This is a genomic window from Kitasatospora setae KM-6054 (assembly GCF_000269985.1).
Lineage (GTDB): Bacteria > Actinomycetota > Actinomycetes > Streptomycetales > Streptomycetaceae > Kitasatospora > Kitasatospora setae.
In genome coordinates this window covers 5,582,235-5,697,577 of record NC_016109.1, presented here as the reverse complement: position 1 = coordinate 5,697,577, position 115,343 = coordinate 5,582,235, and the positions used below count along the sequence as shown (strand labels likewise).

Here is a 115,343-nt window from a genome sequence, read left to right as displayed (position 1 = left end):
GACCGGGCCGGGCTCGCCGGTGCCGACGGTCCAGTCGGCGGAGGCGGACTTGACGTGGCCGACCGGGGTGATGACGGCGGCGGTGCCGCAGGCGAAGACCTCGGTGATGGTGCCGTCGGCGTTGCCGCGCTTCCACTCGTCGGTGGAGATCTTCCGCTCCTCGGTCGCGTAGCCGAGGTCGGCGGCGAGGGTGAGCAGGGAGGAGCGGGTGATGCCGGGGAGCAGGGCGCCGGAGAGCTCGGGGGTGACGACGGTGGCGTTCTCGCCCTCGCCGAGGACGAAGTAGAGGTTCATGCCGCCCATCTCCTCGACCCACTTGTGCTCGGCGGCGTCGAGCCAGACCACCTGGTCGCAGCCCTTGGCGGCGGCCTCGGCCTGGGCGACCAGCGAGGCGGCGTAGTTGCCCGCGCACTTGGCGGCGCCGGTGCCGCCGGGGGCGGCGCGGACGTAGTCCTCGGAGAGCCAGACCGAGACCGGCTTGACGCCGCCGGAGAAGTACGCGCCGGCCGGCGACGAGATGATCATGAAGACGTAGGAGTTGGCCGGGCGGACGCCCAGGCCGACCTCGGTGGCGAACATGAACGGCCGCAGGTAGAGGCTCTGCTCGGGCTGGCTGGGCACCCAGGCGCGGTCCTGCCGGACCAGCAGCTCGACGGCCTCGACGAAGGTCTCGATCGGCAGCTCGGGCATCGCCAGCCGACGGGCCGAGGCCTGGAAGCGGGCGGCGTTGGCCTCCGGGCGGAAGGTCGCGATCGAGCCGTCGGCCTGCCGGTAGGCCTTGAGGCCCTCGAAGATCGACTGGCCGTAGTGCAGCGTCATGTTGGCCGGGTCGATCTCCAGCGGCGCGTACGGCGTCAGCTGGGCGTCGTGCCACCCCAGGCCCTCGGTCCAGCGGATGGTCACCATGTGGTCGGTGAAGACGCGGCCGAAACCGGGGTTGGCCAGTCGGGCCTCGCGCTCCTGGTCGGACAGCGGGTGCGCGGAGGGCTTGAGGTCGAACGGGATGGTCGCCGGGGTGGGCGTGCTCATGGCTGTCTTTCCTTCACCGTGGGGTTGGGCTGGGCCGGCCACCGTCGGGCGGGGGAAAACGCATGACGGCACGGCCCACTGTCGATACTCGCATCCAGAGGGCCGTGCCGAACAGCCGGGCGGCTGTGCTCGCTGTGAACCGGCCCACCGGCCGGAGGTTGTCGTCCGGCCGGTCAGCCGGATACTCGGGCGGCGAGCGCGTCGCCGACCTCGGAGGTGGAGCGGGTGCCGGAGCGCTCGGCGAGGTCCGCGGCGACCGCGGCCTCGACCCGGGCGGCCTCCGCGGTGAAGCCGAGGTGCTCCAGCAGCATGGCGACGGACAGCACGGTGGCGGTCGGGTCGGCCTTGCCCTGGCCGGCGATGTCCGGGGCGGAGCCGTGCACCGGCTCGAACATCGACGGGAAGTCGCCGCTCGGGTTGATGTTGCCGGACGCGGCCAGGCCGATGCCGCCGGTGACGGCCGCGGCGAGGTCGGTCAGGATGTCGCCGAACAGGTTGTCGGTGACGATCACGTCGAAGCGCTCGGGCTGGGTGACGAAGAAGATCGTCGCCGCGTCGACGTGCAGGTAGTCGGTGGTGACCTCGGGGAACTCCCGGCCGACCTGCTCGAAGATCCGGGTCCACAGGTGGCCGGCGTGCACCAGCACGTTGTTCTTGTGGACGAGGGTGAGCTTCTTGCGCGGGCGGGCCTGGGCCCGGCGGTAGGCGTCCCGGACGACCCGCTCGATGCCGAACGCGGTGTTCAGCGAGACCTCGGTGGCGACCTCCTGCGGGGTGCCGGTGCGCAGCGTGCCGCCGTTGCCGACGTACGGGCCCTCGGTGCCCTCGCGGACCACCACGAAGTCGATCTGCGGGTCGCCGGCCAGCGGCGACTTCACGTTCGGGAAGAGCTTGCCCGGGCGCAGGTTGATGTGGTGGTCGAAGGCGAACCGCAGCTTGAGCAGCAGCCCGCGCTCCAGCACGCCGGACGGCACGCTCGGGTCGCCGATCGCGCCGAGCAGGATCGCGTCCTGCCCCTTGAGCTCCTCCAGCACCGCGTCCGGGAGGGTCTCCCCGGTGCGGTGGTACAGCCGTGCACCGAGGTCGTACTCGGTGGTCTCCAGCTTGGTGTCGGTGGGCAGGGCGGCGCGGAGCACCTTGAGGCCCTCGGCGACGACCTCCTGGCCGATGCCGTCACCCGGGATCACTGCGAGACGAATGGTGCGAGACATACTCGGACAGTACAACCCGTCCCACCGCCTGGGCACGGGCCGTCCACCATGCGGACCGGCCGTCAGACCAGCTCGACCTCGACCGGGAACGGGTGCTCGACCTTGAGCCGGTCGTGGAAGATCCCGGTGGGGGTGTAGCGGTCGGTCGCGGGGTCCAGCTCGTAGGTGTAGACGACGGGGCGGCCGTCGACGTTCTCCACCCGCCAGAAGTACCGGATGCCGGCGGCGGCGTACTTGCGCGGCTTGACCTCGCGGTCGCGGACCTGCGACTCGTCGGAGACCACCTCGACCGCGAGCAGGACGTCCGCCGCCAGGCTGTAGGTCTGGCGCTGGCCCGTGTTCCCCTCCTCGTTGACGACCATGAGGTCCGGTTCCGGTCGATTGCGGGTGTCGATCTTGACCGACATCTCACGCAGCACCTCCCACCCCGGGGGGACCGCGGTGATCAGCGCGTACTCGAGGGCACGCATCACCCGCATGTGGAACCTCATCTGCGGACTCACGAAAACCAGGCTCCCGTCGATCAGTTCCGTGTGCGGCGGGAGGTCCGGCAACCGGTCCAGGTCGTCAGCCGTGTAGCCGCCCACGGGCGGGCGGAGCCAGTCCGGGTACGGGTCCGGGTCGACGCTCATCAGTGCTCCCATGGTCGGGATTCTTGCCTGTCCGACCAGGCTAGCGGGCGGCTTCCCAGCCGGGGTCACCCTTCGGGGTGAGCAGCTGGATTCGGTTGCCGACCGGGTTCAGGTGGTGCACGACCAGTGCGTCGGCGAGCGGGGTGCGCAGCACCTGGCCGGGGTGGGTGGGGGTGAGGACGGGGGTGGGGCGGGCCGGGTCGAAGGTGAAGGGGCCGAGGGTGGCGAGGGCGTCGGCCGGGTCCTCGGAGGCGCCGGTCCAGAGGGTGTAGCGGGGGTGGCTGAGCGGCGGGAGGGCGGACAGCCGGACGGGGAGCAGCAGGGTGTCGGAGTCGAGCAGGGCGGTGTCGGTGTCGCCCCAGCGGCCGTTCAGCGGCTGGACGTCGAGCTGGGCGCCGGTGCGGGCGTCCAGGGTGCGGGCGATCAGGACGTCGCTGCCCTTGAGCCGGTCGGCGACCACGGTGGCGTCGGGGGTGCCGTCGCCGTCGGCGTCGATCGAGGCGCGCACGCCGAGCGGGCCGGCCGGGGTGGCGGCGGGGGCCCACAGGACGGCGGCCAGGTAGAGGGTGCCGCGGCCGTCGACGGCGGCGGCCGCGTGGCGGAGGTTCGCGGAGCGCTCGGCCGGGTCGTCGACGCACAGGTCGGTGTCGGCGGCGGGGCAGTCGGGCCAGCGCGGCCCGTCGCCGCCGGGCTGCAGGACGCTGAGCAGGCCGGGGCGCGGCTCGCCGGAGACCGCGAAGACCCGGGCGCCGCCGAGGGCGGTGGCGGCGCTGGCGGCGCGCGGGGCGGCGAACAGCGGGACGCGCAGCGGCGGCAGGCTGTCGTCGGCGGGGGTGAGGGTGAGCCGGCCGGAGAGTTCGCCGCGGTAGCTGCGGGCGTGCCCGGCCTGGGTCAGGTCGAGGGTGGGGTCGGGGGCGCGGCCGAGGTCGGGGCCGAGCCGGAGCGTGACGGTGACGGTGGCGCTGCCGTGCGGCGGCAGGTCGACCCGGGCGGGCGAGACGCCGAAGGCGGCGCCGGGCAGCGTGGTGGCGGGCGCGTAGCCGGTGGTGTAGGTGAGCGGGCGTTCGCCGAGGTTGCGGACGGTGACCTGCCGGGTGGCGGTGGTCGCGCCGGTGGCCTCGACCACGCCGAAGGAGACGCCGACCGCGCCCTCGGTCTGCGTCCCGTACGCGAGGACGGGGGTGCGGACGGCGTCGTCGACCCTGGCCCGGCCGCTGCCGGTGCGCTCGGGGCCGTAGACCGGGCCGGTGCGGCCGTCGTGGAGGTAGGTGTCGGTGGCGGTGTCCATCAGCGCGGCCTTGACCTCGGCGGCGCCGTAGTCGGGGTGCGCGGCGCGGACCAGCGCGGCCAGGCCGGCCAGGTGCGGGGTGGCCATCGAGGTGCCGTCCTCGCGCATGCCGCCGCTGCCGCTGCCGGCCTTGGCGGACCAGATGGTCTCGCCGGGGGCGGCCAGGTCGGGCTTGACCAGGCCGTCGACGCCGATGCCGCGGGAGGTGAAGGAGGCCAGGGTGTCGGTGCGCTGCGGCTGGTCCTGCGGGACGGCGCCGTGCAGCGGGTTGCCGGGGGCGGCGAGCCGGACGGTGACCGGGCCGCGGGCGGCGGCGTCGAGCAGCCGCTGCCCGTCGGCGCGGGCCAGGATCGCGGCCGGGATCCGGTCGTCGCCGGCGATCTCGCCGAGGTTGTCGCCGTCGGCGGCGTAGAGCGCGCCGACGGCTCCGGCGTCGGCGGCGTGGTCGGCGCGCGGGGCGGAGCCGCAGGCCCGGTCGGGGTCCTTGGTGGTCCAGCGCAGCACGGCGACCTTGCCGCGCAGCCGGTCGGCGTCGGCCGGGCCGAAGGGCGCGCAGCCGTCGGACTGGTCGACGGGGACGGCGAGTTCGCCGCCGACCTCGGGGCCGTCCCAGCGGGTGTACTTGCTGCTCCAGTGCGCGGGGACGTTCCCGGCCAGTTCGGCGGGGGCGAGCACGGTGACGCCGTCGGCGTCGCCGTGCGGGTCGACCGAGGCGGCGGCGGTGAGCACCCGGGCGGCGGTGCCGGGGCTGCCGCCGACGCCGTACACGTCGCCCTCGTTGCCGGAGGCGGCGACCACCACGGTGCCGAGGGCGGCGAGCCGGTCGGCGGCGAGCGCGTCGGCGTCGCCGGGGCGGCCGTAGGGGCTGCCGAGCGAGAGGTTGACCACGTCGAGGCGGTCGGAGAGGTCGCCGTCGCCGTTCGGGTCGGCGGCCAGGTCGAGGGCGGCGGCGAGCTGGTCGGTGGAGCCGTCGCAGCCGAACACCTTGATGGCGTACAGCTGGGCGCCGGGGGCCGCGCCGGGGGCGACCTCGAAGGCGGCGGGGTCGAGGCCGGGCCGGTAGGGGCCGCGGTAGGGCGTGCCGTCGGCGGTGACGCCGTACCCGGCGGCGGTGCCGGCGACGTGGGTGCCGTGGCCGTTGGCGGCGCAGTCGAGCGGGTTGTCGTCGGGGTGCGGTTCGGGCTGGTGGTGCGGCGAGGCGGGGTCGGGGTCGTAGTCGTCGCCGACCAGGTCCCGGCCGCCGATCACCTTGGCGTTGGGGAACAGTCCGGGCGGCGCGGGCCGGGCGCCGTCGACCGCGCGGTACGCCTCGGGGGTGCCGGGGCCGCCGAAGTCGGCGTGGGTGTAGTCGATGCCGGAGTCGACGATGCCGATCCGGACGCCCTCGCCGGTGTGGCCTTCGGGGCCGTCCCAGACCCGGGGGGCGCCGGTGAGCGGCACCGAGTAGCCGTTGGCGCGGCGCTTGAGCGCGACCGGGCGGACGGCGCGGACGCCGGGCAGGGCGGCCAGCCGGGGCAGTTCGGCGGCGGGCAGCCGCAGCGCGAGGCCGCTGACCAGGGTGCGGGTGCGGTAGAGCGGGCGGGCGCCGGGGGCGGCCCGCCGCAGGGCGGCGGTGAGGGTGTCCAACGAGCGGTCGGCGACGGCCCGTTGGGCGTTCCCGGCGCCGGCGGCGGCGCGCCGGGCCTGCTCGGGGGTGCGCAGTTCCCGGCGGGCGTCGTCGCGGGCCCGCTGCCAGGCGGTGGCGGCGGGCTCGGTGGCGAGCTCCAGGAACACGGTGGTGCTCGGGCCCTCCCCCGCGACGGCGGCGGCCGCCGTCGCGGGGGCGACGGCCGGGGCGAGCAGGGCGAGGGCGGCGAGGAGGCCGAGGGGGGTGCGCACGGCCCCAAACTAGGAGCAGCCGCGGGGGCGGCGGCGGAGCTTCACTCCTTGGGTGACACTCCGTCACCCGTCCGGCGCAGCTCGCGCGTCGGCTTCGGCCGCCGGTCGGGGCGCCGTCAGTCGCCGGTCGGGGCGCCGTTGTCGCGCCGGTCGAGGGCGCGCTGCAGGGCGGCGGCGGTGCGCGGGTCGGCCGGGAGGGCGCGGCGGCGGCGCGGGGCCTGGGCGGCGGCCCGGGCGGCGGCGGAGGCGGTGTTGGTGGTGGCGGTGGTGCGGTCTGCGACGAACGGCATACCGGGCTCCTTGGTGCGGGGGCGCTGCGGCGCGCTGGAGGGGAGAGCGGGGGTACGCCGGGCAGGGGTCGCCTGCCGCACCGCGCACGGGCCCTGCGGGCCACGCTCCCCGTAGTCGCGGGGGTGGCTCACCGTAGGACTACTCCACGGTACGACGGCCGGGGCCGGAGGTCAGCAGATTTACTAGGATTTCCTAGTATCTGAGACGGGTTTCACTCCCGGGTATGCGAACGGCCCTTCCGCCTCAAGGTCGGAAGGGCCGTTCGGGGGTACCGGGAGGTCAGCCCAGGTTGACCGAGCGGGCGAACCGGGCGCCGATCGCGGCCGCGATCTCGGCCAGGACCTCCTGCGAGACCTCGCTGTCCACGGTGATCGAGGCGAGCGCGCTGTCGCCGTCCCGGGCGACCTGCATGCCCGCGATGTTGATGCCGGCGTCGCCGAGGATCCGGCCGAGGGTGCCGACCACGCCGGGGCGGTCCTCGTAGTGGAAGAACGCCATGTGGTCGGTGAGCGCCACGTCGACGTCGAAGCCGTCCACGCCGACGATCTTCTGGGTCTGCTTCGGGCCGGAGAGGGTGCCGGAGATCGACACCTCGCCGCCGTCGGCCAGGGTGCCGCGGACGGTGATCACGTTGCGGTGCTCGGGCGACTCGCTGGAGGTGGTCAGCCGGACCTCGACGCCGCGCTCCTGGGCGAACAGCGGGGCGTTGACGTACGACACCGTCTCGGCCACCACGTCCTCGAACACGCCCTTCAGCGCGGAGAGTTCGAGCACCTTGACGTCGTGCTGGGTGATCTCGCCGCGGACCTCGACGTCGAGCCGGACGGCGACCTCGCCGGCCAGCGCGGTGAAGATCCGGCCGAGCTTCTCGGCGAGCGGCAGGCCCGGGCGGACGTCCTCGGCGATCACGCCGCCCTGGACGTTGACCGCGTCCGGCACCAGCTCGCCGGCCAGCGCGAGGCGCACCGACTTGGCGACCGCGATGCCGGCCTTCTCCTGCGCCTCGTCGGTGGAGGCGCCCAGGTGCGGGGTGGCGACCACGTTGTCGAAGGCGAACAGCGGGGAGTCGGTGCACGGCTCCTTGGAGTAGACGTCCAGGCCGGCGCCGGCCACCCGGCCCTCCTGGAGCGCCCGGAGCAGGGCGTCCTCGTCGACGATGCCGCCGCGGGCGGCGTTGACGATCCGCACGCTCGGCTTGACCTTGTGCAGCGCCTCGTCGCCGATCAGGCCGATGGTCTCCGGGGTCTTCGGGAGGTGGACGGTGATGAAGTCCGCGACCTCCAGCAGCTCCTCCAGGGAGAGCAGCTTGACGCCCATCTGGGCCGCGCGGGCGGCCTGGATGTAGGGGTCGTACGCGACGATCTTCATGCCGAACGCGGACATCCGCTGCGCGACCAGCACGCCGATCCGGCCGAGGCCGACCACGCCGAGGGTCTTCTCGCTCAGCTCGACGCCGGTGTACTTGTTGCGCTTCCACTCGCCGCCCTTGAGCGCGGCGTTGGCGGGGGCGATGTTGCGGGCCACCGAGATCAGCAGGCCGCAGGCCAGCTCGGCGGCGGTGACGATGTTGGAGGTCGGCGCGTTGACGACCATCACGCCGGCCTTGGTGGAGGCGGCGACGTCGACGTTGTCCAGGCCGACGCCGGCCCGGGCGACGACCTTCAGCTTCTTGGCGGCGGCCAGCGCCTCCGCGTCCACCTTGGTGGCGGAGCGGATCAGGATGGCGTCCACGTCGGCGATCGCGGTCAGCAGCTCGGCGCGGTCGGCGCCGTTGCAGTGCCGGATCTCGAAGTCGGGGCCCAGCGCGTCGACGGTGGCGGGCGACAGCTCTTCGGCGATCAGTACGACAGCGTTCTTGGGTGTCACAGTGCTCACGACAGTGTGTCCTTAACTGTCCGGTTCTCCCCGCCGCACGGAGGTGGCGTGCCCAGGGCGGGGGAAGGTGGCATGTCGCGTAGCTAGACGCACGACGCTGTGGGCCTGACGCGTGGTTCGGAGTCTATCGGCGGGGTGGTGCGGGGACTGCTCCCGTCCGGCGAAATCACCCGGACGGGAACAGCCTTGTTGTACAACCGCGATGAACCGCGACGGGGAGGCTCAGGCCTCCTGGTCGACCCAGCTCATCAGCTTGCGGAGCTTCTTGCCGGTGGTCTCCAGCAGGTGCTCGCTGTCCGCGTTCTTGTACTCGTTGTACTTCGGCAGACCGGCCTTGTACTCGGCGATCCAGGTGTTGGCGAAGGTGCCGTCCTGGATCTCGGCGAGGACCTTCTTCATCTCGGCCTTGGTGTCGGCGGTGATGATGCGGGGGCCGGTCACGTAGTCGCCCCACTCGGCGGTCTCGGAGACCGACCAGCGCATCTTCTCCAGGCCGCCCTCGTACATCAGGTCGACGATGAGCTTCAGCTCGTGCAGGCACTCGAAGTAGGCGATCTCGGGCTGGTAGCCCGCCTCGACCAGGGTCTCGAAGCCGGCCTTCACCAGGGCGGCGGTGCCGCCGCAGAGGACGGCCTGCTCGCCGAACAGGTCGGTCTCGGTCTCCTCGGTGAAGGTGGTCTTGATGACGCCGGCCTTGGTGCCGCCGATGCCCTTGGCGTAGGACAGCGCCAGGTCGAAGGCCTTGCCGGTGGCGTCCTGCTCGACGGCCACGATGCACGGGACGCCGCGGCCCTCCTGGTACTGGCGGCGGACCAGGTGGCCCGGGCCCTTCGGGGCGACCATGCAGACGTCGACGTCGGCCGGCGGCTGGATGAAGCCGAAGCGGATGTTCAGGCCGTGGCCGAAGAACAGGGCGTCGCCCGCCTTCAGGTTCGGCTCGATGGCGTCCTTGTAGACGTCGGCCTGGATCGGGTCCGGAACCAGGATCATGATGACGTCGGCCTCGGCCGCGGCCTCGGACGGGGTGACCACGCGCAGGCCGGCCTCGGCGGCGGCGGCGCGGGACTTGGAGCCCTCCAGCAGGCCGACGCGGACGTCCACGCCCGAGTCGCGCAGCGACAGCGCGTGGGCGTGGCCCTGGCTGCCGTAGCCGATGACCGCGACCTTGCGGCCCTGGATGATGGACAGGTCGGCGTCGTCTTCGTAGAACAGCTCGGCCACGGGGGCACATCTCCTTGCGTGATGGTGATGCCGGGGTTCCTACCGTAGGCGCACCCGGCGGACTTCGATGGCAGTGCTCAGGGTGTGGGACGCCGGTGTCAGCCACCGGACGCCCCACGGGTCAGGCGGAGCGGTCCAGCGCGCGCAGCGAGCGGTCGGTGATCGAGCGGGCGCCGCGGCCGATCGCGACCAGGCCGGACTGGACCAACTCCTTGATGCCGTAAGGCTCCAGCATCCGCAGCATGGCCTCCAGCTTGTCGGAGGAGCCGGTGGCCTCGATGGTCACCGCGTCGGGCGACACGTCGACGGTCTTGGCGCGGAACAGCTGGACGATCTCGGTGACCTGGGAGCGGCTCTCCGCGTCGGCCCGGACCTTGACCAGGACCAGCTCGCGCTGGACCGCCTGGGACTGGTCCAGCTCGACGATCTTGATCACGTTGACCAGCTTGTTGAGCTGCTTGGTGACCTGCTCCAGCGGCAGCTCCTCGACGTTGACCACGATGGTCATCCGGGAGATGTCGGGGTGCTCGGTCGGGCCGACCGCGAGCGAGTCGATGTTGAAGCCGCGGCGGGAGAACAGCGAGGCGATCCGGGCGAGCACGCCGGGCTTGTTCTCGACCAGGACGGACAGGGTGTGCTTGGACATGGTGGTCATCGCTTTCGGGTCCGGGAGTCCGTCAGTCCAGGTCGTCGCCGAAGTCGGGGCGCACGCCCCGGGCGAACAGGATCTCGTCGTTGCTGGTGCCGGCGGCGACCATCGGCCAGACCATCGCGTCCTGGTGGACGATGAAGTCGATGACCACCGGGCGGTCGTTGATCTCCATCGCCTGCTTGATCACGTCGTCCAGGTCCTCGGGGCGCTCGCAGCGCAGGCCGACCGCGCCCATCGCCTCGGAGAGCAGCACGAAGTCGGGGATCCGGGTGCCCTGGGCGGGCGGCGCGATGCCGTCGTGGCCGGGGCCGGAGTGCAGCACGGTGTTGGAGTAGCGCTGGTTGTAGAACAGGGTCTGCCACTGGCGGACCATGCCGAGCGAGCCGTTGTTGATGACCGCGACCTTGATCGGCAGGTTGTTCAGGGTGCAGGTGGTGAGTTCCTGGTTGGTCATCTGGAAGCAGCCGTCGCCGTCGATCGCCCAGACCGGCGTGTCCGGCTTGCCGGCCTTGGCGCCCATCGCGGCGGGGACGGCGTAGCCCATCGTCCCGGCGCCGCCGGAGTTCAGCCAGGTGGCCGGCTTCTCGAACCGGATGAACTGGCTGGCCCACATCTGGTGCTGGCCGACGCCCGCGGCGTAGATCGCGTCCGGGCCGACCAGCTGGCCGATCCGCTCGATCACCTGCTGCGGCGACAGCTGCCCCTCGGGGGCGGGCTCGTAGCCCAGCGGGTAGGTCTTCTTCCAGTCGTCCAGCCGGGCCCACCACTCGGTGTAGTCGCCGCGGTGGCCGGCGTCGAACTCGGCCTGGACGGCGACGATCAGGTCGGCCAGCACCTCGCGGGCGTCGCCGACGATCGGGACGTCCGCCGGGCGGTTCTTGCCGATCTCGGCGGGGTCGATGTCGGCGTGCACGACCTTGGCGTTCGGGGCGAAGGAGTCGAGCTTGCCGGTGACCCGGTCGTCGAAGCGGGCGCCCAGGGTGAACAGCAGGTCGGTCTTCTGCAGCGCGGTGACGGCGGGGACCGAGCCGTGCATGCCGGGCATGCCCAGGTGCTGCGGGTGGCTGTCCGGGAAGACGCCGATCGCCATCAGGGTGGTGACCACCGGCGCGCCGGTCAGCTCGGCGAGGATCCGCAGCTCGGCGCCGGCGTTGGCCTTCAGCACGCCGCCGCCGACGTACAGCACCGGGCGCTTGGCGTTCACCAGCAGCTTGGCGGCCTCGCGGATCTGCTTGGCGTGCGGCTTGGTGACCGGGCGGTAGCCGGGCAGCGCGTTCTCCACCGGCCAGCGGAAGACGGTCTGTGCCTGCAGCGCGTCCTTGGCGATGTCGACCAGGACCGGGCCGGGGCGGCCGGTGGCGGCGATGTGGAACGCCTCGGCGATCACCCGGGGGATCTCGGCCGGGTCGGTCACCAGGTAGTTGTGCTTGGTGATCGGCATCGTGATGCCGCAGATGTCCGCCTCCTGGAAGGCGTCCGTGCCGATCGCCTTGGAGGCGACCTGGCCAGTGATCGCGACGATCGGCACCGAGTCCATGTACGCGTCGGCGATCGGGGTGACCAGGTTGGTCGCGCCGGGGCCCGAGGTGGCCATGCAGACGCCGACCCGGCCGGTGGCCTGCGCGTAGCCGGTCGCGGCGTGGCCGGCGCCCTGCTCGTGCCGGACCAGGATGTGCCGGACCTTGGTGGAGTCCATCAGCGGGTCGTACGCCGGGAGGATGGCGCCGCCCGGGATGCCGAACACCGTGTCGGCCCCCACGGCTTCGAGGGAGCGGATGAGCGACTGCGCGCCGGTCATGGTCTCGGTGGTCTGGGGACCCGGAGCGTGGGCGGCCGGGTGGTCCCCGCGGCGGGGGCTTGCGGCGTGCTCAGTCATCTGCCTGTCTCTTCTCGGGTTCTGCTCGGGGGGTGTCGGTCCGGGCCGCCGGGCGGTCCCTGGCCGGTCTCCGGCTCTGCCTCGATCGTCCGGATTTCAGGTGGTTGAGGCCAGTCCTGTTGCGATGGCCAACCGGCGTTCGTGCAACAAAAAACCCCTCGTGCCAAGGGCATGCGAGGGGGAGGCGCGTCAGGCTGGTTCAGCCGACGCGCCCGCCAAGTACGAGAATTCGGGTGGTCATGGCACCGACCTTCCTCCCACGCAGTGGGGAGTGTCAAGCCGGTGGAACCGGCGTCTCACCATGCGGGCCACCGCTCGGACCGCCCACGGCGTGCCGTTGCGGCAGGTCCAGACCGGTGTGCGGCGGGCCGGGGCGGGCGCCGGCCGGCTCGGCGAGACCACCCGTTCGCGGGTCCGGGGTGAGCAGCGGGCGGCGGCCCGCGCCGGGCCCGCCCTGCGGCTGGCGCGGCACCGGGTAGCCGCGGCGCAGCAGGGCCCGGCGCAGCCGCAGTTCGTCCAGCGGGCGGTCGAAGGCCAGGCCCTGGCCGCGCCGGCAGCCGAGCTCCTGGAGGACGGCGACCTGCCGGGGGTGGTCGACCCCGTCGGCGCCGGTGACCAGGCCGAGGTCGCGGCCCAGGCGCAGCGCGTGGCCGGCCAGCGCCCGGGTGAGGGCGGACTCGGCGATGTCCTGGACCAGGGTGCGGTCGAGCTTGAGGGCGTCGAACGGGAGCCGGGCGAGGGCGCCGAGCGAGCCGCCGCCGGCCCCGAACCCGGCCAGCGCGGTGGAGACGCCGAGGCCGCGCAGCGCGGCGAGCCGGCGGCCGAGCTCGTCGGCGAGCGCGTCCGGACCGGTCCTGGCCACTTCCAGGACCAGCAGTTCGGGCGGCAGCTTGGTGTCGCGCAGCGCGCCGGCCAGCGTCTCGTACATGCCGGGGGCGCAGATCCGCTCGGCGGCGAGCCGGACGGTGACCGGGACCGGCGGGGCGGCCGGGCCGTCGGCGCGGCGGCGGGCGGCGGCGGCGACGGCCTCGGCGAGCAGCCAGCGGGTGAACCGGGTGGCGGCGTCGCCGGACTCGGCGGTGCGCAGGAACTCGGCGGGGGTGAGCAGCAGGCCGTCGGCCGAGCGCCAGCGGGCCTGCGCCTCGACGCCGGTGAGCCGGCCGCCGGCGAGTTCGACCACGGGCTGGTGCAGCAGCGTGAAGGAGCCCTCCCGGACGGCGGCCCGGAGCCGTTCCTCCAGTTCGGTGCGGCGGTCGAGTTCGGCGCGCATCGCGGGGGTGTAGAGCACCACCCGGCCCTTGCCGCTCGACTTGGCCTGGTACATCGCCAGGTCGGCGTCGCGCAGCAGTCCGTCGGCGGCGGTCTGGGCGGCGTCCTTCCCGGTCCGGTCGCGCTCGCCGCGCTCGGCCCCGGGGCAGGGGCCGGCGGCGGCCCGGCAGCCGGCCGGGCCGTCCTGCGGGGCGGCGGGTTCGGGGACCGGCAGCGGGGTGTCCGGGCCGAAGGCGATGCCGATCGAGGCGGCGACGCCGAGTTCGGCGCCGCCGATCCAGTACGGCTCGGAGAGCGCGCCGCGGATCCGCTCGGCCAGGTCGCGGACCTGCGGGTGGCCGAGCCGGCCGCGGACCAGGACGGCGAACTCGTCGCCGCCGAACCGGGCCACGGTGTCCTCGGCCCGGACGGCGGCCTGCAGCCGGCGGGCGGCCTGCACCAGCAGTTCGTCGCCGACCTGGTGCCCGGCGGTGTCGTTGACCGCCTTGAAGCCGTCCAGGTCGAGGAAGAGCACGGCGACGGCGGTGCCTACCGGCCCCTGCGCGGAGAGCGCGGCGCGGACCCGGTGGGCGAACAGCGCCCGGTTGGGCAGGTCGGTGAGCGGGTCGTGGAACGCGTTGTGCTGCAACTGGGCCTGCAGCCGGACGCGTTCGGTGATGTCCCGGCTGTTCAGGATCAGGCCGTCGCGGTACGGGTTGACGGTGGACTCGACGTGCAGCCACTCGCCGTCGCCGGAGCGGATCCGGCACTCGACCCGGGCCGAGGGCGCGCCGTTGCTGAACCGGGCGCCCTTGGTGCGGGCCAGGATCCGGCGGACCTCGGCGAGGACCCGGTCGACGTCCTCGGGGTGGACCAGGTTGAGCAGGTTGCCGCCGACCAGGCCCTCCGGGTCCCGGTTGTAGACCCGCAGCGCGGCGGGGCTGACGTAGGACAGCGCCCCGGACGGCCCGGCGATCATGATGACGTCGCTGGAGCCCTGCACCAGCGAGCGGAAGTGCGCCTCCTTGGTGGCGAGTTCCTGCGCCAGCGAGAGGTTGTCCAGCAGCATCACGCCCTGCCGGACGATCAGCGCCAGGCCGACCGTGCTGGCGGCGGCCAGCATCACCCGGTCCAGCGGGCGGCCGCCGAGCGCGTTGTAGAGGATCCCGGCGGTGCAGACGGCGGCGGCCGCGTACGGGGTGAGCGCGCTGAACGTGGAGGCGACCCGGCGGCGCGGCAGGCCCTGGGCGGAGGGGTGCTCGCGGGACGGGCGGCGGCCGTGCTGCCAGGGGGCCCAGGCCAGCAGCAGCGAGCCGGCGAACCAGCCGGCGTCGAGCAGTTCGCCGGAGTGGTAGTCGCTGTGGAACTGCGGGGTGGTGAACAGCGCGTCGCAGACCACGGTCAGCGCGAGGCCGATCATCGCGGTGTGCACGGCGGCCCGGTTGCCGTCCCGGCCGCGGAAGCGCAGCCCGACCACCAGGCTGACCAGCAGGATGTCCAGCACCGGGTAGCCGAGGCCGAGGGCCAGCTTCAGCGGGTCGTCGCCGTCGCCGGCCGCGACCCGGCCGAGCGCCAGGCTCCAGCTGAGCGTGAACAGCGAGCCGGCCACCAGCCAGCCGTCCAGCAGCAGGCAGAGCCAGCCGGCCGGGGTGCGCGGGCGCTGGGCCAGCACCAGCAGGCCGGTGATGGCCAGCGGGGCGAACAGCAGGAAGGCGTAGTCGGCGAACGAGTCCGGCGGGAGCGGCCGCCGGAGCACCACCTCGTACCAGCCCCAGGCGCCGTTGCCGAACGCCACCATCGCCGAGGAGAGGCCGAACAGCAGCCAGGCGGGCCGGGTGTGGCCGCCGACCGCGACCCCGTGCCCGAGACAGGACAGGGCGGCCGCGAGGGCCGCCCCGGCGAGACCGAAGTCCCCCATCACCAGCGCGAGTTCACTCGATCCCCAGCCGACGGCGGCGCCCGCCGCGTACCCGGCGCAGAGCACCACGAGCAGGGCGGCGGTCAGCCGGCGAAGCGGGGTGGGGGCAGGCAGCACCGACTCGGTGGAGTTCAATCGACATCTCCCCCTCCGGCCCGCGGCCGTACCGGTCTTCCCGCTCCGGACCCTACACCACTGCGGTCACGCACTGGCACGCCCGCTTGACTTAGAGTAATGAACCGCAGGTGGCGCGGAGTGGGTTGGGAGCGGGATCGCCCGTTCGGCTCAGACCGGCGGGGTCGTGCGGCCCGGACCGGCGGGGTCGTGGCGCGGGGCCGGCGGGGCGGCGACGTGGAGGGGGCGGCCCGTCAGGACCCCCCGGCGCCGGCCTCCTCCGGGAACAACCGCAGCCGGTGGGCCAGCGCGGCGGCCTCGCCGCGGCCGCCGACGGCGAGCTTGGCCAGGATGTTGGAGACGTGCACGCTGGCGGTCTTCGGCGAGATGAACAGCTGCTCGGCGATCTGCCGGTTGCTGCGGCCGCGGGCGAGCTGGCGCAGCACGTCGCGCTCGCGCGGGGTGAGGCCGAGGCCTTCCTCGGCGGGGGCCCCCTTGCGGGCGCCGAGGCCGAGCCGCTCGGCGAGCAGCGCGGCGTCCCGCCGGGTGGTCAGGTCGCCGCCGCGGTCGGCCAGTTCGGCGGCCTCGCGGAGCAGCGCGGCGGCCTCCTCCCGGTCGCCGCCGGCGGCGGCGTCCTCGGCGGTGCGGAGCAGGGCGCGGGTGAGCGGTCCGGGCAGGGCGGTGGTGCGCAGTTCGGCGAGGGCGGTCCGCCGGTGGGCGGCGGTGGGGCGGCCGGCGGCGCGGGCGAGTTCGCCGGCCAGCAGGGCGGCCCAGCCGCGGTCGAGGGCGCAGCGCGGGGTGAGCCGGTCGGCGAGGTCGGCGATCCGGGCGAGCGCGGCCTCGCCGTCGGGGGTGCGCGGGTACTGGTCGGCCTCGGCTTCGGCGGCGTGCGTGAGCAGTGGGAACAGGTGCCCGTCCTGGCCGGCCAGGACGGTGCCGTCGAGGGCTTCGGCGAGCCGTTCGCGGGCCTGCTCGGGGCGGCCGAGGCGGACGGCGAGCCGGATGCCGAGGGCGGCGGTGGGCAGCACGTGCTGGGGCTGGGCGCCGCCGCCGCCGCTGGCCTGGGCGGCCTTCCAGTGCGTCTCGGCCTCGGCGAACTCGCCGCGCAGCAGGGCGAGTTCGCCGCGCAGCCGGTCCATGAACTCGCCGTGGGTGTCGGCTTCGGGCTTGTCGTCCCAGTCGGCGAGGACGGCGGCGGCCTCCGCGGTGCGGCCGACCGCGAGCAGCGCCTCGGCGAGGTTGCCGGTGAGGATCGGGCCGGTGTTGAGCAGCAGTCCGCTGCGCCGGGCGGCGTCCAGGCCCTCGCGGGCGGCGGTGACGGCGTCGGCGGCGCGGCCGTAGGAGAGCAGCATGCTGGCGAGGTTGTTCAGGCCGCGGGTGTAGACGTCGTCGTTGCCGAGCGGCCGGGCCTGTTCGACGGCTTCGGTGAGCAGGGCGACGGCGCGCTCGGGGTCGTCGAAGTCGCCGAGCAGGCCGGCCAGGGTGACCCGGGCGTGCACCTCGACGGAGGGCGCGTCGACCTGCCGGGCGATCTCGACGGCGCGCTCGGCGGTGGCCACCGCCTCGGTGCCCGGGCTGCGGAGCAGGCCGTGCGCGGCCTCCAGGGCGAGCGCCTCGGCCTGCACGGCGGTCGGGCCGAGGTCGCGGACCAGGCGCTGGGCGTACGTGATCTCCTCCAGGCCGCCGAGCCGCTTGAGGTGGTCGAGCATCTTGGCGCGCTGGAGCCGGAACCAGGCGGCGCGCAGCGGGTTGCGCTCCTCGTCGACCAGGGCGAGGGCGCGGCGGGCCAGGCTCTGGCCGCGGTCGCGGTCGCCGGCCCGGCGGGCGGCGACCACCGCCTCGGCGAGCACGTCGACGAGTTGCAGCCGGTCGCAGCCGTCGTGCTCGCCGTCGTCGCAGGCGCACGGCGGGTAGGTGTCGGCCCAGTCGTGCGGGCGCAGGGTGGTGGCGAGGGCCGGTTCGGCGACGGTCTCCCAGAGTTCGATGGCGCGTTCGAGCATGGTGAGCTGTTCGGCGAAGGCGTTGCGCCGGCGGGCGACCCGGGCCGCGTCCAGGGCGGCGGGCAGCGCGCGGGCGGGCTGGTGGGCGCGGTACCAGTAGTCGGCGAGCCGGGCGGTGCGCTGCTCGGCCCGGACCAGTTCGGGGTCGGCCTCCAGGACGGTGGCGAACCGCCGGTTGACGGCCCGCCGTTCGCCGGGCAGCAGGTCGTCGGAGACCGCCTCGCGGACCAGCGCGTGCCGGAACCGGTAGCCCTCGCCGTCGGTGTCGGGGCGCAGGATGTTGGCGCCGACGGCGGTGCGCAGCGCGGAGATCAGCGCGTCCTCGCCGCCCGCGCCGCTCTCCGCGACGACGGCGGCGAGCAGGGCGTGCTCGATCCGGGAGCCGCCCTCGGCGGCGATCCGGACGATCCGCTGGGTCTCCTCGGGCAGCGCCTCGACCCGGACCAGCAGGATGTCGCGGAGCGACTCGGTGACGCAGGCCAGGCAGCCGTCGCGGTAGGCGGTGGCGAGTTCCTCGACGAAGAACGGGTTGCCCTCGGAGCGGCGGTGGATCCGGTCCACCACGTCCCGTCCGGGGGCCTGAGGGCCGAGGATGCCCGCGAGTTGGGCGGCCACCTCGGGCCGGTCGAGCCGTTCGAGTTCGAGCCGCTGGACGGTGCGCAGCCGCTCCAGCTCGGCCAGGAAGGGCCGCAGCGGGTGCCGGCGGTGCAGGTCGTCGGTGCGGTAGGTGGCGACGATCAGCACCCGGGAGCGGTGCAGGGTGCGGACCAGGTAGGCGAGCAGTTCCCGGGTGGAGCGGTCGGACCAGTGCAGGTCCTCGATCGCGAGGAGCAGCGTCCGCCCCTCGCTGAGCCGCTCGAACAGCCGGGCGGTGTGCTCGAACAGCCGGGCCCGGCCGTACTCGTCGTTGCCCTCGCCGTCGGCCTCGCCGAAGTCCGGCAGCAGCCGGGCCAGGTGGCCCTCCAGGCCGGCCGCCGCCGCGTCCAACTCCGGCCCCAGGCGCCGGTGCAGGCGGCGCAGCGCGGCCGAGAGCGGCCCGTAGGGCAGGCCCTCGGCGCCGACCTCCAGGCAGGCGCCGAGCGCGGTGACCGCGCCGTCCGCCTCGGCCTGGGCCAGGAACTCCTCGATCAGCCGGGTCTTCCCGACCCCCGCCTCGCCGCCGACCAGCACGGCCTGCGGCTCCCCCGCCCCCGCCCGGTCCAGCGCGGCGGCGAGCAGGCCGGTCTCCCGGCCGCGTCCGACGAACACCGGGCTGACTGTCTGCTCCATGTCCGCGAGCATGCCACAGCCGTCGAACGCGGCCGAACGGTTATCCCGACCGGTGGACGGGCCGGGCCCGGCGGTCATCCCGCGCAGCCCGCCACGGCGCCGGAGCGGCCCTGCTCCGCGACCCGCGCGGCCGGCGCCGCGGGCGCCCGGCGCACCGCCCGCACCACCCGGCGGACCAGCCCGCCGCGCTCCCCCGCGGCGGCGACCGCCTCGCGGGCCAGCCGCTCGGCGGCGGCCCGGCCGTGCAGTTCGCGTTCCCGTACCTTGAACAGCTCGTACTCGTACATCGCGTGTTTCCCCTCGTCGCGTTCCGGGGTCAAGCCTCCGCCCCCAGGGGGGTGCGCGACATCGGGAACCTGCCCGATCCCCGCGGCCCGCCGGCCGCGCAAACGCCGGTGCCCGCCCCCGTCGGGGGCGGGCACCGGGCCCGCAGGCGGCTAAGGAGCCTCCTTAGCCGCCTCCGTACCGCCTAAGGCGCTCCTTATGCCAGCTTCTCCAGGATCAGGTCCTTGACCCGCGCCGCGTCGGCCTGCCCGCGGGTGGTCTTCATGACCGCGCCGACCAGCGCGCCCACCGCCTGGACCTTGCCGTCGCGGATCTTCGCGGCGACGTCCGGGTTGTCGGCGATGGCCTGGTCGACGGCCGCGCCGAGCGCGGAGTCGTCCGAGACCACGGCGAGGCCGCGCTTGGCGACGACCTCGTCCGGCTCGCCCTCGCCGGCCAGGACGCCCTCGATGACCTGGCGGGCCAGCTTGTCGTTGAGCTTGCCCTCGGCGACCAGCGCGCACACCCGGGCCACCTGGGCCGGGGTGATCGGCTGCTCGGACAGCTCGGTGCCGGTCTCGTTGGCGCGCCGCGCCAGCTCGCCCATCCACCACTTGCGGGCCTGGTCGGCGGGGGCGCCGGCCGCGATGGTCTCCGAGATCGGCTCCACCGCGCCGGCGTTGAGCACCGACTGCATGTCCTGGTCGCTCAGGCCCCACTCGGCCTGCAGCCGGGCCCGGCGGACCCGGGGCAGCTCGGGCAGGGCGGCCCGCAGCTCCTCGACCCACTCCCGGGCCGGGGCGACCGGCACCAGGTCGGGCTCGGGGAAGTACCGGTAGTCCTCGGCGTTGTCCTTGATCCGGCCAGCCGTGGTGGAGCCGTCCTCCTCGTGGAAGTGCCGGGTCTCCTGGACGATGGTGCCGCCGTCGCCGAGGACGGTGGCGTGCCGCTGGATCTCGAACCGGGCGGCCCGCTCGACGCTGCGCAGCGAGTTGACGTTCTTGGTCTCGCTGCGGGTGCCGAAGGTCTCGGTGCCGTGGGGCCGCAGCGACAGGTTGACGTCGCAGCGCATCTGGCCCTTGTCCATCCGGGCCTCGGAGACGCCCAGCGCCTTGATCAGCTCGCGCAGTTCGGCGACGTACGCCTTGGCGACCTCGGGGGCCCGGTGGCCCGCGCCCTCGATCGGCTTGGTGACGATCTCGATCAGCGGGATGCCGGCCCGGTTGTAGTCCAGCAGCGAGTACTCCGCGCCGTGGATCCGGCCGGTGGCGCCGCCGACGTGGGTGGACTTGCCGGTGTCCTCCTCCATGTGGGCGCGCTCGATCTGCACCCGGAAGACCTCGCCGTCCTCCAGCTGCACGTCGAGGTAGCCGTTGAAGGCGATCGGCTCGTCGTACTGGCTGGTCTGGAAGTTCTTCGGCATGTCCGGGTAGAAGTAGTTCTTCCGGGCGAACCGGCACCACTCGGCGATCTCGCAGTTCAGCGCGAGCCCGATCCGGATCGCCGACTCCACGCCGACCGCGTTGACCACCGGCAGCGAGCCGGGCAGGCCGAGGCAGGTCGGGCAGGTCTGCGCGTTCGGCTCGGCCCCCAGCTCGGTGGAGCAGCCGCAGAACATCTTGGTCTTGGTACCCAGCTCGACGTGGACCTCAAGGCCCATCACCGGGTCGTACGAGGCGAGAGCCTCCTCGTAGGAGACCAGGCTCATGACGCTCACAGCGTCCCTTCTTCCATCATGGGTGTTCAGCCGAGCAGGACGTCGTCGTCGCCGAGACGCTTGAGCTCGCGGACGAGGAGCGCGGTGCCGGTGATCAGGGCGGCGGCGCCGACCACGGCGTTGATCAGCTTGAGGGTGTCGTTGTCGGCGCGGGCGCCGCGGATGTCCTTGGCGATGGAGATCGCGCCGAAGGCGCTGGTGCCGATGGACAGCCACAGTCCGGGCTTCGAGTGCTTCCAGCCCTTGGCCTTCTCGATCTTGCTCACAGTGCCGGTGCCTCCTCCAGCAGGGCGTGGCCCCACTTGTCGTTGAGCGCGGCCTCGACGGCGCCGCCCACACGGTAGAGGCGGTCGTCCGCCATCGCGGGGGCGATGATCTGCAGGCCGACCGGGAGATTGTCCTCCGGGGCGAGGCCGCAGGGCAGCGACATGGCCGCGTTGCCGGCGAGGTTCGAGGGAATGGTGCACAGGTCGGCGAGGTACATCGCCAGCGGGTCGTCGGTGCGCTCGCCGAGCGGGAAGGCGGTGGTCGGGGTGGTCGGGGAGACCAGCACGTCCACGCCCGCGAAGGCGGCGTCGAAGTCCCGCGAGATCAGGGTGCGGACCTTCTGCGCGGAGCCGTAGTAGGCGTCGTAGTAGCCGGAGGACAGCGCGTAGGTGCCGAGGATGATGCGGCGCTTGACCTCGGCGCCGAAGCCGGCCTCCCGGGTGAGCGCGGTGACCTGCTCGGCGGAGCGGGTGCCGTCGTCGCCGACCCGCAGGCCGTAGCGCATCGCGTCGAACCGGGCGAGGTTCGAGGACGCCTCGGACGGGGCGATCAGGTAGTAGGCGGGCATCGCCAGCGTGAAGGACGGGCAGGAGACCTCGACGACCTCGGCGCCCAGTTCGCGCAGCAGCTCGACGGACTCCTCGAAGCGCTGCATGACGCCGGCCTGGTAGCCCTCGCCGGCGAACTCCTTGACGACGCCGATCCGCATGCCGCGCACGTCGCGCATCCGGGCGGCGGCGACCACGTCCGGGACGGGGGCGTCGATGGAGGTGGAGTCGAGCGGGTCGTGGCCGGCGATCGCCTCGTGCAGCAGGGCGGTGTCGAGCACGGTGCGGGCGCACGGGCCGCCCTGGTCCAGCGAGGAGGAGAACGCGACCAGGCCGTAGCGGGACACCGAGCCGTAGGTCGGCTTGACGCCGACGGTGCCGGTGACGGCGCCGGGCTGGCGGATCGAGCCGCCGGTGTCGGTGCCGATCGCCAGCGGCGCCTCGAAGGCGGCCAGCGCGGCCGCCGAGCCGCCGCCGGAGCCGCCGGGGATCCGGCCGAGGTCCCAGGGGTTGCCGGTCGGGCCGTAGGCGGAGTTCTCGGTGGAGGAGCCCATCGCGAACTCGTCCATGTTGGTCTTGCCGAGGATGACGACGTCGGCGTCCTTGAGGCGCTTGGTCAGGGTGGCGTCGTACGGCGGCACCCAGCCCTCGAGGATCTTCGAGCCGCAGGTGGTCGGCATGCCCTTGGTGGTGAAGACGTCCTTGAGCGCGAGCGGCACGCCGGCCAGCGGGCCCAGCTCGGCGCCGGAGGCGCGCTTGGCGTCGACGGCGCGGGCCGCGGCCAGCGCGCCCTCGTGGTCGACGTGCAGGAAGGCGTTGACCTTCTTGTCGACGGCGTCGATCCGGTCCAGGTGGGCCTGGGCGACCTCGACGGCCGTGACCTCGCCCTTGGCGATCGCGGTGGCGGTCTCGGCCGCCGTGTACTTGATCAGCTCGGTCATCTCGGTCAGTCCTCCCCGAGGATCTGCGGCACGCGGAAACGCTGGTCCTCGCTGGCCGGGGCGCCGGACAGGGCCTGCTCCGGGGTCAGCGACGGCCGCACCTCGTCCGCCCGCATCACGTTGGTGAGCGGGAGGGGGTGCGAGGTCGGCGGGACGTCCTGCCCCGCGACCTCGGAAACGCGGGCGACCGCGCCGATGATCACGTCGAGCTGCTCGGCGAAGTGGTCCAACTCCTCCGCCTGCAACTCCAGACGCGACAGCCGGGCGAGGTGGGCGACCTCCTCGCGCGTGATGCCAGGCATGCAGCGATCCTCAAGGGTGAGTTCTGGTAGACCGGGCGGCCCTGGGCACACCCGTCCTTTCGGTCCTAAGGGGCCATCCTATGGGCAGAAGGGGGGCCGCCCGGGATCGCGTTCCCGGGCGGCCCCCCTGCGGCGGCCGCGGCTAGCGCGGCAGCGACTCCACCGGCGGCGCGTCGTTGCGGCGCACCAGCAGCCAGGCGGTGGCCTGGTCGGCGGGCAGCGCCGCGGAGACCAGCCAGCCCTGGACGGCGTCCACGCCCATGTCGTGCAGGCGCTCCCAGGTCTCGTCGTCCTCGACGCCCTCGGCGACCACGGTCAGCCCGAGCGAGTGGGCGAGCTCGACCGAGCAGCGCACCACGGCGGCGTCGTGGTCGTCGGCGACCATCCGGGAGACGAAGGAGCGGTCGATCTTGAGCTCGCCGACCGGCAGGCTGCGCAGCCGCACCAGCGAGGAGTGGCCGGTGCCGAAGTCGTCCAGCGACATCCGGACGCCGTAGCGCCGCAGTTCGGCGAGGGTGTCGGCGGCCCGCCGGCTGTCGTCGAGCAGCAGCCGTTCGGTGATCTCCAGCTGGAGCGCGGCGGCCGGCACCTGGTGCCGGGTGAGGTGTCCGGCGACCCGGGCGGCGAAGCCGGGGTTGAGGACGTCGCGCGGCGAGACGTTGACGGCGACCGGCACCATCAGGCCCTGGTGGCGCCAGCGGGCGATCTGCCCGACGGCGCTCTCCAGCACGTAGTCGGTGAGCCGGGGCATCAGCCCGGAGGACTCGGCGAGGGCGATGAACTCGTCCGGCGCGACCCTCCCCTGCCCGGCCCGGTCCCAGCGGACCAGCGCCTCCAGGCCGACGACGCTGCCGTCGAAGGCCACCTTGGGCTGGTAGTGCAGCTGCACCTCGCTCATCTCGATGGCCCGGCGCAGGTCGCCGAGCAGGCCGATCCGGTACGGGGTGTCGAGGTCGCGGGCCTCGTCGTAGCACTCGACGCCGCTGCGGCTGTGCTGGGCGTGGCCCATCGCGACGTCCGCCCGGCGCAGAAGCGATTCTGCGTCCGGGGCGTGCGTCGGGTAGGCGCACACCCCGGCGCTGGCCTCCAGGACGAGCAGTAAGCCGTCCAGCCGGATCGGCGCGGCCAGTTCGGCGATCAGGGCCTGCGCGATCCGTTCCAGCACCTCGGTGTCGCCCACCCCGGGCAGCAGCACGGCGAACTCGTCGCCGCCCATCCGGGCGACCACCGGGCGTTCGCCGCGGCCGACCGGCGGGGGCAGCACGGTGGCGTCCTCGCCGTCCCTGGGGTGGCCGGCGCCGGTGCGCAGGGCGCGGTGCAGCCGGCGCGCGATGTGCACCAGCAGCCGGTCGCCCGCGGTGTGGCCGAGGGCGTCGTTGAGCGAGCGGAAGCGGTCCAGGTCGAGCAGGATCAGCCCGACGCCGTGGCCGGGTTCGGTTTCGTGCCGGGCGAGTGCCTCCTGGGTGGCGATCAGCAGGGCCTGCCGGTTGGGCAGGTCGGTCAGCGGGTCGGTGAGCTGGTCCCGCGCCCGGTCCCGGGCGATCCGCCAGGCGGCGACCAGCACGGCGAGCGGAACCGCGAACAGCGGGAGCAGTTCGGGTTCGTAGCGGTACACCAGGACGGCCAGCGGGATGAGCGGCGCGGCCCCGGCCAGCAGCACGCCGAGCAGCAGGACCGCCCCTGCCACCCCCTGCGGCGGGCGTGTGGGCGCGCCGCCGGTCGTACGATCCATAAGCCCAGTCCTCCGTCGGGCCCGCCCCCCGGCGGGGCCGCCTCACGGTGAGGCACCCCTCTCCTCAGAGGTGCCGGTGGACGTCAGACGAGGGCGTGTCCCCGGGGCGCCGGCGGGAAAGCCGGAACCACACACTCCTGCTGACAGTTCGTAGCGCCCAGGGTATGCCGGGGTGCCCCACCCGGGCGCACTTTCGGGCCACCTCTGAGCGCTACGTCATATCCGCGCGTTGTTCAGTGACACAATGCCCGATTTCCTTCTCGAACACCCGACTGGCGCGGCATCAGGACGATAACGACCGGTCAGGAAACCTTCTTCACCGTCTCTTCACCGGCATTCTCCCCCACCGCGTCGGCCTCGTTCGTCCCCGCACCGCCGGTCGCGGCGGCCGCCCCGCCCGCCTCCCGCGCGCCGTCCGCGCCCCCGTCCGCGCCGCCGAGCGGCTCCAGGCCGAGGTGCGCCCGGGCCGCGTCCGCGCCCCGCTCCAGCAGGACGGCGAATCCGGCGTCGTCCAGCACCGGGAGGCCCAGCTGCACCGCCTTGTCGTACTTCGAGCCTGGATTGTCTCCGGCCACCACGAAATGCGTCTTCTTCGACACCGAGCCGGTGACCTTGGCGCCGCGCGAGGCGAGCGCCTCCTTGGCGCCGTCCCGGGTGTGGCCGGCCAGCGTGCCGGTGACCACCACGGTGAGGCCCTCCAGCGGGCGTTCGCCGAGCTCCTCGGCCTCCTCGGTGAAGACCACGCCGGCGGCGCGCCACTTCTCCAGGATCTCCCGGTGCCAGTCCTCGGCGTACCACTCCTTGACGGCCCGGGCGATGGTCGGCCCGATGCCCTCGACGGCGGTCAGCTCGGTCTCGTCGGCGGCGAAGACCCGGTCGAGGTCGCGGAACTCGCGGGCCAGCGCCTGGGCGGCGACCGGGCCGACGTGCCGGATCGACAGGCCGTTCAGGAAGCGCCAGAGCGGGCTGGTCCGGGCGGCGCGCAGGTTGTCGAGCAGGGCGGTGGTGTCCTTCCGGGCGGTGCCCGCGTTGTTCGCGAAGAAGAACACCTCCTTCTGCTCGCCGGTCTCGTCGTCCAGCTTGGGCATGCTGGTCCGCGGGTCGCGGACCAGCACCCGGATCGGCAGCAGCCGCTCCTCGGTGAGGCCGAAGATGTCGCCCTCGTCGCGCACCGGCGGCTCGGTCGGCTCCAGCGGCTGGGTGAGCGCGGTGGCGGCGACGTAGCCGAAGCCCTCGACGTCCAGGCAGTTGCGGCCGGCCAGGAAGGCGACCCGCTCGCGGATCTGGGCCGGGCAGTAGCGGGTGTTGGGGCAGCGCAGGTCGATGTCGCCCTCGGACATCGGGCGCAGCCCGCTGCCGCACTCCGGGCAGTCGGCGGGCATCACGAACTCCCGCTCGCCGCCGTCCCGCAGGTCGTGGACCGGGCCGACGATCTCCGGGATGACGTCGCCGGCCTTGCGCAGCACGACGGTGTCGCCGAGCAGCACGCCCTTGGCCTTGACCACCTGCTGGTTGTGCAGGGTGGCGTACTGCACCATCGAGCCGGCCACCTTCACCGGCTTCTCCAGCACCGCGTACGGGGTGGCCCGGCCGGTGCGGCCGATGCCGATCCTGATGTCGGTGAGCCGGCCGGTGACCTCCTCCGGCGGGTACTTCCAGGCGATCGCCCAGCGCGGCGACTTGGAGGTGGCGCCGAGCCGGCCCTGGAGGGCGATCTCGTCGACCTTGACCACCACGCCGTCGATCTCGTGCTCGACCGAGTGCCGCCGCTCGCCGAACCGCGCGATGAACGCCCGCACCTCGTCGAGCGTGCCGACCACCGCGTTGTGCCGGGCGGTGGGCAGGCCCCAGCCGCGCAGCAGGTCGTAGGCGTGCGACTGGTTGTCGATGTCGAAGCCGGTCCGGGCGCCGATGCCGTGCACCACCAGCCGCAGCGGGCGGGCGGCGGTGATCAGCGGGTCCTTCTGCCGGAGCGAGCCGGCCGCGGCGTTGCGCGGGTTCATGAACAGCCGGATCAGCGCCCGGGGCCGCTTGCCCTCCTTGGCGCGCTCCTCGTTCTCCTGCCGGCGGCGGGCGTTCTCGGCCTCGAAGGAGGCGTTCAGCGCCTCGAACTCGGCGGTGGGGAAGTACACCTCGCCGCGGACCTCCACCAGCTCCGGCAGGTCCTCGCCGCGCAGCCGGTGCGGGACGCCCTCGATGGTGCGGACGTTGGGGGTGATGTCCTCGCCGACCCGGCCGTCGCCGCGGGTGGCGGCCCGCACCAGCACGCCGCGCTCGTACGTCAGGTTGACGGCCAGGCCGTCGACCTTCAGCTCGCACAGGTAGTGGTAGTCGATGCCGGCCAGCTCGGCGGCGACCCGCTCGGCCCAGGCGGCGAGCTCCGCGTCGTCCATCGCGTTGTCGAGGCTGAGCAGCCGCTCGCGGTGCTCGACCGGGGCGAACAGCGCGGTGGGCGCGCCGCCGACCTTCCGGGTCGGCGAGTCGGGCGTCGCCAGCGCCGGGTGCGCGGCCTCCAGGGCCTCCAGCTCGCGCATCAGCGCGTCGAACTCGGCGTCGGTGACGACCGGCGCGTCCTGCTCGTAGTACCGGGAGCGGTGCTCCTCGATCTCGGTCGCCAGTTCGGCGTGCCGCGTCCGCACCTCCGCCGGGACGTCCTCCCAGCCCTCCACAGCCGCCACCGCGCCGTCCTCCTCGCTCGCTACTCCGGGTTGTCCACCAGGCTCCGGGCGGCGCGGACCGCGGTGGCCAGCGCCCGCCGCGCGTACGCCGGGGAGGCCCCCGCCAGCCCGCACGTGGGAGTCACCACGACCCGGCGGCCCAGCAGTTCGGGGGCCAGACCGAGCCGGCGCCACAGCGTCCTGACACCCTGGACACTACCGGCCGGGTCGGACCTTTCCGCGTCAGTGGACGGCACCACACCGGCGAGCAGCAGCGTGCCGCCCTCGACGGCCTCGCCGAGGTCGTCGTCGTCGCGCTCGGTCAGCAGGCCGAAGTCCAGGCTGATCCCGGCGGCACCGGCCCGGCGCAGCAGCGGGATCGGCACCCCGGGCGCGCAACTGTGCACCAGGACGGGCGCGTCGAGGCCGCCGATCAGCTCGCGCAGGGCGTGCTCGGCGAGTTGGCGGTCGACCGCGCGCAGCCGCTGGAAGCCGCTGGCCGTCTTCACCGAGCCGGCCAGCACGGCGGGCAGCAGCGGCTCGTCCAGTTGCAGCACGACGGTGGCGCCGGGGACCCGGCGGCGGACGTCGGCGAGGTGGCGGCGCAGGCCGTCGGTGAGCGAGCCGGCCAGGTCGCGGCAGGCGCCGGGGTCGCTGAGCGCCTTCTCGCCGTGCCGCAGTTCGATCGAGCCGGCCAGCGTCCACGGCCCGACGGCCTGCACCTTGAGCGGGCCGGTGTAGCCCTGGGTGTACTCCTCCAGGGCGTCGAGGTCCTCGCCGAGCCAGGACACCGCCCGCCTGGTGTCGCGTCCGGGGCGGTCGGTGAAGCGCCAGCCGCTCGGCTCGGTCTGCACGAACAGCTCGGTGAGCAGTCCGGCGCCCCGGCCGATCATGTCGGCGCCCGGGCCGCGGGCGGGCAGTTCGGGCAGGTGCGGGAGCTGCTCCAGCTCGGCGGCCACGCCCCGGGCCGTGTCCCGGGCGTCGCCGCCGGGCATCGAGCCGATCCCGGTCGCCGCCCCGGCCAGCTCCGCGAAAACGTCCACGTCAGTCACGGGGAGAGCCTACGAGCCCGGCGGGGGGCGCGGGAAACGGCCCGCGCCCCCGTGCTCGTGCTCGTGCTCGTGCTCGTGCTACCGGCCGGGGCGGACGGTGATCTCGGTGATCTCGGCGTCCCGGGGCAGGTCGATCGCGGTGAGGACGGCGGTGGCCACCGACTCCGGCGCGATCCAGCGCGCCGGGTCGTACTCCGCGCCCTCCTGCTGGTGCACCTTCTGCTGCATCGGGGTGGCCGTACGGCCCGGGTAGACGCTGGTCACCCGGACGCCGTTGGCGTGCTCCTCCTGCCGCAGCGCGTCGGCCAGCGCCCGCACCGCGAACTTGCTGGCCGCGTACGAGCCCCAGGTCGGGTCGGCGCGCAGCCCGGCGCCGGAGTTGACGAACACCACGTGGCCGCGGGCCAGCCGCAGCGAGGGCAGCAGCAGCCTGGTCAGCTCGGCGGGCGCGACGGCGTTGACGTTGAGCTGGTGCTGCCACGCCTTGACCGGGGTCTCGGCGATGGTGCCGAGCTCGACCACCCCGGCGACGTGCAGCAGCGAGTCGAGCTCGACCGGCAGCGTCTGGTGGCCGAAGGCCCAGGACAGCTTGGCCGGGTCGTCCAGGTCGCCGACCAGGGTCCGCGCGTCGGGGTAGCGCTCGCGCAACTGGGCGGCGCGGCGGGCGTCGCGGACGAGCAGCCAGAGCTCCTCGCCGCGGGCGGTGAGCTTGTCGGCGACGACGGCGCCGATGCCGGAGCCGGCACCGGTGATCAGGTGGACACCCAAGGCGGTCTTCCTTACTGGGGCTGGTGTGCGGACAGGTGGGCGAACACCTCGGCCGGGGTCCGCGCGAAGGCCACCAGCTCGGCGAGCGGACGGGGCAGGAAGCCCTCGGCGTCCATCCGCTCCAGCTGGAGGCGCAGGCCGGTGTAGAAGCCCTCGGTGTCGAGGACGACCACCGGCTTGTCGTGCAGGCCGTGCTTCTTCAGCTCCAGCACCTCGGTGATCTCGTCCAGCGTGCCGATCCCGCCGACCAGCACCACCAGCGCGTCCCCGTGCGCCAGCAGCTCGGCCTTCCGGGTCGGCAGGTCCGGCATGGTCACCAGCTCGTCCGCGCCCTCGTACGCCTTGTGCCGCAGGAACTCCACCGAGATCCCCACCAGCCGCCCGCCGGCGGCCTTGACCCCGTCGGCGAGCTCGCCCATCAGCCCGGCGTGCGAACCGCCCCACACCAGGGTGTGCCCGGCCTCGCCGAGCAGCCGGGCGAACTCGGCCGCCGGGGCGGTGTACGTGTCGTCGAGGGAGTTGGCGGAGCAGAAGACCGTGATGTTCATAGTGCTCCCAGTCCTATCACCGGCCGGTGCACCCGGGTCAAACCGTTTGCGGACCGCCCCGGCTGGGCGCGGCAGCTCCCGGTCCCGAACGCGGGCGGCGGCACGGCGGCGCCCCGCCCTCCCGGCAGCCCTCCGGAAAACCCCTGGCCCACCGCTCCCCGGCCTGTCACCATGCCGCGCGTGACGGCAGTGGACGAAGCGTGGCGGCGGTTGACGGTGTGGGCCCGCGAACCGGTGCTGGAGCAACTGCGGCGGGCCGCCCGGGGCGAGCCGGTCGTTCCGGCGCTGTACCACTGGAACAAGGGCATGGAACCGGCCGCGCCCGCCGCGCTGCCCTTCCTGATCGCCCTGGTCCGTGCCCCGGACCTGCCGAACCGGGAGCAGTTGCTGAGCGCCCTGGTGCTGCTGGTCGGCGTCGGCCGGCAGGAGGCCGCCGAGCGCCACGCGCACGGCTGGGCCGCCGCCTGGCGCGAGCACCGCACCGCCCTGGAGCCGCTGCTCGACGACCCGGACCCAGCGGTGCGCGACACGGCCGTGCACCTGGTGGAGCGGGCCGGGCCACTGCTGGCGCGGATCCCGCTGGAGACCGAACCCTGGCTGCGGGTAAGGCAGTTGCAACGCCTGGGTGCGGTGGCCGACCCGGCCGACGACGCGGCCCGCGCCCTGCTCACCGACACCCTGCACGGCGCGGACGGCCCGGACGCCGCCGCCCACCGGCTGGCCGCGCTGTGGGGGCTGGCCGCGCTGGACGCCGCCGAGCCGGAGCGCTGGGCCGACCAGTGGGTGGCGGCCGTCCTCGACCCGGCGGCGCCCGCGGCGGTCGAGCGGCTGTGGGACCGGCCCGACGAGGACTACCGGGCCGAGTTGGGACGGGAGGTCGCCTCGATCGCCTGGTCACTGCCGCCGCGTCTCGCCGCGCACCTCTCCGTCCGGCTGGCCCGGGACGCCCGGGACGCGGGCCGCCCGGAGCTGTGCGCGGCCGCGCTGGAGGCCGGCTGGCGCCCGCTGCTGGACGTCCCGTCCACCGGCCCGCTCTGGCCCGCCACCGCCGGCGCGCTGCTGTCCTCGCCCGCCCCGGAGGTCCGGCACCGGGCCGCGGCCGCCCTCGCCGTGCTGGGCCGCGCGGCCGCCCCGTACGCCGACGCGCTGCACGCCCGGCTGGCGGACACCGACGGCGACGAGTTCCTCGACGGCACCACCGCCGACCAGGCCCGGTGGGCGCTGGCCCGGCTCGGCGACCCGCGCGTCCTGCCCGGCCTGGTACGGCGGTGGAACGGGAGAACGGCCGGGGCTACGTACGCGGCGACCCGCGCCGTCCCGAACCGTACGACGCGCTGCTCCCGCTGCGCGAGCACGCGGCGGCGCTGCGCCCGCAGGTCGCCGAGTGGGCCCGGGAGGGCGAGTCGCACGCCTGGCCGCACTACCACCCGGGCGCCCGGCTGCTGGCGGCCTGGGGCGGCCCGGCCGACGCCCCCGAGCCGCCCTCGGACCTGGAGGCGATGGCGCGCGGACTGCTCCGGACCCCGCCGGTCCGCCTGGTCCACGAGAGCCCCGCCCCGTACCTGCGCGGCACCTGGGCCGTCTGCGCCCTGTCCCGGCGCGGCCCGCTCTCCCCCGAGGTCCGGACCGCCGCCGCCCACGTCCTCGCGCTCGACCGCCGACTGTCCTGGCTCGGCGACTACCGGACGGTCCTGGACGACGAACGGCTGCGCGACACCCTGCGCCGAGCGCTGCGCGGCGAGGTGGTCACGATGCCGCCGCTGTCACACCTGGACGAATCCGACGCCGAAGTGGGGTGCTAGACCCCGACGGCCCGCTCGGTGCTCGCGATGGTGGCCGAGCCGACCACCCGGGTGCCGTCGTAGAGCACCACGGCCTGGCCGGGGGCGATGCCGCGGGCGGGGGTGTCGAGCCGGACGTGCAGTTCGTCCTCGCCCAGCACGGCGGTGACCGGCACCTCCTCGCCGTGCGCCCGCAGCTGGGCGGTGTAGCGGCCCTCGCCGGCGGCGGGGGTGCCGCACCAGCGGGGGCGGATGGCGGTGAGGGCGTGCACGTCGAGTCCTTCGACCGGGCCGACGGTGACGGTGTTGTCGACCGGGGAGATGTCGAGGACGTAGCGGGGCTTGCCGTCGGCGGCGGGCCGGCCGAGCCGCAGGCCCTTGCGCTGGCCGATGGTGAAGCCGTAGGCGCCGTCGTGCTCGCCGAGCTTGGTGCCGTCGGCGTCGAGGATGTCGCCGGGGGCGGTGCCGAGGCGCTCGGCCAGGAAGCCCTGGGTGTCGCCGTCGGCGATGAAGCAGATGTCGTGGCTGTCGGGCTTCTTGGCGACGGCCAGGCCGCGCCGCTCGGCCTCTGCCCGGATGACGTCCTTGGTGGTGTCGCCGAGCGGGAAGAGCGAGTGGGCGAGCTGGTCGGCGTCGAGCACCCCGAGGACGTACGACTGGTCCTTGGCGGCGTCGGCGGCGCGGTGCAGTTCGCGGGTGCCGTCGGGGTGGTCGACGATCCGGGCGTAGTGGCCGGTGCAGACGGCGTCGAAGCCGAGCGCGACGGCCTTGTCGAGCAGCGCGGCGAACTTGATCTTCTCGTTGCAGCGCAGGCAGGGGTTGGGGGTGCGGCCGGCCGCGTACTCGGCGACGAAGTCGTCGATCACGTCCTCGCGGAAGCGTTCCGCCAAGTCCCAGACGTAGAACGGGATGCCGATCACGTCGGCGGCGCGGCGGGCGTCCCGGGAGTCCTCCAGGGTGCAGCAGCCGCGGGCACCGGTGCGGAAGGACTGCGGGTTGCTGGCGAGCGCCAGGTGGACGCCGGTCACCTCGTGGCCGGCCTCGACGGCCCGGGCGGCGGCGACGGCGGAGTCGACGCCGCCGGACATCGCGGCGAGCACGCGCAGGCGGCCGGTGGACGGGGTGGTCGGGGCGCCGGGGAAGTCAGTCATGGTGCCTCCAAGCGTAACGGGGTCGGGTCGCGCCCCGGCGGCCGGCCGTGGATCGGTCGCGGGTCAGCCGCGGGTCAGCCGTGGGTCAGCACGGGCGGCTCGGCGGCGGCTCCGGCTCCGGCGGCGGCGGCTCCGGCGGGAGGCGCCGCCCGGTGCCGGGGCAGCGCGAGGGCCAGCAGGAACGCGGCGGCCAGCAGCGCGGCGGCGGTGCCGAAGGCGAGGTGGAAGCCGCCGGTGCCGCGCCCGGCGGCCAGCGCGGTGAGGACGGCGACGCCGAGCGCGGCGCCGACCTGCTGGGTGGTGTTGAGCAGGCCGGAGAGCAGGCCGGCGTCCTCGGGCCGTGCGTCGGCCATGCCGAGGGCGGTGAGGGCGGTGGCGGCGAGGCCGAACCCGGCGGCGCTGAGCAGGGTGGGCAGCACGTCGGCGGCGTAGGAGAGGTGTCCGGCGGGGAGCCGGGTGAGCAGGGCGATGCCGGCGGTGAGCAGGATCAGCCCGAGCAGCAGGGTGCGGCGTTCGCCGAGCCGGGCGATGGTGCGGGCGGCGAGCAGCAGCGAGACGGCGGCGATGGTGAGGGCGGCGGGCAGCATGGCCAGGCCGGTGGCGAGGGCGCTGTAGTGCTGGACTTGCTGGAGGTACAGGGCGAGCAGGATCTGGAAGCCGAACAGGGCGGCCAGCATGAGGAGTTGGATCAGGTTGGCGAGCGCGGTGGTGCGCCGGGCGAGGATCCGCGGCGGGAGCAGCGGGGTGGCGGTGCGGGCCTGCCGGAGCAGGAAGGCGGCGAGCAGGACGAGGGCGGCGGCGCCGGTGGCGAGGGTGCGGGCGGAGGTCCAGCCGGCCGGGCCGCCCTCGACGATGGTGTAGACGCCGAGCATCAGTCCGGCGGTGACCAGGGCGGCGCCGGGGGCGTCGGCGCCGGCCTTGAGGCCGGGGCCGCGGTCGTCGGCGAGCAGTCGGCGTCCGGCGAGCAGGGCGGCGGCGCCGATCGGCAGGTTGATGAAGAAGATCCAGTGCCAGCCGAGGCCCTGGGTGAGGACGCCGCCGAGGACCTGGCCGAGCGAGGCGCCGGCGGCGCCGGTGAAGCCGACGGCGCCGAAGGCCCTGGCCCGTTCGGCGGGGTCGGGGAAGAGCGCGACGACCATGCCGAGGCCGACGGCGGAGGCCATCGCCCCGCCCGCGCCCTGGAGGAAGCGGGCGGCGATCAGCGTCCCGGAGTTCACCGCGAGGCCGCACAGCACGGAGGCGGCGGTGAAGGCGGCGATCCCGGCGAGGTAGACGCGGCGGCGGCCGAGCAGGTCGCCGAGGCGTCCGGCGAGCAGCAGCAGGCCGCCGAAGGCGACGACGTAGGCGTCGACGACCCAGGTCAGTCCGGCCGTCCCGATGTGCAGGTCGGCCTGGATGGCGGGCAGCGCGACGGTGGTGATGGACCCGTCCAGGATCACCATCAGCATCCCGGCGCACACCACCGCGAGGGCCAGCCAGCGGGCGCGTGACGAGTTCTCGGACATGGGTCTCTCCCCTCCCGTGGGGAGCGCGGACGCGCTCCCCCGACAAGAGAAACCGTAGCAGATAGTTTTGTAGTAGACGATCCAGAGCGGAACGGTGCGCGGGCTACCCCTGCCGGGCCCGCCGCAGCCTGCGCACCACGCCGCCCTCCCCGGCCAGCGGGAACTCGGTCGCCTGCTGCAGCCGGTCCAGCGCGTCCACGAACACCTGCCGCTCCCCGGCCGACAGCTCGCCCAGCGCCTCCCCGTGCACCCGGTCGACGATCACCTCGCCGCGCCGCACCAGCTCGGCGCCGGCCGGGGTGACGCGGATGACCTTCACCCGCCGGTCGGTCGCGGACGGGTGGCGCTCGGCCAGGCCGTCCCGCTCCAGCTCGTCGGCGGTGACCACCATGGTGGTCTTGTCCAGGCCGGCGATCGCGGCCAGCTGGGACTGGGTGCGCTCCGCCTCCAGGGCGTGCAGCAGCACGCAGTGCTTGCGCGGGGAGCTGTCGATCTCGGCCAGGGCCAGCGACAGCCGGGTGTTCATCGCGTGCGCGGCCTGCACCAGCATCCCGGTGAGGTCGCGGACGGTGCGCTCGGGCAAGGGGGTGTCCATCCCCCCAGAATACGTCCGGAAGCAGAAGGTTTCGTCAGGAACGAAACGTCGGCCTCAGCGGGCGCGCACCAGCCCGGCCCGCCGGGCCCGCTCCACCGCGCCGGGCAGCGCGGCGGCCAGCGCCGCCACGTCGGCGGCGGTGGAGGTGTGGCCGAGCGAGAAGCGCAGCGAGGCGCGGGCCGACTCGGGCTCGACGCCCATCGCCAGCAGCACGTGGCTGGGCTGCGGGACGCCCGCCGAGCAGGCCGAGCCGGTCGAGCACTCCACGCCGGCCGCGTCCAGCAGCATCAGCAGCGCGTCGCCCTCGCAGCCGGGGAAGGAGAAGTGCGCGTTCGCGGGCAGCCGCCCGTCCGCCGCCGGGTCGCCGTTGAGCACCGCGTCGGACGCGGCCGAGCGGACCACCGCGAGCAGTTCGTCGCGCAGCGCGGCCACCGCGGCCGCGTACCGGGGCTGGCGCTCGACGGCCAGCGCGGCGGCCACCGCGAACCCGGCCGAGCCGGGCGCGTCCAGCGTCCCGGAGCGGACGTCCCGCTCCTGGCCGCCGCCGTGCAGCAGCGGGACGGGCTTGGCGGTGCGGGCCAGCAGCAGCGCGCCGACGCCGTACGGGCCGCCGACCTTGTGGCCGGTGACGGTCAGCGCGGTCAGCCCGGACTCCGCGAAGGAGACCGGCACCTGGCCCAGCGCCTGCACCGCGTCGGAGTGCATCGGCACGTCGAACTCGGCGGCGACGGCCGCGAGTTCGCGGATCGGCTGGATGGTGCCGACCTCGTTGTTGGCCCACATCACGGTGACCAGCGCGACCGTCTCCGGGGAGCGCTCGATCGCCGCGCGCAGCGCCTCGGGGTGCACCCGGCCCAGCGCGTCCACCGGCAGGTACTCGACCTCGGCGCCCTCGTGCTCGGCCAGCCAGTGCACCGCGTCCAGCACCGCGTGGTGCTCGACCGGGCTGCTGAGCACCCGGCGGCGGGCCGGATCGGCGTCCCGCCGGGACCAGTACAGGCCCTTGACCGCCAGGTTGTCGGACTCGGTGCCGCCCGCGGTCAGCACGATCTCGCTGGGCCGGGCGCCCAGCGACTCGCCCAGCGACTCGCGGGCCTCCTCCACCACCCGGCGGGCCCGGCGGCCGGCGGTGTGCAGCGAGGAGGCGTTGCCGACGACGCCGAACCGCGCCGTCATCGCGGCGATCGCCTCGGGCAGCATCGGTGTGGTGGCGGCGTGGTCGAGGTAAGCCATAGCGGGGTCCAGTGTAGGCGGCCCAAGAGTCACGATTTGGCCATTGCACCCTCTGCAACGCGCCGTTAGCCTTCCGGCCACGCTGATGTGAGAGGGAGGGGCCGTGTCCCAGACGGTCGACCGGGCGCTGACCATCCTGGCGTCGCTCGGCGAGGGTCCGGCGTCGCTGGAACAGGCCGCCGCGCGGATCGGGGTGCACAAGTCCACCGCGCTGCGGCTGCTGCGCACCCTGCAGGAGCACGGCTTCGTCCACCGGCAGTCCGACCAGCGCTACCGGCTGGGCGGCCGGCTGTTCGCGCTCGCCCACCAGGCGCTGGAGGGCATCGACATCCGGCAGGTCGCCGCGCCCTACCTGGCGGTGCTGAACGAGCGGTACGGGCACACCGTGCACCTGTCCGTGCTGGAGGAGGACGAGGTGCTGTACCTCGACAAGGTCGAGGCGAAGTACCCGGACCACGGCCGCAGCTGGCTCGGCGAGGCCAGCCGGATCGGCCGCCGCGCGCCCGCGGTGGCCACCGCGGCGGGCAAGGTGCTGCTGGCCGACCTGCCGGCCGAGAAGCTGACGGCCTTCCTCGCCGAGGTGGAGTTCCCGGCCCGCACCCCGCAGTCGATCCGCGGCCCGGAGGAGTTCCGGGCCGAGCTGACCGAGGTGCGCCGCCGCGGCTGGGCGGTCGACCAGGCCGAGTACCAGGAGGCGGTGAACTGCATCGCCGCCCCGATCGCCGGCACCGAGGGCACCGCCATCGCGGCCTGCTCGATCTCCGCCCCGGTCCGGATCGCCTCGGTGAACGAGCTGAGCAAGCTGCTGCCGGAGCTGCTCTGCACGGTCGAGGCGATCTCGCTGGCGTACGGCGGCGCGCCTACTCCTCGCTGGTGCGAGAACCGTTGCGGTGCCAAGCACGAGGTGCGCGCCAGCCGTACTTGAGCGCCAGCATCCGCATCGCGAAGGCGACCACGGCGGCCAGCGAGGCGTACAGCGGGGTCAGCCGGCCCATCCCGATCAGGATCGCCACCACGGCCGAGCCGACCAGCGCCGGGACGGCGTATATCTCGCGGTCCCAGCGCAGCAGCGAGGGCGGCTCCATCGCCAGCAGGTCGCGGATCACGCCGCCGCCCGCGGCGGTCAGCATGCCGCAGGCCACCGAGGGGACGGCGCCCAGGCCGTAGGTGTGCGCCTTGATGGTGCCGGTGACGCAGAACAGGCCCAGGCCGGCCGCGTCCAGCACCATCACCGTCCGGGTGATCCGCTCCACCTCGGGGTGCAGGAAGAACACCACCACCCCGGCGACCAGCGGGGTCGGGAAGTACCCGAAGCTGGTGAACGCGGCCACCGGCAGCGCCCCGATCACCAGGTCCCGCAGCACGCCGCCGCCCAGCGCGGTGGCCTCGGCCAGCACGCAGATGCCGAAGATGTCCATGTTCTTGCGGACCGCCATCAGGCCGCCGGACAGCGCGAAGACGAAGATGCCGATCAGGTCGAGGGTCTGCTGGACGTTGTGCGGGAAGATCTCGGAGGTCACCTGGTCAGTCTGCACACCGGCCTCCCGCGGCCCGCCGCCGGGCGGTCAGGCGAACTGCTCGTGCGGCACGGGCCCGCCCAGCGCGTTCAGCCTGGCCGGCATCCTCAGCGTGGTCATCCGCCGCCAGCCGCCCGCCCGCTCGTACGCGTACACCCCGTGGATGCCGGCGGCCAGCGCCGCCGACTTCGCCTTCGGCCAGCGCAGCAGCTCGCCCAGGTGCGCCATCACCGCCAGGCTGACGTCCCGGTAGGTGCGGATCTCGGCCCGGGCGGTGGACTGCAGGGTGTCCAGGATCGCCCGGCCGTGCCCGTGGTAGGCGAGCCGCAGCAGCTCCTCGTGGCAGAACGCCAGGTGGTTGTCCTCGTCGTGGGAGATCATCCGCACCGCCCGGCCCAGGTCCGGGTGGTCGCCGAAGATCTTCTTCAGCATCAGCATCTGCTCGGCGGCCCGCTGCTCGGTCACCCGGCTGTGCGCCAGGTAGGTGATCACGTCCCGCTCGGTCAGCGGCTCGTCCCGGCGCAGCCGGGAGTGCGCCAGGCCGATGCCCTGCCGCTCCAGGATCATCGTGTAGTCGGTGTCGTCCGGGACGTCCCGCTCCAGCAGGCCGCGCTTGTGCATCAGCGCCTTGAAGATCCGGCCGTGCTTGTCCTCGTCGGCGCCGTGCCGGGCCACCTTGGGCGCCAGCTCGGGGTCGGGCACCAGCCGGGCGATCCGGCCGTTCTCCCAGCCGCCCTGGTCCTCGCCCTTCGCGGCGATCGAGCAGAACAACCGGAACGCCTGGTCGTCGTCGTGGATCTCCTGGAACAGACTGCGGGCCGACAGCATGGTGACCTACCCCTCGCGCGGGAGCCGGGACATTCCGCTCCAGTCAAGGCAGCGCCCCCGCCCCCGGCAACAGCTCGGGCCCGGGGCTGCGCCGTACGAAGGACAGCCTGAGCTGCGCAAGGGCCTAGCCGACCAGGCGGCGGCGCCAGTCCAGGCCGGTGACCCGGATCGCGTCGTCCGGCTCGCCGTCCCAGGCGGTCGCCAGGCCCACCCCGGCCAGCGCCGCGACGACCTCCCGGCCGACGGCGGCCGTGGTCGCCTCCGAGCCGTCGAAGCCGCCGTACTGCAGCCACAGGTCGCCGCCCGCGGCCGCGCCGTCGGTGCTCTGGGAGTGGAAGAAGACGAAGCCGCGGGCGCCGGGCGCCGCCTCCGCCCCGATCTCGGCGTAGCCGCAGCTGCCGCAGCAGGTGAAGTCCTCCCGGGCGGTGATCCCGGCCGCGTCCAGTACCGCGAAGGCCCGGGCCAGCCGCTCCGGGTCGGTCTCGCCGGTCCAGGCGCGCTGCTCGGCGACCCGCTCCCGCCACAGCCGCTCGGCCAGTTGCCTGGCCTGCTCCCGGCTGACCGGCCGGTGCTCCCCGTCCACCAGGTACTCCTCGGCGGCCTCGGCCGCCTGCGCGAGCGTCGCGTACCCGCCCACCAGCAGCCGCCGCACCTCGGCGATCAGGGCCTCCTCGTCCTCCGCCGACAGTTCCAGCGGCGCGGGCTCCGGGTCGGGGCCGAAGTCGATCCGCTCCCACTGCTCCCCCGCCGCCCAGTCGGCGTCCTGCCGGGCCCATCCGACCAGCAGCTCGGCGACCCGCTCCAGCTCGGTCACCCGCGCCGCGAAGTGCCGCGACTGCGCGCCGTCCCGGTGCTCGACCGTCCAGGCCCCGTCCTCCGGGCAGGTCTGGGCGTAGGTGTCCGGCAGGTCGGGGACGCGCTGGAGCACCAGGAAGGACCCCTTCCACTGCCCCATGTCCCGTACCAGGTCGCGGAGTTCGTCTTCCGAGACCCGGACGCCGACCCGACCGGACTTGTCCTGCACCGCGATTTCCAGCATGGCCCCACCCTGCCACCCGGCACTGTCAGCCGGGCGGACGGCGAAGGTCCGCCCGGGGGGACGGACCCCGCCGGGCGGACCTGGTGGACGGACCTGGTGGGCGGCGCGCTACTCGGCCGCGTTCTCCGGGAAGTGGCAGGCCACCTGGTGCCCGGCCCCGGTCGCCGCGAGCGGCGGCTCCTGGCTCGCGCAGACGTCCTGGGCCTTCCAGCAGCGGGTGCGGAAGCGGCAGCCGGACGGCGGGTTGAGCGGGGAGGGCACGTCGCCGGTGAGCAGGATCCGCTCGCGGCGCTCCTTGCGGCGCGGGTCGGGCACCGGGACGGCGGACATCAGCGCGTTGGTGTAGGGGTGCATCGGCCGGGAGTACAGCGCGTCCCGGTCGGCGATCTCCACCACCTTGCCGAGGTACATCACGGCGACCCGGTCGGAGACGTGCCGGACCACCGAGAGGTCGTGCGCGATGATCAGGTAGGTGAGGCCGAGCTCCTTCTGCAGGTCGTCCAGCAGGTTGACGACCTGGGCCTGGATCGAGACGTCCAGCGCGGAGACCGGCTCGTCGGCGACGATCATCTTGGGGCGCAGGGCGAGCGCCCGGGCGATGCCGATGCGCTGGCGCTGGCCGCCGGAGAACTCGTGCGGGTAGCGGTTGTAGTGCTCGGGGCTGAGGCCGCAGAGCTCCAGCAGGTCCTGCACCGCCCGCTTGACGCCGTGCTCGGTGGCGACGTTCTGCAGCCGGAAGGGCGCGCCGACGATGGTGCCGATGGTGTGCCGGGGGTTCAGCGAGGAGTACGGGTCCTGGAAGATCATCTGGATGTCGCGCCGGTACGGCCGCATCGCCGCGACGCCCAGGTGGGTGATGTCCGCGCCCTCGAACTCGATCCGCCCGCCGGTGGGTTCGTCGAGCCGGGTGACCAGTCGTCCCATGGTGGACTTGCCGCAGCCGGACTCGCCGACCACGCCCAGGGTCTCGCCGGCGTTGACCGTGAAGTCGATGCCGTCGACCGCCCGGACGGCGCCGACCTGGCGCTTCAGCAGTCCTTTGGTGACCGGGAAGTGCCGGGTCAGGCCGGTCACCTTCAGCAGGGGTCCGCGGTCGGGCCCGGGTGCCTGGGCGGGCACCTTCGCGAGCTGCGGCACCGCCGCCTGGCTGTCCGTCATGACTGCTCTCCAAGTGGGTGGTACGTGCTCACAGCCGGGGCGCGATCTCTTCGGTGAAGAGCCGGTGGCGTTCGGCGATCGGCAGGTGGCAGGCGGCGTGGTGCCGGGGCGCGGCCTCGGCGAGCACGGGCACCTCGGTGGTGGAGCGGCCGCCGGTGAGCTCGGCGTACGGGCAGCGCGGGTGGAAGGCGCAGCCGGACGGCACGTTGATCAGGCTCGGCGGGGTGCCCTTGACCGGCACCAGCCGGTCCTGGAGCTCCCGGTCGAGGCGGGGCATCGAGCCGAGCAGGCCCCAGGTGTAGGGGTGCTCGGGGGATTCGAAGATGGTGTCGGCGGGGCCGCGCTCGACGGGCTTGCCGCCGTACATCACCAGGATGTCGTCGGCGAGTTCGGCGACCACGCCCAGGTCGTGGGTGATGATGACGACCGCCGAGCCGAACTCCTTCTGCAGGTCGCGGATCAGGTCGAGGATCTGCGCCTGGACGGTGACGTCGAGGGCGGTGGTCGGCTCGTCGGCGATCAGCAGCGCCGGGTCGTTGACCAGCGCCATCGCGATCATGGCGCGCTGGCGCATGCCGCCGGAGAACTCGTGCGGGTAGTTGTCGACCCGCTTGTCGGGCTGCGGGATGCCGACCCGGTCGAGCATCTCGATCGCCCGGGTGCGGGCCTGCTTCTTGGAGGCGCCGGGGTGGTGGGCCCGGTAGCCCTCGACGATCTGGGCGCCGACCGTGTAGTAGGGGTGCATCGCGGTCAGCGGGTCCTGGAAGATCATCGCCATCTTCTGGCCGCGCAGCTTGCGCACCCGGTCGGGGCCGGCCGCGACCAGCTCCTCGCCGTCCAGCCAGATCTCGCCGCTGATCCGCGGGGCGCCGCGCTTGGAGCCGGTGCGGTGCAGGCCCATGATCGACAGCGAGGTGACGGACTTGCCGGAGCCGGACTCGCCGACGATGCCGAGGGTCCTGCCGCGCTCCAGGTCGAAGCTCAGCCCGTTGACGGACTTGACCAGTCCGTCGTCGGTGGGGAAGTGCACTTTCAGGTCGCGGACGGACAGGAAAGGCTTGTCACTGGTGCTCATGTCAGCCTCACCCGGGGGTCGACGACGGCGTACAGCAGGTCAACCGCGAGGTTGGCCATGACGATGAAGAACGCGGCGAACAGGGTCACGCCCATGATCACCGGGAGGTCGCTGGACTGGATCGAGGTGACCGCCTCGTAGCCGAGTCCGCGCAGGTTGAAGGTCTTCTCGGTGAGCACGGCGCCGCCGAGCAGGCCGCCGAGGTCCATGCCGAAGATGGTCAGGATCGGGGTCAGCGTGGAGCGCATGGCGTGCTTGCCGATGACCACCGGCTCCTTGAGGCCCTTGGCCCGCGCGGTGCGGATGTAGTCCTCGCCGAGGACGTCCAGCAGGGTGGCTCTGCTCAGGCGGGCGTACGTGGCGGCGAACAGGAACGCCAGCGTCACCCAGGGCAGCACCAGCCCCTGGAACCAGGAGACCGGATCGGAGGTGAAGTCGGTGTAGTTGTTCGGGAACCAGCCGAGCTGGTGGACGAAGAGCGCGAGCGCGACCAGGCCGGTGAAGTACATCGGCAGCGAGACGCCGGCCAGCGCGACCGTCATGGTGATGCGGTCCAGCGCGGTGCCGCGGCGCAGCGCGGAGATGACGCCGGTGGCGGTGCCGAACAGCAGCCAGAGCACGGAGGCCCCGACGGCGAGCGAGAAGTCGACGCCGACCCGGTTGAGCAGCAGCGGCCAGACCTGCTGCTCGGTCTTGAACGAGTAGCCCAGGCAGGGGGCCGCGCAGTGGGTCATGTCGACGCCGGCGTTGTAGTCGCGGCCGACGAACACCCCGCGCAGGAAGAGCCAGAACTGTTCGATGATCGACTTGTCGAGGCCCATCTTGTGACGGATGCCCTCGATCGCCGCCTTGTCCGCGATCTTGCCCACGTAGAGCATCGCGGGGTCGGTCCCGGTGAGTTTCGGCACCATGAAGAAGATGCCGAAGGTCACCGCGGCGACCACCAACAGCATGAAGACGACGTTGACCAGTCGCCTGACGAGATACACGAGCACTGCGGTCGGCCCTGCCCCGGGCCGGCCGGCTCACCCCGGTGGGGGTTCCCCGGCCGGCCCGGACAGGGCCTTCACCTGCCCTTCGGACTAGCGGTGCGAACTAAGGGGCGGGGCAGGTCACTTGCCGTCGGAGACGCCGAGCGCCTGGAAGTCCACCTCGCCGAAGGCGTCGGTGATGTAGACGTTGGTCAGGCGCGGGTTGCGCCAGTTCAGAGCCTTGTCGGCGACGATCGGCAGGTAGTAGGCGCCGTCGACGACCTTGTGGTTGATCTTCTTGTAGAAGTCGGCGGCCTTGGCCGCGTCGGTCGCCTGGGCGGCCTGGTCGAACCAGCCGTTGATCTCCGGGTCGTTGATCAGGGCGTAGTTGTTGTTGCCGTTCTGGGTGATGAAGCGGCCGTCGACCAGCGGCTGCAGGTAGCCGGAGCCGGTCGGGTAGTCGGCGCCCCAGCCCATCACGATCAGGCCGTAGTTCTTGGTCTTGACCACGTCGGGCGAGCCGATGACCGAGGAGATCAGCTTGCCGTCGTACTGGTCGACGGTGACCTCGATGCCGACCGCCTTGAGCGCGGTCTGCAGGGCCACCGCGGAGTTGATCTCCTTCGGCTTGTTGCCGCGGACCGCGATGGTGGTCTTGAAGCCGTTCGGCTGGCCGCAGGCCTTCAGCTCCTCCTTGGCCTTCTCGACGTTCGGCTTGCCCTTGGTCAGGCCGAACGGGTCGTAGTCGTCGGAGCCGAGGATGTTCGGGGGCAGCATCGAGCCGTACAGCGAGCCGGCCACCGAGCCGCCGCGGGCGGTCTGCAGCGCGGTGGTGTCGGCCGCGTACAGCACCGCGTTGCGGCAGTGCGCGTTGTCGAACGGGGCGACCGACGGGGCCAGCGCGACGTACCGGATGAAGCCGTTGTACGGGTCGTCGGTGTTGGCCTTGAGCGCCTGGTCCTGGAGCACCTTGACCTGGGCGGCCTGCGACAGGCCGGTCTGGGCCCAGTCGAGGTCGGCGGTGTTCGCCAGCAGGCGGGCGTCCATGTCGTCGGCGTTGGTGGTGACGGTCAGCTTGACGACGTCCGGCAGCGCCTTGCGGAACGGGTCGGAGGCCGGGTCCCAGTTCTCGTTGCGGACCAGCTCGTAGCCCTTGCCCGGCTCGACCGACTTGAACTTGTACGGGCCGGAGGAGACCGGCTTCTGGCCGTACTGGGCGCCGGTGTCCAGCTTCTGCGGGACCGGGGCGGCGGAGCCCATCGCCAGCAGGAACGGGAAGTCGGAGTTCGGCTTGGCCAGCGTGAAGACGATGGTGTTGTCGTCCGGGGTCTGCACCGTCTTGAGGCCGAGCTTGTTCGGGTCGCTGTCGGTGTAGGGGCCCTTGTAGCCCTGGCCCTGGTCGAGCTCGTTGACCAGGTAGGTCGGACCGCCGGAGATGACGTCCTGCGCGAAGATGCGCTCGATGCCGTACTTGACGTCCTTCGAGGTGATGACCGAGCCGTCCTCGAACTTCAGGCCCGGCTTCAGCTTGAAGGTGTAGGTCTTGCCGTCCGGGGAGATCTCCGGCTTGGCCGAGGCCAGGTCGGGGACGAGCTCCAGGCCGGCCTTGCCCGGCTTGCCGTCGAAGGCGAGCAGGGTGCGGGTGTAGAAGCGCTCGTAGTTCCAGACCGAGGCGTAGTAGGCGCGGCCGGGGTCGAGCGAGTCCACGTCGGTGGTGGTCCACAGGTTGAGGGTGCCGCCCTTGGTGGTGGACGGGTTCACCACCTTCTCCGCCGCCGCGTTGAAGCCCGCCGCCCCGGCCTTGCCGGAGGCGTTGTCGCCGCCGGTGCCGCCGCCCTTGCTGCCGCCGCAGGCGGCCGTGGTGAGCGCGAGGGTGGCCACCAGTGCGGCGGCCGCGAGCGTCCTGTTTCGCTTCATGGGTTGGGGAACCTCCAGAGTTGCGGGCTCAGTTGCCCTTGGGGTCGAGAGCGTCACGCAGGCCGTCACCGAAGAGGTTGAAGGCGAGCACGGTGATGAAGATGGCGAGACCGGGGATCACCATGTAGGTGGGATCCGCCTGGTAGATCCCGACCGCGTCCGAGAGCATCTGCCCCCAGGACGGGGTGGGCGGCCGGACGCCGGCCCCGAGGAAGCTGAGCGCCGCCTCGTTCAGGATGTTGGTGGGGATGATCAGGGTCGCGTAGACCAGGATCGGCGCCGTCAGGTTCGGCAGCAGTTCGCGGAAGAGGATGTGCGCGCGGCCGGCGCCCAGGCTGCGGGCGGCGTCCACGAACTCCCGTTCGCGCAGCGACATGGCCTGGCCGCGGACGATGCGCCCGATGTAGGGCCAGCCGAAGAAGCCGATCACCGAGACCAGGACCAGCACCCGGACGCCGGTGTCGTTCAGGCCGAGCAGCTGGTTGGGCATCACCGAGACCAGCGCGATGCTGAACAGCAGCTGCGGGAAGGCCAGCAGGACGTCCATCACCCGGCTGATCACCGAGTCGACCCAGCCGCCGAAGTAGCCGGCCATCACGCCCATCACGACGCCGATGCAGACCGACAGCGCGGCCGCCAGGAACGCCACCAGCAGCGAGATCCGCGCCCCGTAGACGATCCGGGAGAACACGTCCCGGCCGAAGACCGGGTCGACGCCGAGCAGGTAGTCGCCGCTCATGCCGCCGAACGCGCCCTTGGGCAGGCCCAGGTCCGGGTTGATCTGGTCCGGGTGCGGCTCGTCGATCGGGTGGCCGAACAGCGCGGTGAGCACCGGCGCGAAGACCGCGGCCAGGATCAGCAGCACCACGACGGCGCCGCCGGCCAGCGCGACCTTGTCGCGCTTGAGCCTGGTCCAGGCGATGCGGCCCGGCGAACGGCCCTCGATCTTCTTGACCTGTACGGAAGTTGACGTTCCGTCAGGCTGTGCCCCGGACGCCGGACCCGAGGTCTCGATGGGTGTGGTCATGAGTCAGTTCGTTCCCCTCGCCGACGGTGGCCGGCCCACGGAGTCGCATGCGGTGCGGAGGTGCAGAGCGGTTTCGGTGGTGCCGGGCGCCGGTGCGGCGGTGCAGAAGTGCGTTGAGCGAGCAGGGCGTTGCGGTGGTGCGAGTGCTTCCGGGCCGCCCTCCGGAGCTGGCCGGACGGGGCCGCGGGCGGGGGCGCCCCCGTGGCGGGAGGGCCTCCGACGTGCGCGGTGCCGCCGCACGAGAGGCGCGTCGTGCGGTTCATGCTCTGGCGGCGCCGCGTTCACCTTCGTGAGGTTCGGCTCGCGGGCCGCATTGCGCAGCACTCTCTGTCATGGGAAGCACCCGGCGGAAGACCTCCATGGCGAAGGATGCCCAACTGTGATCTGTCGGCATGCACTTCCGTTGCGCGCGTATATCGCTCTTCACATACCTGTTACGCGTCCGTCAAGAGGCACGCTGACGACACCCCGCCACTGGCGGGAAAACGCCAGTTGGCACAAGGGGTTGCGCGCGTAGAGCCCGGCTCGGCAAGAGCTGGCAAAAAACCCCCGCGGGCCGAGGAAAAGCTCGGGGCGGGGGTTTTCGGAAGGTGCGTCAGGGTAGGTTCAACGGCCCGGATAACCGGGCCAGGGGGCCTGCGGCCAGCCCTGGGCGGGCCCGGCCGGTGGTTGCGCAGCGTAACCGAAGCCGGTCGGCGCGGGCTGCCCGGCGGCCTGCCGGTCGAAGAACGGGCGGGCGTTCGCCCACATCCACATCGCCACCGGGTCGTACTCGTCGGCCATCATCACGGTGGACACCCCGGGCCCGTCCGGCGCCTGCGCGGCGGCCCGCTGCACCAGCGCCCGGGCCGCCTCCACCGACGGCGGCGAGGCGTCGTACAGGTCGAGGCCGATCGCCAGGTACGCCTCGCCGAGCACCGGCCGCACCCAGGCCCGCCGCAGCGAGCGCAACGGCCGCACCTCGCCCGCCTGCTGCTCCAGCACGGCGAAGAACGGCGAGGACTGCCCGGCCGGCTCGGAGATGTGCAGCGGGCCGGCCGGCAGCCGGTCCAGGCCGAGCGCGATCCGCCGCAGGTCGGCCCAGGGCACCCCGACGCCGCCGCCGGGGCGGTGCGGGTCCAGCCACAGGCCCCAGCGCGACTGGTAGAGCGAGGCGGCGATCTCCGGCCCGGAGACCACCTCGTGGGCGCGCGTCCAGCCGCTGGCGGCCAGTTGGGCCGGGGAGGTCGCGCAGGGCGCGTAGCCGTGCCCGCCGACGTCCATGTTCCCGTACTGGGCGTCGGGGCTGCCCGGGCTGCCGTGCCACAGCAGCATCCAGACCTGCCCGCCGGCCAGGGCGCGCAGCAGTCCCTCGTACGCCTCCCAGCGCTCCGGCGCGACCGCTGCGAGGGCGCGTTCGACCGCCCCCGGATCGCCGGCTGCTCCCGTCACGTCGCCGCCCTACTCTCTTCAGTCCGCGCGCCACCGCGCGCCGGTCCGCTGTGCCGGGGCAACCCTATGGGGCGCACCCGGCGGCCGTCATGCCGCCGGGCCCGGGGAAACCGGCCGGATCCGCGCGGTCACGGACGGACGTAGAAGGGCTGTACCCGTCCCACCATCCAGTCCGCCACCGGGTCGGCGACCAGGTCGAGCAGCACCAGGTGGACGCCCCAGCCCGGCGGGGCGGTTCCGAGGGCGCGGCCGAGCGCGGTGTTGACCTCGGCCGGGTCGGCCGGGGCCGCCGGGTCGAGCTGCACGCCGACGTACAGCAGGGTCGGCTCGCCCTCCACCCGGGCCAGCGCCCGACGGGCCGTCAGCACCCCGGGCAGCGCGACGAGTTCGCCGGTCGCGGCGGCCAGGAAGGCGAACGGCTCCTGGTGCGGCTCGGGCTCCTTGAGCGCCACCCGGGCGCCCTCGGTGACGCCCTGCGCCTCCCACTGCTCGCCGCGCGGCCCGCGCCGCAGCTCGCCGACGCCCTCCGGCGGCACCGGGATGCCCACCGGCGCCTCCGGGTTGACCGCGATGCCGATGCCCAGCGGCAGTCCGCGGGCGAACTCCCACATCGGGGCGATCGCGAACGGGATGCCCGGGCAGTGCCGCAGGTACTGCTCCTGCGAGGAGTACACCGGGACGTACGGCGCGCCGGCCAGTTCAAGCGTCGGCAGGTCCAGCGAGTCGGCGTCCGGCGCGGTCCCGGACGGCAGCGGGATCCACACCTGGCTGCGCGCCAGCACCTCGATCACCCGGGGCGTCGCCCCCGGGTCGCCCAGGGCGGCCGTCAGCACCTGCTCCAGCTCGTTGGCCGGCCAGGCCCCGCCCTCCAGCGCCCCGTCCAGCGGGAACCCCATCTCGCCCCTCCACATCCGCGGTCGCGACCAGGTTAGCGGCGCGCGGGAGGGGCCCGGGGCCGGGTCCGGTCGGTCCCCACTCCCGCGAGCGGCCCCCGGCATGCCATGATGGGCCCGCCCAAACTTCATACCGGCCGCTCGAACCCGCGCGGGAGAGCCGGAACGGCCTGCTCAGGCCGCGACCGGCGCCGAAGGAGCAAGTCCTCCCCGGAATCTCTCAGGCACCCCTACCGCCCGGGCTAGGCAGATCTGGAAAGTGGACACGGCCGCGCCGTGCGCCCACCCACGGTGCAAGCCGCCATCCTGTTCAGGGTGGCGGCGAAGCTCTCAGGTTCGACGACAGATGGGGGAGAACCGCCCCAGCCTGCCCGTTTCCAGATCCCGGGAGTCCTGTCGTGTCCCTCCGCCTGACCGCGCTCGACGCGCTGCACCGCTCGCTCGGCGCCACCATGACCGACTTCGCCGGCTGGGACATGCCGCTGCGCTACGGCAGCGAGCGCGAGGAGCACCTCGCCGTCCGCACCCGGGCCGGCCTGTTCGACCTCTCGCACATGGGCGAGATCACCGTCTCCGGCCCGCAGGCCGGCGAGCTGCTCGACCACGCGCTGGTCGGCTTCATCTCGGCGCTCGGCGTGCTGCGCGCCCGCTACACGATGATCTGTCGCGAGGACGGCGGCATCCTGGACGACCTGATCGTCTACCGCACCGCCGAGGACGAGTACCTGGTGGTCGCCAACGCCTCCAACGCCCAGGTGGTGCTGGACGCGCTGACCGAGCGCGCGGCCGGCTTCGACGCCGTGGTCCGCGACGACCGGGACGCCTACGCGCTGCTCGCCGTCCAGGGCCCGGAGGCCAACGGCATCCTGGCCAAGCTGACCGACGCCGACCTGCCCGGCCTCAAGTACTACGCCCTGCTGCCCGCCACCGTGGCCGGCCGCGAGGTCTGGCTGGCCCGCACCGGCTACACCGGCGAGGACGGCTTCGAGGTGTTCTGCGCCCCGGCCGACGCCGCGCACCTGTGGACCGCGCTGACCGAGGCCGGCACCGCCGAGGGCCTGGTCCCGTGCGGCCTGTCCTGCCGCGACACGCTGCGCCTGGAGGCCGGCATGCCGCTGTACGGGCACGAGCTGTCCACCGAGCTGACCCCGTTCGACGCGGGCCTGGGCCGGGTGGTGCGCTTCGACAAGACCACCAACGACGGCGCCTTCGTCGGCCGCAAGGCGCTGGAGGAGGCCGCGGCGCAGGCCGAGCTCAACCCGCCGCGCAAGCTGGTCGGCCTGGTCTCCGAGGGCAAGCGCGTCCCGCGCGCCGAGTACGCCGTGGTGGACGCCGAGGGCGCCGCGATCGGCCGGATCACCTCCGGCTCGCCGTCCCCGACCCTGGGCAAGCCGATCGCCATCGCCTACCTGGACGCCGCGCACGCCGAGCCCGGCAGCACCGTCGCGGTGGACGTCCGCGGCAAGGCCGAGCCGGTCCAGGTCGTCGCGCTGCCGTTCTACAAGCGCGCCCGCTGAGCGGTTCCCGCCCCCGAACAGTCCTCTTCCGGTCCGTCCGCCCAGCGGACGGCCGCGCCCTCCCCTTTCGCGATCCTGGAGAATGACGTCATGAGCAACCCCACGCACCTGCAGTACACCAAGGAGCACGAGTGGCTGACCGCCGCCGTGGACGGGGTGTCGACGGTGGGCATCACCGCGCACGCGGCCGACGCCCTCGGTGACATCGTGTACGTCCAGCTCCCCGAGGTGGGTGACACCGTCACCGCGGGTGAGACCTGTGGCGAGCTCGAGTCCACCAAGTCGGTCAGCGACCTGTACTCCCCCGCCACCGGCGAGGTGACCGAGGTCAACCAGGCCGTCATCGACGAGCCGGCCCTGGTCAACTCGGCCCCCTTCGAGGGTGGCTGGCTGTTCAAGGTCCGCGTCGAGGCGACCGACGAGCTGCTCGACGCCGACGGCTACACCGCCTTCACCGGCGCCTGACCGGGAGACCCCCCTGATGACGGTTCTCAACCAGTCCCTGCACGCGCTCGACCCGGAGATCGCCGCCGCGGTCGACGCCGAGCTGCACCGCCAGCAGACCACCCTGGAAATGATCGCCTCCGAGAACTTCGCCCCGGTGGCGGTCATGGAGGCCCAGGGCTCGGTGCTCACCAACAAGTACGCCGAGGGCTACCCCGGCCGCCGCTACTACGGCGGCTGCGAGCACGTCGACGTGGTCGAGCAGATCGCCATCGACCGGATCAAGGAGCTGTTCGGCGCCGAGCACGCCAACGTGCAGCCGCACTCCGGCGCGCAGGCGAACGCGGCGGCGATGTTCGCGCTGATCCAGCCGGGCGACACCATCCTGGGCCTGAACCTGGCCCACGGCGGCCACCTGACCCACGGCATGAAGATCAACTTCTCCGGCAAGCTCTACAACGTGGCCGCGTACCACGTGGACGAGAAGACCGGCCAGGTCGACATGGCCGAGGTCGAGCGCCTCGCCAAGGAGCACCAGCCCAAGCTGATCATCGCCGGCTGGTCCGCCTACCCGCGCCAGCTGGACTTCGCCGAGTTCCGCCGCGTCGCGGACGAGGTCGGCGCCCTGCTGATGGTCGACATGGCGCACTTCGCCGGCCTGGTCGCCGCCGGGCTGCACCCCTCCCCGGTGCCGTACGCGGACGTGGTCACCACCACCACGCACAAGACCCTGGGCGGCCCGCGCGGCGGCGTCATCCTCTCCAAGGCCGAGTGGGCCAAGAAGATCAACTCCGCGGTCTTCCCCGGCCAGCAGGGCGGCCCGCTGGAGCACGTGATCGCCGCCAAGGCCGTCGCGTTCAAGGTCGCGGCCTCCGAGGAGTTCAAGGAGCGCCAGCGCCGCACCCTGGAGGGCGCGAAGATCCTCGCCGAGCGCCTGCTCCAGGACGACGTCACCGCCTCCGGCGTCTCCGTGCTGTCCGGCGGCACCGACGTCCACCTGGTGCTGGTCGACCTGCGCAACAGCGAGCTCAACGGCCAGGACGCCGAGGACCGCCTGCACGAGGTCGGCATCACGGTCAACCGCAACGCCGTCCCGAACGACCCGCGCCCGCCGATGGTCACCTCCGGCCTGCGCGTCGGCACCCCGGCGCTGGCCACCCGCGGCTTCGACGCCGACGACTTCCGCGAGGTCGCGGACGTCATCGCCGAGACCCTGAAGCCGGGCTTCGACGAGGCCAAGGCCGAGTCGCTCAAGGCCCGGGTGACCGCGCTCGCGGCGAAGCACCCGCTCTACCCGGAGCTGTAGGACCCGCACCCCGCTCGTCCGGCCCGCCCGACCGGCAGGCCCACCCGAGCCCTCCCGGGGCACCGCGCACACTGGAGACGTGCGCGCGGTGCCCCGTTCCATGCGCGCACCCGCCCCGACCGGGCGGGTAAGCACCCCACCACGAGACCGGACAAGGACGTCACCCCGTGGCCCTCAGCGTCTTCGACCTCTTCTCCATCGGCATCGGCCCCTCCTCCTCGCACACGGTCGGCCCGATGCGGGCGGCCCGGATGTTCGCCCGCCGCCTCAACTCCGAGGGCCTGCTCGACCGGGTCGCCTCCGTCCGGGCCGAGCTGTACGGCTCGCTCGGCGCCACCGGCCACGGCCACGGCACCCCCAAGGCCGTCCTGCTCGGCCTGGAGGGCTACTCCCCCCGCACGGTCGACGTCGACCGCGCCGACCTCGACGTCGAGCGGATCCGCGCCGAGAAGCGGCTCAGCCTGCTCGGCCGCCACCCGATCCCGTTCGACCCGGACCAGCACCTCGTCCTGCACCGCCGCAAGGCCCTCCCGTACCACGCCAACGGCATGGCGCTGTGGGCCCACGACGCGGCCGGCGAGCCGCTGCTGGAGAAGACCTACTACTCGGTCGGCGGCGGCTTCGTGGTCGACGAGGACGCCATCGGCGAGGCCCGGGTCAAGCCCGACGACACCGTGCTGCGCCACCCGTTCCGCACCGGCGAGGAGCTGCTGCGGCTGACCCGGGAGACCGGCCTGTCCATCTCCGGCCTGATGCTGGAGAACGAGAAGGCCTGGCGCACCGAGGACGAGATCCGCACCGGCCTGCTGGAGATCTGGGCCGTCATGAAGGAGTGCGTCGCGGCCGGCATGGCCCGCGAGGGCATCCTGCCGGGCGGCCTCAAGGTCCGCCGCCGGGCCGCCAGCGCGGCCCGCGCGCTGCGCGCCGAGGGCATCGGGCCGGGCAACGCGATGGAGTGGGTGACCCTCTACGCGATGGCCGTCAACGAGGAGAACGCCTCCGGCCGCCGGGTGGTCACCGCGCCCACCAACGGCGCGGCGGGCATCATCCCGGCCGTCCTGCACTACTACCTGAACTTCATTCCGGGCGCGGACGAGGACGGCATCGTCCGCTTCCTGCTGGCGGCCGGCGCGATCGGCATGCTCTTCAAGGAGAACGCCTCCATCTCCGGCGCCGAGGTCGGCTGCCAGGGCGAGGTCGGCTCCGCCTGCTCGATGGCCGCCGGCGGCCTCGCCGAGGTCCTCGGCGGCAGCCCCGAGCAGGTCGAGAACGCCGCCGAGATCGGCATCGAGCACAACCTCGGCCTCACCTGCGACCCGGTCGGCGGCCTGGTCCAGATCCCCTGCATCGAGCGCAACGGCATGGCCTCCGTGAAGGCCGTCACCGCCGCCCGGATGGCCCTCCGCGGCGACGGCCGGCACCACGTCTCGCTCGACAAGGCGATCAAGACCATGAAGGAGACCGGCGCCGACATGAAGATCAAGTACAAGGAGACCAGCCGCGGCGGCCTCGCCGTCAACGTCATCGAGTGCTGATCCCCGGGCCCGCTCGGGGCGCGCGGCGCCCCCGGAAACGGTACGGGGCCCCTGTCCGCGGTTGTTCGCGGTCCGGGGCCCCCGTGCGTCCTCCGGCGGCCAAGGGGGTGCGTGCCGGCGGAGGGAAGATGCCGGGTTGTGCTGCCCGACTTGCATGACTATCGCACGCTATGCACGGGCCGACAAAATTGAAACCAAGGTCTGTGCTTCAGTTCACCTTCGGAAGCCAGGCAAGGCGGGGGCGGGCTCAGAGCCCGGCGGCGGCGATCGCGGCGGCGCGCTCGCGGATCCTCATCTCGAACCAGACGCCCTTGCCGCGCGGCAGCAGGTCCGCGCCCCAGCGGTCGGCGATCGCCTCCACCAGCCGCAGGCCGTGGCCGTTGGGGTGGAAGACCTCGGGGGAGGCGATCAGGCAGGGCAGGGCGCGCGAGGAGTCCCGGACCTCGATCCGCAGCCACCCGGGGCGGCGGGTCACCTTGAGTCCGATCATCCGGCCCCCGGCATGCCGGATCGCGTTGGCCACCAGTTCACCCGTCAGCAACTCCCCGGCCTCCAGCAGCTGGTGGAGTTTCCAGGTCCGTAAGACCGAGAGCACCAGCCGCCGGGCCACTCCGGCCGACTCCGGGCGGGAGGGCAGTCGCACCTCCTCGGCCGCGTCGGGATCGCTGAGCACGCCGAAGAAGAGGTGTTCCATCTCCTCCGGCGTCAGCCGCTCCAGGTCGGCCAGCACCACGCCGGCGCCGAACCCTGACGGTTCGTCACCTCTGGTGCCGGCCACGGGAAGTGATGACCGCTCCGCTTCGCCCCATGCCGCCATGCACCCCATCATTGCGGAACGCGAGCGGCCGCGTACGGACAATGAGCAAACGATCACTATTCGGCTGGCATATGCCGTCAGCAACCGAACGGACGTCCGAGCGTCACCACTGCGCCCACGGGGTGTTCCAACCGCTCAGCCCGTTCTCGATGGAGACCACCGGGCCCTTGGAGTTGACCACCTTGAACACGTCCCCGACCATGCTGGAGTTGTAGAGCTTGCCCGCCGGGGCGCTGTCGCTGCCCTTCGCGGTGTCGGTGACGCCGATGCAGCCGTGGCTGCCGTTGGAGCGGCCGATCACGCCCGCGCTCCACGAGTTGCCGTGCACGTAGGTGCCGGAGTCCGTCAACCTCATGGCGTGCGGAACCACCAGGTCGTACTCGTCGCCGGAACCCGTCTTGGTGACGCCGGCCGAGGTCATCCGGGTGGTGCCCTCCATCGCCTCGACCACCATGGTGCCGTTCCAGGTGTCGTACCCGGGCTTGCCGGCGGTGAACTCGACGGTGTCGACCTGCTGGCCGTCCCGGACGACCGCCATCTCGTGGGTGTCGACGTCGACGGTGGAGATCTGCGAGCGGCCGATGGTGAACGGCTCGTCCTTGTCCACGTCGCCGTAGACGCCGGGCGAGGTCTCCACGCTCTTCAGCTTGTAGTGGATGGTGACCTTGGTGCCGGCCTTCCAGAAGTTCTCCGGCCGGAAGTCGATCCGCTGGGCGTCGATCCAGTGGCCGCGCACCGCGGTGCCGTCGGAGGTCTCGAAGGTGATGCCGGCCTTGACCGCGTCCTTGTTGGTGACGGGCTTCTTGAACCGGACCGAGACGATCATGCCGACGCCGTAGGTCTCGTTGTCGGCGATGTTGTCGCTGGTGCCCACCTCCTTCTCGGGGGTGAGCGTGGTGAAGCCGGAGCGCGCGTTGGCGACCACGCCCTTGGCGTCCTCGGCGAGCGCGTCCACGGTGTAGGCGGTGGCGACCTGGAGGCCGCCGGCGGGGGCCCAGCCGGTGCCGTCGGCGGTGATCTCGCCGGGGACCGCGGTGCCGTCCGGGCCGGTGACCTTGACCGAGGTGAGCTTGCCGTTGCCGGCGGTGACCTTGAGCTCGCCGGTCGGCTTGACGCCGGTGCTGCCGTCGGCGGGTGCGATCGCGATGGTCGCGGCGGAGACCGCGGGCTTGGTGTCGCTCGGGCTGGCGGTGGCGGCCGGGCTCTTCGGGCCGTCCGCCTTGGCCTGGTCGGTGCTGCAGCCGGTCGTCGCCATCAGGGCCAGCGCCCCCGCCAGCGCCCCCGCCAGGTATCCCCCGCGCATCGCCTTCACGTTCCGCTCTCCCCACGCAGCCCGCCTGTCGGGTGACAGGTCTTTCGGTTGATAGGACGGGTCGGCGGCGGGAAACGTTGCGGGGCGAGTGTCCCGGTACGGTCACGAACGGTCGACGGCCCGGTGGTCGGAGGACCACCGGGCCGTCGGCGCGCGCGGGGCGCGGTTACCACTTGCTCCACGGGATCGTCCAGCCGCTCCAGCCGTTGTCGCCGGCGACCGTCTGGCCCTTGGAGTTCTGGATCTTCACCACGTCGCCGATGATCGAGGAGTTGAAGAACTTGCCCGCCGAGGTGCTGTCGCCGCCGCCCTTGACGTCGGCCATGCCGACGCAGCCGTGGCTGGCGTTGGACTTGCCGAAGGCGCTGCTCCAGTAGTTGCCGTGCACGTAGGTGCCGCTGGTGGTCAGGCGCATCGCGTGCGGCACGTCCGGGACGTCGTACTCGTCGCCCTTGATGTTGGAGACGGTCGCCGAGTTCATCCGGGTGACCTTCTCCTTGGCGGAGATCACCATGGTGCCGTTCCACGAGGCGTTCTGGTCGTTGCCCGCGGTGATCGGGATGGTCTCGGTCTTGCCGCTGCCCCGGTCCACCGTCATGGTGTGGGCGGCGGCGTCGACCGTGGAGACCTGGTAGCGGCCGATGGTGAACGGCTCGTCCTTGTCGATGTCGCCGTAGACGCCGGGCGACACCTCGACGTTCTTGAGGCGGTACTTGACCGTCACCTTGGTGCCGGGCGCCCAGTACTTCTCCGGGCGGAAGTCCAGTCGGCGGTCGCCGAACCAGTGGCCCTTGGCGACCGTGCCGTCGGAGCCGGTGACGGTGACGCCCGCCACCACCGCCTCCTTGTTCTTGATCGCCTTGCCGAAGTTGACCGAGACGATCATGCCGACGCCGTAGGTGCCGTTGTCGGCGATGTTGTCGTTGGTCGAGGCGGTCTTCGCCGGGGTCAGCGTGGTGAAGGTGCTGCTGGAGGCCGCCACCAGGCCGGCCGCGTCGGTCGCCTGGGCGGCGACCGTGTAGGTGGTGCCGACGGTCAGCTGGCCGGTGGGCTTCCAGCTCAGGCCGTCGTCGGAGATCTTGCCCTCGACCGCCTTGCCGTTCTTGTCGGCGACCTCGACGGTGGTCAGCTTGCCGCCGGCCACCGCGATCTTGACGCCGTCCTTCGGGTCGACGTCGGCCGCCCCGTTCGCCGGGGTGACGGTCAGCTGGGCGGTCGAGACCTTCGGCGCGGCGTCCGCGCCGGCCGAGGCGCTGCTGCCGCCGCCGCTCCCGCCCCCGGCGTCGGTCGAACCGGCGCCGCCGCCACCGCTGTTGCAGGCCGCCGTGCCGAGCAGCAGCGCGCCGCCCACCAGCAGGGCCGCCGCGGACCGTCCGGCCCGGCGTCCGCGCCGTGCCACCGCCCCGGCCTCGTGAACCGTCTCCACCGCTGTTGCTCCCCTCCCGGTATTCCCGGCGAGTTACACGTCTTGACGCCCGGGTTCGGTTGCACCGGGTCGCCGCGATCTGAACCGCCGTGCCGTCCGGCTCGTTCGCGAGCGGCCAGGATAACCGCCGGGCCTGAGTGGAACTCCGGCGGGAGCGGGGTGCGGGTTCAGTGAACCCCGGGGGCTGCGAGCGCGCTCCCGGCGGTCCACTGCCGCCAGGGCAGGTTCCAGTCGCCGAGGCCGTTGTCGGGGGCGACCGGCTCGCCGCGCGAGCCGCGCACCTCGACCACGTCGCCGACCATGGTGTGCCGGTAGAACCAGCCCGCCGGGGAGTCGTCCGAGCCGCCCTTGGCGTCGGCCAGGCCGATGCAGCCGTGGCTGGTGTTGGCGGCGCCGAAGACGGCCCGGTCGGTCCAGTAGTTGCCGTGCACGAAGGTGCCGGAGGCGGTCAGCCGGAGCGCGTGCGGGACGTCCTTGATGTCGTACTCGTCGCCGAGGCCGACCGTCCGGGAGTTCATCCTGGTCACCTCGAAGCGCTCGGAGACCACCATCGCGCCGAGGTAGCTGGCGTGCTCGGGGCTGCCGCCGCTGACCGGCAGCACCCGCAGCACCCGGCCGTCCTCGCGGACGGTCATGGTGTGGGCGTCCAGGTCGACGGCGGCGACCAACGAGCGGCCGACGGTGAAGCGGACGTCCTTGTCCTGGGTGCCGAGGTAGCCGGGCGCGCCCTCGACGTCCTTCAGCCGCAGCAGCAGGGTGACCTTCGTGCCGGCCGGCCAGTACGCCCGGGGGCGGAAGTCGAGCCGCTGGTCGCCGAACCAGTGCGGGGCGATCTCCAGCGGCGGGTCGGCGGTGACCGCGATCGCCTTCTCGACGGCGGCCCGGTCGGTGATCGGGTGCGAGAAGCGCAGCGTGACGGGCATGCCGACGCCGACGGTCGAGCCGTCCTCGGGGCTGAAGAAGCCGACGAAGGTGTGCTCGGGGGCGACGGTGGTGAAGCCGGCGTGCTGGACGGCGCGCAGGCCGGCGCCGTCCTCGGCGACCGCGTCCAGGGTGTAGGCGGTGGCGGTGGCGAGCCGGCGGTCCGGGGTCCAGCCGGTGCGGTCGGGGGTGAGCGTGCCGGGGACGTCGGCGCCCCGGCCGTCGGTGAGCCGGACGGTCAGCAGCCGGCCCTCGGCCACCTCGACCCGGACCGCGCCGTCCACCGGGACGTCCTGCGCGCCGTCGCCCGGCCCGACCGCGAGCCGGGCCCGGGAGACCGGCGGGGCCGCGTCGCCGGGCGGCCGGTCACCGCCGTCACCGCCGTCGCCGCCGGAGCAGCCGGTCAGCAGGACCAGTCCGGCCGCCGCCGCCCGCCGTGCCCAGAGCCGTACCGCGGCGCGCATGCCGTCCTCCCGTTTCACCAGCTACCACCCGATACCGGACACAACGAGCGGTTCCGCCTCCCGGACACGGCCGAATGGTTTCCGCACCCTGCTCCGCTGGGCACATGATCGATCACGGTGCGTCACGCTCCCCGACCGGGGGTGACGACGGCCGTCGGACAGGGAACAACGGGAAGAACGGGGACGGGCCCCCGGATCGCTGGGAGGGTCGCCATGACGGCGTGGCAGGAGCTGGACGCACGGGCGGCTCGGGAGCCGGGCCCGGCCGCCTTCCGGGCCGGCGCGGAGCCGTGGCCGGGCGGCTGGCAGCCGCTGGGCGCCCGGTTCCGCACCGGCCCGGAAGGCGGCCGGGGCACCAACTTCGCGCTCTGGGCGCCGGGCGCGGAGGCCGTCGACCTGTGCCTGTTCGACGAGCGCGGCGCGGAGTCCCGGCACCGGCTGTCCGAGCAGACGTACCAGACCTGGCACGGCTACCTGCCGGGCGTGCTGCCCGGCACCCGCTACGGCTTCCGGGTGCACGGCCGGTGGGACCCGTGGACCGGCGCCCGGTTCAACCCGGCCAAGCTGCTGCTCGACCCGTACGCCCGGGCGATCGACGGCGCGTACACGGCCCACGACGCGACCTGCGGCGCCGTCCGGAACTGGCCCGAGCCGGAGGTCGCCGACACCGTCCGGGACGACCGGGACTCCGCGCCGTACGTGCCCAAGGCCGTGGTGGTGCACGACGCCGACGACTGGTACGACGACCAGCGGCCGAAGACGCCGTGGGCCGAGACGGTGCTGTACGAGCTGCACGTGCGCGGCTTCACCATGCGCCACCCGGACGTCCCGCCGGAGCTGCGCGGCACCTACGCGGGGCTGGCGCACCCGGCGGCGGTCGCGCACCTGGTGCGGCTGGGGGTGACGGCGGTGGAGCTGCTGCCGGTGCACCACCACGTCAGCGAGGACCACCTGCAGGCCCGCGGCCTGGTCAACTACTGGGGCTACAACACGCTCGGCTACTTCGCCCCGCACGCGGGCTACGCGGCGAGCGGCAGCCGGGGCCAGCAGGTCGGCGAGTTCAAGCGGATGGTGCGGGCGCTGCACGCGGCCGGCATCGAGGTGATCCTCGACGTGGTCTACAACCACACCGCCGAGCAGGGCGTGATGGGCCCGACGCTGTCCCTGCGCGGCATCGACAACGCGGGCTACTACCGGCCGGACCGCTCGCGCCGCGGCTACGCGGACTACACCGGCTGCGGCAACACGCTGGACACCCGCCGCCCGCAGGTGATCCGGCTGATCACCGACTCGCTGCGGTACTGGGTCGCCGAGATGGGCGTGGACGGCTTCCGCTTCGACCTGGCGGCCGCGCTGGCCCGCGGCGGCGACGGCGTGGAGATGGAGCACCCGTTCCTGGCCGCCGTCTCGCAGGACCCGCTGCTGAGCCGGGTCAAGCTGATCGCCGAGCCGTGGGACGTCGGCCCGGGCGGCTACCAGGTGGGCGGCTTCCCGCCGCTGTGGGGCGAGTGGAACGACCACTACCGGGACACCGTCCGGGACTTCTGGCGCGGCGCCCGGCCGGACGTCCGCGAGCTGGCGACCCGGCTGTCCGGCTCCTCCGACCTGTACCAGCGCGGCGGCCGCCGCCCGTACGCCTCGGTCAACTTCGTCACCGCGCACGACGGCTTCACGCTGCGCGACCTGGTCAGCTACGACCGCAAGCACAACGGCGCCAACGGCGAGGACAACCGGGACGGCACCGACGACAACCGGTCCTGGAACCACGGCGCGGAGGGCGAGAGCGACGACCCGGCCATCCGCTCGCTGCGGGTGCGCCAGCTGCGCAACCTGCTGACCACGCTGCTGCTCTCCAGCGGGGTGCCGATGCTGACCGCGGGCGACGAGCTGGGCCGCACCCAGGGCGGCAACAACAACGCGTACTGCCAGGACGACGAGACCAGTTGGCTGGACTGGTCGCTGCTCGGCGACCCGGACTGGCGCTCGCTGACCGAGCTGACCGCCAAGCTGGTGCACCTGCGCCGGGCCCACCCGGTGCTGCGGCAGCGGGCGTTCTTCTCCGGCCGCCCGGCCGGCCCGGACGGGCGGCGCGACCTGGCCTGGCTGACCCCGGCGGGCACCGAGATGACCGACGCGGACTGGTTCTCGCCGGGGCAGGCGCTGGCGATGCGGCTGTCCGGCAGCGCGATGTCCGAGCGCGACCAGCGCGGCCGCCCGCTGCGGGACGCCGACTTCCTGCTGCTGCTGAACGCGTCCGCCGAGCCGCGGCGCTTCACCCTGCCCGGCCCGCACGTCCCGGTGCTGGACACCGCGCTGGCCGGCGACCCGGACCCGCGGCCGGTCGACGAGGTGCTGCTGACCGGCCGTTCGGCGGTGCTGCTGACGGCGGGCTGACGGCGGGACGGGACGGGCGGGACGGGACGGGCGGGACGGCCGCGGGGGTGCCCCGGCCTGGCCGGTTCTCGCCGACAGGGGCAAAAAACCGGATGAGAAATGTCAGCGCCTGCGTCTACCCTGCTCGGCGATGGCCGAGAACCAGAACCCCGCTCCGCCCACCCCCGCGGAACCGAACACCCCGTCAACCGACGGCACGACCACACCGCCCGCACCGGCACCCCGGTCCGCGGTGCGCTCGCTGCTGCGCCTGTGGCCCTACGCCCGCGAGGCCCGCTGGCGGATCTTCGGCTCGATGGCGGCCGCCGGGCTGGCCTCGCTCAGCGTGCTGGCCGTCCCGATCGTGCTGCGCCGGATCGTCGACGGCCCGGTCGCCCACCACGACCTGTCCGGCCTGTGGCCGCTGGCCGGCGCCCTGCTGCTGCTCGGCGTCGCCGAGGCGGTGCTGTTCGGCGTCCGCCGGGTGATCGTGGCCCGCCCGCTGGCCAGGGTCGAGACCCGGCTGCGCGGCGAGCTGTTCGCCAAGCTCCAGCGGCTGCCGATCTCGTTCCACGACCGCTGGCCCTCCGGCCAGCTGCTCTCCCGGGCCACCTCGGACCTGTTCGTGCTGCGGCTGTTCCTGGCCTTCCCGCTGGTCTTCCTGGTCGTCAACTCGACGGTCTTCCTGACCGGCACCGCGCTGATGTTCGTGCTGGACTGGCGGCTCGCCCTGATCACCCTGGTCCCGGCGGTCCCGCTGATGTTCTACACCCGCCGCTTCGAGGCCGGGTACTCCGCGGCCTCCCGGCTGGCCCAGGACCAGAACGGCGACCTGGCCACCGTGGTCGAGGAGTCGGTGCTCGGCATCCGGATCCTCAAGGCCTTCGGCCGGCACCGCACCATGGCCGAGGAGTTCCGGGCCCGCAGCGCCGAGCTGCGCGAGACCGAGCTGCGCAAGGCCGGCCTGCTGGGCAACCTGTGGGCGGCCATCGTCGGCCTGCCCGAGCTGGCCCTCGGCGGCGCGCTGGCCACCGGCGCCGTCCTGGTCGCGCACGACCAGCTCTCGGTCGGCACCCTGGTCGCCTTCCTGTCCACCGCGCTGGCCCTGCGCTGGCCGGTCGAGTCGATCGGCTGGCTGCTCGGCTTCGCCGCCGAGGCCGCCAGCGCCGCCAACCGCTACTTCGAGGTGATGGACGAGCCGGAGCCGGCCGACCCGCCGTCCGGCCTGGCCCCGGCCGAGGAGCGCGGCATCCGCTTCGCCGGCGTCCGCTTCCGCTACCCGGACGCCCCGGCCGGCAGCCCCGACCTGCTGGCCGGCGTCGACCTGCACGTCCGCCCCGGCGAGACGCTGGCCCTGGTCGGCGCCACCGGCAGCGGCAAGACCACGCTGACCGCGCTGCTCCCCCGGCTGTACGAGCCCACCGCCGGGTCGATCACCCTGGACGGCACCGACGTCCGCGACCTGAGCCGCGCCGAGCTGCGCCGCCGGGTCGCCGTCGCCTTCGAGGAGCCGACGCTGTTCTCCGCCACCGTCCGGGAGAACGTCCTGATGGGCGCCCCGGACGCCGAACCCGGGCAGGTCGCGGCGGCCCTCGCCACCGCGCAGGCCGGTTTCGTCGACCGGCTCCCCGAGGGGCTGGACACCGAGGTCGGCGAGCAGGGCCTGAGCCTGTCCGGCGGCCAGCGCCAGCGCCTGGCGCTGGCCCGGGCGGTGGTCGGCGAGCCGCGCTTCCTGGTGCTGGACGACCCGCTCTCCGCGCTGGATGTGCACACCGAGGCGCTGGTCGAGCGCGCCCTGCGCGAGGTGCTGGCCGACACCACCGCCCTGGTCGTGGCGCACCGCCCGTCCACCGTGCTGCTGGCCGACCGGGTCGCGCTGCTGGCCGACGGCCGGATCGCAGCCGTCGGCACCCACCAGGAGCTGCTGCGCTCCTGTCCCGCCTACCGGGCCCTGATGTCCGGAGAGTCCGAGCTGGAAGGGGCGCTGGCCCGATGACCACCGCCGTCGCCGAACCCGCCGTCGCGGAGGACGACCTCCTCCCCCCGGCCGCCGACGACCAGGACATCCCCGTCCCGCCGGGCGCCCCGCGCGCCCTGCTCGGCTCGCTGCTCGCCCCGCACCGCCGCCGGATCGTCGTCGCGGTGCTGACGGTGCTGCTCCAGCAGGCCGCGCTGCAGGCCGGCCCGCTGCTGGTGGCCTACGCCATCGACCGCGGCATCCCGGCCCTGCGCGGGCACGACTCGGGCCCGCTGGTCGCCGTCACCGCCGCCTACCTGGGCTGCGCGCTGCTCGCCACCGCGCTGCAGCGGGCGTTCATCCGGTCCGCCGCCCGGGTCAACCAGGACGTGCTGCTCGACCTGCGCGGCCGGATCTTCCGGCACGCCCAGCGGCTCAGCCTGGACTTCCACGAGCGCTACACCTCCGGCCGGATCATCTCCCGCGCCACCAGCGACGTGGACACCCTGCGCGAGCTGCTCGCCGAGGGCCTGCAGGAACTGCTGATGGTCTGCCTGTCGGTCGGCTACATCACGGTCGTGCTGGTCATCGTCGACTGGCGGCTGGGCCTGGCCTCGCTGGTCTCCTTCCTGCCGATGTACCTGATCGTGCGCTCCTTCCGGCGCCGCTCCCAGCAGGTCTACCGCCGCTCGCGCACCGTCACCGCCGCGCTGATCGTCCGCTTCACCGAGACCATGAACGGCATCCGCCCGGTGCAGGCGTTCCGCCGCGAGGCCGCCAACGACCGGGCCTTCGCGACCGTCAACAGGCAGTCCGCCACCGCGACGGCGGACGGCCTGCTGGAGATGGCCCGGTACGTCTTCCTGTCCCGGCTGACCGCCAACGTCTGGATCACCGGCGTGGTGGTGCTCGGCGCCTTCCTGGTCACCGACGGCAGCCTCGAACTCGGCGTGCTGACCGCCTTCGTGCTCTACCTGCGCCGGCTCTACGACCCGATCGACCAGCTGGCGATGTTCCTGAACAGCTACCAGTCGGCGGCGGCCGCGCTGGAGAAGATGGCCGGCCTGCTCGCCCACGAGCCGTCCGTGCCCGAGCCCGCCGAGCCGGCCGCGCTGCCGGCCGCCACCGGCAAGGGCCGCGAGGTGGCCTTCCGCGGGGTGTCCTTCGCGTACGCCAACGGCAAGCAGGTGCTGCCCGAGTTCGACCTGCTGCTCCCGGCCGGCCGCACCACGGCGGTGGTGGGCGCCACCGGTGCGGGCAAGTCGACGCTGGCCAAGCTGCTGGCCCGGTTCTACGACCCGTCGGCCGGCACGGTCGCGCTGGACGGCGTCGACCTGCGCGGGCTGTCCACCGCCGAGCTGCGGGCGAACGTCGTGATGGTCACCCAGGAGTCCTTCCTGTTCTCCGGGACGGTCGCGGAGAACATCGCGGTCGGCAAGCCGGACGCCACCCGCGCCGAGATCGAGGCGGCCGCCCGCGCGATCGGCGCCCACGCGTTCATCGCCGCCCTGCCGGACGGCTACGACACCGACGTCCGCAAGCGCGGCGGCCGGATCTCGGCCGGCCAGCGCCAACTGGTCGCCTTCGCCCGCGCCCTGCTGGCCGACCCGGCCGTGCTGATCCTCGACGAGGCGACCTCCTCGCTCGACGTCCCGGGCGAGCAGGCGGTCCAGCACGCCATGCGCACCGTGCTGGCCGGCCGGACCGCCGTGATCATCGCCCACCGGCTCTCGACCGTCGAGATCGCCGACCGCGTCCTGGTGATGGACCAGGGCCGGATCGTCGAGGACGACACCCCGGCCGGCCTGATCGCCGCCGCGGGCCGGTTCGCCACCCTCCACCAGACCTGGAAGGACAGCCTGGTCTGAACCGTCAGGGGCTCGGGAAACGGCGAGGCCCGGTCTGCTGACGGTGCACTGCCGTTGCGCGCACCTGCTTCCGGTTCCGTCGAAGACCCGCAGCAGCACGAACCTCCGATGGGCTCCGACCGCCAGCAGCATCGACCCGCCGTTCCCCGGGCCCCTTGAATGCGCTTTCCGTGAGGAGACCGCAACCACCGGGCAACTCCCGGGCAACATCCGGGAATCCGCAGGCCCCTAATTTCTGTCACCCGACAGAAAACGCCTGCGGAAGGCCGGTGCCCCATGACCACCAGCACGACGTCCGCGCCCCCGGCCGCCGTCGCGGCCGACTACCCCCAGCAACTGCACCGCACCATCGGCCGGTTCGGCTCCTTCGCGGCCGGCTTCTCCTTCATCTCGGTGCTCACCACCGTCTTCCAGCTGTTCGCGTTCGGCTACGGCGCGGCCGGCCCGGCCTTCGTCTGGACCTGGCCCGTCGTGCTGCTCGGCCAGCTGCTGGTGGCCGCCTGCTTCGCCGAACTCGCGGCCCGCCACCCGTACTCCGGCGCGATCTACCAGTGGGCGAGCCGGATGGCCGGCCCGGTGTACGGGTGGTTCACGGGCTGGCTCATGGTGCTGGGCCAGGTCGTCGTGGTGGCGGCGGCCGCCCTCGCGTTGCAGGTGGTGCTGCCCGCCCTGTGGTCCGGCTTCCAGCTGCTGGGCGGCGACCCGTCGCCGACCACCGCGAGCGGTGCGGCGAACGCCGTCCTGCTCGGGGCGGTGCTGATCGCGCTGACCACCTTCGTGAACGCCGTGGACAACCGGGTGCTGACGCTGGTCAACGGCGTCGGGGTGGGCGCGGAGATCCTGGGCATCGTGCTGATCGTGGTGGCGCTGTTCGGCCACGCCGAGCAGCCCCCGCGGGAGTTGCTGCATACCGCGCCGGGCAGCGGCGGCGGGTGGGCGCTGCTGGTGGGGGCGTTCACCGCGGCGTACGTGATGATCGGGTTCGACAGCGCGGGCGAGCTCTCCGAGGAGACCCTGGCCCCGCGCCGGACGGCGCCCCGGACGATCCTGACCGCGCTGGCCACCGCGGGCCTGGCCGGCGGGCTGCTGCTGCTCGGCGGGGTGCTGGCCGCGCCGAGCCTGACCGACGGGCGGCTGGCGGCGGAGGGGCTGCCGTACGTGCTGACCAGCCGGCTGGGCGACGGGCTGGGGCGGGTGCTGCTCGCGGACGTCGCGGTCGCGGTGTGCGTCGGGACGCTGGCGATGCAGACGGCGGGCGCCCGGATGGTGTTCTCGATGGCCCGCGACGGCGCGCTGCCGGGGTGGCGCCGCCTGTCCGCGGTCGCGCCGCGCAGCGGGATGCCGCGCTGGGCGGCGCTCGCGGTGGGCGCCCCGGCGGTCGGGTTCCTGCTGCTCGACCTGGCGGCCCCGGCGGCGTTCGTGGCGCTCTCCTCCACCTGCGTGGCCCTGGTGTACGCGGCGTACGCCCTGGTGGTGGGCGCGGTGCTGGTCCGCCGCCTGCGCGGCCTGCCGCTGGGCGAGGGCGCGCCCGCGACGGACGAGACGGGCCGTCCGCTGTTCTCGCTGGGCCGCTGGGGGCTGCCGGTGAACGCGGCGGCGCTGCTGTACGGGGTGGCGATGACGGTGAACCTGGCGTGGCCGCGCGCCGCCGTGTACGACCCGGAGGGCGGCCACTGGTACCTGCGCTGGTTCGCCCTGCTGACCTTCGCCGCCGCCCTCGCCACCGGCGCGGCCTACCGCCTGCGCCGCCGACGCCCCTGACCGCCCACGCCCCCGCCCAAGGCCGCCCGCACCCCGGGCGGCCTCCGCACGTCCGCCGCCCCGCCGCTCCTCTCTCCCCCTCCCCCTCCCCCTCCCCCTCCCCCTCCCCCTCCCCCGCCGTGAGGGGACGGTAACTCCCGCGTCACGCAAGGGCAATGACGCCGAATCCGCCCCTCCCTAATTTCTGTCGCATGACAGAAACCACCCACGCCGAGGCCGGCACCGCCACCACCACGGCCGCCCGCGCCCACGCCAGGTCCCAGGCGGGCACGGTCGTGGACTGCATGCCGCAACTGCCTCCGCCCGCAGGCACGTTGTGGTCGGAGACCGTCGCCGCCGGCGGCTACACCCACCTCGTCCTGCCGGCCGGCGCGCACGTGGCGCTGACCGACCGGGACGGCGACGCCTGCGCGCACCTGCTGCTGTTCGTGACCGACCGCCCCTGGGAGCGGCTGAACCCGGCGGACACCGTGAAGGTGCAGTGGAACGCCTACCTCCGGCTCGGCAGCCAACTGCTCTCGGACCAGGGCCGGGTGCTGGCCACCCTGGTCGCGGACACCTCCGGCCGGCACGACGCCCTCGCGGGCGCGTCCACCGCGGCCCGCAACCGCGCCCGCTACGGGGACGGCGCGGCGCACGGCCCGTCCCCGGCGGGGCGCGAGCTGCTGCTGCTGGCCGCGGCCAAGCAGGGGCTGGCCCCGCGCGACCTGCCCGCCCCGGTCTCGTTCTTCCGCGGCGTCACGGTGGCGGCGGACGGTTCGCTGCTCCCGACCGGTTCGGCCGGCTCGGGGGCCGAGGTGGTGCTGCGGCTGGAGCAGCGCACCACCCTGCTGCTGGCCAACACCGCCCACCCGCTGGACCCGCGTCCGGCCTGGCACTGCACCCCGCTGCGGGTCACCGTCACCCCGGGCGCCGTGACCGCCCCCGGCGACCCGCACTGGGACACCACGCCCGAGCGCCACCGCGCCCACCTCAACACCGCCGCCCTGGGGGCCCGATGACCACCACCGCCGTCCCGGAGACCACCATCCCCACCGCCGTCCCGGCGACCGTCGTCCTGGACGAGGCCGTCCCCGCCCGCGCCGCCTGGTCCGCCGTGGTCCGCCGCGGGCAGTTCCTGACCGTCACCGACCTGCACGGCAACCAGGCCGTCGACTGCCTGCTGTACGACGCGCACGACACCGCGGTGCGCTACAGCGCCGCCGACACCCTCCAGGCGTCCGGCAGCGTCTTCGTGTCCACCGGCACGGTGCTGATGTCGAACGAGCACACCCCGCTGATGACGGTGGTGGCGGACGACTGCGGGCGGCACGACACGATCGCGGGCGCCTGCTCGAAGGAGTCGAACACCCTGCGCTACGGCCACCACACCTGGTCGCAGCACGCCTGCGTGGAGAACTTCCTGGCCGAGGGGGCCCGGCACGGGCTGGGCAAGCGGGACCTGGTGTCGAACCTCAACTGGTACATGAACGTGCCGGTGGAGGCGGACGGCACGCTGGGCATCGTGGACGGGCTCTCCGCGCCGGGCCTGCGGGTGGTGCTGCGGGCCGAGGCGGACGTGCTGGTGCTGGTGTCGAACTGCCCGCAGGTCAACAACCCGTGCAACGGCTTCGACCCGACCCCGGTGCGCATGACGGTCACCGAGCGCACCGGAGCCACCGAACCCGCCGCAACCACCGAGGACGGCCCGCGATGAGCTTCGACACCCTGCTGGTCGCCAACCGGGGCGAGATCGCGGCCCGGATCATCCGCACCGCCCGCCGGATCGGCCTGTCCACCGTCGCGGTGTTCTCCGACCCGGACCGCTCGGCCCCGCACGTGCGGATGGCCGACCGCGCGGTGCGGCTGGGCCCGGCCGCGGCGAAGGACAGCTACCTGCGGGCGGACCTGGTGCTGGCGGCCGCCCTGGAGGGCGGGGCGGGCGCGGTCCACCCGGGGTACGGGTTCCTCTCGGAGGACGCCGCGTTCGCCCGCCGGGTGGAGGCGGCGGGCCTGGCCTTCGTCGGCCCGACCCCGGCCCAGCTGGAGGTGTTCGGCGCCAAGCACACCGCCCGGGCGGCGGCCGAGACGGCGGGGGTGCCGCTGCTGCCGGGCACCGGGCTGCTGGCCGACCTGCCGGCGGCGCTGGCCGCGGCGGAGGCGGTGGGGTACCCGGTGATGCTGAAGGCCACCGGCGGGGGCGGCGGCATCGGCATGCGGGCCTGCCGGGACGCGGCGCAGCTGGCCGACGCCTGGGAGGGCGTGCAGCGGGTGGCGGCCGCGAACTTCGCCACCGCGGGGGTGTTCCTGGAGCGGCTGGTGGAGCGGGCCCGGCACGTGGAGGTGCAGGTGTTCGGCGACGGCACCGGCCGGGTGGTGGCCCTCGGCGACCGGGACTGCTCGTTGCAGCGCCGCAACCAGAAGGTGCTGGAGGAGGCCCCGGCGCCCGGCCTGCCCGACCGCGTCCGCCGCGAACTGGCAGACTCGGCGCGGCAGTTGTGCGCCTCGGTGGGCTACCGCTCGGCGGGCACCGTGGAGTACGTGTACGACGCGGCGCGCGAGGAGGCGTACTTCCTGGAGGTCAACACCCGGCTCCAGGTGGAGCACCCGGTCACCGAGGCGGTGTACGGGGTCGACCTGGTCGAGTGGATGCTGCGCCTCGCCCGGGGCGAGCGCGGGGTGGTGCGCGAGGTCGGCCCGCCGCGCGGGCACGCGGTGGAGGCCCGGGTGTACGCCGAGGACCCCTCGCGCGACCACCGGCCGAGCGCGGGTCTGCTGACCGAGGTGGCCTTCCCGGCCGGCGTCCGGGTGGACACCTGGGTGGAGACCGGCACCGAGGTGACCACCGCGTACGACCCGATGCTGGCGAAGGTGGTCGTGCACGGCGCGGACCGCGCCGACGCGCTGGGGCGGCTGACGCGGGCCCTGGCGGAGACCCGGATCCACGGCATCGAGACCAACCTGGGCCTGCTGCGGGCCGTCCCGGCGGTGCCGGAGGTGACCGCGGCCGCCCACCACACCGGGACGCTGGCGCACGTGGCGGACCTCACACCGCGGATCGAGGTGGTCCGGGCGGGCACCCAGACCACGGTGCAGGACTGGCCGGGCCGCACCGGCTACTGGCAGGTCGGGGTGCCGCCGTGCGGGCCGATGGACGACCTGTCGTTCCGGCTCGGCAACCGGGCGCTGGGCAACCCGGAGGGCGCGCCCGGCCTGGAGTGCACGCTGCTGGGCCCGGCGCTGCGGTTCACCGCCCCGACCTGGGTGTGCGTGACGGGCGCCCCGACGGCGGTGACGCTGGACGGCGCGCCGGTGCCGCAGTGGGAGCCGGTGCTCGTCCCGGCGGGCGGGCTGCTGGACGTCCCGGCGCCGCCCGGCCCGGGCCTGCGCTGCTACCTGCTGGTGGCGGGCGGTCTGGACGCCCCGGCGTTCCTGGGCAGCGCGGCGACGTTCACGCTGGGCGGCTTCGGCGGCCACGGCGGCCGGGCGCTGCGCACGGGCGACGTGCTGCACGGCGGCACCGGCCCGCTCGGCCCGGGCGCGGGCCCGGTCGCCGACCGCCCGGAGTTCACCTCGTCCTGGCTGCTGCCGGCGGTCGAGGGGCCGCACGCCGCGCCGGAGTTCTTCACCGAGCGGGACGTCGCCGAGTTCTACGCCGCCGACTGGTCGGTGCACTTCAACAGCGCCCGCACCGGGGTGCGCCTGGTCGGCCCGAAGCCCGCCTGGGCGCGCCGGGACGGCGGCGAGGCGGGCCTGCACCCGTCGAACATCCACGACACCCCGTACGCGGTGGGCGCGGTCGACTACACCGGCGACATGCCGGTGCTGCTCGGGCCGGACGGGCCCTCGCTGGGCGGGTTCGTCTGTCCGGCGACGGTGGTCTCCGGGCAGCGCTGGAAGTTGGGGCAGCTGCGCCCGGGCGACACCGTCCGCTTCGTGCCGGTGACCGCCGACGACGCGGCGGCGCTGCGCCGCACCCCGGCCGCGCCGCCCGCGCCCTCCCGCCCGGCGGTGCTGGACGGCGGCGTGCTGGACCGGCTGCCCGAGGGCCCGGGGCGCCCGTCGGTGACGTACCGGCGCAGCGGGGACGACAACCTGCTGGTCGAGTACGGCCCGATGCAGCTGGACCTGGCGCTGCGGATGCGGGTGCACGCGCTGGCGGAGCTGGTCGCCGGGCGGCGCCCGGCGGGCGTGGTCGACCTGACGCCGGGCATCCGCTCGCTCCAGGTGCACGTCGACCCGGACGTCCTCCCGATCTCCGAACTCCTGTCGCTCGTGCGCGAGTTGGAGCATCAGCTGCCGCCCGCCGAAGAGCTGGTGGTGCCCAGCCGGACGGTGCACCTGCCGCTGTCCTGGGACGACCCGGCGACCCGGGAGGCGATCGAGCGGTACATGGCGGGGGTGCGCGACGACGCGCCGTGGTGCCCGTGGAACATCGAGTTCATCCGCCGGATCAACGGCCTGGCCTCGGTGGACGAGGTGTACCGGACGGTCTTCGACGCCGAGTACCTGGTGCTGGGCCTGGGCGACGTCTACCTGGGCGCGCCGGTGGCGACCCCGCTGGACCCGCGGCACCGGCTGGTCACCACCAAGTACAACCCGGCCCGGACGTGGACGGCGGAGAACTCGGTCGGCATCGGCGGCGCCTACCTGTGCGTGTACGGCATGGAGGGCCCGGGCGGCTACCAGTTCGTCGGGCGGACGGTGCAGATGTGGTCGGGCTGGCAGCAGCGCGGCCCGTTCACCCCGGGCGCGCCGTGGCTGCTGCGCTTCTTCGACCGGATCCGCTGGTACCCGGTGTCGGCGGAGGAGCTGCTGGAGCTGCGCGCCGACATGGCCGCGGGCCGGTTCGAACTCCGGATCGAGGAGGGCGAGTTCGCGCTCGCCGAGCACCTGCGCTTCCTGGCCGACCACGCCGGTCCGATCGAGGAGTTCCGGGCGGTGCAGGCGGCGGCGTTCGCGGCGGAGCGGCGGGCCTGGGAGGAGTCCGGCGAGTTCGACCGGGCCGACCGGGCGGCCGGCGCCGCGCCCGCCGCGCCGCGCGCGGTGGAGGTGCCGCCGGGCGGCGGCGTGGTGGAGGCCGAGTTCACCGCCTGCGTGTGGAAGGTGGACGTGGCACCGGGCGAGCGGGTGCGCAAGGGGCAGCGGTTGATGGCGTTGGAGGCGATGAAGATGGAGTCCGCGGTGTTCTCGGACCGGGACGGCGTGGTCGCCGAGCTGCTGGTCGGCTCGGGCGACCAGGTGCAGGCGGGCAGCCCGCTGGTGGTGCTGGGGGCTCCCGCGTGAGCGCGCTGGAGCGGGTGCGCCGGGCGTACGCGCGGATCGCCGCGGTCGACCGGCCGGAGGTGTGGATCGACCTGCGGCCCGAGGCGGAGGCGGCGGCCGAGGCGGCGGCCGTGGACGCCCGGGTCGCGGCGGGCGAGCGGCTGCCACTGGCGGGCACGGTGTGCGCGGTGAAGGGCAACATCGACGTGGCGGGCCTGCCGACCACGGCGGGCTGCCCCTCGTACGCCTACCGGCCGGAGCGGGACGCCCCGGCGGTGGCCCGGCTGCGGGCGGCGGGCGCGGTGGTGCTGGGCACCACCAACCTGGACCAGTTCGCCACCGGCCTGGTCGGCACCCGCAGCCCGTACGGCGCGGTCCGCGGCGCGGTCGACCCGGGCCGGATCTCGGGCGGCTCCAGCTCGGGTTCGGCGGTGGCGGTCGCGCTGGGCCTGGTCGACCTGGCGCTGGGCACCGACACGGCGGGCTCGGGCCGCGTCCCGGCCGCGCTGAACGGCGTGGTGGGCCTGAAGCCGACCCCGGGCCTGGTGCCGACCGACGGCGTGGTGCCGGCCTGCGCGAGCCTGGACTGCGTCTCGGTGTTCGCCCGGACGGTCGACGAGGCGCAGGCCGCACTGCGGCTGCTGGCCGACCCGGCCCCGGCCGCACCGGGCCGCCGCCCGGGCCCGTGGCGGGTCGCCGTCCCGGACGCCGCCCGGCTGGGCGTGCTCGCGGACGGCTGGGCGGCGGCGCACGCGGCGGCGGCCGGCCGGCTGGCGGCGGCGGGCGCCGAGCTGCGCGACCTCGACCTGGCGCCGTTCGACGCGGCGGCGGCGCTGCTGTACGGGGGCGCCTTCGTGGCCGAGCGGTACGCCGCGGTGGGCGCGTTCGTGGACGCGGCGGCCGAGCGGGGCGATCCGGGGCTGGACCGGGTGGTGGCGGGCATCGTCCGGGCGGCCGGGGAGGTGCCCGCGCACCGGCTGTTCGCCGACCGGGCCGAGCTGGCGCGGCTGCGGGCCGCCGCGCTGGCCGAACTCGGCGACGCGGACGCCCTGTTGCTGCCCACCACCACCTGGCACCCGACCTTCGCCGAGGTGGCGGCGGACCCGGTGGGCGCCAACACCCGGCTGGGCCGGTTCACCAACTCGGCGAACCTGCTGGGCCTGTGCGCGCTCGCCGTCCCGGCGGGCACGGTCGGCGGCCTGCCGTTCGGCGTGATGCTGGTCGGCCCGCCCCGGACGGAGGAGCGGCTGGCCGCGCTGGCCCGGCTGCTGACCGAGCCCTCGGTGCGGCTGGCGGTGTTCGGCGCGCACCTGACCGGGCAGCCGCTGAACGGCCAACTGACCGCGCTGGGCGGCCGGTTCGCCGCCGAGGTGCGCACCGCTCCGGAGTACCGGATGTACGCGCTGGACACCGCTCCGCCCAAGCCGGGCCTGGTCCGGGTGGCGGAGGGCGGGGCGGCCCTGGCGGGCGAGCTCTGGGAGCTGTCCGCCGCCGGGCTGGGCGCGCTGCTGGCCGCGCTGCCGCACCCGATGGCGCTGGGCCCGGTCCGGCTGGCGGACGGTGCGAGCGCGCCGGGCTTCCTGTGCGAACCGGCCGCGCTGGCGGGCGCGGTGGACGTCACGGCGTCCGGCGGCTGGATCGCCCATCTCGCCAGTCGATCTCTTTCAGTCTAGCAATCCAATTTTTGCAATGGACGTCCAACATGTTGCCGCTCGATGTCAACGCCGTTACGCTCCCGGGTCGTCGGGTCGCGGACCTGACAAGACGTCGTCAACCGGGCGGAGGCAGCGGCATGGTGGTATCGCGACGGGTGTTCCTACAGGCGGCGGCAGCGGCGGGCCTCGCGACGGGCCTGGCCCTGGGCGAGGCCCCGGCCCGCGCCGCGAGCGCGCCGGGCGACGTGGTCGGCAAGGTGACGGTCGGCTACCAGGGCTGGTTCGCCTGCCCGGGCGACGGCGCCCCGATCAACGGCTGGTGGCACTGGGCGCAGAACTGGGGCCAGGCGCCCTCGAACACCAACAAGTCCATCGTCGCCTGGCCGGACGTCCGCGAGTACCCGAAGACGTACGCCACCGCCTTCGCGAACCTGGAGAACGGCCAGCAGGCCGCCCTGTTCTCCTCCTACGACCAGTCCACCGTCGACCTGCACTTCCGCTGGATGAAGCAGTACGGCATCGACACCGCCGCCCTCCAGCGCTTCGACCCGACCGGCGGCGAGGGCCCGACCCGGGACGCGATGGCGGGCAGGGTGCGCAGCGCGGCGGAGTCCCAGGGCGTGAAGTTCTACCTCATGTACGACGTCTCGGACTGGACCACCATGCAGTCGGACATCAAAGCCGACTGGACGAACAAGATGAGCGCGCACACCGCCTCGCCCGCGTACGCCCGGCAGAACGGGAAGCCGGTGGTGTGCGTCTGGGGCTTCGGCTTCAACGACAACCAGCGCCCGTTCACCCCCGCCCAGTGCCTGGACGTCCTCAACTGGTTCAAGGCGCAGGGCTGTTACGTGATCGGCGGGGTGCCGACCTGGTGGCGCACCGGCGACCGTGACTCCCGGGCCGGCTTCTCGGACGTCTACCACGCCTTCGACATGCTCTCGCCCTGGCTGGTCGGCCGGATCGGCAGCGCGGCGGACGCCGACAACTTCTACAACGTCGCCACCGTCCCGGACTTGGCCGAGTGCGCCGCGCACGGCATCGACTACCAGCCGTGCGTGTTGCCCGGCGGGGTCGGCGACCGGCAGCGGGCGCACGGCGACTTCATGTGGCGGCAGTTCTACAACATGGCCCGGGCCGGGGCGGCCTCCGCGTACGTCTCGATGTTCGACGAGTACAACGAGGGCAACCAGATCGCCAAGACCGCCGAGTCCCGGGCCTGGCTGCCCGCCGGGTCCGGCTTCCTGGCGCTGGACGAGGACGGCACGGCCTGCTCCTCGGACTACTACCTGCGGCTGACCGGCGACGGCGGCCGGATGCTCAAGGGGCAGCTGCCGGTGACGGCCGCCCGCCCGACCCAGCCGTTCCCGACCGCGCCGGACACCACCGCCCCGACCGCGCCGGGCGGCCTGCGGGTGACCGGGCAGAGCGACACCACGGTCTCGCTGGCCTGGAACGCCGCCACCGACGACGTGGCCGTCACCGGCTACCGGGTCCTGCTCGGCGGCGCGGTCGCGGCCGCCACCGCCGCCACCTCGGCCACCGTCACCGGCCTGTCCCCGGCCACCGCGTACGCCTTCACCGTCCGGGCGCTGGACGCGGCGGGCAACCTCTCCGCCGCCTCCGCCCAGGTCACCGCGACCACCTCCGCCGCCACCGTCCCCACCGGCGACCTGGCGCTGGGCCGCCCCACCGCGGAGAGCGGCCACACCCAGGGCTACGGCTCCGGCAACGCGGTCGACGGCGACCCGAACAGCTACTGGGAGAGCGTCAACAACGCCTTCCCGCAGTGGCTGCGGACCGATCTCGGCTCCGTCCTCCCGGTGCGCCGGATCGTCCTCGCCGTTCCCCCGGCCGCCGCCTGGGCCGCCCGCACCCAGACCGTGGAGGTGCAGGGCAGCACCGACGGAACCGCCTTCACCCGCCTGCTCGCCCCCGCCGGGTACGTCTTCGACCCGGCGACCGGCAACAGCGCCACCCTCACCCTCCCGGCCGGAACCGGCACCCGCCACCTGCGCCTGGTCTTCACCGCCAACACCGGCTGGCCGGCCGGCCAGGTCGCCCGACTCCAGGTCTACGCCTCGTAGTCCACCCCCGCCCCCGGCGGGCGGAGTTGTCCGCTCCGACCGGTCGGCCGTGTGCAGTACGCTCCCCGGAGCCCGGTCCGGCAGCGCGTCGGCCCGGGCCTTCCGGAGGGGAATCCCCGACGCACACCCCGGCCCGGCTCCTGCGCGCCGGCCTGACGGCGGCCTCCCCCGCGCCACCGACCCGGCCGCCCCGGCCGTGGTGCACGACGGCCCGTACGGCGGGCCCTCGGTCTCGGGCGCCGCCAACCACACCGACCCGTCGGCGTGGCCGCTGGACGAGGAGTTCGCGCACTGGCGGACCGCCGACCCGGCGCAGGACGGCACCCTCGTCCGGCACGGCGCCACGCCGGGCCCGCTGGTCGGAGCCGATCGACACCACCCCGACGGTCACCTCCGCGGACTTCCCGGAGGAGAACTACGGCGGCGCGGCCGGCACCCCCGGCACGTTCCACTTCGCCCCGAAGATCAAGGGGGCCCAGATCGCGAGCTACACCTACCGCTTCGGCTGGTCCGACCAATGGACCACCGTCCCGGCCGGTCCGCACGGCGAGGCCGACATCAGCCGGACCCCGCCGGCCGGCGACTGGTACGTGCTGGAGTCCTACGCGACCACCAAGGACGGCATCGAACTCAGCCACCGCGCGTACTGCTTCGCCGTCAACCGACGTCCCCGCGGGCCCCGGCGCCGGCCGGGGCCCGCCCCTCCCTCCCGCCGGCCCCGAATTCGTTCGAGCCGCCCCGCAGCCCGCCGCTACGCTCGCTCCGTGAACGACCCGACGGCCGGCGAGCCCGGCGAGCCAGACATCCGCAGCCCGCTCCGCTTCCTGGTGTGGCTGGCCACCAGCCAGCTCCGCCGCTCGCTGACCGGCACCCTGGTCGGCACCGCCTGGATGCTCGGGCTGATCGTCCAGCCGTACCTGCTCTCCCGCGCCGTGGACGACGGGCTGCGCACCGGCCGGACCGGCACCGTGCTGGCCTGGTCCGCCGCGATGCTCGGCGCCGGCCTGCTCAACGTGCTGCTCGCCTGGCACCGGCACCGCGTCATGACGCTGATCCGCAACGACGCCACCTTCCGCACCGTCACCGTGGTGCTGCGGCACAGCACCCGGCTGGGCGCGGCGCTGCCCCGCCGGGTGAGCGCGGGCGAGCTGGTCACCATCGGCATCTCCGACGTGGTGCGGATGTCCCTGGCGCTGACCGTCGTCGGGCCCGGCGTCGGCGCGCTGGTCTGCTACCTGGCGGTCGCCGCCGTCCTGCTCGGCCTCTCGCCGCTGCTGGCGCTGGTGATCCTGCTCGGCCTGCCGCTGCTCGGCCTCGCGCTGCGCCCGCTGTTCGCCCGCCAGCGCCGGACCGAGGGCGACTACCGCGACCACCAGGCCCGGCTGACCTCCCGCTTCGAGGACCTGGCCGGCGGGCTGCGGGTGCTGAACGGCCTGGGCGGCAAGGAGGCGTACGCGGGCCGCTACCGGGAGGAGTCCCGGCGGCTGCGCGCCGAGGGCTACCGGGTCGGCGCCGTCACCAGCTGGATCCAGGCCCTCGGCGCCGGCCTGCCGGTGCTGCTGCTGGCCGCCGTCACCTGGCTCGGCGCCCGGCTGGCCGTCGAGGGCCAGCTGACGCCCGGCCAGCTCGCCGCGGTCTTCGGGTACACCTCGGTGCTGGTCATCCCGGTCTACTTCCTGATGGAGGGCAGCCAGGACGTCGCCCGCGCGCTGGTCTGCGCCCGCCGGGTCACCGCCTTCCTCGCCCTCACCCCGGAGCCCGACGCCGGCACCGCCGAACCCCCGTCCGGGCCGGCCGAGTTGGCCGACCCCGAGTCCGGCGTCCGGCTCGTCCCGGGCGAGCTGACCGTGCTCGCCTCCGCCCGCCCCGCCGACAGCGCCGCCGTCGCCGCGCGGCTGGCCCGGCTGGACGCCGACACCGCCGCCGAGTGGGGCGGCACCCCGCTCACCGCACTGCCGCTGACCGCCGTCCGGGACCGGATCGCGCTGGCCGAGAACGAGGCCGCGCTGTTCGCCGGCACCCTCCGCGAGACCGTCCGCGGCCGCACCCCCGCGCCGGACGCCGCCCTGCTCGCCGCGATCGACGACGCCGCCGCCCGCGACGTCCACGACGCGCTGCCCGGCGGCCTGGACGCCCCGGTGGCCGCCGACGGCCGCAACCTCTCCGGCGGACAGCGCCAACGGCTGCGGCTGGCCCGCGCGCTGACCGCCGACCCGGAGGTGCTGCTGGCCGTCGAACCCACCTCCGCGGTCGACGCCCACACCGAGGCCGCGATGGCCGCCGGCCTGCGCGCCGCCCGGACCGGCCGGACCACCCTGGTCACCAGCACCTCGCCGCTGCTCCTCGACCGGGCCGACACCGTCCACTACCTGGTCGACGGCAAGGTCGCCGCCACCGGCACCCACCGGGAGCTGCTCCACACCCACCCCGGCTACCGCGCCCTGGTCGCCCGCGACGCCGACTCCCCCACCGGGGCGCCGAGTTGAACACCCTCCGCCCCGCCCGCCCGGTCGCCCCGCTCTCCGAGGAGCCCAGTTGAGCACCCTGCCGATCGCCACCACCCGCCAGGTGCGGCGGGCCGCCACCGCGCTGGTCCGGGCCGACGGCCGGGCGTTCGCCGTCGTCCTGGGCCTGAACGCCGCGGCCGCCCTGCTCGGCCTGGCCGGGCCCTGGCTGCTCGGCCGGATCATCGACCGGGTCGCCGACGGGGCCACCGCCGCCGACATCGACCGGCTCGGCCTGCTGCTGCTCGGCTGCGCCCTCGTCCAGATCCTGACCAGCCGCCAGGCTTCCTACCTGGCGCACCGGTTCGGCGAGCGCGCGGCCGCGAAGGTCCGCGAGCAGCTCCTCGACCGGGTCTTCGCGCTGCCCGCCGGAACCGCCGAGCGGGCCGGCGCCGGCGACCTCACCTCCCGCGGCACGGCCGACGCCACCGCGGTCGGCGAGACCCTCCGGGACGCCGCGCCCCACCTGCTGATCGCCGGCGCGCAGGCGCTGTTCCTGCTGGGCGCCGTCCTCGCCGTCAGCCCGCTGCTCGGCGCCTGCGGGCTGGTCGGCATCGTCGGCATCGTCCTCGGCTCCCGCTGGTACCTGCGCCGCTCGCGCCCCGCCTACCTGGCCGACCGCGGCGCGACCGCCGGCCTCGCCGAGACGCTGTCCGCCACGGCGCACGGCGCCCGCACCGTCGACGCGCTCGGCCTGCGCGAGCAGCGGCTGGCCGCCGGCCGGGAGGCCGTCGGCGCCGCGCACCGGGCCCGGACGCGCACCCTGTACCTGCGGCTGCGGTTCTTCGCCGTGATCAACGCCTCGTACGCGGTGCCGACCGTGCTGGTCCTCCCGGTCGCCGCCGTCCTGGTCGCCGGGCACACCGTCTCCCTCGGCGCGGCCGTCTCCGCCGCGCTGTACCTGCACCGGCTCGCGGACCCGCTGGACACCATCGTCATCCTGCTGGAGGGCCTGCAGAGCAGCACCGCCGCGTACGCCCGGGTCGAGGGCCTGGCCCCGGCCGGCGCCGGCCTGCCCGCGCAGGCCCGTACCGGGGCGGACGAGCCCGCCGACGACCGGATCAGGGTCACCGGCGTCCGCTACGCCTACCCGGACGGGCCGGACGTGCTGCACGGCCTCGACCTGGACCTGACCCCGGGCGAGCGCCTCGCCGTGGTCGGCCCCTCCGGCTCCGGCAAGACCACCCTGGGCCGGCTGCTGGCCGGCGTCGACCGCCCGCGCACCGGCGGCGTCACCGTCGGCGGCGTCCCGCTCGCCGACCTCTCCCCGGAGCGGCTGCGCCGCCAGGTCGTCCTGGTCACCCAGGAGCACCACGTCTTCCTCGGCACCCTCCGCGACAACCTGCGGATGGCCGCCCCCGCGGCCGACGACACCGCCCTGACCGCCGCGCTGGACGCGGTCGGCTGGCAGCACGACGAGCTCCCGGCCGGCCTCGACACCGAGCTCGGCCCGACCGCGACCCGCCTCGACGGCGCCCGGGCCCAGCAGCTCGCGCTGGCCCGGGTGATCCTGGCCGACCCGCACACCCTGGTCCTCGACGAGGCCACCGCCCTGCTCGACCCCGCCACCGCCCGCCACACCGAACGCGCCCTCGCCGCCGCCCTCACCGGCCGCACCGTCATCGCCATCGCGCACCGGCTGCACACCGCCCACGACGCCGACCGGGTCGCCGTCCTCACCCACGGCCGGCTCACCGACCTCGGCCCGCACGAGGACCTGCTCGCCGCGGGCGGCCCGTACGCCGACCTCTGGCACACCTGGCGCACGACCTAGCGGCCCGGCCGCCCGGGTCCCCTTCCGGCCGGGCCGGAAGGGGACCGAACGGACGGCTTACCTGAGCACGCCCGCGTCCATCCCGCCGGTCTCCGCCGGGGCGGCCAGCAGGCCCAGTTCGGCGACCGAGGCGAGCCGCGGGTGGGTGGGCAGGATCCGGACGGTGTAGCCGAACGGGCCGGTGCGGGAGAGTTCGAGGTGGCCCTCGTAGCGGATCCGGCCGTCGAGGTCGGTGCCGCCGCCCGCGGGCTTGAGCGCGAGCGTGGTCGCCTCGGAGATCCGGTCGCTCTCGTCGACCCGCCCGGCGACCACCTGGACCTCGACGTCGTCCGGTCCGAGCCGGCCGAGGTTGACCTGGACCCGCAGCGCGAGCGTCGCGCCGAGCTCCTGGGCCTCGCCCGCCCCGTCCGCCTCGACGTGCTCGACCCGCACCGCGGGCCACGCCTCGCGGACGCCGGCCTTCCAGCCGGCCAGGGCCTTCGCCGCCGCGTAGTCGCCGGCCGGCCCCTCCAGCCGCCGCTTGGCCGAGGCCGCCGGGGCGTACAGCCGCTCGACGTACTCGCGGACCATCCGGCCGGCCAGCACCTTGGGGCCGAGGGTGACCAGGGTGTGCCGGACCATGGAGATCCAGCGGTGCGGGAGGCCGTCCGCGCCGCGGTCGTAGAACCGGGCGGCGACCTGGTGCTCGATCAGGTCGTAGAGCGCGGCGGCCTCGATGTCGTCGCGCCGCTCGGCCTCCTTGCTCTCCGGGTCGACGACGCCCTCGCCGGTGCCGCCGTCGGCGGTGGGGATGGCCCAGCCGTTCTGGCCGTCGTACCACTCGTCCCACCACCCGTCCAGGATGGACAGGTTGAGGCAGCCGTTCAGCGCGGCCTTCATCCCGGAGGTGCCGCAGGCCTCCAGCGGGCGCAGCGGGTTGTTCAGCCAGACGTCGCAGCCGGGGTACAGCGTCTTGGCCATCGCCATGTCGTAGTCGGGCAGGAAGACGATCCGGTGCCGGACGGCGGGGTCGTCGGCGAACGCGACCAGCTGCTGGATGAGCCGTTTCCCGCCGTCGTCGGCGGGGTGCGCCTTGCCGGCGATGACGATCTGCACGGGCCGCTCGGGGTCGAGCAGCAGCCGGCGCAGCCGGGCCGGGTCGCGCAGCATCAGGGTGAGGCGCTTGTAGGAGGGGACGCGGCGGGCGAAGCCGATGGTCAGCACGTCGGCGTCGAGGACGCCGCCGGTCCAGCCGAGTTCGGCCTCGCCGGCGCCGCGCTGCTTCCAGGAGGCGCGCAGCCGGCGGCGGGCCTCGTCGACGAGCTGGGCGCGCAGCGCGCGGCGCAGTTCCCAGACCTCGGCGTTGCCGATCCGCTCCAGGCCGGTCCACTGCGGGGCGGTGCCGACGGCCATCGCGTCCTCGGCGCGCTGCTGGCCGATCTCGGTGGCGCCGAGCCGGACGACGGCGGGGTCGATCCAGGTGGGGGCGTGCACGCCGTTGGTGATCGAGGTGATCGGGACCTCGGGCGCGTCGAACCCGGGCCACAGGCCGCGGAACATCTCCCGGCTGACGGCGCCGTGCAGGGTGGAGACGCCGTTGGCGCGCTGGGCGAGCCGCAGGCCCATCGCGGCCATGTTGAACAGCTTGGGGTCGCCGCCGCTCCAGCTCTCGGCGCCGAGCGCGAGCACCTGGTCGACGGGGACGCCGGGCAGCGCGGCGTCGCCGCCGAAGTGCCGGGCGACCAGCTCGCGGTCGAAGCGGTCGATGCCGGCCGGGACGGGCGTGTGGGTGGTGAACACGGTGCCGGCCCGGACGGCCTCCAGGGCGTCGGCGAAGCCGAGTCCGGGGTGGGCGGTGGTGAGTTCGCCGATCCGCTCCAGGCCGAGGAAGCCGGCGTGGCCCTCGTTGGTGTGGAAGACCTCGGGCTCGGGGTGGCCGGTGAGCCGGCAGTAGGTGCGGACGGCGCGGACGCCGCCGATGCCCAGCAGTATTTCCTGCAGCAGCCGGTGCTCGCTGCCGCCGCCGTAGAGCCGGTCGGTGACGTCGCGTTCGGCGGGGCTGTTGGCCTCGACGTCGGAGTCGAGCAGCAGCAGCGGGACCCGGCCGACCTGGGCGCGCCAGACCTGGGCGGCGAGGGTGCGGCCGCCGGGGAGGGCGAGGTCGATCCGGCAGGGGGTGCCGTCGGGTTCGCGCAGCAGGGTGACGGCGAGCGCGTCGGGGTCGAGCAGGGGGTAGCGCTCCTGCTGCCAGCCGTCGCGGTCCAGGGACTGCCGGAAGTAGCCGTGCCGGTAGAAGAGTCCGACGCCGATGATCGGGACGCCGAGGTCGGAGGCGGCCTTGAGGTGGTCGCCGGCCAGGATGCCGAGGCCGCCGGAGTACTGCGGCAGGGCGGCGGCGATGCCGTACTCGGGGGAGAAGTAGGCGATGCCGGCGGGCAGCGGCCCCTCGGGGTCGGCCGGGTCGGTGGCGCCCTGGTACCAGCGCGGTCCGGTGAGGTAGTCGCGCAGTTCGTCGGAGAGGTCGCCGAGGCGGCGCAGGAAGCGTCGGTCGCCGGCCAGCGCGGCGAGTCGGGCGGCGGGCACTTCGCCGAGCAGTCGGACCGGGTCCTCTCCGACGGCGGCCCACACGTCCGGGTCGACGGAGCGGAACAGCTCCCTCGTCTCGGGGTGCCAGGACCAGCGGAGGTTCAGCGCGAGCTCGTGCAGTGGCTGCAGTTGTTCGGGCAGGACGGTGCGGACGGTGAACCTGCGGATTGCCTTCACGGCACAGGAGCGTAGCCCCGGACGGACGCCTGAAGGGGCGTCAACTGGCGGGCGGCACACCCGTTCGGAGCAGTGTTCAGATCGTTTCGGGCGCGCGGTGGCAAATGGCGGCGCGCGAGGGGCGCACGCAGCGAAAAGAAGCGCCGTCAGGTGTGAAGTTCTGAGGTCCGAGGTGTTTCGGGTGTCCGTTTCACCATTCCATACCGGCCGAAACCGCGCGCCTACCCGCACGTAGCCCTTGCCGGTGGTGCGAGGATGCAACAAGGTCGTGAGTGCCGCTGGTGCGCGATCGGGTGGTCGCCCCCTGCTGCCTCGGCTCCTGCCTGCCCTGTTCGACGAACCCTCACTTCCCTTAGCCCATTCGGCCCCAGTCGCCGCGTCTCCGCGTGTCCTTGTTCCCTGCCGGGTCGTTTTCCGGTGGGTTGGGTCGCGAGGGGGGCGTGCACCGAGCAACGCGCGCCGGGATACGTGCGTCCGGCTCGGCGCGCCACCGCGCGGCCGCGACCGGTGGGCCGAGGTTGCCGGGGCCGTCGGTACGGGCAGGCTACGGCCGCACATCCTTCCTCACCCAGCAGTCCTCCCGGTACTCCCTCGGCGCCGCTGCCACGGGAGCTGCCGCCGATCTCGGGCAGGAGCATTGGCATGCACGGCGACACGCGGGACCAGTCCACGGTGCCGACGGACGACGCACCCGACACCCCCGACCCTTCCGCCGGGGAGCCCCCGGTACCGGCTCCGCGGGCCGGCGCGGCCCGCCGGAAGGCCGCCGCACCGGCGGTGGAGCCGGCCGCGAAACGGGCCGCGGGCACCCCGCGCAAGGCCGCGGCGGTGAAACGGACCACCACCGTCAGGTCAGCCGCCGCCACCGCGGCCGCCGACGCGATGGCCGAGGCGGTCGCCGCGAAACCCGCGCGCAAGACCGCCGCCCGCAAGACCGCCACGAGCAAGACCGCCACGAGCAGGAGCACCGCGAGCAGGACCGCCGCGGACCCGACCGACCCCACCCGCCCGGCTCGCCCCGCCCGCAAGACGACAGAGAGCGACACCGTGATCGGCCGCATCCCCGTGCTTGACGTGAATCCGCTCGTCGACGCCGGCCGGCGTCCGGCCAAGGCCGTGGAGGGGGAGCGCTTCCTGGTCTCCGCGACGGTGTTCCGCGAGGGCCACGACGCGGTCGGCGCCAACGTGGTGCTGCGCGACCCGCGCGGCCGCGGCGGCCCGTGGACGCCGATGCGCGAGCTGTCCGAGGGCAGCGACCGCTGGGGGGCCTACGTCACGCCGAGCGCGCCGGGCCGCTGGTCGTACCTGGTGGAGGCGTGGTCCGACCCGGTGGCGACCTGGAAGAAGCACGCGGCGGTGAAGCTCCCGGCCGGGATCGACACCGCGCTGGTGCTGGAGGAGGGCGCGCAGCTGCTGGAGCGCGCCGCCGCCGGGGTGCCGAAGAAGGACGGCCGGGCCCAGGTGCTGGCGGCGGTGGACGCGCTGCGCGACACCGGCCTGCCGCCGCTGAGCCGCTACGCGGCGGCGCTGGACCCGGAGGTGACGGCGCTGCTGGCCCGCCACCCGCTGCGCGAGCTGGTCTCGGCGACCCGCCCGCAGCCGCTGCAGGTGGACCGCAAGCGGGCGCTGTTCGGCTCCTGGTACGAGTTCTTCCCGCGCTCGGAGGGCGCGGTGGTCGACCCGTCGGGCGTCGAGCCGCCGGTCTCCGGCACCTTCCGGACGGCCGCCGAGCGGCTGCCCGCGGTCGCCGCGATGGGCTTCGACGTGCTGTACCTGCCGCCGATCCACCCGATCGGCCGGGCCCACCGCAAGGGCCCGGACAACGCGCTGACGGCCGGCCCGCGCGACGTCGGCTCGCCGTGGGCGATCGGCTCCCCGGAGGGCGGCCACGACGCGGTCCACCCGGACCTGGGCACCCTGGAGGACTTCGACCACTTCGTGGCGGAGGCCGCCGCGCTGGGCCTGGAGGTCGCCCTCGACTTCGCGCTGCAGTGCTCGCCGGACCACCCGTGGGTGCAGAAGCACCCGGAGTGGTTCAGCCACCGGGCGGACGGCACCATCGCGTACGCCGAGAACCCGCCGAAGAAGTACCAGGACATCTACCCGGTCAACTTCGACCAGGACTTCGACGGGATCGTCCGCGAGACGGTGCGGATCCTGCGCTTCTGGATGGCCCGCGGGGTGCGGATCTTCCGGGTCGACAACCCGCACACCAAACCGGTCAACTTCTGGGAGAAGGTCCTCGCGGACATCGCCCGCACCGACCCGGACGTGCTGTTCCTGGCGGAGGCGTTCACCCGCCCGGCGATGATGCACACCCTGGGCAAGATCGGCTTCCACCAGTCCTACACGTACTTCACCTGGCGCGACACCAAGGCCGAGCTGACCGCGTACCTGACCGAGCTGACCGGCGAGGCGGCCGCCTACATGCGGCCGAACTTCTTCGCCAACACCCCGGACATCCTGCCCGAGTACCTGCAGCACGGCGGCCCGGCCGCGTTCGCGGTGCGCGCGGTGCTGGCGGCGGCGCTGTCCCCCAGCTACGGGGTGTACGCGGGCTTCGAGCTGTTCGAGAACGAGCCCGCGAAGCCGGGTTCGGAGGAGTACCTGCACTCGGAGAAGTACGAGCTGCGGCCGCGCGACTGGTCCCGGCAGGACTCGCTCGCGCCGCTGCTGACCGCGCTGAACCGGCTGCGCCGCCGGCACCCCGCCCTGCAGCAGCTGCGGGACCTGCGCTTCCACCCCGTCGACAACGAGCGGATCATCGCGTTCTCCAAGACCGCCGTCACCGAGGACGGCCTGGAGGACCACGTGATCTGCGTGGTCAACCTGGACCCGCACCACGTCCAGGAGGCCACGGTGACGCTCGACGCGCCGGGGCCGCTGACGGTGCACGACGAGCTGACCGGCGCGACGTACGCCTGGGGCCGTCACAACTACGTCCGGCTCGACCCCTCTTCCGGGCCGGCCCACCTCCTCACGGTTCGGAGGAACCCGCAGTGACAGTCAACGAGCCCGTCCCCGACACCTTCGCCGACACCCCCGCCCGGGACCGCGACCCCGAGTGGTTCAAACGCGCGGTCTTCTACGAAGTGCTGGTGCGTTCGTTCCAGGACAGCAACGGCGACGGCGTGGGCGACCTCAAGGGGCTCACCTCGCGGCTCGACTACCTCCAGTGGCTGGGTGTGGACTGCCTCTGGCTCCCCCCGTTCATGAACTCCCCGCTGCGGGACGGCGGTTACGACGTCTCGGACTACCAGTCGGTGCTCCCGGAGTTCGGCAACCTGGCCGACTTCGTGGAGTTCGTCGACGCGGCGCACGCCCGCGGCATGCGGGTGATCATCGACTTCGTGGTGAACCACACCAGCGACCAGCACGCGTGGTTCCAGGCGTCCCGCAGCGACCCGGACGGGCCGTACGGCGACTTCTACATGTGGGCCGACGACGACAAGCAGTACCCGGACGCCCGGATCATCTTCGTCGACACCGAGTCGTCGAACTGGACCTTCGACCCGGTCCGCAAGCAGTACTACTGGCACCGCTTCTTCAGCCACCAGCCGGACCTGAACTACGACAACCCGCGGGTGCAGGAGGAGGTGATGGCCGCGCTGAAGTTCTGGCTGGACCTCGGCATCGACGGCTTCCGCCTCGACGCGGTGCCGTACCTCTACGCCCGCGAGGGCACCAACTGCGAGAACCTGCCGGAGACCCACGACTTCCTGCGGCGGGTCCGCAAGGAGATCGACGCCAACTACCCGGACACCGTGCTGCTGGCCGAGGCCAACCAGTGGCCGGAGGACGTGGTCGACTACTTCGGCGACTTCCCGTCCGGCGGCGACGAGTGCCACATGGCGTTCCACTTCCCGGTGATGCCGCGGATCTTCATGGCGGTCCGCCGGGAGTCCCGCTACCCGGTCTCCGAGATCCTGGCGAAGACCCCGGCGATCCCCTCCGGCTGCCAGTGGGGCATCTTCCTGCGCAACCACGACGAGCTGACCCTGGAGATGGTCACCGACGAGGAGCGCGACTACATGTACGCGGAGTACGCGAAGGACCCGCGGATGCGGGCCAACGTGGGCATCCGCCGCCGGCTCTCGCCGCTGCTGGAGAACGACCGCAACCAGGTCGAGCTGTTCACCGCGCTGCTGCTCTCGCTGCCCGGTTCGCCGGTGCTGTACTACGGCGACGAGATCGGCATGGGCGACAACATCTGGCTGGGCGACCGGGACGGCGTCCGCACCCCGATGCAGTGGACGCCGGACCGCAACGCGGGTTTCTCGTCCGCCGACCCGGGCAGGCTCAGTCTGCCGCCCATCATGGATCCGGTGTACGGCTTTCAGGTGACCAACGTCGAGGCGCAGCAGAGCAGTTCGAGTTCGCTGCTGCACTGGACGCGTCGCATGATCGAGATCCGCAAGCTCAATCCGGCGTTCGGCCTCGGCAGCTACACCGAGTTGCCCTCCAGCAATCCCGCGGTGCTGGCCTTCGTGCGCGAGCACGAGGGCGACCTGGTCATGTGCGTGAACAACTTCTCGCGGTTCGCGCAGCCGACCGAACTGGACCTGCGGGAGTACGAGGGGCGCTACCCGGTCGAGCTGATCGGCGGCGTGCGCTTCCCCGCGATCGGTGAGTGGCCCTACCTGCTGACGCTGGCGGGCCACGGGTTCTACTGGTTCCAGCTGCGCCAGGACCGGACGAAGCCGTCCGGGGCCCGGTAGCGGCCGGAGCGCCGCAGCACGTCCACGAAGTAACGATCCCTCAGGCCCCGAACGGGACGTCACCCTCCGCAGGCGCGCGAGAAGCCTCGCGCGCCCCCGGGGGTCTTCGCACCACCGCGTACGGAGAACAGCCCAACGGCCACCCACACGAAGGCGTGACACCGAGCCGCTGCTCGCGTGCCGTCGCCGCCGCGCCGCCGAAATCCGGAAGACTGCTGGGCCCGGCCACGATTCGTCGGGCAGCCGCCCGCTTCCGGGGAAAGGGAGTCATGTCCGAACCCTCCCGTTCTCAAGCCCACGTCCACCGTGAGCCCCCCACCGCCGCCACCGGGCCGGTGGGGACGCGCACGCCGGGGGTCCGGAGAACCGCCGCCGGAGTCAGCGAGCTGGTCCAGGCGGCGCTGCCGCTGATCGCCGAGTGGCTGCCGACCCAGCGCTGGTACGCCGGCAAGGGCCGGCCGATCGCCGCGCTCACCCCCGTGGTCGGCACCCCGCTGCAGGTCGGCGACCCCGCGCTGCTGCACCTGCTGCTGCGGGTCGAGCACGGCGGCGCCTCGGCCGACCAGGGCGACATCTACCAACTGCTGCTGGGCATCCGCTCGGAGCAGCCCGCCTCGGTCGGCCCGATGGCGGTGCTGGGCCGGCTCGCGGGCGGCACCTACGACGGGGCGACGCTGTACGACGCGGTGCACGACCCGGAGCTGACCGGCCGGCTGCTGGAGCACCTGGCGACCGGCGACCGGTTCGGCTCGCTGTCCTTCCGCCGCACCCCGGGCCCCGGCCTGCCGGGCAACCTGCCGGGGCGGGCGTCCACCGCGGAGCAGTCCAACTCCTCGGTGATCTACGACACCGAGTTCATCCTCAAGCTGTTCCGGCGGATCAGCCCGGGCACCAACCCGGACCTGGAGCTCTCGCTGGCGCTGTCCCGGGCCGGCTCCACCCGGATCCCCCGGGTCGCCGCCTGGTTCGAGTCCCGGCTGGAGCGCTCCGAGCCCGCCACCCTGGGCCTGCTGCAGCGCTACCTGGCGGACGCCGAGGACGGCTGGGAACTGGCCCTCGACCAGGTCGCCCGGCTCAAGGGCGACCCCTCGCCCGGCAACTTCGCGATCGAGGCGCACCGGCTCGGCCGGGCCACCGCCGAGGTGCACCGGGTGCTGGCCCGCTCGATGCCGACCGCCCGGCTGGACCGGGCCCGGATCGCCGAGCTGGCCGGCGCGATGGCCGACCGGCTGGACTCCGCGGTCACCGCGGTGCCCGGCCTGATGCGCTACCGCCCGGCGCTGCGGGCCGCGTTCCAGCAGCTCACCGCCGCCCACCTGGACGGCCTGCCGGTGCAGCGGATCCACGGCGACCTGCACCTGGGCCAGGCGATGCGCACCCCGCAGGGCTGGGTGCTGCTGGACTTCGAGGGCGAGCCGGCCAAGCCGCTGGCCGAGCGCCGGCTCCCGCAGCCCGCGCTGCGGGACGTCGCCGCGATGCTCCGCTCCTTCGACTACGCGGCCGCCCACCTGCTGGCCGGCGCCCCCGGCCAGGACCCGGAGCTGGCCCTGCTCGCCTCGGCCTGGGCGGCCCGCAACCGGGCCGCGTACTGCGCCGGCTACACGGCGGGCGGCGGGGTCGACCCGGCGGCGACGCCGGAGCTGATGCGCGCGCTGGAGATCGACAAGGCGGTGTACGAGGTGGTGTACGAGGCCCGGCACCGACCGAGCTGGCTGCCGATCCCGCTGGCCGCGATCAACCGCTTGGCCGACACCGTCTGACCCCCGCCCGGCCGCCCGTGGGGCGGCCGGGCGAGTCGCTTCCCCGGGCGGCGCCCGCACCACCAGGCCCTCGCTCACCCGCTCTCCCCGCGGCGCTCGCGCCACGCGCGCCGCCGACGCCGCTTCGGCGCGCGAACTCCCCTGCCCCACTCCACAGTTGTCCCGCGTCCCCGCGCGAGGCACTCCGATCCTGGAGGATTCCGCCGTGACCCCGCTCGGTCCGCTCGACCCGTCCGCCGACCGCCAACCGGCCGTCCCGGCCACGTTCCGCAGCGGCCCGCGCAGCGGGGCCGCCGGCGGGCGGCCCGCCGCGAAGGCGCCCGCCAAGCCGGCGGCGAAGTCCACCGGCAAGGCCGCCGCCAAGCCCGCCGCGAAGGCTGCGACGAAGGCTCCGGCGAAGGCCGCCCGGTCCGGTGCGGCGGCGGCGCGGCCGCAGGCCGGCGGGGGCGCGCTGCGGCTGCCGGAGGCGCCGCTGCCGCCCGCCGAGGTGGAGCGGCTGGTCTCCGGCGCGCACCACGACCCGCACGGGCTGCTGGGCGCGCACGAGGTGCCCGAGGGCACCGCGGTCCGGGTGCTGCGGCCGTTCGCGGAGCGGGTGGTGGTGGAGACCGAGCTGGGCCCGGCCGAGCTGACCCACCAGCAGGACGGCCTGTTCACCGGCCTGCTGACCGGGCAGCGCTTCCCGCGCTACACGCTGCGGGTGGCGTACCCGGGCGGCGAGCCGGTCGTCCAGGAGGACGGCTACCGCTTCGCGCCGACGCTGGGCGAGCTGGACCTGCACCTGATCCGGGAGGGCCGGCACGAGCAGCTGTGGACGGCGCTCGGCTCGCACCTGCGCACGGTCGACGGGGTGGCGGGCACCGCGTTCGCGGTGTGGGCGCCGAACGCGGTCGGGGTGCGGGTGATCGGCTCGTTCAACCACTGGGACGGCACCGCGCACCCGATGCGCTCGCTGGGCTCCTCGGGCGTGTGGGAGGTGTTCCTGCCGGGCGTCGGCGAGGGCGAGCGCTACAAGTACCAGATCCTCACCCGGCACGGGCAGCGGCTGGAGAAGGCCGACCCGCTGGCCCGGGCCGCCCAGTGCCCGCCGGACACCGCCTCGGTGGTGACGGTCTCCCGGCACGAGTGGCAGGACGCCGAGTGGATGGAGCGGCGGGCCCGCGCCGTCCACCACCGGGCCCCGCTGTCGGTCTACGAGCTGCACCTGGCGTCCTGGCGCCCGGAGCTGACCACGTACCGGGAGATCGCCGAGGTGCTGCCCGGCTACCTGACCGAACTCGGCTTCACGCACGTGGAGTTCATGCCGGTGATGGAGCACCCGTTCGGCGGCTCCTGGGGCTACCAGGTCTCCGGCTTCTACGCCCCGACGGCCCGGCTCGGCACCCCCGACGACTTCCGCTTCCTGGTCGACACCCTGCACCGGCACGGCATCGGCGTGCTGGTCGACTGGGTGCCCGCGCACTTTCCGAAGGACGACTTCGCGCTGGCCCGGTTCGACGGCGAGCCGCTGTACGAGCCGGCCGACCCGCTGCGCGCCGAGCACCCGGACTGGGGGACGCTGGAGTTCGACTACGGCCGCACCGAGGTGCGCAACTTCCTGGTCGCCAACGCGGTGTACTGGTGCGAGGAGTTCCACGTCGACGGCCTGCGGGTGGACGCGGTCGCCTCGATGCTCTACCTCGACTACTCCCGCGAGGGCGGCGCCTGGACGCCCAACCAGTACGGCGGCCGGGAGAACCTGGACGCGGCCTCCTTCCTGCAGGAGATGAACGCCACCGTCTACCGGCGCTGCCCCGGGGTGCTGACGGTCGCCGAGGAGTCCACCGCCTGGGACGGCGTGACCCGGCCGACCGACAGCGGCGGCCTGGGCTTCGGGCTGAAGTGGAACATGGGCTGGATGCACGACTCGCTGGTGTACATCTCCAAGGAGCCGGTGCACCGCAGGTACCACCACGACGAGATCACCTTCTCGATGGTGTACGCCTACTCGGAGAACTACATCCTGCCGATCTCGCACGACGAGGTGGTGCACGGCAAGCGGGCGCTGGTCTCCAAGATGCCCGGCGACTGGTGGCAGCAGCGCGCCAACCACCGCGCCTACCTGGGCTTCATGTGGGCCCACCCGGGCAAGCAACTCCTGTTCATGGGGCAGGAGTTCGCCCAGGGCGCGGAGTGGGACCACGAGAGCGGCCCGCAGTGGTGGGTGCTGGACGAGGGCTGGCCGGCGCACGGCGACCACCGCGGCGTGCAGCGGCTGGTCGGCGACCTGAACCACGTCTACCGGGACACCCCGGCGCTGTACGAGCAGGACACCGTCCCGGCCGGGTTCGCCTGGCTGGACGGCGGGGCGGCCGAGGACAACGTGCTGTCCTTCGTCCGGTTCGCGGCGGACGGCAGCCCGCTGGTCGCGGTCTGCAACTTCTCCCCGGTGGTCCGGCACGGCTTCCGGGTCGGCCTGCCCCGACTGGAGGGCGCCGAGCAGCTGTGGGAGGAGGCGCTGAACACCGACGCCGAGCGGTACGGCGGCGGCGGGGTGGCCAACTCCAGCCCGGTGAAGTCGGAGCCGGAGCCGTGGAACGCGCAGCCGCGCTCGGCCGAGCTGGTGCTGCCGCCGCTGGCCACCGTCTGGCTCCGGCCGGCCCGCTGAACGCCCCGCTGAACATCGGGTAAAGGATCCCGCCCGGCATCGCACTCGTCTACAACGCTGTAGTAGGTTCGCGCTCGCCCGCCGCCCGCCGCAGCCGCCGAGAAGAGTGCGATGTCGCCGTCCCCGACCTACCCGGAGTCCGTCGGCATCGGCCTGCTCCAGGGCGTCACCGAGCTGTTCCCGGTCTCCAGCCTCGGCCACTCGATCCTGATACCGGCGCTGATCGGCGGGCGGACCGGGCGCGACCTGGACGTCACCGCCGACGGCTCCCCGTACCTGGCCGTCCTGGTCGGCCTGCACCTGGCGACCGCGCTCGCCCTGGTGGTGTACTTCCGCCGCGACTGGGTCCGGATCGTCCGCGGCCTGGCCGGCTCGGTCGCCCGGCGGGAGATCGCCACCCCCGAGCAGAAGCTCGGCTGGCTGCTGGTGGTCTCCACCCTCCCGGTCGGCGCGGCCGGGCTCGCCCTCGACCACCTGCTGCGCGACGCCCTCGGCAAGCCCACCCCGGCGGCCGTCTTCCTCACCCTCAACGGCCTGGTGCTGTACGGCGCCGAGCGGCTCCGGCGCGGCGGCCCGGGCCGCCGCCGGGCCGCCGACCACCCGGCGGCCGACTCCGACCGGCGGCTGGCCCGGCTGACCTTCCGCCAGGGCGCCTGGATCGGCTCCGCGCAGATCCTCGCCCTGCTGCCCGGCGTCTCCCGCTCCGGCACCACGATGAGCGCCGGCATCCTGCGCGGCCTGCACCACGAGGACGCCGCCCGGTTCTCCTTCCTGCTCGCCACCCCGGTCATCCTGGCCGCCTCCGCCCTCAAACTCCCCGAGCTGCTCTCCCCCGCGAACACCGCCGTCCGCGGCCCGCTGCTGGCCGGCTCGCTGGCCGCCTTCGCGGCCGGCTACGTCTCGGTGCGCTTCCTGACCAGGTACTTCGAGACCCGCAGCCTCACCCCGTTCGCCGTCTACTGCGCGCTGGCCGGCCTCGGCTCGCTGGTCGCCCTGCACGCCTGAACCCCCTCGGCCCGCGGGCCCCCGGGCCCCTGACGCCCCGTCCGGGTGCCGCAGCACGGCCGCCGTGTCGTCCGAAGGTATGGTCGAGGTGACCGCAGCCTGGGACGACCGGACGGAGAGCTCCACCGTGGCGCGCAGCGTGTACGTGACCGGGATCGACCGGGGGGACGGCCGGCAGGCCGTGGAGCTCGGGGTCATGGAACTGCTCACCCGCCAGGTGGACCGGGTCGGGGTGTTCCGGCCGCTGGTGCACGTGCCGGACGGCGGCGGTCCGGGCAGCGACCACGTGGTGGAGCTGCTGCGCGGCCGCTACCGGCTGGACCTGCCGGCGTCCGAGCTGTACGGGCTGACGTACGACGAGGCGGCGGCGCTGCAGGCGGCCCGCGGGCAGGACGAGCTGGTCTCGGCGCTGGTGGACCGGTTCCACCAGCTGGAGCGGCGCTGCCAGGCGGTGCTGGTGCTGGGCACCGACTTCTCGGAGACCAACATCCCGGACGAGCTGGCGTTCAACGCCCGGCTGGCGAACGAGTTCGGGGCGGGCGTGCTGCCGGTGGTCGGCGGCCGGCACGAGGACCCGGCGGCGGTGGTCGCCGAGGTCCGCAACGCGCACCGGGCCTACCGGGACCTGGGGTGCTCGATCCTGGCGATGGTGGCCAACCGGGTCCGGCCGGGGGCCAAGCAGCAGGTGCAGCGGACGCTGGGCGAGAAGCTGCCGGTGCCGGTGTACGTGATCCCGGAGGAGCCCGCGCTGGCCGCGCCGACGGTGGCCCAGCTGGTCGAGGCGACCGGCGCGACGGTGCTGCTGGGCGACGCGGCGGGGCTCTCCCGGGACGTGCGGAACTTCGTGTTCGGCGGGGCGATGCTGCCGACCTTCCTGGACGCGCTGACCGAGGGCGCGCTGGTGGTGACCCCGGGCGACCGGGCCGACCTGGTGGTCGGGGCGCTGGCGGCGCACGCGGCGGGCTCGCCGCCGATCGCCGGCGTGCTGCTGACGCTGGGCCAGCACCCGGGCCCGAACGTGATGGCGCTGGCCTCCCGGCTGGCCCCGGGGACGCCGGTGGCGGAGGTGGCCGAGGGCTCCTGGCTGACCGCGGCGGCGCTCACCCACCTGGAGGGCCGGATCGGGCCGAACAGCCCGCGGAAGGCCGAGATCGCCCTCGGCCTGTTCGAACTGCACGTGGACACCGCCGAGTTGACCAGCCGGATCGAGCTGAGCCGGTCCGAGCGGGTGACCCCGATGATGTTCGAGCACGCGCTGCTGGAGCGGGCCCGCGCGGACCGCCGGCACATCGTCCTCCCGGAGGGCACCGAGGACCGGGTGCTGCGCGCCGCCGAGGTGCTGCTGCGCCGCAACATCTGCGACCTGACCCTGCTCGGCGAGCCGGACGCGGTGCACCGCAGGGTCGCCGCGCTCGGCATCGAGTTCCCGCAGGCGGGCGACGAGGGCGCCCAGGTGCGGATCGTCGACCCGGCGGCCAGCCCGCTGCGCCAGCAGTTCGCCGAGCTGTACGCGAAGGCCAGGGCGCACAAGGGCATGACGGTGGAGCGGGCGCTGGACGTGGTCACCGACGTCTCGTACTTCGGCACCCTGATGGTGCGGGAGGGCATCGCGGACGGCATGGTCTCGGGCGCGGTGCACTCGACGGCGGCGACCATCCGCCCGGCCTTCGAGGTGATCAAGACCTCGCCGGGGGCGGCGATCGTCTCCTCGGTGTTCTTCATGTGCCTGGCCGACAAGGTGCTGGTGTACGGCGACTGCGCGGTCAACCCGGACCCGGACGCCCAGCAGCTGGCCGACATCGCGATCCAGTCGGCGGAGACCGCCGCCCAGTTCGGGGTGGAGCCCCGGGTGGCGATGCTGTCGTACTCGACCGGCACCTCGGGCACCGGCGCGGACGTGGACAAGGTCCGCAAGGCCACCGAGCTGGTCCGCGAGCTGCGCCCCGACCTGCTGGTGGAGGGCCCGATCCAGTACGACGCGGCGGTGGACGCGTACGTCGCGGCGACCAAGCTGCCGGGGTCGGCGGTGGCCGGGCGGGCCACCGTGCTGGTCTTCCCGGACCTGAACACCGGCAACAACACGTACAAGGCGGTGCAGCGCTCGGCCGGGGCGATCGCGGTCGGGCCGGTGCTGCAGGGTCTGAACAAGCCGGTGAACGACCTGTCCCGGGGCGCCCTGGTGGAGGACATCGTGAACACCGTGGCGATCACCGCGATCCAGTCCCAGACCGCCGTCGAGACCGACACCCCCGCCGCAGGAGGCGCGCAGTGACCACCGGTACCCGTGTCCTGGTGCTGAACGCCGGGTCGTCCTCGGTGAAGTACCAGCTGATCGACATGCTGGACGGCGCGAAGCTGGCGTCCGGGCTGGTGGAGCGGATCGGCGAGGAGGGCGGCCGGCTGCTGCACCTGCCGCTGACCGGGGAGCCGCGCGAGACGCTGCGCCGGTTCGACGGGCACGACGTGGCGCTGGAGGCGGTCGCCGAGGAGCTGGCGAAGGACCTGATGGGCCTGGACTCGCCGGAGCTGGCGGCGATCGGGCACCGGGTGGTGCACGGCGGGCTGCGCTTCACCCGGCCGACCCTGGTCACCGACGCGGTGCTGGGCGAGATCCGCCGGCTGATCCCGGTCGCGCCGCTGCACAACCCGGCGAACATCACCGGCATCGAGGTGGCCCGCCGGCTGCGCCCGGACCTGCCGCAGGTCGCGGTGTTCGACACCGCGTTCCACGCCACGCTGCCCGAGCACGCGGCCCGCTACGCGATCGACCGGGCCGTCGCGGACGAGCACCGGGTGCGCCGCTACGGCTTCCACGGCACCTCGCACCAGTACGTCTCGCGGGCCACCGCCCGGCTGCTCGGCCGGGACCCGGCGGAGCTGAACGTGATCGTGCTGCACCTGGGCAACGGCGCCTCGGCCTCGGCGGTGGCGGGCGGGGTGTGCGTGGAGACCTCGATGGGCCTGACCCCGTTGGAGGGCCTGGTGATGGGCACCCGTTCGGGCGACGCGGACCCGGGCCTGGTGTTCCACCTGCACCGGGTGGGCGGGATGAGCGTCGACCAGATCGACGACCTGCTGAACCGGCGCAGCGGCCTGCTCGGCCTGTGCGGGGACAACGACATGCGCGAGGTGGTCCGCCGGGCGCAGGAGGGCGAGGAGGACGCCAAGCTGGCCTTCGACTCGTACGTGCACCGGATCCGCCGCTACCTGGGCGGCTACTACGCGGTGCTCGGGCGGGTGGACGCGGTGGCGTTCACCGCCGGGGTCGGGGAGAACTCCGCCGAGGTGCGGGCCGCGGTCTGTGCCAATCTGGAGGAGCTGGGCATTTCGGTCGATCCGGAACTGAACGCGGTGCGCTCGCGGGACGCGCGGACGGTCTCGCCGTCCTACTCGCGGGTCGCCGTGGCGGTGGTGCCGACCGACGAGGAGCTGGAGATCGCCCGGCAGACGTTCGCGCTGGTCCACGAGGTGTAGGCCCCGCGCGGGATGACTACCCGTCAGTATCCCATCCCTCGGAATGTTCGTTGGCGATATCTGACGATTCGAGCCGAATGCACCGATAACACGAACGGATAGACTGACGGATATGCGCCGAGCGAAAATTGTCTGCACCCTGGGTCCCGCGACGGACTCCTACGAACAGCTGAAGGCCATCGTCGAAGCGGGCATGAACGTCGCCCGCCTCAACATGAGCCACGGCTCCCACTCCGAGCACGAGGACCGGTACCGCCGCGTCCGCCAGGTCTCGGAGGACACCGGCCGCACCATCGGCGTGCTGGCCGACCTGCAGGGCCCCAAGATCCGTCTGGCGACCTTCGCCAACGGCCCGGTGACCGTTGACAACGGCGACACGTTCACCATCACCACCGAGGACGTCCCCGGTGACCAGTACATCTGCGGCACCACCTACAAGGGCCTGCCCGGCGACGTGAAGCCCGGCGACCCGATCCTGATCAACGACGGCGTCGTCGCCCTGGAGGTCGTCAGCGTCGACGGCCCGCGGGTGAAGACCGTGGTGGTCGAGGGCGGTGTGCTCTCCAACAACAAGGGCATCAACCTGCCCGGCGCGGCGGTGAACGTCCCCGCGCTGTCCGAGAAGGACAAGGACGACCTGCGCTTCGCCCTGGCGATGGGCGTCGACATGGTCGCGCTGTCCTTCGTCCGCAACGCCGCGGACATCGACGACGTGCACAAGGTCATGGACGAGGTCGGCATCCGGGTGCCGGTCATCGCCAAGATCGAGAAGCCGCAGGCCGTCGAGGCGATGGAGGAGATCGTCCTCGCCTTCGACGCGATCATGGTGGCCCGCGGCGACCTCGCGGTCGAGTACCCGCTGGAGAAGGTGCCGCTGGTCCAGAAGCAGCTGGTCACCCTGGCCCGCCGCAACGCCAAGCCGGTCATCGTCGCCACCCAGATGATGGAGTCGATGATCCACGCCTCGCGCCCCACCCGCGCCGAGGTCTCCGACGTCGCCAACGCCATCCTGGACGGCGCGGACGCGGTCATGCTGTCCGCCGAGTCGAGCGTCGGCAAGTACCCGGTCGAGACCGTCAAGACCATGAGCAAGATCGCCGAGAAGGCCGAGGAGGAGCTGCTCTCGCAGGGCCTCCAGCCGCTCAACCCGGGCCGCAAGCCGCGCACCCAGGGCGGCTCGGTCGCCCGCGCCGCGTGCGAGCTGGGCGACTTCCTCGACGGCAAGGCGCTGGTCGCGTTCACCAAGTCCGGTGACACCGCCCGCCGCCTGTCCCGCTACCGCTCGCCGATCCCGGTGATCGCCTTCACCCCGGACGTCGCCACCCGCAACCAGCTCTCGCTGAGCTGGGGCGTCGAGGCGTACGTCTCGGAGCAGGTGGACACCACCGACGAGATGGTCGAGCAGGTCGACCGCGAGCTGCTCAAGCTGGGCCGCCTCGCCGAGGGCGACACGGTGATCGTCACGGCCGGCGTGCCGGTCGGCATCCCGGGCACCACCAACCTGGTCCAGGTGCACCACCTGGGCGCCCGCGCGGACGGCTGAGCCGCCCGCGCGCGAACGCCGCGACGCCGCAGGGGCGGGACCCGAGGACCGGGTCCCGCCCCTGCGGCGTCCGGCCGCCGCACCGGCGGCGGCGGCGGTGGCGGTGGCGGTGGCGGCTCAACCGTCGTACGGCTCCTTGTCGTTGAACAGCCGCATGCCGGGGATCGTCAGGTCGCCGCCGAACTGGCCGGCCTGCACCGCCTTGGCGTCGGCCAGGGTCAGGTCCAGCGGGACCGGGACGGTGCTCAGCAGGTCCCAGAGCCACTTCGGGAGGGTGTCCGGGGTGAGCGTGATCCTGCCGAGCGGGATCGGGTTCGGGATCCCGTAGACCGCCGCCAGCTCGCCGGACAGGCTCTCCACGTACATGGTGATCGGGCCGTTGCGCATGGTCGAGGTCGAGCCCGGGCGGCTCTTCACGTGGAAGGTCAGGCCGGGGATCTGGATCGTCGACATGTCGAGGTTCTCGATGTCGACGCTGTCGGTGGTGAACTTCAGCACCCGCTTGGTGCCGCTCTCGGTGGTGACGTCGTAGACGCCGTTGAACACCGAGCCGTGCAGCGCCAGCCGGGTCGAGTGCAGCACCCAGTTCTGGTCCGGCACCACGTGGCCGCGGGGGGCCGCTTTCGCCGCCAGGCCCTTGGTGCTGACCAGGCAGTCCGGGGCCGCCGAGGCGGACGGGGACGGGGCGGGCTTCGGGGCGGTGGACTTCGGGGCGGTGGACTGCGGCGCGCCGGCCGGCGGGGCCTCGGGCGTGGGGGTGGCGGCGGGCTGCCCGGCGGACGGGGTCGGGGCCGGGGTCGGCGTGGGAGCCGGGGTCGCGGCCGGGGCCGGGGTCGGCGTGGGGGTCGGCGTGGGGGTCGGGCTCTGGCCGGGGTGGATCAGGTTGTTCCACCAGTCGTCGATCGCGCCGGCCTGCTGGACGCCGGGGGCCGCCGCGTCCGCCTTCGGCACGGTGTAGACGGCGGACCGCACGGTGCCGGTGCCGGTGCCGGTGAGTGCCGCGGGGACCGCGGTGGCGCTGCCCGCGGCGTCCGCCTGGACCTTGATCTCGCTCTTCGGGACGGGCGTCTCCTTGAGCACCGCGTCCGGGGCGCAGGCGCCGGCCTGCGGGTCGGCGGCGACCGCCAGCGTCGGCGCGTAGGCCGCGCCGACCAGCAGCGCGGTCGGCACGGCGGCGATCGCCAGCGCCCGGCCGCGCAGCCGGGAGCGCACCCCCGCCCGGGGCGCCGCGTGCCGCGGGCCGGGGACGGTCGGTTTCTCGGGCTCGGTCACCGCTGATCCTCCTCGGCGGGTGTCTGCGGGGCCGCGCCCGGCTCGGCGGCGGCCTGGGCGGGCAGGTGCGCGGTGGGCGCCTCGGCCGGCGCGTCGGCGGTGCGCTCGGCGGGGCCGTCGGCCGGGGCTCCGGCGGGGCCGTCGGCGGCGGGCGCGGGGCGGGCCGGCAGCGGCGCCCAGGAGGCCAGCAGGCCGCCGGCGATCAGGCCGGGCAGCGCGCCCATGCCGAAGCCGCCGAGGTTGGAGACCGGGATGGAGATCAGCGCCAGGATGGTGGTCGCCACCCCGCAGAAGACCCGCACCACCGGCTGGAACCAGGCGGTCAGGCCCAGCGCGATCAGCAGCAGGCCGATGATCAGCGAGCCCGCGCCCGCCGTGGTGGCCATCGTCATGGTGAGGCCGCCGATGCTGAGCTTGGCGTACGGGAAGTACAGGATCGGCACGCCGGCGATCATCGCGAGCAGCCCGCCCCAGAACGGCCGGGTGCGCCGCCACCTGCGGAACCCCCGCCAGACGCGGCTGACGATGCCCGCCTGGCTCTCGGGCCAGGTCTCGGCGGTTGCGCTGGACATGGTGCGACTCCTCGTGGTGGGTCCGAGGCGGGAGAAAGGGAGCAGGACCCCGGGGACGCCGGGGCGCCGGTCCGGGGGGCGGCCGAGCGCCGCTCCCGGACCGGTGTGGTCCGCCGTCGGGCCCGGTGGACGGGCCCTCAGGGCAGGACTAGTAGCACTCGTAGGTCTTGCCGTCTTCCTGCTTGTTCAGGTTCAGGTGCAGGCCGTTGAGGGTGAAGGTGCCGGCCGAGGTCGCCCAGGCGGTCTGCTTGACGCCGGTCAGGTGGGCGGTGTCGGCGGTCTGCGAGAAGCCCATCGGACCGGTCGGCAGGCCACCGGGTGCCGGGATCTTGCGGACCTTGTCCGCCGCGCTGCCCTGCAGGGTGCTGGCGTCCTGGCCGATGTTGATGTTGGTGAAGGTGGCGTCCGCCTCGAGCTGGTTGAGGTCGATCAGCAGGTTCTCGGCGTGCACCTGCTTGGCCTCGTCCGAGCTGTCGCCGGCCTTGAGGACCAGGGTCCACTTGCCGAGCCCGAACCCGCTGAGGTCGGTCACCACCGACTGGCAGAGGTTCTGCAGCCGGGCGCTGTCGAAGGCCGAGACGGCCACCGGGTGCCTGGTGCCGTTCGCCTCGACGTCGACGCCGCCGAACTGCGAGAAGCGGTCGCCGTGCAGGTCCTCGACGGTGACCTTGAACTGCTGGCCGGAGACCGCGAACGAGGCCGCGAGGGCGGAGTTGGCGAGCGAGACGCCGATCGCGGCGGTGGCCGCGACGCTGGGGACCATCACCAGGGCGAAGCGCTTCCAGCGGGTCTTGCCGTAAGACTGGGACATGCGTGTCCTCCTTCTAGGACGTGCGCCTCCGGCCGTTCCGGTGCGTCCCGCACGTGGTCAGGACCGGGATGGGAGAGAGAGCTACGTCCTCGGTAGCGGAGAGCGCCCGGTGCCGTGGGGACGGCGCGGACGGTCACCCCCGAGCGACAACCAGGCGGCCGCGCGGGTCGCGCGGCCGTCGCGAGGCCAGGAACCGCCGCGTGGGATCTGCGGTTACCCCCCTGGCCTCACCCGGTGGGGACCCTCGTCGCCGAGGGACCGGGCGTGGCCGATCGTGGTCCAATCCCGGGCCGAGCACAAGAGGTCCGTTACTGACGGGTAATCCAACAGTGAACGGGGGCGATCATGGAATCGAAGGCTCCGCGCCAGAGAGTGACCAAAATCGCATGTGCGGCTGTCGGCGATCGGCGGAAACATGAACGAAACACCCCTCCGCCGTCACATCATGTGACCGCGAAGGGGTGTTATCAAGATTTGGTAAAGGCGCCCCGAAGGCACTCGAAAGTCGTCAAATCACCGCCGACACCGCAGGTCACCCGAGGTGTCACCGAGTGCCGCCGGCGGCGGTCCGGCGACGGGTCAGAACAGCACCCGGGCCAGCGCCTGGCGGGCCGCGACGGTGCGCGGGTCGTCCGGGCCGATCACCTCGAACAGCTCCAGCAGCCGCAGCCGGGCCGCGTCCCGGTCGTCGCCGAAGGTCCGGGCGACGGTGTCGACCAGGCGGCCGAAGGCGTCCTCGACGTGCCCGCCGACCAGGTCCAGGTCGGCCGCCCGCAACTGGGCCGGGACGTCCCTCGGGTCGGCCGCCGCGTCGGTGCGCACCTGCTGCGGGTCGAGCTGCTCCACCCGGTGCAGCAGCTGCGCCTGGGCCAGGCCCAGCTTGGCCTCGACGTGGCCGGGGCGCTCGCTCAGCACGTTCTGGTAGGCCCGCACCGCGCCGGCCAGGTCGCCCCGGTCGAGCGCGTCGTGCGCCGCCTCCAGCGCCGGGTCGGCCGGCACCCGCGGCTCGTCCGCCGCGTCCTCGCCACCGCCGCCGGGGCCGCCCGCGGCGCCGCCGACGATGCCGAAGCGCTGCTCGGCCACCGCGATCAGCTGGTCCAGGATCTTGCGGACGTTCGGCTCGCTCTCGGCGCCCTGGAACAGCGGGACCAGCTGGCCCGCGACCACGGCCATCACGGCCGGGATGCCCTGGATGCCGAACTGCTGGGCGATCAGCTGGTTGGCGTCGACGTCGATCTTGGCGAGCACGATCCGGCCCGCGTACTCCTCGGCGAGGCGCTCCAGGATCGGGCTCAGCTGCTTGCACGGGCCGCACCACTCGGCCCAGAAGTCCACCACCACCGGGACCTCGGCGGAGCGCTGGACCACCTCGGACTCGAAGGTCTCCTCGGTGACGTCCAGCACCAGGGGGTAGTCCGCGAGCGCCGGGCCGTCGCCCGCCGCCGCCTGCCGGGCCCGTTCGGCCCGGGTCTGCTCGGCCTTCTGGGCGGCCTCTCCGGCCGCCTTGACCGCGGCGAGGTCCACCGCACCGCGCAGGGTGGAGCTGTTGAGACGCGAATTCCGTGACTGCATGGCTCTATCCTCCCCCGCCGGAGCCGGTGCCGGGCGCCATCCGCCCGGAAAAACCGGAGCGAGCCGCCCGGCCGTACCGCCGGGGCCCGAACCGTCGGCGCGGGTCCCCACCCGCGCCGTGCGCCCGGCCCGATCCCAGAGGGCGGGGCGCGTTGGTCGTCGCTCTTTCGCTACTGGTCGTAGCGTATCTGCCTCCCGGGCTCCCCCCGCAAGCCCCCCGCCCGCTCCCGGGGCGTGAGCTGTCCCACTTTCCGGGTCCGGGCGGGTGCCGGACGGGGCGGCGGGTCGCTACCGTGGGGCGAACAAGTTACTTCTGAGTAAACAAGCCAGGAGGCGCGGTGGCCCCCACCACCCGGCAGCCCGCCGAGCACCCGGACCCGCCGTCCGCGGGTGCCCCGCCCGTCCCGCTCGCCCCGCTCGTCCGCGGCAAGGGCCGGCCGCGCAGCGCCGCCGCCGACCAGGCCATCCTGGACGCCACCCGGGAGGCGCTCGCCGAACTCGGCTGGGGCGGCCTCACCATGGGCGACGTCGCCCAGCGGGCCGGCGTCGCCAAGACCACGCTGTACCGGCGCTGGCCGTCCAAGAGCGAACTCGTCGTCGACGCCATCGCCAGCCTCTTCGACCAGCTGGAGTGCGCCGACCTGGGCAGCCTGCGGGCCGACATCGAGGCCGTGGTCGCCCGCTTCGCCGAGCTGCTCACGCTGCCCGAGACCCAGGCCGCGCTGCTCGCGCTGTTCGCCGAGGGCTCCCGCGACCCGCAGCTGCGCCGGCGGATCCGGGAGCGGATCGTCCAGCCGCAGAAGGTGCTGGTCGAGCTCGGCCGGGCCAACGCCCAGGCCCGCGGCGAGATGGACCCCGACCGGGACCCGGCGGCGGCCGCCGAGGAGGTCGGCATCATCTTCGACACCATCGCCGGCACCGTCGAGCACCGGCTGCTGGTGAGCGGCGAACCCGTCACCGCGGACTGGATCCGCCGCTTCACCACGCTGCTGCTCGGGCCCTTCCCGGGCCCGGAGCGCTGAGCGGGCCGCTCAGAGCGCCGGGAACGCCGGTATCAGCGCGGCCAGCCGCACCGGGTCGTTGAGCACGTCGATGCCCGCGATCAGGCCGTCCACCACGGTGAACGACATCACCGAGCGCGGCTCGCCGTCCACCACCGTCAGCGTGCCGTAGGTGCCGTTCACCAGCACCAGGCGGGCGTACGGCGCCAGGTGCCGGAAGCCCTGCGCCGAGGACGCGATCACCGTGCCGCCGCGGATCACCTTGCTCAGCTCGGCCAGTGCCGGGCCGCCGTCCGCCCGCAGCACCGCGTCCGGGGCGAGCACCGCGACCAGGCCCGCGAAGTCGCCCTCCCGGGAGGCCGCCAGGAACGCCCCCACCGCGGCCCGCTGCGCCGCCGGGTCCCGGTCCGGCTCGGGCGCCCGCTCCCTGACCCGCCGGCGGGCCCGGCTGGCCAGCTGCCGCACCGCCGCCGGGGACTTCCCCAGCAGCGGCGCGATGTCCTCCAGCGGGACGCCGAACAGGTCGTGTAGCACGAACGCGAGCCGCTCGGCCGGGCCGAGGGTGCCCAGCACCACCTGCAGCGCCAGGCCGACCCGGTCGCCCAGCAGCGCCTGCGCCGCCGGGTCGTCCCGTTCCGGCGCGGCCAGCACCGGGTCCGGCACCGAGGTGTCCAGCTCCTCCTCGCGCCGCCGCTCCCGGCCGCGCAGCTCGTTCAGGCAGACCCGGGAGGCGACCGTGGTCAGCCAGCCGCCCAGGTTCTCCACCTCCTCGGCGTGCCGGTCCAGCCGCAGCCAGGTCTCCTGCACCACGTCGTCGGCCTCGCCCAGCGAGCCCAGCATCCGGTACGCGACCGCGCGCAGCCGGGGCCGGTGCGCCTCGAACCGCTCGGCGAGCTGCGCTCCCCCACTCATCCGCCACATCCCTCCGTTCGGGGTCATACGACGCCCCCAACTCTGCCAGGGGGGAACGGAGTCGGTGCCGGGCGGGGCGGTCGGCGGGGCCCGGTCAGAAGGTGGCGTTCTCCTGGTAGGTGCCCCACTCGGCGCGCAGCGCGTGGCAGATCTCGCCGAGGGTGGCCTCGGCCCGGACGGCGCGGAGCATCGGCTCGATCATGTTGGTGCCCTCGCGGGCGGCGGTGAGCATGGCGTCCAGGCCGGCCCGGACGGCGGCCTCGTCGCGGTGCGCCTTCCGCTCCCGCAGGGCGCGGACCTGCTCGCGCTCGACCTCGTGGCTGACCCGGAGGATCTCCAGTTCGGGGGTGACGCTGCGGGGGTGGCAGTTGACGCCGACCACCCGCTTGTCGCCCTTCTCGACGCCCTGCTGGTAGCGGAAGGCGGCCTCGGCGATCTCGCCGGTGAACCAGCCCTCCTCGATGCCGCGCAGGATGCCGGCGGTCATCGGGCCGATCGGGTGCTCGGCGCTGCCCTTGTCGAGGATCCGCCGGAAGATCTCCTCGACCTGGGCCTCGATCCGGTCGGTGAGCGCCTCGACGTACCAGGAGCCGCCGAGCGGGTCGGCGACGTTGGTGACGCCGGTCTCCTCCATGATCACCTGCTGGGTGCGCAGGGCGATCTCGGCGGCCTGCTCGCTGGGCAGCGCGAGGGTCTCGTCGAGGGCGTTGGTGTGCAGCGAGTTGGTGCCGCCGAGGACGGCGGAGAGCGCCTCGACGGCGGTCCGGACCACGTTGTTGTACGGCTGCTGGGCGGTCAGCGAGACGCCCGCGGTCTGGGTGTGGAAGCGCAGCCACTGCGCCTTCTCGGTCTTCGCGCCGAAGTGGTCGCGCATCCAGCGGGCCCAGATCCGGCGGGCGGCGCGGAACTTGGCGATCTCCTCGAAGAAGTCGAGGTGGGCGTCGAAGAAGAAGGACAGGCCGGGGGCGAACACGTCGACGTCCAGGCCGCGGGAGAGGCCGAGCTCGACGTAGCCGAGGCCGTCGGCCAGCGTGTAGGCGAGCTCCTGGGCGGCCGTGGCCCCGGCCTCCCGGATGTGGTAGCCGGAGACCGAGAGCGGCTTGTAGGCGGGGATGCCGGCGGCGCAGTGCTCCATCAGGTCGCCGATCAGGCGCAGGTGCGGCTCGGGGGCGAAGAGCCACTCCTTCTGCGCGATGTACTCCTTGAAGATGTCGGTCTGCAGGGTGCCGTTGAGCACGGCGGGGTCGACGCCCTGGCGCTCGGCGGCGACCAGGTACATGCAGAAGACCGGGACGGCCGGGCCGCTGATCGTCATCGAGGTGGTGACCTCGCCGAGCGGGATGCCCCGGAACAGCACCTCCATGTCGGCGGCGGAGTCGATCGCGACGCCGCAGTGGCCGACCTCGCCGAGCGCGCGGGCGTCGTCCGAGTCGTAGCCCATCAGGGTGGGCATGTCGAAGGCGACCGAGAGGCCGCCGCCGCCGGCCTCCAGGATCATCCGGTAGCGCTCGTTGGTCTGCTCGGCGTTGCCGAAGCCGGCGAACTGGCGGATGGTCCAGGCGCGGCCGCGGTAGCCGGTGGGGTGCAGGCCGCGGGTGTAGGGGTACTCGCCGGGCCAGCCGATCCGCTCGAAGCCCTCGACGTGCTGTCCGGGCGGCGGCCCGTACACGGGGTCGACGCTCTCGCCGCTCAGCGTGGTGAAGTCCGCGTCGCGCTTGCGCGCCTTGTCGTACCGCTGCTGCCAGCGCTGCCGTCCGGCCTCGATCTGCTCGGCGTCCATCGGTTCCGACTCCCGCTCCGTGCGGCCGCCCTCGCGGGTCGGCAGAACTACTTGGATGTCCTAGCAATTTACTCGGACGTCCTAGTACCTGTCGACGCCTGCCCGCCGAACACTCCCGGACGTCCCCCGGACGGTCGGGGGAACGCCGGACGCCCCTCCCCCGGCGGGCGGGGAGGGGCGTCGCGGAACGGGCGGGGCGGGGGCTCAGACGCCGGCGGTCTCGCGGGTGGTCTGGGCGGGGACGAGCTTGGTCCCGGCCTCGGCGACGACCTTGCGCTCGGCGACGAACGAGGCGAACGGGACGCAGCCGGCGGCCAGGAAGGCGACCATCCGGCCGAGCGGCCACTTGAGCTTCTGGCCGAGCAGGAAGGTCACCACGAAGTAGCCGATGTAGAGGTAGCCGTGCGCCATCGCGACGTACGTGGTGGCGTCGGCGCCCGCGTCGAAGCCGTACTTGGCGATGATGAACCCGCAGAACACCAGGAGCGCGACACCCGTCGCGATCGCCAGGACCCGGTACCAGCCCAGCAGGGGGGTCGCCTTCATCTTCTCGTTCCTCGCCTCGCTCGGGCCGGCCGCGCCCACCTCGGGCGCACCGCTGGTACGAGGGTAACCGCCCCTACGCCCGCTCCCGGTCCGGCCCCTCCCCGGCGGGCGGGGCGAAGTCGCCGGCGGCGACCCGCAGCGGGCGGAGCAGTTCGAAGACCTCGCGGCAGGCGTCGGCGTCGTAGCCGTCCATGCCGAACTCGACCGCGACGAGTTCGCGGGTGGCCCGCTCGACCACCTGGCGGCCGCGCTCGGTGATGGCGGCGAGCACACCGCGGCCGTCCAGCGGGTTGGGGCGGCGGGCGACCAGGCCGGCCCGCTCCAGGCGGTCGACGGTGTTGGTGACGCTGGTGGGGTGGACCATCAGGCGCTCGCCGATCTTGGAGAGCGCGAGTTCGCCGGACCGGCTGAAGGTCAGCAGCACCAGGGCCTCGTAGCGGGCGAAGGTCAGGCCGTAGGGCTTGACCACCGCGTCGACCCGGGCCAGCAGGATCTGGTGGGCGCGCATCACCGAGGTGATCGCCGCCATCGAGGGGACCTTGCCCCAACGGCGCTCCCAGAGTTCGTCGGCGCGGGCGATCGGGTCGAAGTCGAGGGCGAGGGGCTTGGGCACGCCCCCACCGTACCCGCGGGGGCGGGCGGGGGTAGCAGGTGTCCACGATGATGGACAACCCGCCCTTCTTGGCGGGATCACGCCAAACAGACGAGCCCGGCCGGATGACGGCTCTTTACCGTGCATATTCCGGCAATATTCAGTGATTGCACCGGAGTTGGGCCTTCGCCCAGCCCGCGCGGCATGGTTCGCGGCGAAACATCCGATTTCCCGGAATCCCCCGGACCGGGCCGTTGGCGAGAGTTTGCCAATAGTTGCCGAACCGCTGTCCCGGCATTCGCGGCGTCGTCATGCTTCTGGCCAGCCCCGTTCGACACCGCCGGCCCACCCCACCGGCGGCTGTCACCTGACCGCACGGAGCCGCACGTCAGCACCCGTTCCGCCCCAGCAGGCACTGACCCCGGTGCCCCGGAGCGAGGTGCGACCGCGCACACACGCGGTTGATCCGGAAGGAACCCGTACGTGAAGCGAAAGCTCGCTGTCGGCGCTGTTCTCTCTGCCTCGGCCCTGCTGGCCGGCGCGATCCAGGTGAGCGCCGGAATGGCGTACGCCGCCCCGAACCCGGCCTCCCTCGGCCGGGCCGACCAGCTCGCGCTGGCCGCCGCGCAGGCACCGGCCGCCGCCAAGGCCCTGGGCCTGGGCGCGCGGGAGAAGCTGGTCGTCAAGGACGCCGTCGTCGACGCCGACGGCACCCGGCACTTCCGCTACGAGCGCACCTACGACGGGCTGCCCGTGCTCGGCGGCGACCTGGTCGTGCACCAGGCCGCCAACGGCAGGGTCAAGTCCAGCGACAAGGCCGTCGCCGGCAGCCTGGCCCCCGCCTCGCTGAGCCCGAAGCTGACGGCCGGGCAGGCCGCCGCGCAGGCGGCCGGCGCGGTGCGGGCCACCGTCGGCCTGGCGCACGACGCCGACGAGGCCGCGCTGGCCTCGGTCTCCGGCGCCAGCGGCAGCCCCGAGCTGGTGGTCTGGGCCGCCGACGGCGCGCCGCGGCTGGCGTACCGCACCACCGTCGAGGGCGTCCGGGCGGACGGCACCCCGAGCCGCCAGCGGCTGGTCACCGACGCCGACAGCGGCGCGGTGCTCTCCAGCCACGAGGACATCCAGACCGCCAACGCGAACGGCACCGGCAACGGCGTCTTCGTCGGCAGCGTCTCGCTGACCACCACGCTGACCGGCACCACGTACACGCTGAAGGACGCCACCCGCGGCGGCCAGTACACCAGCACGCTGGCGGGCAAGACCTCCGGCAAGGGCACCCTCTACTCCAAGACCACCAACACCTGGGGCAACGGCCTGGCCTCCAACAGCGAGTCCGCGGCCGTCGACGCCCAGTACGGCGCGGCCGTCACCTGGGACTTCTACAAGAACACCTTCGGCCGCAGCGGCATCCGCAACGACGGCGTCGGCGCGTACAGCCGGGTCCACTACGGCAGCAACTACGTCAACGCGTTCTGGGACGACAGCTGCTTCTGCATGACCTACGGCGACGGCTCGGGCAACACCCACCCGCTGACCGAACTCGACGTCTCCGGGCACGAGATGAGCCACGGCGTGACGTCCAACACGGCCGGCCTGAACTACTCCGGCGAGTCCGGCGGCCTGAACGAGGCCACCTCCGACATCTTCGGCAGCCTGGTCGAGTTCTACGCCAACCTGCCGAAGGACAACCCGGACTACCTGATCGGCGAGCTGATCGACATCAACGGCAACGGCACGCCGCTGCGCTACATGGACAAGCCGTCCAAGGACGGCGCGTCCGCCGACTACTGGTCCTCGACGGTCGGCAGCAAGGACGTCCACTACTCCTCGGGCGTCGCCAACCACTTCTTCTACCTGCTGGCCGAGGGCAGCGGCGCCAAGACCATCAACGGCGTCAGCTACAACTCGCCGACCTACAACGGCGCGGCCCTGACCGGCATCGGCCGGGCCAAGGCCGCCCAGGTCTGGTACCGGGCGCTGACCGTCTACATGACCTCCACCACCAACTACAAGGCCGCCCGCACGGCGACCCTGAACGCGGCGAAGGACCTGTACGGCGCCGGCTCCGCCGAGTACAACGCGGTCGCGGCCGCCTGGACCGGGGTGAACGTCAACTGACGCCGACCGGCTGACGAGAAGCCCGCGGCGGCCGGGCCCCACGAGGGGGCCCGGCCGCCGCGCACCACGTTCCGGGGAGGTCAGGCGGCGGCCGCCGGCGCCGGGGCGTCGAGCTCGCCGCGCTCCTCCTTGGCGAGCATCCGCTCGGCGAAGAAGCCGCCGGTCGGCACCACCGCGAGGACGAACATCAGCAGGCCGCGCTTCGGCTCCCAGCGGCGGGCCTGGTACGCCTGCGCCAGGAAGACCACGTACAGCACGAACAGCACGCCGTGCACCATGCCCATCACCGGCACCGCGTCGAAGCTGGTGGTGCGCTTCAGCACCGAGCAGACCAGCAGCAGCAGGAAGGACAGCCCCTCGGGGCCGGAGACCAGGCGCAGGCGGTGGACGGCGGCGACGCTCTTCACGGGGATTCCTCACGGGGGCACGGCGGACGGCTGGGCTCGCGAACGGCCCGGCTTGTGAACGGACGCACAAGCCGGGTCTATTATCACCGACCCGACGGCGGCGCCGGACGGGGACCCCCTATCCTGCTGTGCTGCGCGCGCTCCGACGGTCGGAGCGCGCCGGACCCACGGGGGGAACCACCACATGCTGAAGCGGGATTGGGACCGGCACACCTGCGCCAAGCGCGGGCACATCACCTACGCGCCCGACGAACCCGACCTGCGGGCGCGGCTGCACACCGCCACCGCCGTCGGCACCGCCTGGCGCTGCCTGCGCTGCGGCGACTTCGCGCTCGGCGAGCCGCACGGCTCCGGCCCGGCCGAGGAGGCGCCGCTGGTGCCCCGCGGCAAGGCCCTGCGCGACCTGTTCATCCTGCGCTTCCTGGCCGTCGAGCGGCTGCTGCGCGGCCTGCTGATCGTGGTCGTCGCCTGGGGGGTGTGGAAGTTCTCCAACAGCAGGGACGCGGTCCGCCGGATCTTCGACGAGAACCTGACCGTCTTCAAGCCGGTCACCGACCACTTCCACTTCGACCTGGAGCACTCGCCGATCGTCGACACCGTCCGCAAGACCTTCGAGTACAAGCACTCGACCCTGGTCTACGTGGCCGTCGCGCTGGTGGTGTACGCGCTGGTCGAGATCGTCGAGGCGTTCGGCCTCTGGTGGGGCCACCGCTGGGCCGAGTACCTGACCGTGGTCGCCACCGCCGCGTTCCTGCCGCTGGAGGTCTACGAGCTGACCGAGCACGTCAGCGCGCTGAAGATCGGCACGCTGCTGCTGAACATCGCCGCGGTGCTCTGGATCATGCTCTCCAAGCGCCTGTTCGGGCTGCGCGGCGGCCGCGCCGCGTTCGAGGCCGAGCGGCACTCGGCCTCGCTGCTGGAGGTCGAGTCGGCCGCGGGGGCGCTGCCGCAGCCGGTCTGATGCTTTGTCCGCTTATGTCCCGCTGACGCGGCGTCCGTTGTACGGGTTTCGTACCGAACGGGTACCAGCGGACCCCGGCCCCCTCCCCACCCGGGGAGGGGGCCGCTAGATTCCCGGACGTGGCACAGTTCCGACTCCAGGGGTCCAAAGTCCTCGCCGTCGACCTCGCCGGCGACACCGTCAAGGCACGCAACGGCTCGATGGTCGCCTACACCGGGCAGATGGGCTTCAAGAAGCTCTCCGGCGGCGGCGACGGCCTGCGCGGCATGGTCACCCGCCGGCTCACCGGCGAACGCATGGAGGTCATGGAGGTGAAGGGGCAGGGCACCTGCTACTTCGCCGACAAGGCCACCGAGATCAATCTGGTCCGGCTGAACGGGGAGACCCTGTTCGTCGAGTCCGACAACCTGCTCTGCACCGAGGCGTCACTGCACACCGGCACCTCCTTCACCGGGCTGAACGGCATGGCCAGCGGCACCGGCCTGTTCACCACCAAGGTGGAGGGCCAGGGCTGGGCCGCGGTCACCTCGAAGGGCCCCGCGGTGGTCCTCCGGGTCTCGCAGGGGATGCCGCTGCGGGTCGACCCCGGGGCGTACGTCGCGCACACCGGCAACCTGCACCGGGCGCTCAAGTCCGGCGCGGGCTGGACCACGCTGATCGGCGAGGGCGGCGGCGAGGCGATGCAGGTCGAGTTCACCGGCGAGGGCCTGGTCTACGTCCAGCCCTCCGAGCGGATGACGCTGGGGGGCGAGGTCTGATGGCCTTCACCAGGATCAACAACAAGATGGTCTCCGCCCAGCTGCTGCCCGGGCAGCGGGTGCTCTCCCAGCGCGGCTCGATGCTCGGCTACACCGGCGAGGTGACCTTCCAGCCCAACCTGATGGGCGGGCAGGGCGGCGTGATGTCGATGATCGGCCGCCGGGTCGCCAACGAGGACACCCCGCTGATGACCGTCGAGGGCCACGGCACCGTGCTGTTCGGCCACGGCGGCCACCACGTGCACGTGGTCGACCTGGTCGGCGACACCCTCTACGTGGAGGCCGACCGGCTGCTCGCCTTCGAGGGCGGCCTGCAGCAGTCCACCATGTTCATGGGCCAGCAGGGCGGCCTGATGGGCGTGGTCCGCGGCCAGGTCACCGGCCAGGGCCTGTTCACCACCAAGCTCACCGGCAAGGGCGCGGTCGCGGTGATGGCCCACGGCGGCGTCATCGAACTGCCGATCTCCCCCGGCCAGCCCGTCCACGTCGACCCGCAGGCCTACGTCGCGCACCGCGGCGAGGTCACCAACAAGCTCTCCAGCGCGCTCGGCTGGCGCGACATGGTCGGACGCGGCTCCGGCGAGGCCTTCCAACTCGAACTCTCCGGGCACGGCACGGTCTACGTCCAGGCCAGCGAGGTGAAGCTCTGATGTCCTACCCCCCGCAGAACCCCTACGGCCAGGACCCGTACGCGCAGCAGCAGCCGCCGCAGCCGTACGGCCAGCAGCCCCCGCCGTACCCGCCGCAGGGACCGCCGCAGGGCTACTCCCAGCAGCAGTACGACCAGTCGTACCAGGCCACCCAGGCCGGGATGCACATCCCGCCGCCGCCCCACCAGGCCCCGCCCGCCGGGCAGTTCGGCGCCCCCGTGTTCCAGCCGCCGGGCGGAGCGGGCCCGCAGGTCTGGGACGCCGGCAGCCTGCCGTCCAACGACAACGTCAACCCGTACTGCTTCTCGGTCGACCTGAACGGCGCGTACTACCTGCAGAAGGGGAAGATGATCGCCTACTACGGCGAGATGCGCTTCTCCGGGATCGGCCGCGGCGCGCTCGACCGGGTGCTGGAGCAGAACTTCAACTCGCCGCTGCACGCCGCCGACTGGGTGGTCGCCGAGGGGCGCGGCCGGCTGCTGCTCGCCGACCGGGCGTACGACCTCAACTCGTACGACCTGGAGGACGGCAACCTGACCGTGCGCTCCGGCAACCTGCTCGCCTTCGAGCCGACGCTGCGGCTCAAGCAGTCGATCATCCCGGGGTTCCTGACCCTGATCGGCACCGGCAAGTTCGTCGCCGCGTCCAACGGGCCGGTGCACTTCGTCGAGCCCCCGGTCCGGGTCGACCCGCAGGCCCTGGTCGGCTGGGCGGACTGCCCGGCGCCCTGCCACCACTACGACCACAGCTACCTGCACGGCGTCCTCGGCGGCCTGCGGCACCTGACCGGGATCGGCGGCGCCAGCGGCGAGGAGCACCAGTTCGAGTTCATCGGGGCCGGGCAGGTGCTGATGCAGTCCTCCGAGACGCTGATGGCCGACCGCTCGGTCGGCGTGGTCGGCGCGGAGCCCGGCATCCCCGGCGCGAACCTCCCGCACCAGCAGCAACAGCACGGCGGCGGCGCCGGGCTGACCGGGCTCGGGAACCTGGGCGACCTCGGCCGGCGCTTCGGGCTCTAGGCGGAGCGGGACGGGACGGAACGGAACGGGAGCCGGGGACGCGGAGCACCGCGCGTCCCCGGCTCCCGCGTTCCCGGCTACAGCGGGGTGAACTCGACCGGGAGCGCGGTCAGCGCCCGGTGGATCGGGCCCGGACGCCACAGCACGTCCGCCCGCGGGACGGCCAGCCGCAGGTCGGTGAGGCGGCTGATCAGGTACTCGATGGCGGTGACGGCCATCAGGACGGCCGGCTGGCGGGCCGGGCAGCGGTGCGGGCCGGCCCCCCAGGCGAGGTGCGCGTAGGAGCCGCCGAGCGACTCGCTCTCGGCGGGGGTGAGCGCGGCCTGCGCGTTGGCGGAGGCGTAGGAGACCAGGACCGGCTGCTCGGGGGTGAGCGGGGTGCCGTGGAAGACCAGCTCCCGCCGCGGGTAGTGCGGGGAGAAGTTGGACAGCGGCGGGTCGTTCCACAGCACCTCGTTGACCGCGTCGTGGGCGGTCATCGCGCCGCTGTGCAGCGAGCCGGCGTAGCGGTCGTCGGAGAGCATCCGCAGCAGGGCGCCCGCGATCAGGTTGGCGGTGGGCTCGTGGCCGGCCATCAGGGTGAGGGTGATGTGCCGGACGACCTCGTCGTCGGCGAGCTTCGCGGGGTGGCCGAGGAACGCGGAGATCAGGTCGTGCCGGGGGTTGGCCCGGCGGTCGGCGACCTGCTCGGTGACGACGGCGACCAGGTCGGCGTACGCGGCGGCGGCGCCGCTGGAGGTCTCGAAGGAGTGGTTCATCGCGTTGCTGATCCGGTCGATGTCCGGGTCGGGCACGCCGTACCAGGAGGTGAGGATCAGCAGCGGCAGCCGGTACGCGTACTGGGCGAGCAGGTCGGCCCGGCCGGTGTCGGCGAACTCGGCGATGAGCTGTTCGGCGACGGCGGTGGTGTCGCGCTGCAGCAGGTGGGGTTCGAGGATGCCGACGCTGTCGGTGATGACCTGGCGGTAGCGGGTGTGCGCCGGGCCGTCGGAGAACAGCGCGGTGGGGCGCCAGCCGAACAGCGGGAGGATCGGGGAGTCGGCGGGCTGGGTGGCCTGCCAGCGGCGCGGGTCGCGGGTCCAGGTGTCGGTGTCCCGGAGGACCTCCAGGGCGACGTGGTAGTCGGTGACCAGCCAGGCGTCGACGCCGGGGGCGAGTTCGACGGGGGCGAGCGGTCCGCGGTCGCGCAGCCGGGCGTAGTGGGCGTGCGGGTCGGCGGCGAACTGCGGGCCGTACAGGGCGGTGCGGACGGTCACGGGGCGTTCTCCGGGGGCAGCCGGTCCAGGACGTGTTCGGTGAGGGTGATCAGGGCGTCGACGCAGCCGCCGTACTCGCGGGCGTCGCACTCGACCAGCGGGGTGGCCGGGTCGAGGTCGAGCGCGGCGCGGATCGCGTCCAGGGCGATCGGCGGGGTGTCGGGGAACCGGTTGACGGCGACGGTGTAGGGCAGGCCGGCCTCCTCGATCAGGTCCATCGCGTCGAAGGCGTCGGCGAGCCGCCGGGTGTCGACCAGGATCAGCGCGCCGAGGGCGCCGCGGGCGAGGTCCTCCCAGAGCGGCAGGAAGCGGCGCTGGCCGGGGGTGCCGAACAGGTAGAGGACGAACTCGCCGTCGGAGAGGGTGAGCCGGCCGAAGTCGACGGCGACGGTGGTCGCGGTCTTGCCGGGGGTGTGGCTGATGTCGTCGACCGGGGCGCCGGCCGCGGTCATGGTCTCCTCGGTGTGCAGGGTCGGGATCTCCGACAGGGTGCGCACGAAGGTGGTCTTGCCGACCCCGAAGGGGCCGGTGACCATGAGCTTCATCAGGATCGGGTCGGTCGGCGGCAGGTAGGCCGGGGCACCGGCGGGCCCGTCGCCGGGCAGGACGGCGGTGCTACTTGAGGGCGCGAAGTCCACTGAGGAGCCTTTCGGCGAGGTCCCGGTTGACCGGCTGGGCGGAGGGGATCGGCGCGCGGACGGCCAGCGCGCCGCGCTCGGCCAGGTCGGCGGCGACGAAGGTGGTCGCGCTGACGGGCAGCCGGAGGTGGGCGGCGGCCTCGGCGAGGGTGAGCGCGCCGGGGCGGACCAGCTCCCATAACTGGCGGTGTTCGCCGCCGAGTCCGGCCGGGAAGTCGGCGGCGGCGTGCAGCACGCTGAGCCGGTCCAGGGCGTTGGTGCCGGCGGCGGCGGCGCGGCCGTGGGTGGCGAGGTAGGCCGGGACGAGCCGGCGGCGCGGCGGCGTGGTCACGGGCGGCTCGCCTCCCGGGCCGGGCTGGCCAGCGCCCGGGCGAGCGCGGCGACCTGCACCTGCATCTGGTAGGCGATGGTGCCGAGGTCGGCGCCGGGCAGGGCGAAGACGGCCAGCGAGGAGTTCTCGCCGGCCGGGGTGACCACGGCGTAGCCGTGCTCGGACTCGACCACGGTCTGGCTGAGCGCGGTCTTCTCCTCGCCGGTGAAGGCGGTGGTGAAGGCGCGGGCGGCGGCGTGCAGCGAGGCGGTCATCGCGGCGACCCGGTCGGCGCCGTCCCGGCCGAGGTCGGCGGAGTGGCCGGTGACCAGGCCGTCGCCGGTGGCGATGACGGCGTTCTGCACGCCCGGGAGGTCGAGCAGCGGGGTGAGGACCCAGGAGAGGTCCTCGGTGTGGCGGCGGAGCGGGGCGGTCACGGGTGTTCGACTCCTTCGGGTGCGGCGGGTCCTTCGGGGCTCGCGGTGCGGTCGGCGGCGCTGCGGCCGGCGGCGGTGCCGCTCTGCAGCGCCGACCAGGCGCTGCGGGCCCGGTCGGGGGTGGTGGTGCCCGCCGGGGCGGGGAGGGGGGACGGCGCGTCCTGCCGCGGGACGCGGGGGGCGCGGCGCTTGCGGGTGGGCAGGGCGTCGCCGGCGTCGAAGACCGGCGCGCCCTGGCCGACCGGCCGGGGCGCGAGCGCGGAGAGCGGGGCGGCCGGGTCGGTCAGGGTGAGCAGTTCGGCGGGCAGCCGCAGGATCGCGCGGACGCCGCCGTACGGGGACGGCTCGACCCGGCAGCCGAAGCCGAACTGGCGGCAGAGCAGGCCGATCACGGCGAAGCCGGCCTGCGGCGGGTCGCCGAGCTCGGTGAGCAGCACCTCGGCCTGGCCGTCGAGCAGGTCGCCGGCCCGTTCGAGCTGGTCGGGCTCCATGCCGACGCCCATGTCGTCGACCACCACGAGGGCGCCGGAGCTGCCCTGTTCGAGGGAGACGACGACCCGGGTCTCGGGGTGGGAGTAGGCGGTCGCGTTGCCGAGGATCTCGGCGAGCGCGATGGCGACCGGCTCGGCGGCCCGGGCGGCCACCGCGAGCCGGGGTTCGCGCAGGTGGTTGGTGATCTCGATCCGGGCGTAGCCGGCCACCCGGGACTGCGCGCCGACGCACAGCTCGGCGAGCGGGGAGTCCTCCCGGGTCATGCCGGGCCAGGCGCCGGAGAGCACCGCGAGGGACTGCACCCGGCGCAGGGTGAGCTCGTTGCGGAAGTCGAGGGCGAGCAGCCGGGGGTCGTCGACCGAGAGCTGGATCTCCTCCAGCAGCGAGCGGACCTGGATCAGCAGCGCCTGGATCTTGGACGCGGAGCCGCGCAGCGCGGCCCGGGCGGCGGCGTCGGTGCGCTCGCGCTCGGCGAGCGCGGCGCGCAGCGCGGCGGCCAGCACGGACTCCAGGGCGTGCTGCAGCTCCTCGCCGCCGCCGGTGCTGTCGAGCGGGCCGGGGACGGGCGTGCGGGGGTGGGTGAGCGCGGTGGCGGCGGCGGGCAGCCGCTCGTGCGCGAGGTGGGTGAACTCGCGGACGGCGGCGGCCAGCCGGGCCTCGGCGAGGGTGCACCGGGCCTCGGCGGAGTGCGCCCGGGCCTCGGCGGCGCGGGCGCGCTCCTCGCCGGTGCGGGCGCGGTCCTCGGCGGCCCGGGCACGGACCTCGGCGCCCTCGGCGCGGTGGTCGGCCTCGGTGGCGCGCCGGGCGGCGGCGCGGGCGGCCCGGGTGGCGCGCCGGGCGGACCACAGCAGGGGTCCGGCGGTCAGGGCGGCGCCGGCCAGGAGGGCGAGCACGATCTCGACCATGGGGTCCTCGGGGGGATTCGTCGCGGCGGGGAGGCGGGGACGGCGGGCGGTGCCCTGGCTC

General features: G+C 73.9%; 85 protein-coding genes and 1 riboswitch (1 of these 86 only partly in view). Of the genes, 31 read left to right on the top strand and 54 right to left on the bottom strand.

Going from position 1 to position 115,343, the window contains the following annotated elements; all coding sequences use genetic code 11:
- From KSE_RS25305 to KSE_RS25210, 21 genes are all read right to left on the bottom strand, one after another.
- A protein-coding gene (locus KSE_RS25305; RefSeq protein ID WP_014138203.1) for a branched-chain amino acid aminotransferase crosses the window boundary here: on the bottom strand, nt 1–1,029 show its 5' portion. It extends 84 nt beyond the left edge of the window; the window shows 1,029 of its 1,113 coding nt (coding positions 1–1,029); it begins with the start codon at nt 1,027–1,029; its stop codon lies beyond the left edge, outside the window.
- A 173-nt stretch (nt 1,030–1,202) separates the two neighbouring features.
- On the bottom strand, nt 1,203–2,240 hold the full coding sequence (locus tag KSE_RS25300) for a 3-isopropylmalate dehydrogenase (RefSeq protein WP_014138202.1): 1,038 nt from the start codon (nt 2,238–2,240) through the stop codon (nt 1,203–1,205).
- 62 nt (nt 2,241–2,302) lie between these two features.
- Nucleotides 2,303–2,884, bottom strand: coding sequence for a Uma2 family endonuclease (locus KSE_RS25295; protein ID WP_014138201.1), 582 nt, complete (start codon nt 2,882–2,884; stop codon nt 2,303–2,305).
- 28 nt (nt 2,885–2,912) lie between these two features.
- A complete protein-coding gene (locus tag KSE_RS25290) occupies nt 2,913–6,038 on the bottom strand; it encodes a S8 family serine peptidase (protein WP_014138200.1) in 3,126 nt (1,041 codons plus the stop codon).
- A 116-nt stretch (nt 6,039–6,154) separates the two neighbouring features.
- Entirely contained in the window at nt 6,155–6,328 is a 174-nt protein-coding gene (locus KSE_RS42995; protein ID WP_157850073.1) for a hypothetical protein, read from the bottom strand.
- A 280-nt stretch (nt 6,329–6,608) separates the two neighbouring features.
- On the bottom strand, nt 6,609–8,195 hold the full coding sequence (gene serA / locus KSE_RS25285; protein ID WP_014138198.1) for a phosphoglycerate dehydrogenase: 1,587 nt from the start codon (nt 8,193–8,195) through the stop codon (nt 6,609–6,611).
- A 231-nt stretch (nt 8,196–8,426) separates the two neighbouring features.
- Nucleotides 8,427–9,425: a ketol-acid reductoisomerase gene (gene ilvC, locus KSE_RS25280; protein WP_014138197.1), complete on the bottom strand. Its 999-nt coding sequence runs from the start codon at nt 9,423–9,425 to the stop codon at nt 8,427–8,429.
- A 121-nt stretch (nt 9,426–9,546) separates the two neighbouring features.
- Entirely contained in the window at nt 9,547–10,071 is a 525-nt protein-coding gene (gene ilvN / locus KSE_RS25275) for an acetolactate synthase small subunit (RefSeq protein WP_033259134.1), read from the bottom strand.
- Between the two features lie 31 nt (nt 10,072–10,102).
- Complete coding sequence (locus KSE_RS25270; RefSeq protein ID WP_014138195.1) at nt 10,103–11,953, bottom strand: acetolactate synthase large subunit; 1,851 nt, start codon at nt 11,951–11,953, stop codon at nt 10,103–10,105.
- A 274-nt stretch (nt 11,954–12,227) separates the two neighbouring features.
- Nucleotides 12,228–15,254 carry a putative bifunctional diguanylate cyclase/phosphodiesterase gene (locus KSE_RS25265; protein WP_014138194.1) on the bottom strand — a complete coding sequence of 1,009 codons (3,027 nt, stop codon included), beginning with the start codon at nt 15,252–15,254 and terminating at the stop codon, nt 12,228–12,230.
- 233 nt (nt 15,255–15,487) lie between these two features.
- A complete protein-coding gene (locus KSE_RS25260; protein WP_231873223.1) occupies nt 15,488–18,502 on the bottom strand; it encodes a helix-turn-helix transcriptional regulator in 3,015 nt (1,004 codons plus the stop codon).
- A 74-nt stretch (nt 18,503–18,576) separates the two neighbouring features.
- On the bottom strand, nt 18,577–18,789 hold the full coding sequence (locus KSE_RS25255; protein WP_033259125.1) for a hypothetical protein: 213 nt from the start codon (nt 18,787–18,789) through the stop codon (nt 18,577–18,579).
- Between the two features lie 194 nt (nt 18,790–18,983).
- Complete coding sequence (gatB, locus tag KSE_RS25250; protein ID WP_014138191.1) at nt 18,984–20,483, bottom strand: Asp-tRNA(Asn)/Glu-tRNA(Gln) amidotransferase subunit GatB; 1,500 nt, start codon at nt 20,481–20,483, stop codon at nt 18,984–18,986.
- A 26-nt stretch (nt 20,484–20,509) separates the two neighbouring features.
- The gene (locus tag KSE_RS25245) at nt 20,510–20,749 is read right to left on the bottom strand and encodes a hypothetical protein (RefSeq protein ID WP_014138190.1); all 240 of its coding nucleotides are present in this window, start codon (nt 20,747–20,749) and stop codon (nt 20,510–20,512) included.
- Complete coding sequence (gatA, locus tag KSE_RS25240; protein WP_014138189.1) at nt 20,746–22,239, bottom strand: Asp-tRNA(Asn)/Glu-tRNA(Gln) amidotransferase subunit GatA; 1,494 nt, start codon at nt 22,237–22,239, stop codon at nt 20,746–20,748. Before gatA ends, KSE_RS25245 begins: the two co-directional genes overlap by 4 nt.
- A 5-nt stretch (nt 22,240–22,244) precedes the next feature.
- The gene (gene gatC, locus KSE_RS25235) at nt 22,245–22,541 is read right to left on the bottom strand and encodes an Asp-tRNA(Asn)/Glu-tRNA(Gln) amidotransferase subunit GatC (RefSeq protein WP_014138188.1); all 297 of its coding nucleotides are present in this window, start codon (nt 22,539–22,541) and stop codon (nt 22,245–22,247) included.
- 142 nt (nt 22,542–22,683) lie between these two features.
- Nucleotides 22,684–24,273, bottom strand: coding sequence for a putative bifunctional diguanylate cyclase/phosphodiesterase (locus KSE_RS25230; protein WP_051055374.1), 1,590 nt, complete (start codon nt 24,271–24,273; stop codon nt 22,684–22,686).
- A 302-nt stretch (nt 24,274–24,575) separates the two neighbouring features.
- Nucleotides 24,576–26,951, bottom strand: a complete 2,376-nt coding sequence (gene ligA / locus KSE_RS25225) for an NAD-dependent DNA ligase LigA (RefSeq protein ID WP_106437724.1) — start codon at nt 26,949–26,951, stop codon at nt 24,576–24,578.
- Between the two features lie 20 nt (nt 26,952–26,971).
- Nucleotides 26,972–27,925: a methionine synthase gene (locus KSE_RS25220; protein WP_051055952.1), complete on the bottom strand. Its 954-nt coding sequence runs from the start codon at nt 27,923–27,925 to the stop codon at nt 26,972–26,974.
- A 135-nt stretch (nt 27,926–28,060) separates the two neighbouring features.
- Complete coding sequence (locus KSE_RS25215) at nt 28,061–28,750, bottom strand: SDR family oxidoreductase (protein ID WP_014138184.1); 690 nt, start codon at nt 28,748–28,750, stop codon at nt 28,061–28,063.
- An 11-nt stretch (nt 28,751–28,761) separates the two neighbouring features.
- Nucleotides 28,762–29,298: an LOG family protein gene (locus KSE_RS25210; RefSeq protein ID WP_014138183.1), complete on the bottom strand. Its 537-nt coding sequence runs from the start codon at nt 29,296–29,298 to the stop codon at nt 28,762–28,764.
- 1,268 nt (nt 29,299–30,566) lie between these two features.
- Between KSE_RS25210 and KSE_RS25200 the strand changes: the two genes are divergently transcribed.
- On the top strand, nt 30,567–31,100 hold the full coding sequence (locus KSE_RS25200) for a hypothetical protein (RefSeq protein WP_014138182.1): 534 nt from the start codon (nt 30,567–30,569) through the stop codon (nt 31,098–31,100).
- Here KSE_RS25200 and mnmA read toward each other — a convergent pair.
- The 4 genes from mnmA to KSE_RS25180 form a co-directional block, all read right to left on the bottom strand.
- Nucleotides 31,097–32,230, bottom strand: coding sequence for a tRNA 2-thiouridine(34) synthase MnmA (gene mnmA, locus KSE_RS25195; protein ID WP_014138181.1), 1,134 nt, complete (start codon nt 32,228–32,230; stop codon nt 31,097–31,099). The genes KSE_RS25200 and mnmA overlap by 4 nt on opposite strands.
- 74 nt (nt 32,231–32,304) lie before the next feature.
- Nucleotides 32,305–33,735, bottom strand: a complete 1,431-nt coding sequence (locus KSE_RS25190) for an MFS transporter (RefSeq protein WP_014138180.1) — start codon at nt 33,733–33,735, stop codon at nt 32,305–32,307.
- Between the two features lie 103 nt (nt 33,736–33,838).
- Nucleotides 33,839–34,330, bottom strand: coding sequence for a MarR family winged helix-turn-helix transcriptional regulator (locus tag KSE_RS25185; protein ID WP_014138179.1), 492 nt, complete (start codon nt 34,328–34,330; stop codon nt 33,839–33,841).
- 54 nt (nt 34,331–34,384) lie between these two features.
- Nucleotides 34,385–35,563 (bottom strand): cysteine desulfurase family protein, encoded by a 1,179-nt coding sequence (locus tag KSE_RS25180; protein ID WP_014138178.1) that lies wholly within the window; start codon nt 35,561–35,563, stop codon nt 34,385–34,387.
- 103 nt (nt 35,564–35,666) lie between these two features.
- On the opposite strand from KSE_RS25180, the gene KSE_RS25175 reads away from it, so the two are divergent.
- Entirely contained in the window at nt 35,667–36,488 is an 822-nt protein-coding gene (locus tag KSE_RS25175; protein WP_014138177.1) for an IclR family transcriptional regulator, read from the top strand.
- Here the strand turns inward: KSE_RS25175 and KSE_RS25170 are convergent.
- From KSE_RS25170 to KSE_RS25125, 10 genes are all read right to left on the bottom strand, one after another.
- Nucleotides 36,424–37,083, bottom strand: coding sequence for a trimeric intracellular cation channel family protein (locus KSE_RS25170; RefSeq protein ID WP_033259132.1), 660 nt, complete (start codon nt 37,081–37,083; stop codon nt 36,424–36,426). The two genes, KSE_RS25175 and KSE_RS25170, sit on opposite strands and share 65 nt — an antisense overlap.
- A 45-nt stretch (nt 37,084–37,128) precedes the next feature.
- Complete coding sequence (locus KSE_RS25165) at nt 37,129–37,908, bottom strand: hypothetical protein (RefSeq protein ID WP_014138175.1); 780 nt, start codon at nt 37,906–37,908, stop codon at nt 37,129–37,131.
- Between the two features lie 124 nt (nt 37,909–38,032).
- Entirely contained in the window at nt 38,033–38,947 is a 915-nt protein-coding gene (locus KSE_RS25160) for a DUF6891 domain-containing protein (protein WP_014138174.1), read from the bottom strand.
- A 108-nt stretch (nt 38,948–39,055) separates the two neighbouring features.
- Nucleotides 39,056–40,105 carry an ABC transporter ATP-binding protein gene (locus KSE_RS25155; RefSeq protein ID WP_014138173.1) on the bottom strand — a complete coding sequence of 350 codons (1,050 nt, stop codon included), beginning with the start codon at nt 40,103–40,105 and terminating at the stop codon, nt 39,056–39,058.
- Nucleotides 40,106–40,133: 28 nt separating this feature from the next.
- Nucleotides 40,134–41,180, bottom strand: coding sequence for an ABC transporter ATP-binding protein (locus tag KSE_RS25150; protein ID WP_014138172.1), 1,047 nt, complete (start codon nt 41,178–41,180; stop codon nt 40,134–40,136).
- Entirely contained in the window at nt 41,177–42,175 is a 999-nt protein-coding gene (locus KSE_RS25145; protein ID WP_014138171.1) for an ABC transporter permease, read from the bottom strand. The genes KSE_RS25150 and KSE_RS25145 overlap by 4 nt, the downstream gene beginning before the upstream one ends.
- Nucleotides 42,176–42,292: 117 nt before the next feature.
- Nucleotides 42,293–44,068, bottom strand: coding sequence for an ABC transporter substrate-binding protein (locus KSE_RS25140; RefSeq protein ID WP_014138170.1), 1,776 nt, complete (start codon nt 44,066–44,068; stop codon nt 42,293–42,295).
- A 28-nt stretch (nt 44,069–44,096) separates the two neighbouring features.
- Nucleotides 44,097–45,095, bottom strand: a complete 999-nt coding sequence (locus tag KSE_RS25135) for an ABC transporter permease (RefSeq protein WP_014138169.1) — start codon at nt 45,093–45,095, stop codon at nt 44,097–44,099.
- A 606-nt stretch (nt 45,096–45,701) separates the two neighbouring features.
- Complete coding sequence (locus KSE_RS25130; RefSeq protein WP_014138168.1) at nt 45,702–46,526, bottom strand: enhanced serine sensitivity protein SseB C-terminal domain-containing protein; 825 nt, start codon at nt 46,524–46,526, stop codon at nt 45,702–45,704.
- Nucleotides 46,527–46,654: 128 nt separating this feature from the next.
- Entirely contained in the window at nt 46,655–47,422 is a 768-nt protein-coding gene (locus KSE_RS25125) for an enhanced serine sensitivity protein SseB (RefSeq protein WP_014138167.1), read from the bottom strand.
- A gap of 139 nt (nt 47,423–47,561) precedes the next feature.
- A riboswitch (glycine riboswitch) is annotated at nt 47,562–47,665 on the top strand.
- A gap of 152 nt (nt 47,666–47,817) precedes the next feature.
- Between KSE_RS25125 and gcvT the strand changes: the two genes are divergently transcribed.
- From gcvT to KSE_RS25105, 4 genes are all read left to right on the top strand, one after another.
- Nucleotides 47,818–48,936, top strand: a complete 1,119-nt coding sequence (gene gcvT, locus KSE_RS25120; RefSeq protein WP_014138166.1) for a glycine cleavage system aminomethyltransferase GcvT — start codon at nt 47,818–47,820, stop codon at nt 48,934–48,936.
- 90 nt (nt 48,937–49,026) lie between these two features.
- Nucleotides 49,027–49,401, top strand: coding sequence for a glycine cleavage system protein GcvH (gcvH, locus tag KSE_RS25115; RefSeq protein WP_014138165.1), 375 nt, complete (start codon nt 49,027–49,029; stop codon nt 49,399–49,401).
- A 16-nt stretch (nt 49,402–49,417) separates the two neighbouring features.
- On the top strand, nt 49,418–50,686 hold the full coding sequence (locus KSE_RS25110) for a serine hydroxymethyltransferase (RefSeq protein WP_014138164.1): 1,269 nt from the start codon (nt 49,418–49,420) through the stop codon (nt 50,684–50,686).
- A gap of 167 nt (nt 50,687–50,853) precedes the next feature.
- Nucleotides 50,854–52,221 carry an L-serine ammonia-lyase gene (locus tag KSE_RS25105; RefSeq protein ID WP_014138163.1) on the top strand — a complete coding sequence of 456 codons (1,368 nt, stop codon included), beginning with the start codon at nt 50,854–50,856 and terminating at the stop codon, nt 52,219–52,221.
- Nucleotides 52,222–52,468: 247 nt separating this feature from the next.
- Here the strand turns inward: KSE_RS25105 and KSE_RS25100 are convergent, their stop codons facing one another.
- The 4 genes from KSE_RS25100 to KSE_RS25085 form a co-directional block, all read right to left on the bottom strand.
- Nucleotides 52,469–52,999, bottom strand: coding sequence for an ATP-binding protein (locus KSE_RS25100; protein ID WP_081539610.1), 531 nt, complete (start codon nt 52,997–52,999; stop codon nt 52,469–52,471).
- A 142-nt stretch (nt 53,000–53,141) separates the two neighbouring features.
- The gene (locus KSE_RS25095) at nt 53,142–54,341 is read right to left on the bottom strand and encodes a L,D-transpeptidase (protein ID WP_033259123.1); all 1,200 of its coding nucleotides are present in this window, start codon (nt 54,339–54,341) and stop codon (nt 53,142–53,144) included.
- 175 nt (nt 54,342–54,516) lie between these two features.
- Nucleotides 54,517–55,776: a L,D-transpeptidase gene (locus tag KSE_RS25090; protein WP_014138160.1), complete on the bottom strand. Its 1,260-nt coding sequence runs from the start codon at nt 55,774–55,776 to the stop codon at nt 54,517–54,519.
- Nucleotides 55,777–55,943: 167 nt separating this feature from the next.
- Entirely contained in the window at nt 55,944–57,161 is a 1,218-nt protein-coding gene (locus KSE_RS25085) for a L,D-transpeptidase (protein WP_014138159.1), read from the bottom strand.
- Between the two features lie 213 nt (nt 57,162–57,374).
- Between KSE_RS25085 and glgX the strand changes: the two genes are divergently transcribed.
- The 11 genes from glgX to KSE_RS25030 all read left to right on the top strand — a co-directional run bounded on the left by glgX (nt 57,375) and on the right by KSE_RS25030 (nt 78,384).
- Nucleotides 57,375–59,555 carry a glycogen debranching protein GlgX gene (gene glgX / locus KSE_RS25080; RefSeq protein WP_014138158.1) on the top strand — a complete coding sequence of 727 codons (2,181 nt, stop codon included), beginning with the start codon at nt 57,375–57,377 and terminating at the stop codon, nt 59,553–59,555.
- Between the two features lie 130 nt (nt 59,556–59,685).
- Entirely contained in the window at nt 59,686–61,530 is a 1,845-nt protein-coding gene (locus KSE_RS25075) for an ABC transporter ATP-binding protein (protein ID WP_014138157.1), read from the top strand.
- A complete protein-coding gene (locus KSE_RS25070) occupies nt 61,527–63,359 on the top strand; it encodes an ABC transporter ATP-binding protein (RefSeq protein WP_014138156.1) in 1,833 nt (610 codons plus the stop codon). The genes KSE_RS25075 and KSE_RS25070 overlap by 4 nt, the downstream gene beginning before the upstream one ends.
- Before the next feature lie 276 nt (nt 63,360–63,635).
- Entirely contained in the window at nt 63,636–65,120 is a 1,485-nt protein-coding gene (locus tag KSE_RS25065; RefSeq protein WP_014138155.1) for an amino acid permease, read from the top strand.
- A 191-nt stretch (nt 65,121–65,311) separates the two neighbouring features.
- Nucleotides 65,312–66,121 carry an urea amidolyase associated protein UAAP1 gene (locus KSE_RS25060; protein ID WP_014138154.1) on the top strand — a complete coding sequence of 270 codons (810 nt, stop codon included), beginning with the start codon at nt 65,312–65,314 and terminating at the stop codon, nt 66,119–66,121.
- The gene (locus tag KSE_RS25055; protein WP_014138153.1) at nt 66,118–66,816 is read left to right on the top strand and encodes an urea amidolyase associated protein UAAP2; all 699 of its coding nucleotides are present in this window, start codon (nt 66,118–66,120) and stop codon (nt 66,814–66,816) included. Before KSE_RS25060 ends, KSE_RS25055 begins: the two co-directional genes overlap by 4 nt.
- Nucleotides 66,813–70,385, top strand: a complete 3,573-nt coding sequence (gene uca / locus KSE_RS25050; protein ID WP_014138152.1) for an urea carboxylase — start codon at nt 66,813–66,815, stop codon at nt 70,383–70,385. The genes KSE_RS25055 and uca overlap by 4 nt, the downstream gene beginning before the upstream one ends.
- A complete protein-coding gene (gene atzF, locus KSE_RS25045) occupies nt 70,382–72,037 on the top strand; it encodes an allophanate hydrolase (RefSeq protein ID WP_014138151.1) in 1,656 nt (551 codons plus the stop codon). The genes uca and atzF overlap by 4 nt, the downstream gene beginning before the upstream one ends.
- A gap of 119 nt (nt 72,038–72,156) precedes the next feature.
- Nucleotides 72,157–74,106 carry a discoidin domain-containing protein gene (locus KSE_RS25040; RefSeq protein ID WP_033259700.1) on the top strand — a complete coding sequence of 650 codons (1,950 nt, stop codon included), beginning with the start codon at nt 72,157–72,159 and terminating at the stop codon, nt 74,104–74,106.
- A gap of 764 nt (nt 74,107–74,870) precedes the next feature.
- On the top strand, nt 74,871–76,592 hold the full coding sequence (locus tag KSE_RS25035; protein ID WP_014138149.1) for an ABC transporter transmembrane domain-containing protein: 1,722 nt from the start codon (nt 74,871–74,873) through the stop codon (nt 76,590–76,592).
- A 49-nt stretch (nt 76,593–76,641) separates the two neighbouring features.
- Nucleotides 76,642–78,384 carry an ABC transporter ATP-binding protein gene (locus KSE_RS25030; RefSeq protein ID WP_014138148.1) on the top strand — a complete coding sequence of 581 codons (1,743 nt, stop codon included), beginning with the start codon at nt 76,642–76,644 and terminating at the stop codon, nt 78,382–78,384.
- Between the two features lie 57 nt (nt 78,385–78,441).
- Here the strand turns inward: KSE_RS25030 and glgP are convergent, their stop codons facing one another.
- Nucleotides 78,442–81,126: an alpha-glucan family phosphorylase gene (gene glgP / locus KSE_RS25025; RefSeq protein WP_014138147.1), complete on the bottom strand. Its 2,685-nt coding sequence runs from the start codon at nt 81,124–81,126 to the stop codon at nt 78,442–78,444.
- 1,047 nt (nt 81,127–82,173) lie between these two features.
- Here glgP and KSE_RS25020 point away from each other — a divergent pair.
- The 8 genes from KSE_RS25020 to pyk all read left to right on the top strand — a co-directional run bounded on the left by KSE_RS25020 (nt 82,174) and on the right by pyk (nt 96,273).
- Nucleotides 82,174–84,129: an alpha-1,4-glucan--maltose-1-phosphate maltosyltransferase gene (locus KSE_RS25020; RefSeq protein WP_033259713.1), complete on the top strand. Its 1,956-nt coding sequence runs from the start codon at nt 82,174–82,176 to the stop codon at nt 84,127–84,129.
- A complete protein-coding gene (treS, locus tag KSE_RS25015) occupies nt 84,126–85,844 on the top strand; it encodes a maltose alpha-D-glucosyltransferase (RefSeq protein WP_014138145.1) in 1,719 nt (572 codons plus the stop codon). Before KSE_RS25020 ends, treS begins: the two co-directional genes overlap by 4 nt.
- Before the next feature lie 269 nt (nt 85,845–86,113).
- On the top strand, nt 86,114–87,604 hold the full coding sequence (locus KSE_RS25010; RefSeq protein ID WP_033259701.1) for a maltokinase N-terminal cap-like domain-containing protein: 1,491 nt from the start codon (nt 86,114–86,116) through the stop codon (nt 87,602–87,604).
- A 205-nt stretch (nt 87,605–87,809) separates the two neighbouring features.
- Nucleotides 87,810–90,251 carry a 1,4-alpha-glucan branching enzyme gene (gene glgB / locus KSE_RS25005; protein WP_014138143.1) on the top strand — a complete coding sequence of 814 codons (2,442 nt, stop codon included), beginning with the start codon at nt 87,810–87,812 and terminating at the stop codon, nt 90,249–90,251.
- Nucleotides 90,252–90,362: 111 nt separating this feature from the next.
- Entirely contained in the window at nt 90,363–91,256 is an 894-nt protein-coding gene (locus tag KSE_RS25000) for an undecaprenyl-diphosphate phosphatase (protein ID WP_014138142.1), read from the top strand.
- A gap of 127 nt (nt 91,257–91,383) precedes the next feature.
- A complete protein-coding gene (gene pta, locus KSE_RS24995) occupies nt 91,384–93,528 on the top strand; it encodes a phosphate acetyltransferase (RefSeq protein ID WP_033259714.1) in 2,145 nt (714 codons plus the stop codon).
- Complete coding sequence (locus tag KSE_RS24990) at nt 93,525–94,730, top strand: acetate/propionate family kinase (protein ID WP_014138140.1); 1,206 nt, start codon at nt 93,525–93,527, stop codon at nt 94,728–94,730. Before pta ends, KSE_RS24990 begins: the two co-directional genes overlap by 4 nt.
- A gap of 112 nt (nt 94,731–94,842) precedes the next feature.
- Nucleotides 94,843–96,273 (top strand): pyruvate kinase, encoded by a 1,431-nt coding sequence (gene pyk / locus KSE_RS24985; RefSeq protein WP_014138139.1) that lies wholly within the window; start codon nt 94,843–94,845, stop codon nt 96,271–96,273.
- Between the two features lie 117 nt (nt 96,274–96,390).
- On the opposite strand, the gene KSE_RS42990 is transcribed toward pyk, so the two are convergent.
- The 4 genes from KSE_RS42990 to KSE_RS24965 form a co-directional block, all read right to left on the bottom strand.
- Nucleotides 96,391–97,545, bottom strand: coding sequence for a hypothetical protein (locus KSE_RS42990; RefSeq protein ID WP_014138138.1), 1,155 nt, complete (start codon nt 97,543–97,545; stop codon nt 96,391–96,393).
- Nucleotides 97,542–98,117, bottom strand: coding sequence for a DUF6114 domain-containing protein (locus tag KSE_RS24975; RefSeq protein ID WP_014138137.1), 576 nt, complete (start codon nt 98,115–98,117; stop codon nt 97,542–97,544). Before KSE_RS24975 ends, KSE_RS42990 begins: the two co-directional genes overlap by 4 nt.
- A 148-nt stretch (nt 98,118–98,265) precedes the next feature.
- The gene (locus KSE_RS24970) at nt 98,266–98,928 is read right to left on the bottom strand and encodes a DUF6230 family protein (RefSeq protein ID WP_014138136.1); all 663 of its coding nucleotides are present in this window, start codon (nt 98,926–98,928) and stop codon (nt 98,266–98,268) included.
- Between the two features lie 579 nt (nt 98,929–99,507).
- The gene (locus KSE_RS24965) at nt 99,508–100,500 is read right to left on the bottom strand and encodes a tetratricopeptide repeat protein (RefSeq protein WP_014138135.1); all 993 of its coding nucleotides are present in this window, start codon (nt 100,498–100,500) and stop codon (nt 99,508–99,510) included.
- 338 nt (nt 100,501–100,838) lie between these two features.
- Here KSE_RS24965 and KSE_RS24960 point away from each other — a divergent pair, with 338 nt between their 5' ends.
- Nucleotides 100,839–101,522, top strand: a complete 684-nt coding sequence (locus KSE_RS24960; protein ID WP_014138134.1) for a TetR/AcrR family transcriptional regulator — start codon at nt 100,839–100,841, stop codon at nt 101,520–101,522.
- A gap of 9 nt (nt 101,523–101,531) precedes the next feature.
- Here KSE_RS24960 and KSE_RS24955 read toward each other — a convergent pair whose 3' ends face one another.
- The 4 genes from KSE_RS24955 to KSE_RS24940 all read right to left on the bottom strand — a co-directional run bounded on the left by KSE_RS24955 (nt 101,532) and on the right by KSE_RS24940 (nt 105,352).
- Entirely contained in the window at nt 101,532–102,413 is an 882-nt protein-coding gene (locus tag KSE_RS24955) for a sigma-70 family RNA polymerase sigma factor (RefSeq protein ID WP_014138133.1), read from the bottom strand.
- Between the two features lie 94 nt (nt 102,414–102,507).
- Nucleotides 102,508–104,193: an acyl-CoA mutase large subunit family protein gene (locus tag KSE_RS24950; RefSeq protein WP_014138132.1), complete on the bottom strand. Its 1,686-nt coding sequence runs from the start codon at nt 104,191–104,193 to the stop codon at nt 102,508–102,510.
- 204 nt (nt 104,194–104,397) lie between these two features.
- Nucleotides 104,398–104,739, bottom strand: coding sequence for a DUF3817 domain-containing protein (locus tag KSE_RS24945; RefSeq protein ID WP_063747490.1), 342 nt, complete (start codon nt 104,737–104,739; stop codon nt 104,398–104,400).
- A gap of 73 nt (nt 104,740–104,812) precedes the next feature.
- Nucleotides 104,813–105,352 carry a MarR family winged helix-turn-helix transcriptional regulator gene (locus KSE_RS24940; protein ID WP_014138130.1) on the bottom strand — a complete coding sequence of 180 codons (540 nt, stop codon included), beginning with the start codon at nt 105,350–105,352 and terminating at the stop codon, nt 104,813–104,815.
- Between the two features lie 462 nt (nt 105,353–105,814).
- Here KSE_RS24940 and KSE_RS24935 point away from each other — a divergent pair, with 462 nt between their 5' ends.
- A complete protein-coding gene (locus KSE_RS24935; protein WP_014138129.1) occupies nt 105,815–107,449 on the top strand; it encodes a M4 family metallopeptidase in 1,635 nt (544 codons plus the stop codon).
- An 80-nt stretch (nt 107,450–107,529) separates the two neighbouring features.
- Here KSE_RS24935 and KSE_RS24930 read toward each other — a convergent pair whose 3' ends face one another.
- Complete coding sequence (locus KSE_RS24930) at nt 107,530–107,862, bottom strand: DUF3817 domain-containing protein (protein WP_033259703.1); 333 nt, start codon at nt 107,860–107,862, stop codon at nt 107,530–107,532.
- A gap of 181 nt (nt 107,863–108,043) precedes the next feature.
- Here KSE_RS24930 and KSE_RS24925 point away from each other — a divergent pair, with 181 nt between their 5' ends.
- The 4 genes from KSE_RS24925 (at nt 108,044) to KSE_RS24910 (ending at nt 111,244) form a co-directional block, all read left to right on the top strand.
- Nucleotides 108,044–108,817: a DUF2127 domain-containing protein gene (locus KSE_RS24925; protein WP_033259717.1), complete on the top strand. Its 774-nt coding sequence runs from the start codon at nt 108,044–108,046 to the stop codon at nt 108,815–108,817.
- A gap of 119 nt (nt 108,818–108,936) precedes the next feature.
- A complete protein-coding gene (locus KSE_RS24920) occupies nt 108,937–109,575 on the top strand; it encodes an AIM24 family protein (RefSeq protein ID WP_014138126.1) in 639 nt (212 codons plus the stop codon).
- A complete protein-coding gene (locus KSE_RS24915; protein ID WP_014138125.1) occupies nt 109,575–110,225 on the top strand; it encodes an AIM24 family protein in 651 nt (216 codons plus the stop codon). Before KSE_RS24920 ends, KSE_RS24915 begins: the two co-directional genes overlap by 1 nt.
- A 218-nt stretch (nt 110,226–110,443) precedes the next feature.
- Nucleotides 110,444–111,244, top strand: coding sequence for an AIM24 family protein (locus KSE_RS24910; protein WP_033259718.1), 801 nt, complete (start codon nt 110,444–110,446; stop codon nt 111,242–111,244).
- Nucleotides 111,245–111,321: 77 nt separating this feature from the next.
- Here the strand turns inward: KSE_RS24910 and KSE_RS24905 are convergent, their stop codons facing one another.
- From KSE_RS24905 to KSE_RS45915, 5 genes are all read right to left on the bottom strand, one after another.
- A complete protein-coding gene (locus tag KSE_RS24905; RefSeq protein ID WP_014138123.1) occupies nt 111,322–112,500 on the bottom strand; it encodes a cytochrome P450 family protein in 1,179 nt (392 codons plus the stop codon).
- Entirely contained in the window at nt 112,497–113,045 is a 549-nt protein-coding gene (locus KSE_RS24900) for a GTP-binding protein (RefSeq protein WP_033259719.1), read from the bottom strand. Before KSE_RS24900 ends, KSE_RS24905 begins: the two co-directional genes overlap by 4 nt.
- A gap of 70 nt (nt 113,046–113,115) precedes the next feature.
- A complete protein-coding gene (locus KSE_RS24895; protein ID WP_014138121.1) occupies nt 113,116–113,469 on the bottom strand; it encodes a DUF742 domain-containing protein in 354 nt (117 codons plus the stop codon).
- The gene (locus tag KSE_RS24890; RefSeq protein WP_014138120.1) at nt 113,466–113,885 is read right to left on the bottom strand and encodes a roadblock/LC7 domain-containing protein; all 420 of its coding nucleotides are present in this window, start codon (nt 113,883–113,885) and stop codon (nt 113,466–113,468) included. The genes KSE_RS24895 and KSE_RS24890 overlap by 4 nt, the downstream gene beginning before the upstream one ends.
- Nucleotides 113,882–115,282 (bottom strand): ATP-binding protein, encoded by a 1,401-nt coding sequence (locus KSE_RS45915; protein ID WP_014138119.1) that lies wholly within the window; start codon nt 115,280–115,282, stop codon nt 113,882–113,884. Before KSE_RS45915 ends, KSE_RS24890 begins: the two co-directional genes overlap by 4 nt.
- Nucleotides 115,283–115,343 lie beyond the last annotated feature (61 nt).

Excerpts from the sequence above, each read along its gene's own strand:
- KSE_RS25190 (WP_014138180.1), bottom strand. The coding sequence starts at position 33,735 with ATGTCCGAGAACTCGTCACGCGCCCGCTGGCTGGCCCTCGCGGTGGTG.
- KSE_RS25000 (WP_014138142.1), top strand. The coding sequence starts at position 90,363 with ATGTCGCCGTCCCCGACCTACCCGGAGTCCGTCGGCATCGGCCTGCTC.
- KSE_RS24955 (WP_014138133.1), bottom strand. The coding sequence starts at position 102,413 with ATGAGTGGGGGAGCGCAGCTCGCCGAGCGGTTCGAGGCGCACCGGCCC.
- KSE_RS25295 (WP_014138201.1), bottom strand. The coding sequence starts at position 2,884 with ATGGGAGCACTGATGAGCGTCGACCCGGACCCGTACCCGGACTGGCTC.
- KSE_RS42995 (WP_157850073.1), bottom strand. The coding sequence starts at position 6,328 with ATGCCGTTCGTCGCAGACCGCACCACCGCCACCACCAACACCGCCTCC.
- KSE_RS25075 (WP_014138157.1), top strand. The coding sequence starts at position 59,686 with ATGGCCGAGAACCAGAACCCCGCTCCGCCCACCCCCGCGGAACCGAAC.
- gcvH (WP_014138165.1), top strand. The coding sequence starts at position 49,027 with ATGAGCAACCCCACGCACCTGCAGTACACCAAGGAGCACGAGTGGCTG.
- KSE_RS25160 (WP_014138174.1), bottom strand. The coding sequence starts at position 38,947 with ATGCTGGAAATCGCGGTGCAGGACAAGTCCGGTCGGGTCGGCGTCCGG.
- KSE_RS25155 (WP_014138173.1), bottom strand. The coding sequence starts at position 40,105 with ATGACGGACAGCCAGGCGGCGGTGCCGCAGCTCGCGAAGGTGCCCGCC.
- KSE_RS25185 (WP_014138179.1), bottom strand. The coding sequence starts at position 34,330 with ATGGACACCCCCTTGCCCGAGCGCACCGTCCGCGACCTCACCGGGATG.
- KSE_RS25095 (WP_033259123.1), bottom strand. The coding sequence starts at position 54,341 with ATGCGCGGGGGATACCTGGCGGGGGCGCTGGCGGGGGCGCTGGCCCTG.
- KSE_RS24900 (WP_033259719.1), bottom strand. The coding sequence starts at position 113,045 with ATGAAGCTCATGGTCACCGGCCCCTTCGGGGTCGGCAAGACCACCTTC.
- gatC (WP_014138188.1), bottom strand. The coding sequence starts at position 22,541 with ATGCCTGGCATCACGCGCGAGGAGGTCGCCCACCTCGCCCGGCTGTCG.
- KSE_RS24975 (WP_014138137.1), bottom strand. The coding sequence starts at position 98,117 with ATGTCCAGCGCAACCGCCGAGACCTGGCCCGAGAGCCAGGCGGGCATC.
- KSE_RS25110 (WP_014138164.1), top strand. The coding sequence starts at position 49,418 with ATGACGGTTCTCAACCAGTCCCTGCACGCGCTCGACCCGGAGATCGCC.
- gatA (WP_014138189.1), bottom strand. The coding sequence starts at position 22,239 with ATGACCGAGCTGATCAAGTACACGGCGGCCGAGACCGCCACCGCGATC.
- KSE_RS25070 (WP_014138156.1), top strand. The coding sequence starts at position 61,527 with ATGACCACCGCCGTCGCCGAACCCGCCGTCGCGGAGGACGACCTCCTC.
- mnmA (WP_014138181.1), bottom strand. The coding sequence starts at position 32,230 with ATGACTGACTTCCCCGGCGCCCCGACCACCCCGTCCACCGGCCGCCTG.
- KSE_RS24950 (WP_014138132.1), bottom strand. The coding sequence starts at position 104,193 with ATGGACGCCGAGCAGATCGAGGCCGGACGGCAGCGCTGGCAGCAGCGG.
- KSE_RS25150 (WP_014138172.1), bottom strand. The coding sequence starts at position 41,180 with ATGAGCACCAGTGACAAGCCTTTCCTGTCCGTCCGCGACCTGAAAGTG.
- KSE_RS25010 (WP_033259701.1), top strand. The coding sequence starts at position 86,114 with ATGTCCGAACCCTCCCGTTCTCAAGCCCACGTCCACCGTGAGCCCCCC.
- KSE_RS25260 (WP_231873223.1), bottom strand. The coding sequence starts at position 18,502 with ATGGAGCAGACAGTCAGCCCGGTGTTCGTCGGACGCGGCCGGGAGACC.
- KSE_RS24915 (WP_014138125.1), top strand. The coding sequence starts at position 109,575 with ATGGCCTTCACCAGGATCAACAACAAGATGGTCTCCGCCCAGCTGCTG.
- pyk (WP_014138139.1), top strand. The coding sequence starts at position 94,843 with ATGCGCCGAGCGAAAATTGTCTGCACCCTGGGTCCCGCGACGGACTCC.
- glgX (WP_014138158.1), top strand. The coding sequence starts at position 57,375 with ATGACGGCGTGGCAGGAGCTGGACGCACGGGCGGCTCGGGAGCCGGGC.
- KSE_RS25220 (WP_051055952.1), bottom strand. The coding sequence starts at position 27,925 with ATGCCCGGCGGCGACGCCCGGGACACGGCCCGGGGCGTGGCCGCCGAG.
- KSE_RS25065 (WP_014138155.1), top strand. The coding sequence starts at position 63,636 with ATGACCACCAGCACGACGTCCGCGCCCCCGGCCGCCGTCGCGGCCGAC.
- KSE_RS25165 (WP_014138175.1), bottom strand. The coding sequence starts at position 37,908 with ATGCTGTCGGCCCGCAGTCTGTTCCAGGAGATCCACGACGACGACCAG.
- KSE_RS24945 (WP_063747490.1), bottom strand. The coding sequence starts at position 104,739 with ATGAAGGCGACCCCCCTGCTGGGCTGGTACCGGGTCCTGGCGATCGCG.
- KSE_RS25210 (WP_014138183.1), bottom strand. The coding sequence starts at position 29,298 with ATGAACATCACGGTCTTCTGCTCCGCCAACTCCCTCGACGACACGTAC.
- KSE_RS25255 (WP_033259125.1), bottom strand. The coding sequence starts at position 18,789 with ATGTACGAGTACGAGCTGTTCAAGGTACGGGAACGCGAACTGCACGGC.
- KSE_RS24965 (WP_014138135.1), bottom strand. The coding sequence starts at position 100,500 with ATGCAGTCACGGAATTCGCGTCTCAACAGCTCCACCCTGCGCGGTGCG.
- uca (WP_014138152.1), top strand. The coding sequence starts at position 66,813 with ATGAGCTTCGACACCCTGCTGGTCGCCAACCGGGGCGAGATCGCGGCC.
- KSE_RS25135 (WP_014138169.1), bottom strand. The coding sequence starts at position 45,095 with ATGACCACACCCATCGAGACCTCGGGTCCGGCGTCCGGGGCACAGCCT.
- KSE_RS25230 (WP_051055374.1), bottom strand. The coding sequence starts at position 24,273 with ATGGATCGTACGACCGGCGGCGCGCCCACACGCCCGCCGCAGGGGGTG.
- KSE_RS25125 (WP_014138167.1), bottom strand. The coding sequence starts at position 47,422 with ATGGGGTTCCCGCTGGACGGGGCGCTGGAGGGCGGGGCCTGGCCGGCC.
- KSE_RS24970 (WP_014138136.1), bottom strand. The coding sequence starts at position 98,928 with ATGTCCCAGTCTTACGGCAAGACCCGCTGGAAGCGCTTCGCCCTGGTG.
- KSE_RS25270 (WP_014138195.1), bottom strand. The coding sequence starts at position 11,953 with ATGACTGAGCACGCCGCAAGCCCCCGCCGCGGGGACCACCCGGCCGCC.
- ilvN (WP_033259134.1), bottom strand. The coding sequence starts at position 10,071 with ATGTCCAAGCACACCCTGTCCGTCCTGGTCGAGAACAAGCCCGGCGTG.
- KSE_RS25140 (WP_014138170.1), bottom strand. The coding sequence starts at position 44,068 with ATGAAGCGAAACAGGACGCTCGCGGCCGCCGCACTGGTGGCCACCCTC.
- KSE_RS25040 (WP_033259700.1), top strand. The coding sequence starts at position 72,157 with ATGGTGGTATCGCGACGGGTGTTCCTACAGGCGGCGGCAGCGGCGGGC.
- KSE_RS25060 (WP_014138154.1), top strand. The coding sequence starts at position 65,312 with ATGACAGAAACCACCCACGCCGAGGCCGGCACCGCCACCACCACGGCC.
- KSE_RS25085 (WP_014138159.1), bottom strand. The coding sequence starts at position 57,161 with ATGCGCGCCGCGGTACGGCTCTGGGCACGGCGGGCGGCGGCGGCCGGA.
- KSE_RS25300 (WP_014138202.1), bottom strand. The coding sequence starts at position 2,240 with ATGTCTCGCACCATTCGTCTCGCAGTGATCCCGGGTGACGGCATCGGC.
- KSE_RS25055 (WP_014138153.1), top strand. The coding sequence starts at position 66,118 with ATGACCACCACCGCCGTCCCGGAGACCACCATCCCCACCGCCGTCCCG.
- KSE_RS45915 (WP_014138119.1), bottom strand. The coding sequence starts at position 115,282 with ATGGTCGAGATCGTGCTCGCCCTCCTGGCCGGCGCCGCCCTGACCGCC.
- KSE_RS25180 (WP_014138178.1), bottom strand. The coding sequence starts at position 35,563 with ATGGCTTACCTCGACCACGCCGCCACCACACCGATGCTGCCCGAGGCG.